Origin of the sequence: Streptomyces sp. NPDC048514, assembly GCF_043199955.1 — a bacterium.
Classification (GTDB): domain Bacteria; phylum Actinomycetota; class Actinomycetes; order Streptomycetales; family Streptomycetaceae; genus Streptomyces.
The window spans coordinates 55,931-166,984 of sequence record NZ_JBICWT010000015.1 but is presented as its reverse complement, the minus strand read 5'-3'; the positions used below and the strand labels follow the sequence as shown (position 1 = coordinate 166,984).

Sequence of the window (111,054 nt, the reverse complement as noted above, 5' to 3'; positions counted from 1 at the left end):
GGGGCTGTGCCCGTTCTGCCCCGGGGGGGGGGCGGCCCCGCCCCGCGGGGGGGGGGGGCGGCCGGGCCCCCCCACCGCCCCCGACGGCCTCGCGGCCCTCGCGGCCGACGACGGCGGCTGGGACGCCGTCGTCGACACCTGGTCGGGGGCGCCGCGCGCCGTGCTGGCCGCGGCACGGCTGCTGCGGGGCCGCGCCGGGCGGTACGCGTACGTCTCCAGCCGGTCCGTGTACGCCTGGCCTTGGCCGCCCGGAGCCACCGAGGACGCTCCGCTGATCGAGGGCGCCGCCGCCGACGCCGGGGCGCTCGACTACCCCCGGGACAAGCGGGGCGGCGAGCTGGCCGCCGTCGAGGCCTTCGGCGCCCGGGACTCGCTGCTGGCCCGCGCCGGGCTGATCCTCGGCCCGTACGAGAACGTGGGCCGGCTGCCCTGGTGGCTGACCCGGATCGCCCGCGGCGGCCCGGTCCTGGCTCCCGGACCGCGTGAACTGGCAGTGCAGTTCATCGACGTGCGCGACCTGGCCGGCTGGCTGCTCGGGGCGGTTGAGCGGGCGGCGGGCGGGCCGTACAACATGGTCGGGCCGCCGGGTCACACCACCATGGGCGAACTGCTCGGGGCCTGCGTCCGGGCCACCGGCGCGGACGCCGAACTCCGCTGGACCGACCCGGAGGTGATCCTGGACGCCGGTGTGGAGCCGTGGACCGGGCTGCCGGTGTGGGTGCCGCCGGGCGGCGAGCTGTACGACGCCGTGCACCGCGCCGACGTGACCCGGGCGCTGGCCACCGGGCTGGTGTGCCGGCCGGCCGCGGAGACCGTCGCCGACACCTGGCGGTGGCTGACGGAGATCGGCGGTACGGCGCCGCAGCGGCCGGACCGGACGGTGCGGGGCGTGGCCCCCGAGGTGGAGGCGGGGCTGCTCGGCACGGCGGGGGTGCACCTGGCACCACCCTCCGGGAGGGGGGCGAGGGCCAGTGACCCGGGTCCGGGGGGTCGGCCAGACTGACGCCATGAACACCGAGAAGAGCGACGCCTTGCGCACCCGCGCCCGCGAAGTGGTGCTGGCCGCCGTGCGGGGACTCGTCCTGGCCCTGGCCGTGCTGCCCTGCAGTGTGGCGTTCCTCGTCCTGACCCTGCTCTCCGTCGTGCTCATCCCGGTCGGTGTGGGGCTCTTCACGACCCCGGCGATCCTGACCGGGGTGCGCGCCCTTGCGGACGTCCGCAGGAGGCTCGCCGAGGAGTGGTGCGGGGTGCGGATCCCGTCGGCGTACCGGCCCGTGCCGGCCGGCGCCAAGCCCTGGACCCGCACCTTCCGCATGCTCGGCGACCCGCAGACCAGGCGGGACGTGCTGTGGCTGCCGGTGGACATGACCGCGGGCTTCTTCACCGCGCTGCTCCCGGCCGTGCTGCTGTTCTACCCCTTCGAGGGGTTCGCGGTGGCCGCCGGGCTGTGGCGGGTGCTCTCGGACGGCGGCACCTACTGGTACGGCTTCGTGCCGGTCACCGGAGGGCCGACCCAGCTCGGTGCGGCCGCCACGGCCACCGTGCTCCTCTTCGCCACCTACCGCCTCACCCCGCGCCTGCTCACCCTGCACTTCCGGCTCGCCCGGGCGGTGCTCGGCACCGGCGACGGCGAACTCGCCGAACGTGTACGCGTGCTGACCGAGACCCGGCAGGACGCGGTGGACGCCTCCGCCGCCGAGCTGCGCCGCATCGAGCGGGACCTGCACGACGGCGCCCAGGCCCGGCTCGTCGCCATGGGCATGGACCTCGGCACCATCGAGATGCTGGTCGAGCGGGACCCGGCCCGGGCCAGGCAACTGCTCGCCCAGGCCCGCCGGAACTCCGCCGACGCCCTGGAGGAGCTGCGCGACCTGGTGCGCGGCATCCATCCGCCGGTCCTCGCCGAACGCGGACTGGGCGACGCGGTACGGGCGTTGGCGCTGCGGCTGCCGCTGCCCACGGAGGTGACCGTGGAGCTGCCCGGCAGGGTGGACGCACCGGTGGAGTCGGCGGCCTACTTCGCGGTCAGCGAGGTGCTCACCAACGCCGTCAAGCACTCCGGCGCGGACCGGATCTGGATCGACGTGCACCACGCCGAGGGCCGGCTGCGGGTCACGGTCACGGACAACGGCAGGGGCGGCGCGGCGATCGGGGCCGGCTCCGGACTCGCCGGGGTCGAGCGGCGGCTCGGTACATTCGACGGCGTCCTCGCCGTCAGCAGCCCGCCCGGCGGCCCCACCCTGGTGACCATGGAGATCCCGTGCGCGTCGTCCTAGCCGAAGACCTCTTCCTGCTGCGCGACGGCCTGGTCCGGATGCTGGAGGCCTACGGCTTCGAGATCGCGGCCGCCGTCGAGTCCGGACCCGAACTGACCCGGGCGCTGGCCGAGGCACGGCCCGACGTCGCCGTGGTCGACGTCCGCCTGCCGCCCACCCACACCGACGAGGGCCTGCAGTGCGCGCTCGCGGCCCGCCGGGAGCGGCCCGGACTGCCGGTGCTGGTGCTGTCCCAGCACGTGGAGCAGCTGTACGCGCGCGAGCTGCTCGCCGACGGCGACGGCGGGATCGGCTACCTGCTCAAGGACCGGGTCTTCGACGCCGACCAGTTCGTGGACGCCGTACGGCGGGTGGCCCAGGGCGGTACGGCGATGGACCCGCAGGTGATCCGGCAGCTGCTGTCCCGGCGGGCCGGTGACGACCGGCCGCTCGGCCACCTCACCCCGCGCGAGCGGGAGGTGCTGGAGCTGATGGCGCAGGGCCGGTCGAACGCGGGCATCGCGGCGCAGCTCGTGGTGACGGAACGGGCCATCGCCAAGCACACCTCCAACATCTTCACCAAACTGGGTCTGGAGGTGTCGGACGATGACAACCGGCGCGTTCTGGCCGTGCTCGCCTATCTGGACGGCGATCGTTGATCTGCGTGAACCCCCGCTGGTCAGGCCCATGTTGGGGAACCTGTGACGCGAAGAGCCGGTGAGGAATTCGCGGGACCGGTGAACACCTCCGGGGCGGTGTCCGTATGGAAGGGCGCCGCTTCACTCCTGTCGGGCGCCTCGATGCTGCCCCGCAAGGAAGTCAGAGGAGTTCCATGGGACGCAACACACGAAAACGCCGTACGCCGCTGGCCAACAAGGCCATAGCCGCATCGGCGGCCCTAGCGCTCGGTGGGGGCGGGCTGATCTGGGCGAACTTCTACGCCTCGGCGCACGAGTCGAACCACCAGACGTGGGGAGGCAACCAGACCAAGGCCGCCTCGGCGCAGGTCGCGACGCTCTCCTGCCCGGACGTCGGCCAGAAGCTGACGAACGTGCCCACCCAGGCCCGGGGGGAGGTCGCCGGGGAACTGGCCAACCTCGACCGCCAGATCACCGACGCCTACCAGCGTCTGGCGACCACGCGGGACGCACAGGCCAGGGACGCGAGTTTCGTGCAGAACTCCATCCTGCGGCCGCTGGAGCAACGGCGGACGGTGATCCTCGACCGGATCAGACTGGAGATCAGCCGACAGGGCGGCACCACGCCAGGCGATCTGGCGGCCCTCGCCACCTGCACCGCCCAGAACGCCGACCAGACCACCGCCGGCGGGCAGAACGGCCAGAACAACGGTGGCCAGCAGCAGAACGGCGGCCAGCAGAACAACGGCCAGAACAGCGGTGGTCAGCAGCAGAACGGCGGCCAGCAGCAGGGCGCGGGCGGCCAGCAGGGCAACGGGCAGCAGCAGAACATCGGCGGGCAGGCCGGCAACGGCCCGGTCGCGGCCGACTTCGTGGACATCACCAAGGTCCAGCCGAACGTGCAGGGCAAGCCCCGCCAGAGCCGCTCCGCCTCGACCGGCAGCTTCACCACGCGCTGCGGGGTGAACGCCAACAAGAACCACAACACCGACAACGTGATCGTGGCGCCCGGCGTGACCAACGGCGCGCACCACACGCACGACTACGTCGGCAACCAGAAGATCAACGCGTTCTCCAGCAACCAGACGTTCCTGCAGGGCGGCACCAGCTGCCAGAACCGCAGCGACCTGTCGTCGTACTACTGGCCGGTGGTCCGGCTCCAGGACGGTTCGCAGGACTTCGACCAGAACCAGGACGGCGGTGGCAAGGAAGGCAACGTCGGCAAGATCCTGGTCCCGTCGCAGGCGCAGATCAAGTACGTGGGCAGCCCGCGCGGCAAGGTCGTGGCGATGCCGCAGTTCCTGCGGATCATCACCGGTGACGCCAAGACCACCACGAACGGCCTGGCCAACGCCAACGCGCACTGGAGCTGCACCGGCTTCGAGAACAAGGTGCAGCTGACCGAGCAGTACCCGATCTGCCCGCAGGGCAGCAAGGTGGTGCGTACGTTCGCCTTCCAGAGCTGCTGGGACGGGCAGAACGCGGACAGCGCCAACCACCGCACCCACGTGGCGTTCGCCGACGCCAACGGCAACTGCCAGAACGGCTTCAAGGCCATTCCGCAGCTGACGATGCGCCTGGTCTACGACATCACCCCGCCGACCCTCCAGAACGGCCAGGTGAAGAACGCCTACGCGGTGGACGGGTTCCCCGAACAGCTGCACAAGGCGGCCACGGACCACGACGACTTCATCAGCATCACGAGGAACGGTCTGGCCAGCAAGATCGCCAACTGCGTCAACCGGGGTCAGAACTGCTCCTGACCCCAGCAGCGGGCCCATGACAGAAGGCCGGTGACGGATCCCCCTCCCGTCACCGGCCTTCGCCGTGCCCGCCGGACGCGTCAGCCGCTGTGCGCGTGCGCGTGGTGGTCGACGCCGTTCTCGACCTCGCCGCCCAGCGTGCCGCGCAGCGCCGAGACCACCCCGTCGTCGCCGACGGCCACCCACTTGCGGCCGACGAGGTAGTGGCCGCCGTAGTCCTTGGCGTCGTTGATCCACTCGCGCTGGCCGCGGTCGGTGGCGAAGGTGGCGAGGATGAACCTGCCGTCGCCGTTCTTGCAGAGGGCCTGACGGATCTCGTCCGCGTCGGTCTGCATGTTCGGCTTGCACTTCACCTCGGCGGCAAGGCGCTCCAGGCTGCCGGTGGCGGTGGCCGGCACCGCCCGGGTGTCCGCGCCCGAGCTGCAGCCCGCCAGCGCCACTACGGCTGCGGCGCCGAGCAGCAGTCCTGTCAACCTCATCTGTTCCTCCGGTCCGGGTGGGCCAAGCATGCCGCGCGGAGCCCCGGCGCGGGACCCCGTCCAGGGGATACGGCTCCCGCGCCCGCCGTGCTCAAATCGATCGCCGGCCACGTACGGATGTGCGAGGGTGACCCGGTGAACCGGAACTGGGAAGACCGTGTGGCCGCCGCCTGGGCCTCCTTCGACGACTACCCCGAAGAGCGCGCGCACGAGTTCCGCGCCCTGATCGACGCGCTCGTCGCCGAGCTGCCGGGCGACAGTCCGCTGGGCCCCTTCGAGCAGGCCTGCGCCTGGGACTCGACCGGGCACTCGGACAAGGCGGTGCCGTTGTACCGGGAGGCGCTCGCGCGGGGGCTCGGCGGCTACAAGGGCCGGCGGGCCAGGATCCAGCTGTCGAGTTCGCTGCGGAACACCGGGCAGGCCGAGGAGGGCGTGAAGCTGCTCACCCCGGAACTGGACGCACCGTCGGACGAGTTGGACGACGCGGTGCGGGCGACCCTCGCGCTGTGCCTGTCCAGCCTCGGCCGCGACCGCGAGGGCCTGTCCCTCGTCCTCGGTGCCCTGGCTCCCCATCTGCCGCGCTACCAGCGGTCGATGGCCAACTACGCGCGCGCCCTGGTCGAACCGGAGGCGTGACCACTCGTACGGCGGTGACTTCCCACCGGTTCACTCGTTTTCCCGGACGTGCAGTCACAGGATGTAGCCCAGCGTCACGCACCCGCCTCCACCGCACCGGTCGGCTTCGAGCAGGCCGAGGCCGCGCTCGTCGAGCACTACCCACGTCTGGTCCGGATCGCCTATCTGGTGCTGCCGCCCGGCCTCGGCCGCTCCCGCCGGGTGCTGACCGCGCACGCCCTCGCCCAGCGCGCCCTGCCCCGGGGCCGCAAGCAGCCGTCCGTGCTGCCGGCGCAGGCCTCGGGGCGGGAGGGCGACCCCGGGTACGTCTGTCTGCGTGAGCGGGTGCTGCGCGCGGCCCTGGAGGCGGGCCGCCCCCGCAAGGGCCTGCTCCGGCTCGCCCAGCTGCCGGCGCCGCTGCCCCAGGTATGGGGGCTGCGGCTGTTCCCGCGCTCCGGCGGTGCCGACGAACTCGCCCTGGACCAGCGGCTGTCGGCCCTGTCCGGTCCGGCCCGGGCCGCGTACGTGCTGCGTGGGCTGGAGAATCTGCCCGACGCCGGCGTGCACGCGATCCTCGCGGCCGCAGGCGTCGACGACCCGGGCGGCGCGCTGGCGGCGGCGAACGGCGTGCCCGCGCAGCCCGCGCTGCTCTCCTCCCCCGAGTTCGACCCCTGTTCGCTGCAGGCCCGGCCCACCGATCTGGTGCGGCGCCGCCAGCACACGAAGGCCGCCCTCGCCGCGGCCGCCGCGCTCGCCGTGTGCGGGGCGCTGGTCGCCCTGCCCGGCGGCGGCTGGGGTTCGGACGGCGCCGCCGCACCCGTCTACGCCGGGAACCCGGCCGCCGAGGCCGCCCTCGATCCCGGCAGACTCACCCGGGTCTCCCCCACGGCCTGGCGGTCGGCGGCGCGCACCGACTTCTCGGTGTGGCCCGCGCGCGGCCCGCTCACCGGCGACCGGGCCCTGCTGCGCCGCGCCCTGGCCGTGTGGGCCCGGCCCGGTGAGACGGTCCGGGTCTCGGCCACCCCGGGCACCCAGACCGGCGGCCCGGCCGGGCCACCCCAGCTGCTCTACGCGGGCGTGGTCGACAACGTCCGGCTGGTGGTCCTCTACGACGGTCTGCGGATCGCCCGCTACGCCGAGCCGAAGGACGGCACCCAGGGCGCGGCCCTCGACTTCGCCCGGGTCGACGGCGCGTCCGGCGCCGAGGCGAGCGCGCTGGTGCTGGGCCGCTCCGACGGCAACGTCCGCTATCTGACCGCGCCCTGGGTACGGAAGGCGGCCGCACGTGATCTGATGAAGCCGGACGCGGCCGCCGCGCCCCTGGCCCGCACCGGCGACGGCATCACCGCGTCGCTGGCCAGCCCCGCGCTGCGGGCGGGCAACTGCACCTCCTGGACCGTGCTCCAGCTGACCGACGCCGCCGGCACCCAGCTCTCCACGGACCTCGGTGAGCTGGTCCCCGCCCACCTCACCGCGGGGCGTCCCGGCGCGACCGGCGAGGCGTCCGGCGCGCAGGGGCTGCGCTCGTGGGCGCCGTTCGCCTGCTCACTGTCGGCCGAGCGCTCGTCGGGCATCCGCAGCGTCAACGCCTGGGCCTACGCCGAGCAGCCACTGCCCGACGGCAGTGGGGCGGCCGACTGGGTGTGCACCCGGGCCGAGACCTGGCGCGGTGACGGCACGGCCGCGACGGCCCAGTTCCACCCGCCGGGCGCGGCGGCCGGGACGGCCGTCGCGAAGGGCACCGACGTCCCGGCGTGCGGCACCCGCGAGCCCCAGGTGCTGGCCGGGGTGCTGTGGAAGTCCGGTGCCGGGCACTGGTATCTGCTGGCGGCGGGCAGCAAGGAGACGGCGTCGGTCCGGGCGACGGGTGGCGTCACGGCTTCCGCCAAGGGGCCGTTGCTGGCGGCCCGGGCCGGGCAGGGGGCCCGGGCGGACCTGGAGGGGACGCTGACGGACGGGCGGTCGGTCAGCGGACTGCGGTGAGCGCCGCCGGGCCTCGCCGCCGCGCCCGGGTGACGGCTGGACCGGGGAGAAGCCGGCCCGCGCCCACCCGGCAGCGGTTGCTGACACGGATGTAAACAAGCGGCACCACAAGGGTTCACAGGCGCCCTACTCGTCAGTACATTGACGCCATGTCTAACACGCAGGCCCGGCCGGTGGAGTCGGAGCGCATCCCGCTCAAGGCCCGCAACGTGTCCTTCTCGTGGGAGGACACGCCGCTGCACTGGGTGCCCGGCGACCCGTTCACCACGCACACCATCAACGTGCTGCACCTGCTGCTGCCCGCCGGTGAGCGGTGGTTCGTGCACGTGTACAAGCAGGTGCTCCCCCTCATCCGGGACGACCGGCTGCGCGAGGACGTCGTCGGCTTCATCGGGCAGGAGGCCATGCACTCCCAGGCGCACGACGAGGTCCTGCCGCGCCTGCGGGAGCTGGGGCTCGACCCGACGCCGTACACCGCACAGGTCGACTGGTTCTTCGAGAAGCTGCTCGGCGACCGCACCCTGCCGCCGGGCAGGGCACGGCGCTGGTGGCTGCTCGAGCGGGTGGCCCTCATCGCGGCCATCGAGCACTACACCGCCTTCCTCGGCGACTGGGTCCTCAACGCCGCCGAGCTGGACCGGCGCGGCGCCGACCCGACCATGCTGGACCTGCTGCGCTGGCACGGCGCCGAGGAGGTCGAGCACCGCTCGGTCGCCTTCGACCTGTTCCTGCACGTGGACGGAGGCTACCGGCGCCGGGTGCGCACGTGGGCCCTGGCCTTCTCGGCGCTGGTGTTCCTGTGGCAGCGCGGGACCCGCTTCTTCATGGAGAACGATCCGACACTCGTGGACGGCAAGGCGTCCTTCCGGGACTTCCACCGCAGCAGCCGGCAGGGCACCCTGCCCGCCACCGGAGACATGCTGAAGTCCATCCCGCGCTACCTCAGCCGCGCCTACCACCCCTCCCACGATTGCTCCACCGAGCAGGCCGTGGCCTATCTGGCCTCCTCCCCCGCCGCGCTGGCCGCGGAGAAGGGGCTGGCGTGATGCCGAAGCCGCGGACCCTCGCGCTCCTCGCGGGCGCCGCGCTGCTGAGCAGGCGGGCCCTGCGCCGCCGGGTCAGGACCTCCCCGCTGTGGCCGCTGCCCGCCCTGGACCCGCCGGTCTCCGGCCGGCCGCGTTCGCGGGCGCTGCGGCTGCTGCTCGCCTCCCGCGAGACGATCGCCGACGGCGTCGTACGACTGCGCCTGGAAGGTGACGGCCTGCCCGGCTGGGAGCCCGGGGCGCACCTCGATCTGGTGCTGCCCTCCGGCCTCGTGCGGCAGTACTCGCTGTGCGGGGACCCCGCGGACCCCTCCTCCTACACGATCGCCACGCGGCTGGTCGGGGACGGCCGGGGCGGCTCGCGCGAGGTGCACGAGCAGCTCGCCGAGGGCATGGAGCTCGAGGTGCGCGGGCCCCGGAACCGCTTCCCGCTGGTGGCGGCTCCGGCGTACCTGTTCGTCGTCGGCGGGATCGGCGTCACCCCGGTCCTGCCGATGCTGCGGGCCCTGCCGGACGGCGCCGACTGGCGGCTGCTGTACGGGGGGCGGACCAGGGCGTCGATGCCGTTCCTGGAGGAGGTGCGGGGCCTCGCCGGGGACCGGCTGACGCTGGTCGCCGAGGACGAGGACGGCCGCCCGGACCTGGACGCGCTGCTCGCGGGCGTGGCGGCGGGCACGGCCGTCTACTGCTGCGGACCCGAGGGCCTGATGGCGGCGGTCGAGGCACGCCTGCCCGAGGGCGCCACGCTGCACCTCGAACGGTTCGCGCCCCGTACGTCGGCCGACGGGAACGCCGAGTTCGAGGTGGAGCTGCGGCGCAGCGGCCGGACCTGCACGGTGCCCGCGGACTCCACCCTGCTGGCGGCCGTGCGACGCGAACTGCCGAACACCGCCTACTCCTGCGAACAGGGCTTCTGCGGGACCTGCCAACAGCGTGTGCTGGAGGGTGAGATAGACCACCGGGACGAGCTGCTGACGGACGCGGAACGCGCCGACTCCATGCTGCTCTGCGTGTCTCGGTCCCGGAGCGGCCGCCTGGTGCTCGACATGTGAACGTCGGCGGCCGGATCTGATCGGTAAGGTGTTCGCATGAGTACCGGGGTTCGCCGCAGGATGGGCGTCGAGGAGCGGCGGCAGCAGCTGATCGGCGTCGCCCTCGAACTGTTCAGCAGGCGCTCGCCCGACGAGGTCTCCATCGACGAGATAGCGTCGGCCGCGGGCATCTCACGTCCGCTGGTCTACCACTACTTTCCCGGCAAACTCAGCCTGTACGAGGCCGCGTTGAAGCGGGCCGCCGAGGATCTCGCGGGCCGCTTCGCCGAGCCGCACGAGGGCCCGCTCGGCGCCCGGCTGCTGCGCGTGATGCGCCGCTTCTTCGATTTCGTGGACGAACACGGTCCCGGGTTCTCGGCGTTGATGCGCGGCGGCCCGGCCGTCTCCGCCGACGGGATCGGCTCGAGGGAGCATGTCTCGGCCACCCACGCGCTCATCGACTCGGTGCGGCAGGCCGCGTACGAGCAGATGCTGTCGCACCTGGACGTGACCGACCCGTCCCCGCGCCTGGAGCTGGTCGTCCGTTCCTGGATCTCGCTCGCCGAGTCCACCGCGCTGATCTGGCTGGACGGCCGGCGTGTCCCGCGTGCCGAGCTGGAGGTCCAGCTCGTGCACGACTTCGCCGCGCTGGCCGCCGTGGGCGCCGTCCACGACGAGGACACGGCCGCCCTGCTGCACACGATGGCACGGAACGAGCCGGCCGACGGCCCCTTCGCGGAGCTGGTCGGCCGGCTCATGTCCCTCGCGTCCTGAACCGGCCTCTAGCGGTCGAACTTCCGGTAGGACGGGTCGAGGTCGCGGACCTCCGCGGACGCGTGCAGGGTGAACGCCGCCTCGGCGACATGCCCCCGGAGCAGCTCCAGCACGGCCTCGGACAGCCGCGCCTTCGTCTCGTCGTCGCGTCCGGCGAGGAGCTCGATCCTCACGTGCACGACGGCGTGCCCGCGTGCCCCGGGATCCTCGTACCCGAACACCGTGTGCGCGCTCGGCCGGAACTGCGTCGTGCAGGCCTGCGGCCGCGCCGCCGCGATCTCCACGGTCGCCTCGTGCAGGGCACGGGCGAATCCCTCCCGGTCGAAGGCGTTCTCCATGGTGCCGGAGTAGTCGACGGTGATCTGCGGCATGCGCACTCCTGTTCTACGGCCAGGGCCTCACCCTAGTTCTTCGCCCTGCTGAACACCGCCACCGTCCGGGCCGGCACGGTGAACGTGCCGGAGCCGGTCGCGTAGGAGGAGGTCTTCACCACCGGGTCGGCGCCGGCCGCCTGCACCGGGTGCAGCGCGAAGGGCGTTCCGGCGAGGGCGCCGACCCGCTGCTCCTGCTGCCGCGGGGTGGCGTTGAGGACGACGACCAGGTCACCGAGGCTCATGGTGATCACTCCCGGCGTCTCGTCCGTACCGGACAGCGGGAAGGAGAGGCGGTCCTGTACCCGCGCGGCCGTGCCGAGGGAGAAGGCCTTCTCGGTCGTACGGATCCGCAGCAGGTCCCGGTAGGCGGCCGACGCGCCGGTGATCTGCGGGCAGCCGACCTCGACGGTGCCGAGCAGCGGTGCGGCGTACTCCCACTTGGACCGGTTGTCGGCGGCCGGCGGCAGCCCGCGGCCGAAGCCGTTGCCGTCGGCGCAGTTCCAGTGGACGGCGTTGAACCAGTCCCCGCTGTCGAAGGAGTTGCGGTCCAGCGACTTCGAGCGCAGCAGGTCGGTGCCCGCCTGGGAGAGGGACGGCCCCTGTGAGAGAGCGGCCGTGGCCATCGCGAGCACCTGCATCCGGGCGCGGTCGGAGGCGGCCGTGTCCTTGGGGAGCTTGTAGGCCAGGGCGTCGAACAGCGATTCGTTGTCGTGCGCGTCCACATAGGAGAGGGCGTCTCCGGGAGCGGCCGCGTATCCGGCGGGCGAGCCGTTGTAGTCGACCTCCGCGCCGGTGACCTTCCTGCCGTTCGTGTCCGTGAAGCGGTACCCGGCGAGGTTGCCGGTCAGCCCGACCTTGATCAGGTCCTGGTAGTGCAGCAGCCGGGCCTTCTGCTCGGCCGGGGTGCCGTTCGCGGTGGAGGAGTTGGGGTCGGTGTACAGACCGGACGCGAAGCCCTGGACTCCGGGGTCGGCGTCGAAGGGACCGCCGCCGCGCACGGCGTCCCGGGCCCGGTCGGAGAAGGTGGCGATCCCGGTGCCGGCCATGTTCTTCTGCGTGGCCTGCACGAAGCGGGCGTCGTCCGCGACCTCGCCGAAGTTCCAGCCCTCGCCGTACAGGATGATCTTCTTGCCGTCGACGCCGTCCTTGGCGGGGGTCAGCGCGTCAAGGGCCTTGCGGACGGCCAGGATGTTGGCCTTCGGGTGATGGCCCATGAGGTCGAATCGGAAGCCGTCGACCTTGTACTGCCTGGCCCAGGTGACGATCGAGTCCACGACGAGCTTGCCCATCATCGCGTTCTCCGGCGCGGTGTTCGCGCAGCAGGTGCTGTCGGCCACCGAGCCGTCCGCGAGGAGCCGCTGGTAGTAGCCGGGCACGATGCGGTCGAGCACCGAGGTGTCCGCCTGTCCGGCGGCCGCCGTGTGGTTGTAGACGACGTCCATGACGACCCGGAGTCCGTCCTGGTTGAGTGCCTGGACCATGCTGCGGAACTGGACCGTGCGGGCCGTGCCGTCGGGGTCGGTGGCGTACGAGCCCTCGGGGACCGTGTAGTGGTACGGGTCGTAGCCCCAGTTGTAGGCGTCCTTGGCGGCGATCTTCGCCACGCACTCCTGCTGCTTGTCGGAGTCCGCGGGGTAGGAGCCCAGATCGCAGTCGGTTCTCGCCTGGTCCGCCTTCTTCTCCGGGATGGTGGCGATGTCGAACGCGGGGAGCAGGTGCACGTACGACGTGCCGGACGCGGCCAGCCGGCGCAGGTGTCTCGAGCCGTCGCTGTCCCTGTCGGTGAAGGCGAGGTAGGTGCCCGGGTGCTTCGAGGTGCGGTCGGCGACGGAGAAGTCGCGGATGTGCAGCTCCTGGATCTGCGCGTCCTTCAGCGGTACGGCCTCGGGCTTGCGCAGCCCGGACCAGCCGCTCGGCGCGAGGGACCGGTCGGTCAGGTCGACCACCAGGCTGCGCTCGGAGTCGGCGGTCAGGGCGACCGAGTAGGGGTCGGTGACCTTGTTGGTGACCGTCTTGCGGACGGTGGGCGCCCAGACCTGGACGACGTACCGGTAGGGCTTGCCCTTCCAGGACGCCGGGCCGGTGACCGACCAGACGCCGGTGGTGTCGTCGCGGTGCATGGGCTCGATCGAGCCGTCCAGCTCCAGTGAGACGCTCCGCGCCGTGGGCGCCCAGACGGCGAGGGTCGGCTTCCCGTCGTGGAAGACCGGCCCGAGGGCGGCCTTCGTCGCGGCGGGGTACAGGTCGTCGAGCACACCGGCGATCTGCACACCGGTCGCGGCGAGCACGGCGCCGTTCGCCGCCCGCTGCGAGGCCACGATCTGGCCCCTGAGCGCCGCGCGCACCCGGTCCCGGTCGCGCGGGTCGACGGACCAGGCGGCGTAGTCCGACAGGTGCGGGAACTTCGCCTTCTGGGCGTCGGTCAGCGTGGTCTTCGACAGCCGCAGCCAGCGCTCGTCGTCGCTGGTGAGTGCGCCGTCCCGGACGGTGATCGAGCCGTCGGCGGAGTACAGCAGCTGGGTGGAGGCCGCGCCGTCCACGCCGTTCCAGGCGAGGGTGTTCCGGTCGATCCAGACCGCCTTGGACGTGCTCGGGTCGAGAGCGGCGGCGCTGCCGGCCGGCTGTGGCAGCAGGTACTTCTCCTGGCCGTTCAACAGCCACACCTCGTTGCCGTCCGCCCGGAGGTCCAGTGCCCGGTCGGTGGGCAGGTCCTTGTCGTCGCCCTTGTGGACGATGTAGCCGAGGCTGGTGGCACCCTCGGTGAGCGGTACCTCGAAGACCGCGCCATAGGCATCAGTCTTCACCGGCTTCAGCGGATCCGACCAGTCGGTGGGGTGTGCGGCGCCGGTCCACACGTGCAGGCCCCAGCCGTCGTAGTTCCCGTCGGCACGGTGGTAGTGGAGGACGGCCTTGGTCTTGTCCTGGGCGGGCAGGTCGGGTCGCCGCGTCAGGACGTCGGCCTTGCCCTGTTCGAGCCACACCTCACCCGTCTCGGTGACGTCGATGCTCCGGTCGGCGGAGACGTCCTTGTCGCCGTTCTTGTCGACGACCAGGAAGCCGACGTTCGAGGCGCCGGGCCTGAGCTTGACGTAGGCGAAGGCTCCATAGGCGTCCCGGCCGGTGAAGGGGTGGCCGGCCGGCCAGGTGGTGGCCTCGCCGTCGGCGAGGTCGCCCCAGGCGTACAGGCACCAGTCTGCGTAGTCGCCGTCGGTGCGCTTGTAGTGGACGACCGCGTAGTCCCGGGAGGTGGCCGTGGGCACCTCGGGCGCGGGCGGGGTGCCGGTGGTGCTCGCCGCCGTGGCGCTCGCGGTGTGCCCGGCGGAGTCGATGACGACGGCCTTGTAGCGCAGGGCGGTGCCGGCCGGTACGTCCTTGCCGAGGGTCTGGGTGACCCTGTACGGGGCGTGGTCGGCGGAGCCGAGGGTGCGCCACGGTCCGTTGCCGGTCTGGGCGGCGAAGACGACCCGGTCGAGCTGTCCGCCCTGGACGTCTGCGGACAGCTCGACGGTGCCGGTGGCGCCGGTGCCGGGGGCCCGGAGCGTGATCGTCGGCTCGGCGGCGGGTCCGGCGAGGGGGCCGGCCGCCTTCAGGACGACGGCGGCGCCGGCCGGGACGGTGAGGGTGAGCTTCTTGCCGGTGTCGCTGCGCACGGTGGTGTCCGTGCCGTAGATGCCCCGGTACGGCATGTCCGCCGAGCCGGTCGGGAAGGTCGCCGTCCGTGCCGTGGCCGCGTTGTTGAAGGCGACGACGTACTCCCGGCCGCTCCCGGCGTCCGTACGGGTGAAGGCGTAGACACCGGCGCCGTCGGCCGCGTACCGCTCGGTCTGGACGCCGTCGGTGAGGGCCGGGTTGTTCTTCCGGAGCCGGGAGAGGGCGGCGATCTCCCGGTACAGCGGGGCGCTGGGGTCGTAGGCGTCGCTCGCGTGGGTGCGGTCGGTGCCGATCTCGTCGTCGTCGAGGTAGTCGGCGGCCTTCGAGGCGAACATGGTCTGGCGGGCGTCCTTGTCGCCGCCGGAGCCGGTGAAGCCCTGTTCGTCGCCGTAGTAGACGACCGGGTTGCCGCGGCTGAGGAACATCAGCTGGTTGGCGAGCCGGTCCTTGGCGAGGATCTCGGCGTCGGTCGCCCCGGGGTCGTCCTGCTTCAGGAAGTATCCGATGCGGCCCATGTCGTGGTTGCCGAGGAAGGTGACCTGCTCGTAGGCGTTGGCCTTGCCGGTCGTGTACTTGTAGTCGTCACCGAAGACGCCGGCGAGCCGCTTGGCGCTGCCGCCCTGGGAGGCGTAGGAGCGGGCCGCGTCCTGGAAGGGGAAGTCGAGGGTGGCGTCCAGCCGGCCCTGGGTGACGTAGGGGGAGGTGACGGAGGTGTCGGCCGAGTAGACCTCGCCGAACATGAAGAAGTTCTTCCGGCCGTGCGCGGCGGCGTACTTGTCGAGCGCCGTGGCCCACTGCGTCCAGAACTCCATGTTCACGTGCTTGACGGTGTCGATGCGGAAGCCGTCGACGCCGAAGTCCCGCACCCAGCGCTGGTAGATCCGCTCCATGCCCCTGACGACCTCGGGACGTTCGGTCCACAGGTCGTCGAGGCCGGAGAAGTCGCCGTAGGTGGCGGACTCGCCGGCGTAGGTGGAGTCGCCCCGGTTGTGGTACATGGTGGGGTCGTTGAGCCAGGCGGGGACCTTGTCGCTGCTGGTGGCCCTCGGTGTGCGCGGGAAGGAGCCGGCGTCGACGGCCGGGAACCTCCCGCCGCCGGCCGCGTGGTCGGCGTCGTCGAAGGGCCGTCCGTCCCTCGTCAGGTAGGGGAAGGCGCCCTTGGAGAGGTAGTCGTAGGACTTCTGCTCGTAGTCGACGACGTCGGCGGTGTGGTTGGTGATGACGTCGAAGAAGACCTTCATGCCCTTGGCGTGCGCCTTCGAGATGAGGGCCGAGAGGTCCTCGTCGGTACCGAAGTGCGGGTCGACCCGGGTGAAGTCGGTGATCCAGTAACCGTGGTAGCCGGCGGAGGCGTTGCTGCCCGTGCCCTGCACCGGACGGTTCTTGAAGATCGGGGCCATCCAGATGGCGGTGGTGCCGAGGCCCTTGATGTAGTCGAGCCGCTTGGTCAGGCCCTTGAGGTCGCCGCCCTGGTAGAAGCCCTTGTCGGTGGGGTCGTAGCCGGTGCTGAGCCGCGAGCCGGTCAGTCCGCCCCGGTCGTTGGCCCGGTCCCCGTTGGCGAAACGGTCCGGCATGACGAAGTAGAACTGCTCGCGGGTGTCGTCGTGTCGAGCGGCTACGGCGGCCAGTCTCGCGTCCGAGGGGGGTGCCGGCGGGGCGGCCGCGTGGGCGGCCAGTGGCTGGACGAGTGCGGCGGCGAGGGCGACGGCGGTGACGGCCGCGGCCCTTCTGCGATGCGGGGTACGGCGCGCCCTGGGCGCCGGCCATCTCGGTATCACAGGTGACAACTCCTAGCGAATGCGGCTCTGTTGGATCCCCGGGGATCCTCTGGGTGGTCCGACCCCACGCCGCGGCACGGCCTCGCTGCCCGGCGCCCGCGTGACCGTATCCCCGGCGAAAGGATTACAGCAAGGGGCTTGAAACCACCGGTAAGAACTTTCACCCGGCTCGCCCGGCTCCCGCCACCTGCTTGACCGTTCAACACCCGCGTCCTCGAGCGTTCAGCCCGCACGCCCTTGAGCGCTCAACCACACCGGACGCGCGGCTGACCGGGAGGCGGCGGCCATGGCCCCGAGTGGCCCGGGTTGCGGCCCACCGGCTGCGGAGTGAACGTGGACATTGGGGGGCGGCTGCGACGGCGGTGGCACTGTGAGCGGTGCGGGATCAGACCCGGGCACCGCGCCGGCGTACGGCGGAACCGCCCCACCGTCCCCACCGTCCCCGACGCCCGCTGTCCGCGCCGGACAGGGCGGCACCGAGCCCCTCTGGATCCCTGATGGCCAGAACCCTCCGGCGACATCTCTCCCGCATGACGAGTGCGTCCGCCCTGGCCGCGGCGCTCGCGTTGCCCGCGGGCGCAGCGACCGCCACGCCGGCACCTCAGCTCGGCGACGAGGCCGGAGCGGACGTGCCCGCACGGTGGACGTCCCCCTCACCCACGCCTCCGCCCCCGGCACCCACGCCTCACACACCCGCGCCGGCCTCCACGCCACCCCCTGCGCCGCCCTCGGCGACACCCTCCGCGACGCCGTCCGCGACGCCGTCCGGGCCGGCGCCTTCACCGACGACGCCGGACCGGACCGGGTCGAACACGTCGACGCCCAGCCCCCCGCCGCCCCAGCAGCCGCACCAGCAGAAGCTGGAACTCGACAGAGTGACGGCGGACTTGAGCCGCAGGAAGGGGGAGGTCCCCGAGACGCTGGCTCCCGGCGTGGACCGACTGACCGCCACCCTGGAGGCGATGCAGAACCCGCAGACCCCGCCGCAGGTGCGGGACGGGACCATCCGGACCGCACGGACGGTGAGCGCCGCACTGGATGTGATCGGCGCCCCCGGGACCCCCGACGCGACACGGGGTCAGCTGACCGGGCTGGTGAAGCAGGTGACCGCGACACTGAACGCGGCCAACCGGCCGGGGACACCACCCGAGGAGCGGCGCGCGATCACCTTGATCGCGGAGAGGTCGGCATCCGTCATGCCGATGATCGGCGACCGCGGGACGCCACGGGAACTGAGGGGACAGCTGGCCGGGATCGTGGGCAACCTCCTCTCCAACGTGAACCGCCACGCCGGAATGCAGGGCCCGGCGGCCGATGACATCCGTGCGGTGGCCACGGCGGCGGCCACCATCAGCGACCCGGGCACGCCCCACGGGAAGAGAAAGGAACTCGCACAGGTCACGTACGACGCGAGTGCGTCTCTGCGGGATCGGAGCGAGTCGGACGAGCAGATCGCCCGGATGAAGAAGAAGCAGGAAGAAGCCGCCTCCGCGCAGGGCCTGCCGGACGTACCGCTCTCCGAGGCCGCCGCGGTGTGCACGAACGCCGTCTTCGATTCCGTCCCGGTCGATACCCTCACGCGGGACCTGCGGACGGTGATACCCGGGGAGTGGAGAACCGAAGGCGTCAACGACTACTGGAAGTCGGAAGAGACACGGAACGCCGACCTCGACGTCACCGTCCAGTTGCAGAACGCCGAGATGTCCGACGCCCCACTGGAAATCAAGCGTCTCGTCCCCCGGCTAGCCGACGCCGTGCCGGCGAACGAGCTCTTCGCGACCCTCGGCAGGCCGGGGCTGCACTGCCTGCGGGCGGCTCTGCAGCTCGACGAGAAGTCCGGGGTGGAGTCGGGATCCTGGGTCAGGATGGCCGAGGAGAAGGCATAGACTTCAGCAGCTCCGCGACAGAGATCTCCGAAGAGGCGTTCACCGTGGAAACGTCGAATCTCTCGATATCCTTCTTCACTTCGGCAGGATCAGCACTCCCGGCCGGGGAGCCGCGGGAAGAGACGGAGTATTCCGGAGGGCCGTCCACGTACCAGGCCGCTCTCACGTAGTGCGGTCCGCGCGTCACGTTGATCAGGTTGTTGTTGTGGCGTAGCAGCCCCTGGAAAATGAGCTTCTCCCCGCACACCGACGGATGGCAGTAGTACTCGGTCCCCTTCTCCCACGACGGGTGCGGATCCTGGAAATCCTCCACGTCGATCCATCCCCGGTCTTTTCTCATGTACGTGATCTGAAGGTCGACGTGCAGCAGGTCGTACTTCACGTTTCGGGGCATCTGGAAGACATGCACCAGAGTGTCCTCCTGACCACTGCCGAGCACTCTGCCGGGCGGATAGAACCGCCCGCTGCTGATGGGTACGGCTTCGAGGTGATCGACGTACCTCTCAGCCTCCTCGTCCTCCTCGTCCCTTCTGTCGATACTCTCCTCCCATTCCCGCAACTGCCGCAGCGAGTCTCCCTGCTCGGAGTACTTGGCCGTCCTGCCGTAGACCGTGAAGTCATTGATGATGACGTACACCGGAACCTCGCCGGTGTTTTTGACGGAGAGTTTCAGCGGAACATGGACGAAGGGAAGTCCGCGGTCCGCCCTGGCCGTTCCGAAACCCGCTTTCAGAGCGAAGCGCATGGGAGCCACGGCGGGTTGGTACAGGGTCGAGTAGGCCAGGCTGACCGTGGTCAGGAGCGCCGAGACGAACACTCCGGCCGCGAATCGCCTGGGTGTCGGAACCGCCTTCCAGGATTTCTCGCGAATCAGCAGGTAAAGCGCCCACAAGGACCAACACCAGAGGGGCATGAAGGCCAGCATGTAAGGCGTGTACTGTGTCTCGTCCAGCCACATCACCAGGAGAAGGGTGTCCGTGGCCACCGCGATGAGGACACCGAGCAGGACGACGGCCCCGGAAACCTGGAGCTGCCGTCTTCCCCAGTGATCGGGGACGAGCACCGCCGCTCCGAGCTGCACCGCACCGGACAGGACGAACAGGGCCCCGGTCATCCGCTGCGCGAACGTGAGGGCGCCCGAGGCGTCCGGCCACCCGATCACCGCGTTGAGGGCCGCCGACGCGAGCAGTCCCGCCGTCATGAGGACGACGGTCACGCGTCTTCTCCAGGCCCGGTCCGGCCAGGTGGCGCTGTCACCGCCGCGCCAGTACACGGATGCCGGGTCCTGGACGTCCACGTCCGGGTGACCGAGGCGGTTCAGCATCTTCCGCAGTTCGCGCAGCGACCAGGCACTGCCCACGGTCCTGCCGCCCACGGTGACCGCGCGAAGACCACGACCGTCCGGTGCCTCGACGGTGACCCACGGGCGCATGCTCATGAAGTCAGCGTCGAACGCCGGCCCGGCCCGCGCATGCGGACTGCTCCGGTCGGCCCCACCGGCCACGGGCCGCGGCGCGCGTACGGGGGAATCGGTGCCCGGCCGCGTGGCCGGCCGGGCCCGGAGACGGGATCAGCAGCTCGGCTTGCCGGCGTAGACCGCCAGGGCCGTGTCGGCGCCCAGGGTGGCGGTCAGCTGTCCGCCGGAGTTCACCGCCACCGTCGTGTTGTTCTGGACGTTGCAGTACGTGCCCGCGGGCAGCGAGGTCTGGTAGGTCCGGGTCAGCGACGACGACTCGTGGTTGATGGCCACATAGCCCTTGGTACCCCGTCCGAACGCGATGGCGTTGTTGCCGTTGTCCCACCAGCCGGTGACCGCCTGCCCGCGGGTGGCGTTGCGGAAGGCCACCATGGACCTGATCTCGGGCCAGGCGTGCTGGCACTTCCAGCCGTCCTGCCAGCAGGCGACGACGCCGCCGCCGTTGGGCGGCCCGGCGTCCGCGTCGGACCACTCGTAGCCGGAGTTGACGTCGGGGGCGCCGTAGGGCCAGGCGAGCATGAAGACGTCGGCCAGGGTGTAGTTCGCACCGCTCTTGTAGTTGAGGGTGCTGCCGTTGCGCTCGGTGTCGTGGTTGTCGACGAAGACACCGGCCACCGAGCTGTTCAGATAGCCCCAGCCCTCGCCGAAGTTCTTCAGGTACGCGAGCTTCTCGGCGGTGAAGACGCGCTTGAGGTCGTAGGCGTAGCGGAACTCCTGGACGTCCCCGTCGCCGGTGTACTCGGAGGGCTGGACCGCCTCGTTCGCGCCGTAGATGACCTCCTGCTTCCAGTAGGCGCCGGGGTTCGTCAGACGGCTCTTGACGTTCGCCAGGTCCCCGGCCGGGATGTGTTTGGCCGCGTCGATGCGGAAGCCGTCCACGCCGAGGCTCAGCAGGTCGTTCAGATAGCCGGCGATCGTCTTGCGGACGTACTCCTCGCCGGTGTCGAGGTCGGCCAGGCCGACGAGTTCGCAGTGCTGGACGTTCCAGCGGTCGGCGTAGTTCGACACCTGGGAGGTGCAGTCGTCGAAGTCGTAGGACGAGTACAGGCCCGGGTAGTCGTACTTGGTGTACGACGAGCCGCCGGTGCCGGTGCCGGAGCCCGACGCCATGTGGTTGACGACCGTGTCGGCCACGACCTTCACACCGGCCGCGTGGCAGGCGTTCACCATGTTCCGGAACGCCGTGCGGTCGCCGAGCCGGCCCGCGATCCGGTACGACACCGGCTGGTACGACGTCCACCACTGCGCGCCCTGTATGTGCTCGGCGGGCGGGGAGACCTGGACGTAGCCGTAGCCGGCCGGGCCGAGGGTGGTGGCGCACTCCTTGGCCACCGAGGCGTAGTTCCACTCGAACAGGACGGCGGTGACGTCCTTGGTGCCGGGCGGGGAGGCCTCGGCGCTGGTCGGGTTCATGCCAATCAGGGCGGCGGCCGTGAGGGCGACCGCCATGGGGAGGGTTCTGCGTGCCATGTGGGGTCCTTCGACGTTGAAGGAGCTTGCTGCAACTTTTCAGCAAACTTGCGGTGACGCAGATGTTAAAGGCCCGCTGCCGGAAAGGCAGCGGGCCGGTGTGAAGTTGATGCGAGAACATCCGGAAGTGCCGTACGCCGTCCGGGAATCAGTCCTGCGTGGACCACCAGACGGTGGTGTCCGCCGGCAGCTTCGCCTCGCCGTCGACCTCGCTCACCTCGCCGCTGGTGAGCAGGACGCGGCCGTAGGCCGGGGTCGTCACCGACTCCCCCGTGGTGTTCGTGACGCACACGAACGCGCCCCGCCGGAAGGCCAGGACGCCCTCCGGCGCCCGCAGCCACTCCACCGCGTCACCCGCGCCGAGGTCCGGCTGCGACCGGCGGGCGGCGAGCGCCGCCCGGTACAGCTCCAGCGTCGAGCCGGCCGCCCCGGTCTGCGCCTGGACGCTCAGTTCGGCCCAGCCCGCCGGCTGCGGCAGCCAGCTGCCGCCGCCGCCGAAGCCGTACGAGATGCCCGTACGGGTCCAGGGGATCGGCACCCGGCAGCCGTCACGGAAGCCGTCCTGTCCGGCGCCCCGGAAGTACGCCGGGTCCTGGCGCACCTCGTCGGGCAGGTCCACCACGTCGGGCAGGCCCAGTTCCTCGCCCTGGTAGATGTACGCCGAGCCGGGCAGCGCCAGCATCAGCAGGGTGGCCGCCCGGGCGCGGCGCAGGCCCAGCTCGCGGTCGCCCGCGGTGCGGATCTGGGTGCCGAGGCCCGGCGGGTTGGCGAAGCGGGTGGCGTGCCGGGTGACGTCGTGGTTCGACAGGACCCAGGTGGCCGGGGCGCCGACCGGGCGCATGGCCTCCAGGGTGCGGTCGATGACCGTACGGAGTTCCCCGGCGTCCCACTCCGTCGCGAGGTACTGGAAGTTGAAGGCCTGGTGGAGCTCGTCCGGGCGGACGTAGTTGGCGGTGCGCTCGACGGTCGGCGTCCAGGCCTCCGCGACGAAGATCCGCTCGCCCGCGTACTCGTCGAGGATCGTGCGCCACTGGCGGTAGATGGCGTGCACGCCGTCCTGGTCGAAGAACGGCATGACATCGTTGCCCAGCAGCTTCAGCTGGTCGTGGTCGCCGAGGTCGGGCAGGCCGTCGGCCTTCACCAGGCCGTGGGCCACGTCGATGCGGAAGCCGTCCACGCCCATGTCCAGCCAGAAGCGCAGGATGGAGCGGAACTCGTCACCGACGGCCGGGTGTTGCCAGTTGAAGTCGGGCTGCTCGGGGGCGAAGAGGTGCAGGTACCACTCGCCGGGCGTGCCGTCGGGCTCGGTGACCCGGGTCCAGGCGGGGCCGCCGAAGATGGACTCCCAGTCGTTGGGCGGCAGTTCGCCGTTCTTCCCCTTGCCGGGGCGGAAGTGGTAGCGCTCGCGCAGCGGGGAGCCGGGGCCCTCGGCGAGGGCGCGCTTGAACCACTCGTGCTGGTCGGAGGAGTGGTTGGGGACCAGGTCGACGATGATGCGCAGGCCCAGCTCGTGTGCGTCGCGGATCAGCGCGTCGGCGTCGAGCAGGTTGCCGAACATGGGGTCGACGGCACGGTAGTCGGCGACGTCGTAACCGGCGTCGGCCTGCGGGGAGGCGTAGAAGGGGCTGAGCCACACGGCGTCGGCACCGAGGTCGCGGAGGTAGGGCAGGCGGGAGCGCACGCCCTCCAGGTCGCCCATGCCGTCGCCGTTGCTGTCGGCGAAGCTGCGCGGATAGACCTGGTAGATGACCGCGTCCCGCCACCAGTCGCGGCGGCGGTCGGCGACGGTGGCGACGGTGGAGTGGTCGGCCGGGGCTGCAGGATGCTGCTGGCTCATGGCGTCCTTGAGATGTGACGGAATTCTGGTCATGGGCGCGTGGGTACGGCGGCCGGGGGGGGCGGGCCGGGGTGTGCGAGGCGGCCGCGGTGCCGGCGGGGTCGGAGGGGCACCGCGGCCGCCCACCCGCGCGCTGGGGCGCGCGGGAACCTCTTGCGGCGAGGGCGTCAGCCCTTCGTTCCGCCCGCGGTGAGACCGGTCACCAGGTTCTTCTGCACGAGGTAGAAGAACGCGGACACGGGTATCGCGACCAGCACGGCGGTGGCGGCCATCAGGTTGCGCTGGGCGTCGTGCTCGCTGACGAAGCTCTGCAGGCCGACGGCGAACGTGTACTTGCTGTCGTCCAGCATGAACGTCGAGGCGAAGGCCACCTCGCCGAAGGCGGTGATGAAGTTGTAGAAGGCGGCCACCGCGAGACCCGGCTTGGCGAGCGGCAGGATCAGCCGGAAGAAGGTGCCGAACGGGCTGAGGCCGTCGACCCGTCCCGCCTCGTCGATCTCGAACGGGATCGTGTCGAAGTAGCCCTTGAGCAGCCAGGCGCTGTAGGGGACGGCCGTGGAGCAGTACACCAGGATCAGGCCGAGGTAGCTGTCGATGAGCTGCAGGTCCGACAGGATCTGGTACATCGGCACGATGAGAACGGCGATCGGGAACATCTGGGTGACCAGCAGCACCCACATGAACTTCCGGTAGCCGGGGAAGCGCATGCGGGAGACGGCGTACCCGGTGGTCGCGGCGACGAGGACGCCGATGACCGTGGTGCCCAGCGAGACGATCAGCGAGCTCTTCATCCAGTCGAAGAAGCCGGTGTGCCGCAGCACGAACGAGTAGTTGCTGAACGTCATCTTGTGCCAGATGCCGCCGGGGTGCAGGTAGTCGTCCTTGTCCGGGCCGAGGGAGAGGAAGACCAGCCAGGCGATGGGGAAGAGCGCGATCAGGCTCGCGACGATGAGAAGGCCGTGGGAGGCGAGTGACGCGAGCGGTCCGCGCTCGCCGCGCCGGGTCCCGCGGGGGGCCGGCGCCGGTCGCTGCCCGGTCACCGTGCCGGACGTCTCGGCAGTGGTCGTGGTCATGGGAACTCCTGCCTCAGATCGCGAGCTGCTGCTCGTTGCGGTTCAGCCAGCGGCGGTAGAACGAGGTGAAGACGATCAGGATGGCCAGCAGCAGGATGCCGTAGGCGGCCGACTGCGCGAAGTCACGCGGCTGCTGTCCGAAGCCCAGGTAGTAGGCCCAGGTCACGAGGATCTGCGCGTCGGGGGCGGTGTCGCCGAACAGCAGGAAGATGACCGCGAACTGGTTGAAGGTCCAGATGATGCCCAGCAGGACGACGGTGGAGCTGACCGACCTCAGGCCGGGCAGCGTGACGTACCGGAAGCGCTGCCAGGCGCTCGCGCCGTCCATCTCGGCGGCCTCGTAGAGGGAGGCGTCGATGGACTGCAGGCCGCCGAGCAGGGAGACCATCATGAACGGCACACCGCACCAGGTGTTGACCATGATCGCGGCGAACCGCTGCCAGAACGTGTCCTCCAGCCACAGCGGCGCCGGCAGGTGCAGCGCGTCGAGGGCGGAGTTGATGACGCCGCCGTCGGCGAGCATGAAGCGCCAGCCGAAGACGGTGACGAAGGTGGGCACGGCCCACGGCAGGACCAGGAGCAGCCGGTAGAGGGTACGGCCGCGCAGCTTCTGGTTGAGCAGCAGCGCGAGTCCCAGACCGATGCAGTAGTGCAGCGCGACGCAGAGCGCGGTCCACACGATCGTCCAGATGAAGTGCGACCAGAAGCGGTCGTACGCCGTCGGGCCGAACAGGATGTCCTGGTAGTTGTCGAGCCCGATGAACTTGTAGGTGGCGTCGATGTGGTTGACGCCGATCGTACGCGCGGTGTTGAGGCTGTTGGCGTCGGTGAGCGTCAGGTAGAGGCCGTACACCAGCGGGTAGAGGACCAGGACGCCGAGCACGACGGCGACCGGGGCGACCATGGCGTACGCGTACCAGTGCTTCTGGTAGCCGTTCCTGATGCGCTGCCCCAGCCCGGGACGAGGCGCGCGGTCACCGCGGCGCTTGCCGGTCGCGCGGTCGATGGCGACTGTCATGGTTCGACACCTTCGAGAAGAGTTCAGGGGTTGGGCCGGGGTACAGGCCGGTGGCCGCCGGATCCCTCCCCCCTCCGAGAAGGGGATCCGACGGCCACGCGGGGGTCACTTGCTGAAGTCGGGCACCAGCTTGGCGATCGCCAGCTCGGCGTTGCTCAGGCCCTTGTCCAGCGACTCCTTGCCACCCGCGATCTTGGGCAGCTCGCTGTCCAGCGGACCCCACAGGGAGCTGTACTCGGGCAGCGCCGGGCGGGGCTGGGCGGCGGCCAGGACACCCTGGTAGCCGGCGATGCCCGGGTCGGCCTTCACCTGGGCGGTGTAGGCGTCGTCACGGGTGGGCAGCGTGGAGTTCTTCAGGGCGATGGCCTCCTGGGACTTCGCCGAGGTCATGAACTTGACGAACTTCAGGGCCGCGGCCTGGTGGGCCTGGTCCGAGCCGGCGTAGACCGAGAGGTTGTGGCCGCCGGTCGGGGCGCCCGCCTTGCCGGCGGAGCCGGCCGGGACGGTGGCGATGCCGAGGTTGGACTTGTCCTTGAAGGCGCTGCCCTTGTAGAAGTTCGTGATCTCCCAGGGGCCCTGGATGATCGCGGCGACCTTGCCGTTGACGAACGCGTCCTGGATGTGGGCGTAGGCGTCGGCGGTGGTGTCCGCCTTGTGCAGGCCCTTGCCGGAGAACGTGCTCAGCCAGGTGGCGTAGCCCTTCTTCGCGGCGGCCGAGTTCACGGTGATCTTCTTGGCGGAGGCGTCGACGGTGTCGGCGCCCTCGCCGTAGAGGAAGGTCTGGGCGTAGTAGGCCTGGGTGGAGCCCCAGTAGCCGTCGACCTTCGCCTTGGTCTGGACCTTGGCCGCGTCCGCCTTCAGCTCGTCCCACGTCCTGGGGGCCTCTGTGATGCCGGCCTTCTTGAACAGGGCCTTGTTGTAGACCAGGGCGAGGGTGTCGGTGACCAGCGGCACGCCGTACGTCTTGCCCTCGTACTGCGCCTGCTTGATCAGGCTGGGCTGGAACTTCGCCTGGTCGGCGAGGGCCTCGGTGCCGTCCAGCGGCAGGAAGAAGCCCTTCTTGGCGAAGGCGGGGGTCCAGCCCACCTCGGAGCGCAGCACGTCCGGGGCGCCCTTGGCGCCGGCGGCCGTGTCGAACTTGTTCTGCGCCTGGTCGAAGGGGACGTTGACGTACTTGACCTTGACGTTCTTGTTGGCGGCCTCGAACTTCTTGATCAGGGCCTGGTACGTCGGTGCCTCATTGGTGGCGTTGGAGGTGTCCCACCAGGTGATGGTGACCGGGCCGTCCGACTTTCCGCTGTCGTCGTCGCTCCCGCCGCAGGCCGTCGCCGTGAGGGCGAGGGACGCCACCAGCGCGGAGGCCGCTATGCCACGCCGCATGAGTTCTCCTTGAGGGTTGAGCCCGTGTGCTGCAGGAGCGGCCCCGTCCGCCGTCCCCGCCGTCTTGCCGACTGCGCCGTTGCGGCGGCCGGGCGACCAGGAACGTAACAGCCATGTAAGCGCTGCGAAAGACCTTGCAGAAAAAAAGTGCAAGGCAACACAACGGTTACCCGGCCGTGACCGGGCGTCGACCGTCCCGCAACCGCGCGGTGGCGCCACTGAGCGGCGAGGACGGCACTTGTGCAAGACTCTGCAAGCTCTTGCCACCATGAAACCGAGGGAGCGCGATGAGGCAGCAACCCACGGCAGGCTCTTCGCCCGCCCGCGCCCGGCGTCCGGCCGGTGTGCAAGGGGGCAGGCGACCGGTACAGTCCAGTGCCGTGACCACACGGCTTGCCGACATCGCTGCGCAGGCGGGGGTGAGCGAAGCGACTGTCAGCCGGGTCCTCAACGGGAAGCCGGGCGTCGCCGCCACCACCCGCCAGTCCGTGCTCGCCGCGCTGGACGTGCTCGGCTACGAGCGCCCGGTCCGGCTGCGGCAGCGCAGCGAGGGCCTGGTGGGCCTCATCACGCCCGAGCTGGAGAACCCGATATTCCCGGCCCTGGCGCAGGTCATCGGCCAGGCGCTGACCCGCCAGGGCTACACACCGGTGCTCGCCACGCAGACCCCGGGCGGGTCGACCGAGGACGAGCTGACGGAGATGCTGGTGGACCGCGGGGTCGCGGGGATCATCTACGTCTCCGGGCTGCACGCCGACACCACCGCGGACATGCAGCGCTACGAGCGGCTGCGGGCGCGGGGCGTGCCGTTCGTGCTGGTGGACGGGTTCTCGCCGAAGGTGCAGGCGCCCTTCATCTCCCCCGACGACCGGGCGGCGATGTCCCTCGCCGTGACCCATCTGGTGTCGCTGGGGCACACCCGGATCGGGCTCGCGCTCGGACCGAAGCGGTTCGTGCCGGTGCAGCGCAAGATCGAGGGTTTCGTGCGCGCGGTGCAGGACCAGCTGGGGCCGGCCGCGGAGAACGTGGAGGCCGAGCTGGTCCAGCACTCGCTGTACACGCTGGAGGGCGGTCAGGCGGCCGCGGCCGCGCTGATCGAGCGGGGCTGCACGGCGGTGGTCTGCGCCAGCGACATGATGGCCCTGGGCGCGATACGGGCGGCCCGGCAGCGGGGCCTCGAGGTGCCCCGGGACGTGTCGGTCGTCGGCTTCGACGACTCCCCGCTGATCGCGTTCACCGACCCTCCGCTGACCACGGTGCGCAAGCCGGTGCCGGCGATGGGCCAGGCCGCGGTGCGCACGTTGCTGGAGGAGATCGGCGGGACGCCGGCACCGCACAGTGAATTCGTGTTCATGCCGGAGCTGGTGGTGCGCGGTTCGACCGCCTCGGCGCCGCACGTCGTCCGTACGTCGTAGAAGGTGCACGGCGAACCCGACCTTGGGATGATCGGTCGAGGAAGCCGTGTCTGGCAGACTTGATGCCTATGAGTGACTCGACCGTGACAGAGCCGGAAGGTCGCGAGGAGGTGGCCGATCCGCGGACCGTCACGGGCGAGGTCGGAAGGGGCGTGCTGGGCCGGCTGCGGCGCCCACGGCGGCCCCGGCTGTGGTTCGAGATCCTTCTGATCGCGGTCAGTTACTGGACGTACTCACTGATCCGCAACGCCGTCCCGGAACAGCGGGCCGCCGCGCTGCGCAACGCGGACTGGATCTGGAGCGTCGAGCAGCACCTGGGCGTCGCCGTCGAACGGTCGGTCAACCACGCCCTGAACTCCGCGCCTTGGCTGATCGTGGGGATGAACTACTACTACGCCACACTGCACTTCGTCATCACGCTGGGCGTGCTGGTGTGGCTGTACCGATGGCATCCCGGCCGGTACGCGGCGGCCCGGACGGTGCTGTTCGCGACCACGGGTGTGGCCCTGCTCGGTTACTATCTGTTCCCGCTCGCGCCGCCCCGGCTGATGCGCGGCGGGCACTTCGTGGACACCGTGATGGTGCACCACACCTGGGGCTCGATGGCCTCCGGGGACCTGAAACACATGTCCAACCAGTACGCGGCGATGCCCTCGATGCACATCGGCTGGTCGCTGTGGTGCGGGCTGGCGATCTTCGCGCTGGCGTCGGTGCCGTGGGCGAGGGCGCTGGGCCTGCTGTATCCGGCGACCACCCTGCTGGTGATCGTCGCCACGGCCAACCACTTCTGGCTGGACGCGCTGGGCGGCCTGCTCTGTCTGGCGTTCGGCGTCGCGGTGGCCCGGTGCTGGTACGGCGCCCTGCCCCACGCGCTGCCGAGGCCCGCGCCGGCCCCGGTGCCCCGGCCGGCTCAGGCCACCGGGTCGCCGTAGAACAGCTCCTCCACCACCGTGCGCGCCCGGCGGGCGGTGCGGCGGTAGGCGTCCAGCATGTCCCCGGCGTGCCCGGCACCGAACCCCAGGTAGCGGCCCACCGCCGCCAGCTCGCGCGGTTCGGTGGGGAAGGTGTCCCCGGCCCGGCCGCGCACCAGCATGACCGCGTTGCGCACCCGGGTGGCCAGCACCCACGCCTCGTCCAGGATCCCGGCGTCCTCGGCGGACAGCAGCCCGGCCGCGTGGGCGGCGGACAGGGCCGCACGGGTGCGGGTGGTACGCAGCCCGGGCACGTGCCGGCCGTGGCGCATCTGGAGCAGTTGCACGGTCCACTCGACGTCCGAGAGGCCGCCGGGGCCGAGCTTGGTGTGCAGCTTGGGGTCGGCGCCGCGCGGCAGCCGCTCGGCCTCCATCCGGGCCTTCAGCCTGCGGATCTCGCGGACGGCCTCGTCGCCGAGTCCCTTTTCCGGGTAGCGCAGCGGGTCGATCAGCTCGGTGAAGCGGCGGCCGAGGTCCTCGTCGCCGGCGACCGGCTCGGCCCGCAGCAGCGCCTGCGACTCCCAGACCAGTGACCAGCGGCGGTAGTAGGCCTCGTACGACTTCAGGGTGCGCACCAGCGGACCCGACTTGCCCTCCGGGCGCAGGCCGGCGTCGATGAGCAACGGCGGGTCGGCACTGGACAGTTGCAGCAGGCGGCGCATCTCGGCGACGACCTTGTTCGCGGCGGCGGCCGCCTCGTGCTCGTCCACGCCCTCCTGCGGCTCGTGCACGAAGAGCACGTCCGCGTCGGAGCCGTAGCCCAGTTCGTGGCCGCCGAAGCGGCCCATGCCGATGATCGCGAACCGGGTGGGCAGGGTGTCCCCCCAGCCGCCGCGCACCACCGCGCGCAGGGTGCCGGCGAGGGTGGCCGCGGTGAGGTCGGAGACGGCCGCGCCGACCCGGTCCACCAGGGCGCCCTGATCGGCCTCCACCGGGTTCGCCTCGGTGCCGTAGGAGCCGACGATGTCGGCGGCGGCGGTGCGGAACAGCTCGCGGCGGCGCACGCCACGGGACGCGGTGACGCCCTGCTCGGCGTTCTCCGCGCGCCGGACGGCCGCGATGATCTCCTGCTCCAGCTGGGCGCGGCCACGGGGCTCCAGTCCGCCGCCGTCGCCGTCGCCGAGCAGGGCCACCGCCTCCGGGGCGCGCATCAGCAGGTCGGGGGCCAGGCGGCCGGCCGACAGGACGCGGGCGAGGTTCTCGGCCGCCGCTCCCTCGTCCCTGAGGAGCCTGAGGTACCAGGGGGTCTTGCCCAGGGCGTCGGAGACCTTGCGGAAGTTCAGCAGGCCCGCGTCCGGGTCCGCCGAGTCGGCGAACCAGCCGAGCAGCACCGGCAGCAGGGTGCGCTGGATCGCCGCCTTGCGGGTCACGCCCGAGGCCAGCGCCTCGAGGTGGCGCAGGGCCGCCGCCGGGTCGGCGTAGCCGAGGGCGACCAGGCGTTCGCGGGCCGCCTCGGGGCTCAGCCGGACTTCGCCGGGCGCCAGCTGGGCCACCGCGTCGAGCAGCGGGCGGTAGAAGAGCTTCTCGTGCAGCCGTCGTACGACGCCGGTGTGCCGCTTCCACTCGCGGTTCAGTTCGGCGACCGGGTCGGCGCGCAGGCCGAGGGAGCGGCCGAGGCGGCGCAGGTCCGCCTCCGCCTCGGGGACGAGGTGGGTGCGGCGCAGGCGGTAGAGCTGGATCCGGTGCTCCATGGAGCGCAGGAAGCGGTACGCCACGTCCAGACGGGCGGCGTCCTCGCGGCCGACGTAGCCGCCGGCGGCCAGGGCCTGGAGGGCGTCGAGGGTGGTGCCGCTGCGCAGGCCCGGGTCGGTGCGGCCGTGCACCAACTGCAGGAGCTGCACGGCGAATTCGACGTCGCGCAGGCCGCCCGGGCCCAGTTTCAGCTCTCTCTCGATCTCGGCCGGGGGGATGTTCTCCACCACGCGGCGGCGCATCTTCTGCACGTCCGGCACGAAGTTCTCGCGCTCCGCCGCCTTCCAGACGAGGGGTTCGAGAGCGCCGACGTACGCCAGGCCGAGGTCCGGGTCGCCGGCCACCGGGCGGGCCTTGAGCAGGGCCTGGAACTCCCAGGTCTTGGCCCAGCGTTGGTAGTAGGCGAGGTGGCTGCTGAGGGTGCGGACGAGGGGGCCGTTGCGGCCCTCGGGGCGCAGGTTGGCGTCCACCGGCCAGATGGAGCCCTCGACGGTCGTCTCGGAGCAGATCCGCATGAGGTGCGAGGCGAGTCTCGTCGCGGCCTGCAGGGCCTTGGCCTCGGTGGCGCCCTCGGCCGCCTCGGCCACGAAGATCACGTCCACGTCGGAGACGTAGTTCAGTTCGTGGCCGCCGCACTTGCCCATCGCGATCACCGCGAGGCGGCAGGCGGCCGCGTCCTCGGGTGCGCCGGCCTCCGCCAGGGCCAGGGCCGCGCGCAGGGTGGCGGTGGCCAGGTCCGCGAGTTCGGCCGCCGTCTGGGCGACGTCGGTGGTGCCGCAGACGTCCCGGGCGGCGATGGACAGCAGGCAGCGGCGGTAGGCGACGCGGAGGGAGACGGGGTCGGTGGCCTCGGCCAGGCCGCGCTCGAACTCCTCCACGCCGGGGTGGAGATCGCGGGGCTCGTAGGTGACCAGGGCCTGCCAGTCGCTGGGGTGGCGGGCCAGGTGGTCGGTGAGGGCGGCGGAGGCGCCGAGGACGCCGAGGAGGCGGTCGCGCAGCGGCTTGGCCGCGATCAGGGTGTCCAGGAGTTCACGGTGCGCGGTGTCGTTCCGCGAGGCGGTCTGGGCCTCCAGCAGGCGGACCAGGCCCTGCAGGGCGAGATCGGGGTCGGCGGTGGCACCCAGGGCTTCCAGGAGGACCGGGTCGTCGCGGACGAGGGTCAGTTCGGGGCCGTCCAGGAGACGCTCGGCGGCGGAGGGGTCGGTGAAGCCGTGCCGGAGCAGGCGGGTGAACGTACTGCTTCTGCGCCCCGGCGTCATCCTTGGCCTCCCCTTGTCTCGGATCAAGGTCGTCCTGGTCAGAGCCTAGCCGGAGTGGGGGCGGGGGTCCGGGGACTGGCCGGGAACCAGCGCCGGCAGCTCCTCGATCCGGTGCGTCAGTGCGGTGAGGTCCGCGGTGCCGGGCAGTACCCGGTCCACGGCGTCGAAGCCGGGGTCGCCCCGGGCGGGCCGCGGGTCGATCGCCACCGGCCCGGGCGCCCGGGCCGGTCAGCACGTTGGCGGGGTGGAGATCACCGTGTACGAGTCCGACGGGTCCGTCGACGGCGAGGTGGAGGGCCGCCTCCCGGGCCCCCCGGAGCACCGCCGGCACCTCGCGGTCGGCCGCCGCGCCGGGGCCTCGCCCGCCGCCGCGGCAAGACGCCCCCCTCAGCTGGGTCGCCGCTCAGACCATGGGTGGCTGATTCTGCGCTGAGCCTAGGGGCAGCGCTGCCGAGGCAGCAGTTCCCGCATGAGCTGCGCCGCCGTCGCCGCCGCGTCCGCGCAGCAGTTGTTGAAGAGGACGTGGACTTCGTCGGTGGCTTCCGACAGGGCTCGGACGCGGGGTAGCCAGGTCTTCAGTTCGCCGGGGGTGTAGGTGTGGCGGAAGCGGTCCTCCTTCGTGCCCGTGCCCCAGTGCGGGCTGCGGCCGTGGAAGCGGATCAGGGAGAGGTGCGGGGTGGTCACCGGGGTGACCGGGGGGAGGGAGGTGGGCAGGCCCTGGGGGGTGTCCACGGCGACGGCGGTGGCGCCCAGGTCCCTGAGGAACGCGGCCGTGCGGTCGGTGCGCCACCACGCGGGGTGGCGGAACTCGACGGCGAAGGGCCAGCCGCGGGCCCGTTCGCGGGCGGCGGTGATGAACGCCTCCGCCTCGGCGCCGGGGGTGAGGGAGGGCGGGTACTGGAAGAGGAGGGTGCCCAGCCGGCCGGAGTCGCGCAGGGGCGCGAGCGCTTCGGCGTAGCGGGTCCAGACCTCGGTGCGCAGGCCCTCGTCCCGGGGGTGGCCGCGCAGGTCCGCGGGGAGGGCGGAGGGGCGGGTGGGGTGGCCGGTGAGGAGGGCGTGCGCCTTGACGTCGAAGCGGAAGCCGGCGGGAGTGCGGTCCGTCCAGCGGCTGGTGGTTCGGGGGCTCGGGAGGGCGTAGTACGGGGAGTCCGCCTCGACCACGGGGAAGCGGGTCGCGTAGTGCCGCAGGCGTCCCTCGGGGTCGCGCCGGCCGGGTGGGTACCAGCCGCTCCTGAGCAGTGTGGGGTCGGTCCAGCCGCAAGTGCCCACGAGAATTCCTGACATGCGGACGCTGGTACCCGCAGTTCATCCGGTCTTCACCCGCGAGGTTGGCCTACGTGGGGCACGGGAATATTGGCGTGTGCATGCTCTGTCCGCACCGCCAGCCCTGTGTCTCCCCACCCGGAGGTTGATGTGTCCGGCAGTTCCGTGTACCGCCGTGCCCGTACGGCCGTGGCGTCCGCAACAGCCCTCGCCGCGACCGCGGTCGGGCTGTGGGCCGGGCTCGGCGGCGAGTCCGCGCACGCCGCGGGCACCGTGCCCAGGCCCGACCACGTGGTCGTCGTGGTCTTCGAGAACCACGCGTACAGCCAGGTCATCGGCTCCTCCAGCGCCCCCTACATCAACTCGCTGAAGTCCGGCGGCGCCAACCTGGCCCAGTCCTACGCCGAGACCCACCCGAGCCAGCCCAACTACTTCGCCCTGTTCTCCGGTTCGACGCAGGGCATCACGGACGACGGCTGCTACACGCCGGGCTTCTCGTCCGCACCGAACCTGGCCTCCGAGCAGCTGGCCGCCGGACGCAGCTGGGCCAGTTACAACGAGACGCTGCCCAGCCAGGGTTCGACGACGTGCAGCAGCGGCAGGTACGCCAGGAAGCACAACCCGTGGTTCGGGTTCGGCAACGTACCGACGTCGAGCGCGAAGACGTTCGCCCAGTTCCCGACGGACTACTCGACGCTGCCCCAGCTGTCGTTCGTGGTCCCCGACCTGTGCAGCGACATGCACGACTGCTCGGTGTCCTCCGGTGACACCTGGCTGAAGAACAACCTGGGCGCGTACGCGACCTGGGCCAGGACCCACGACAGCCTGCTCGTCGTCACCTTCGACGAGGACAACCGGCTCAGCGGCAACCGGATCCCGACCGTGCTGTACGGGCAGCCGGTGACGGCCGGGTCGAGTTCGTCGACCACGTACAACCACTACGACCTGCTGCGCACCCTGGAGGACACCCAGGGTCTGGCCACGCACGCCGGCAACGCGGCCTCCGCCAAGGACATCACCGGCGTCTGGGCGTCCTGACGTGTACGTAGCGGACAGCCGCGCGAGTACGCCGGCGCGGGCGTCCGCGGACGGTGCCGTCCGGCCTCCCGCCGGGCGGCGCCGTGCCGCGCTCGCACCGACCGTCCTGGCCCTCGGCACGGTCAGCCTGGTCACCGACGTCTCCTCGGAGATGGTCACGGCGGTCCTGCCGCTGTACCTGGTGACCGGCCTCGGCCTGTCACCGCTGGGCTTCGGGCTGCTCGACGGCATCTACAACGGTTTCTCGGCGCTCGTCCGCCTGGTCGGCGGGCATCTGGCCGACCGGGGAGGCGGGCGGCACAAGTGGGTCGCGGGCGCGGGGTACGGGCTCTCGGCCCTGTGCAAGCCGCTGCTGCTGGTGGCGCACTCGCTCACGCCGATCGGCCTGGTGCTGGCCGCCGACCGCACCGGCAAGGGCCTGCGCACGGCGCCCCGGGACGCGCTGATCTCCCTGTCCAGCACGCCGGAGAGCCGGGGCCGGGCGTTCGGCGTGCACCGCGCCATGGACACCGCGGGCGCGCTGCTCGGCCCGCTCGTGGCGTTCTGGATCCTGCGGGCCACGGTGGACGGCTACGACGCGGTGTTCACCGTCAGCTTCTGCGTGGCCGTGCTGGCGGTCCTGGTGCTGGTGCTCTTCGTGCCGGGCGGCCGGGGCGCTCCGCCGCCGGCCGAGCGGCCGACGCTGGGCGCCGCCGTGGGGCTGCTGCGCCGCCGTGACCTGCGCCGGATCACCGTCTGCGCGCTGCTGCTGGGCCTCGCCACGGTCAGCGACTCCTTCGTCTACCTGCTGCTCCAGCGCCGCCTCGGCGTCCCGGACCGCTGGTTCGCGCTGCTGCCGCTCGGCACGGCGGCCGCCTTCCTGCTGCTGGCGGTGCCGCTGGGCCGGCTCGCGGACCGGGTGGGCCGGTGGACGGTCTTCCTGGCCGGGCACGGCGGGCTGCTGCTGGCGTACGTGCTGCTGCTCACCTCCTGGCACGGCACCGCCCTGCCGTACGTCGTCCTCGCCCTGCACGGCGGGTTCTACGCGGCCACCGACGGAGTGCTGATGGCGGCCGCCTCGCAGAGCGTGCCGGAGGCGCTGCGTTCCTCGGGGCTGGCCGTCGTGCAGACCGGGCAGGCGCTCACCCGGTTCGCCTGCTCGCTGCTGTTCGGCGCGGCCTGGACGGTGTGGGGCGACCGGGCCGCGCTGGCGGGCGCCGTGGTGGCGCTGGCCGTGTGCGCCGCGTTCGCCCTCACCCTGCGCCCCGAGGAGACGGTGACCCCGAAGGAGGCGGTGCCCGCATGACCGTACGCAACCGTGTCGTGGTCCTGGTCGCGGCCGTCGCCGTGCTGGCGGCGGTCGGGCTGGCGTCCGTGCTGCACGCCTCGGCCCGGGCCGACCGCCGTGACCACACGCGGGCGGGCGGCCCGCGGGTCACCCCGGGGGCGGTGACCCTGACCGGGCACGGGCGGGTGGTGTTCCGGAACATGGCCTGGGGGCCGCACCGGGACGAGCTGGTGAGCGTCCCGGCGGACGACCCGTCCGGGCCGCGCACCGCCTCCGGCGTCAAGTGCCTGCGTTTCCACGCCGCTTCGGGCACCGGCGTGTGCCTGCAGGCGGTGCACGGGCCGGTGTCCGACACCTACCGGGCCGTCGTCCTGGACGCCCGTCTGCACACCGTGGACCGCTACGACGTCCCCGGCATCCCGTCCCGCGCCCGGGTCTCCCCCACCGGCCATTTCGCCGCCTGGACCGCGTTCGTGGGCGGTGACTCGTACGCCGGCACGGACTTCTCCACGCGCGCGGCGATCGTGGACACCCGCAGCGGTGAGCTGATCCCCTCCCTGGAGGCCTTCCGGATCGTCAGGGACGGGCATCGCTACCGGGCGGCGGACGCGAACTTCTGGGGGGTGACGTTCGCGGCCGACGACCGCACGTTCTACGCGACGCTGGCGACCGGGGGGCGCACCTACCTGGTCCGGGGTGACCTGCGCACCCGTACGGTCACCACGCTGCACGCGAACGTGGAGTGCCCGTCCCTGTCGCCCGACGGCACGCGCGTGGCCTACAAGAAGCGGGTCGCCGGGCTGCCCGCGGACGCCCCCTGGCAGCTGTACGTGCTCGACCTGCGGACGATGCGCGAGACCCCGCTCGCCGAGCCGCGCAGCGTGGACGACCAGGTGCTGTGGCGGGACACCCGGACGCTGGTGTACGCACTGCCCGGCGACTACGGCGCCGACCTGTACCAGGTCCCGGCGGACGGGACGGGACGGGCACGGCGCATCGCTTCGGCCGCGGTGTCCCCGGCGTACCTCGGGTGACGGGGCGCGGCGTGGATCGCCCGGGCCGCGGCGTCACCGGCACGGATCCCTCCGGCCGCACGGTGGCGGTGCCGAGCGAGCGGTCGACCGCCTATCTGCTGTTCCGGCTCCGGACCCGGGCGGCACGCCGCGCGGTGCGGATCGCGACGGCCGGCCACGGCGTCACCGGCGTAGCCCGGACGGCACCAGGTCAACGCCGGGGCCGCCGTTTCCGTCGTCCCGGTGGTTTCCGGTGCGGTCCACCGTCCGGCCCGCCGGGCCGCGCGGACACTTGCCGGGTGGCGGCGGCCGGGCGGTCGCCGCGGAGGGCGAGGGTGCGCGATGGCCGACAGCAGGATCCTGGTCGCGGTGCCGGAGCACCCGCGCGCCGAGAGCGCGGGAGCCGAGCAGCTGCGGAAGATCCGGGACGCCGTCGAGGCGGCCGGCTTCGAGGTGCGCTGGGCGGTGACGGCCGAGGATGCCGGCGCCGTACTGCGCACCGAGGCGGGGCTGGCGGCCGCGCTGGTCGCCTGGGACCTGCCGGGAGGCGACGGCGGGGCCGGCGTTCTCGGTGGGGCGGGCGTATCCGGCGGGGCCGGTGGGGCCGCGGTGCTGCGCGGGATCGGGCGCCGCTTCCGGGACTTGCCGGTCTTCCTCGTCATGGCCGACGAGGGTGTGCGGGATCTGCCGCTGTGGGTGTCGGAGACGGTCGTCGGGTACGTGTGGCCGCTCGAGGACACGCCGGGGTTCATCGCGGGACGGATCACCAGTGCCGCACGCGCCTATCGCGAGGACGTGCTGCCGCCGTTCTTCCGGGCGCTGCGCCGCTTCGACGACTCCCACGAGTACTCCTGGCACACCCCGGCCCACTCCGGGGGCGTCGCCTTCCTCAAGTCGCCCGCGGGACGCGCCTTCCACGACTACTTCGGCGAACGGCTGCTGCGCAGCGACCTGTCGATCTCGGTGGCGGAGCTGGGCTCGCTGTTCGAGCACAGCGGGCCGATCGGCGAGGCCGAGCGCAACGCGGCCCGCGTCTTCGGCGCCGACCTCACCTACTTCGTGCTGCACGGCGACTCCACCTGCAACCGTCTGGTCGGCCACTTCTGCGTCACCCGGGACGAGCTGGCGCTGGTGGACCGCAACTGCCACAAGTCGGTGCTGCACGCGCTGGTGGTCTCCGGGGCCCGGCCCGTCTACCTGGTGCCCACGCGCAACGGCTACGGCCTCGCCGGCCCGCTGCCCCCGGCCGAACTGGCGGCGGACTCGATCGCGGCCCGGATCGCCGCGCACCCGCTGGCCGAGGGCGCCGTGTCCCGGCGGGCGCAGTATGCGGTGTTCACCAACTCGACGTACGACGGCCTGAGTTACGACGCCGTCCCGGCCGCCCGGGCGCTCGCGGCGAGCACCCCGCGGGTGCACTTCGACGAGGCGTGGTTCGCCTACGCCCGGTTCCATCCGCTGTACGCCGGCCGGTACGGCATGTCGGTGGACGAGCGTGCCTTTCCCGGGCCGGACCGGCCCACGGTGTTCGCCACCCAGTCGACGCACAAGCTGCTGGCCGCGTTGTCCCAGTCGGCGATGGTGCACGTGCGGCCCGCGCCGCGGGCGCCGGTGGAGCACGACCGGTTCAACGAGGCCCTGATGATGCACGGCACCACGTCACCGCTGTACCCGATGATCGCCTCGCTGGACGTGGCGGCGGCGATGATGGACGGGCCGCAGGGCGAGTGGCTGGTGGACGAGGCGGTGACGGAGGCCATCCGGTTCCGGCAGGAGATGGTGCGGCTGCGGCGGCGGGTGGCGGAGGCCGGGGACCGGCCGGACTGGTTCTTCGGGGTCTGGCAGCCGGAGACGGTCACCGACCCGGCGACCGGTGAGCGCCTGGCCTTCGACGAGGCCCCGCCGGAACTGCTGCGCACCGCGCAGTCCTGCTGGCTGCTGGAGCCCGGCGCCGGCTGGCACGGCTTCCCCGGGCTCACCGAGGGCCACTGCATGCTGGACCCGGTCAAGGTCACGCTGACCTGCCCCGGCATCGGCGCCACCGGTGAGACGGCCGAGGAGGGCATCCCGGCGCGGGTGCTGACGGCCTACCTGGCCACCCGGAACATCGTGGTGGAGAAGACCGACGGCTACACCACGCTGATCCTTTTCTCCATGGGCATCACCAAGGGCAAGTGGGGCACGCTGCTGGACGCCCTGATGGACTTCAAGTCGCTGTACGACGGTGACGCGCCGCTGGACCGCGTCCTGCCCGACGTCGTGGCCGCGCACCCGCGCCGCTACGCCGGCCTGACCCTGCGCGAACTGTGCCGCCAGATGCACGGCCAGCTGCGCTCGGCGCGGCTCGTCGAGTTGCTGGACACCGCGTTCCAGCAGCTCCCGGAGCCGGTCTTCCCGCCGCAGCACTGCTATCAGCGGCTGGTGCGGGGCGGCACGGAGCGCGTCCGGATCGCCGACGCGGCGCGGCGGGTGGCGGCGGCCATGGTGACGGTGACCCCGCCCGGCATCCCGGTCCTGATGCCGGGCGAGTCCACCGGCGCCGCCGGCGGTCCCCTGCTGCGCTACCTCACGGCGCTGGAGGCGTTCGACCGCCGCTTCCCGGGGTTCCGCAGCGAGACCCACGGCGTGACGATCGACGAGGAGACCGGCGACTACCGGATCGAGTGCCTGCGCGACAGCTGATCCGCGCGGGGCGGCACGCACAGCCGGGCCAGAGCGGCGGCGGTCAGGTAGGCGAGCGCTCCTACGGCCATGCTGAGGCGCAGTCCGGCGCCGTAGCCGGCACTGGTGGCCAGCAGGCTGCCGCCGAGTGCGACGCCGGTGGCGCTGCCGATCTGGCGGGTGGTGTTGAACAGGGCGGAGGCGGCGCCCGCGTAGGCCGGGGGCGCGCCGCCCATCACGGTGGCGGTCGAGCCGGTGAGGGCGAAGGACGTGCCGAAGCCGGTGGCCATCATCGGGACCACCAGCAGTACGTAGGCCGGATCGGAGCCCGCCGCGGCCCAGCCGCCCAGCCCGGCGGCGCCCAGGAGCATGCCGGAGACGACCAGCGGACGGTCGCCGGTGCGGCGGCTCAGCCGGCCGGAGAGGACGGACGCGAACATGGTCATCGCCACGGCCGGGAACAGGGCGAGGCCGGTCCGGAGGGCGCTGAAGCCACGCTGGTGCTGGAACTCCAGGCTGGCGGTGAACACCATGCCGTAGAAGGCGAAGTTGAACAGCAGGCCGATGACGGCCGTGCCGCTCATCGCGCGGGGCCGCAGCAGCCGCAGCGGGAGGGCGGGGGCCCGGGCGAACCGCTCGCGCAGAAGGAACGCGGCCACGGCCACCGCGGCCAGGCCCAGCCCGGCGAGCACGGCGGGATCGGACCAGCCGCGCCGCCCGGCCTCGTTCAGGGCGGCGGTCAGCAGGGCCACCGCCGCCACCACGGCGCACTGCGCGGGCCAGTCCAGGGCCCGCCCCGGCTGGTGCGGGGAGGGCGCGACGAACCGCAGCGTCAGTACCAGGCAGGCCACGCCGACCGGAAGGTTGATGAGGAAGACCCACCGCCAGCCCGCTGTGGAGACCAGCAGCCCGCCCAGCAGCGGGCCGGCGGAGGCGGCGATGCCCGCCATCGATCCCCAGAGCCCGAAGGCGCGGGAGCGTGCCGCCGGTTCCGGGTAGGCCTCCTGCAGCAGGGCGAGGGAGCCGGGGACGATCAGTGCCGCGCCGAGCCCCTCCACCAGCCGGGCCCCGACGAGGAAGGCGGTGTTCGGTGCCGCGGCGCACGCGGCCGAGGACAGAGTGAACACCGCGACGCCCGAGCAGAACACGCGCCGGTTGCCCAGCCGGTCCCCCAGGGCGCCGCCGGTCATCAGGAGCCCGGCGAAGACCAGGGTGTAGCCGTCGGTGATCCACTGGATGCCGGTGAGGGAGGCGGACAGCTCGCGGCCCACCGCGGGGACGGCGACGTTGATGATCGTGACGTCCAGGATCACCATGAAGTACCCGGCGCACACGGCCGGCAGGGGCGCCGTGGAACGCCGCCCGGCACCGGGGGCCACACCGGAGCCGGACGAATCCGCGAAGGCCACGTCGCCGGCTCCGTCCTGTCCACACATCCCCCGGCAGTGAGCATGCTAGGGCCGCCGGCCGGAGAATCCCGCCGGCACCGGCCGGACACGCGCACGGTCTGCACGGCAAGCGGCGTGTGGCCGCACTTCCGGCTAGTTTCGGCGCGACCACCCCGCGGATGCCCCACGGATCGATGTCACCCGCGACAGTTCGGTGTCCAGCCGAGCTACCTCGTTGCCGGCCGGCGTCGGCGACCGCCTCTCAGCGGCCTTCCCGGAGTTCGGTGGGGCGGCTGCACCGTCAGCAGCTGGCGTCTGGAATTCGGAGTAGCTCACTGCAGGCGGCCCTAGGCGTACGGTCTCGTCTCACACTTTTCCCTGGGCTGCCACGGCCCTGAAGAGCGCCGAGACTTCTTCCGGCGCGACAGGCTCCCGAATAGCCGTCCCCGCAGGTTGGGTCCGGTGCGGGGCGAAAATCACTGGACCAGGGGAACCGGGGGGATCATCTTGCGTCACAAGCAAGGTGGCAACGGGTGCTCGCACAATAACCGTCTCATGAATTGACCGCGACGGAATTTCATAGACCTGACCAGCCGTCACGCCTCGACGACCAGTCTCCTGTAGCCTCATTCTCTCTTCGCGAGTGAACTCGTTCGTTTTGTTGTATGTGACGCGGATCGCGTCATGAGAGCCTTGCGGATCAGGGACTGCCCTGAATGCGATATCGGCTAGCTCGCCCATCAACACCATGCTGGTGAGGTGCCACATGTGATCGTGAACCAGGCCGAGCGCGTCATTGCCCGAAGTAGGTTCGGCCCACACATGCACGCGCACCCGAGCACCGTCCGGAACCTGACCCGCAAGGGCGGTGAGTTCGGCGTGCACAAACCCAAGAGGGTGCCGAAACGCGGTGAAACTGTCCGATTCATCGGCGAGGAACTGAAGAAGTTCCGGGCCATCAGGAAAAGTCTGGCCACCCACTGGAGCCGTTCGAAGCACATCGACTGCACGCCGGAGCGGATTCACGTCAGTTCGACCTTCCCATAAAGGGCATACTCGCGATCTTGTCGAAGTCCAGAATCGAACTGGCGGCCCAGCCTGTCAGCAGCGAGTGGCTGGGCTGACCCGAAAACCTGCTGGGCCGGACCCCTACGGCCTCCAGGGCCGTCCTCACGTGCTGCGCACGAACGTCCCTCCACTGCTGCGGGAACATGCCCTGCCCCGACGGCAGTACGACAGCCGGGAGCGCCTTGCTCGCCTGATCCATCTCGTCCCGGACCGAAGTGCAGTACCAGCCGCCGGCCGGAGCGTAGATGGCCCGCTCCTGCATGTCGGGCACGGTGACGATGAGCCCCGCATCGCTCAAGTCGTAGCGTAGCGGGCTGTAGCTGGAAAGGAATGATATTTCAGCCCTGATGCGAGTGCGCTCGTTATACCAGGCTACCGCGTAGAGGAGCGCGAGTAGCTCATCACGCACATTCTCAGGATTTGTAGTCCCGGTCCGCTGGCCGGCACTTGCACGATAGCTCGCATATCGACGACACACATCCTCGTCAGCCGGGTTCAAAATGTGCATCGAATACGGAATATCTCGATTCGTAACGGTCGACAGAGCAGGAAGCGCAGTGCTTCGCTGCCAGCCGCCCAAGCCTCCGCGGAAATGCCAGGAGTTCGTTGAACTCAACAGCCCGTCAAGGCGCCCACCGATCTCCTCTTGCGGGATCTCGATTACATGAGCCCCCACTCCTCGAATCTCGATATCTCGCTTGATGACATTAATGTCGGTCACAACGCCACGCAGCATTCCTTTTTGCTCGTCAGCTTTTTTGCGGCTGTCCAAGAGAGTCACAAGGAACGCACTCAGCACCACGATCGCCGCTCCGGACAGGAATTCCTGACTGAGGGAAATCACCTCGAACATGTCGAGCAGCGTGACGGCAACGATTGCCGCAACCGTAAGGCCCGTGACGGCATCACCGGGAGACTCTTTTACCGCGTTGAGGATGTACCTGAATCGAGAGGGCGCCATGCCGAGATGATAGCCACAGCCCGGGAAGCACCACTGATGAATGCACATTCAGGCAAAGGGCCGACGGTCCGCGACCGTCGGCCCCACTCGCCGAACCGGCGGGAGACCCGCTCCTCCCCGCGCCTACAGCACCGGCAGGTTCTTCCGCAGCTCGAAGGCGGTCACCTCGGAGCGGTACTCGTGCCATTCGGCGCGCTTGTTGCGCAGGAAGAAGTCGAAGACGTGTTCGCCGAGGGTCTCGGCGACCAGGTCGCTGCGTTCCATGAGGGTGAGGGCCTCGCCGAGGTTCTGCGGGAGCGGCTCGATGCCCATCGCTCGGCGCTCGGCGTCGGAGAGGGCCCAGACGTCGTCCTCGGCACCCGGCGGGAGCTCGTACCCCTCCTCGATGCCCTTCAGGCCGGCGGCCAGCAGGACGGCGTAGGCCAGGTACGGGTTCGAGCCGGAGTCGATGGAGCGGACCTCCACCCGGGCGGAGCCGGTCTTGCCGGGCTTGTACATGGGGACGCGGACCAGGGCCGAGCGGTTGTTGTGGCCCCAGCAGATGTACGAGGGAGCCTCGCCGCCGGCGCCCGCCGTGCGCTCCGAGCCGCCCCAGATGCGCTTGTAGGAGTTCACCCACTGGTTGGTGACGGCCGAGATCTCCGCGGCGTGCTTGAGGAGACCGGCGATGAAGGAGCGGCCGACCTTGGAGAGCTGGTACTCCGAACCCGACTCGTAGAACGCGTTGCGGTCGCCCTCGAAGAGGGAGAGGTGTGTGTGCATGCCGCTGCCGGGGTGCTCGGAGAAGGGCTTCGGCATGAAGGTCGCCTGCACCCCCTGCTCCAGCGCCACCTGCTTCATGACCAGGCGGAACGTCATGATGTTGTCGGCCGTGGAGAGCGCGTCGGCGTAGCGCAGGTCGATCTCCTGCTGGCCGGGTGCGCCCTCGTGGTGGGAGAACTCCACCGAGATGCCCATCGACTCCAGCATGGTGATCGCCTGCCGGCGGAAGTCCATGCCGACGTTGGTCGGGGTGTGATCGAAGTAGCCGGAGTTGTCCGCGGGGGTGGGGCGCGTGCCGTCGAGCGGGCGGTCCTTCAGCAGGAAGAACTCGATCTCCGGGTGGGTGTAGAAGGTGAAGCCCAGGTCGGAGGTGCGGGCGAGGGCCCGCTTCAGGACGTAGCGCGGGTCGGCGAAGGACGGGGAGCCGTCCGGCATCAGGATGTCGCAGAACATGCGGGCGGTGCCGGGGGTCTCCGCGCGCCAGGGCAGGACCTGGAAGGTGGAGGGGTCCGGCTTGGCGATCATGTCGGACTCGTAGACCCGGGCGAAGCCCTCGATCGCGGAGCCGTCGAAGCCGATGCCCTCGTCGAAGGCCTGCTCCAGCTCTGCCGGGGCCACGGCCACGGATTTGAGGAAGCCCAGGACGTCCGTGAACCACAGGCGTACGAACCGGATGTCGCGCTCCTCCAACGTCCGGAGCACGAACTCCTGCTGCTTGTCCATCTTCCGCTTCCCCATCCTTGCTGGTCAGGCCGCCTGTCCCCCGTCCCGCTGGGGGCGGCCGGGTTCCTGAGCATCCCACCACAACACCATTTCGTGCGCGTTGCGGACCTTGATCGCCCGAGCGTCCACGGCCTGAACGCCTCTCGTACGACAGGTGTACTGCGCTGTCGCCCATCTTGCCCGCTCGCGCCCGCCCCCGTCATGGCCGGACGGTGCGCAAGGTGACCGGCCCGCGTGACCGGCCCGCGTGACCGGCATGTTCGTGCTCGGTACACGTTTCTTCCCGCGGACGGCCGCTTTTCCGCTCCCTCTCTACGGAAGGTGCCCCCTCGCGCATTACGATCAGCGGGCCCCACCCTCCATCCGTCTCTTTCCCCCAGAAGGACACGCCTCATGGGTTCCGCCAAGAACAGCAGCACCGCGGCGCGCAAGGCCCGCATCGAGGAGATGCGACGCGCCGAGCAGGCACGCGAGCGCCGCAGCCGGCTGCTCGTCGTCGCCGCGAGTGCGGTGGTCGTCGCCGGTCTGGTCGTCGGCGGTGTGGTCCTCGTGAACGCGCGGTCGGACGGGAAGGACTCGACGGCGAGCGGTGACGCGAAGAATTCCGGTGACTCCGGGCACTTCACGACCGGCAAGGACGGGGTGCGGACCTGGTCCGGCAAGCTGGCGCGCACCCACGTGACGACCAAGGTGTCGTACCCGATGCACCCGCCGGTGGGCGGCAACCACAACCCGGTCTGGCTCAACTGCAACGGCGACGTCTACACCAAGGCGGTGCCGGACGAGAACGCCGTGCACGCCCTGGAGCACGGCGCCGTCTGGGTGACGTACACCGGAAAGGCGCAGAAGGCCGACGTCGACGCCCTCGCGGCGAAGGTGAAGAAGACGCCGTACTCGCTGATGAGCCCGTACGAGAACCAGGCCGCGCCGCTGATCCTGTCGGCGTGGGGGCACCAGGTGGCGGTGAAGAGCGCCGCCGACCCGGAGGTGGACAAGTTCTTCGCCACCTACGTGCAGGGCCGGCAGACACCCGAGCCGGGCGCCTCGTGCACCGGCGGGGTCATGAAGTGAGCCGGCGGTACATCGGCTGGGTCGCGGGGACCGCGGCGGCGGTGCTCGTCGCGGCCGGGGCGATCACGTACGCGGTCGCCGAGGACACCGGTGGGCCGGACGTGAGGACCCCGGCCGCCGAGTCGGCGGACGCGGGGTTCGCGCGGGACATGGCCGTGCACCACCAGCAGGCCGTCGAGATGTCGTACATCGTCCGGGACCGCACGAAGGACGAGGAGGTGCGGCGGCTCGCCTACGACATCGCGCAGACCCAGGCCAACCAGCGCGGCATGCTGCTGGGCTGGCTGGACCTGTGGGAGCTGCCCAAGGTGTCGGCCGAGCCGCCGATGACCTGGATGGGCATGGGCGGCATGGCGTCGGGCAAGGACGGCGCGCTGATGCCGGGCATGGCGACCAACACCGAGCTGAAGAGGCTCGGGTCGCTGTCCGGCAGGCAGGCCGAGATCCTCTACCTCCAGCTCATGACGGCCCATCACCAGGGCGGTGTCCACATGGCCGAGGGATGCGTCGCCAAGTGCACCGTCGATGTGGAGAAAAGGCTCGCGCAGGGCATGGTCGACTCGCAGCGGTCGGAGATCGAGCTGATGGCCGGGATGCTGGAGGACCGGGGGGCGCGACCGCGCCCGTGAACAGCGATCCCGCGCGTCCGTTACCCGACCGTGAGGAACAAAGGCGCAATTCGCCCTACCTGAGCGTTACTTGAGCTTCTCTTGACTTTTACCTTCCCCTGGCATGAACGGTTCATCGCAAGAGTGGCCCCCGTCGTGTGATCCACCACCGGCCTCAACCGCCGCGGGCCGGCACGGGGTCACGACGTGCCAACCACTACATGCATGCGAACCGCATCGCAGGGGGTTCTATGAGATCCAACCGCGCCAAGATGCGCGCTGTGAGCATGGCAGCGACACTGCCCATGATCGCCGGCGCGCTGGCGCTGGGCATACCCGCGGCCCACGCCGCGGACAGCCCCGCTCGTGACGCATTGAAGGGCACCAAGCCGCTCTGGGCCACGGCCAAGGCGGACAAGGGCGCGACCTCGAACAGCGCCCAGGTCAAGGCCAGGGTCTATCTGGCCGGCAAGGACGCGGCCGGTCTCGCGGCGTACGCCAAGGCGGTGTCGGACCCGAACTCGCCCTCGTACGGCAAGTACCTGAGCGCCGGCAAGGCGCAGGCCCGCTTCGGGGCCACCAAGGCCCAGGTGGCCGCGGTCAAGTCCTGGCTGAAGTCGGCCGGTCTGACGGTCACCGCGGTCACCCCGCACTATGTCGCCGTCTCCGGTGACGTGGCCGCCGCCGAGAAGGCGTTCGGCACCCAGCTGCACAACTACGCCAAGGGCTCGAAGACCTACCGTGCCCCGGCGAAGGCCGCGACCGCGCCGGCCGCCCTCGAGGGCGCCGTCCTGACCGTCACCGGCCTGGACAACGCCCCGCACAAGTCGGCCCACGACGAGCAGCTGCCGCCCCCGGACGCCGTGTTCAGGAACGCCGGGCCCTTCTCGTCGTACTACGGCTCGAAGGTCGCGAAGGCGCTGCCGGACGCGTATGGCCAGAAGGTCCCGTACGCCGTCAAGGGCTACACCGGCAAGCAGCTGCGCGCCGCCTACGGTGCCGGCAAGTACACCGGCAAGAAGGTGCGCGTCGCCATCACGGACGCCTACGCCTCCCCGACCATCGCCTTCGACGCGGGCAAGTACGCCCAGAAGAACGGCGACGCGGCCTGGAAGACCAGCCAGCTGCACCAGGTGCTGCCGAAGGACTACACGCACACCTCGGCCGACGAGTGCGGGGCGGCCGGCTGGTACGGCGAGGAGACCCTCGACGTCGAGGCCGTGCACGCGGTCGCGCCGAACGCCGACATCACCTACGTGGGCGCGGCGTCCTGCTACGACGACGACCTGCTCGACTCGCTCAGCAAGGTCGTCGACGACCACCTGGCCGACATCGTCTCCAACTCCTGGGGCGACATCGAGGCCAACCAGACGCCGGACCTCGCGGCCGCCTACGACCAGGTCTTCCAGCTCGGCGCGGTGCAGGGCATCGGCTTCTACTTCTCCTCCGGTGACGACGGCGACCAGGCCGCCGCCTCCGGGGCCAAGCAGGTCGACACCCCGGCCAACTCGGCGTGGGTGACCGCGGTCGGCGGCACCTCGCTGGCCGTCGGCAAGGGCGACAAGTACCAGTGGGAGACCGGCTGGGGCACCGAGAAGGCGACCCTGTCGGCCGACGGCAAGAGCTGGGTCGGCTTCCCGGGCGCCTTCACCTCGGGCGCGGGCGGCGGCACCAGCAAGAACGTGCCGCAGCCGTACTACCAGACGGGCGTCGTCCCGAAGGCGCTGGCCACGGCCAACAACGCCGCCGGCAACCGCGTCGTCCCGGACATCGCGGCCATCGCCGACCCGAACACCGGCTTCCTGGTCGGTCAGACCCAGACCTTCCCGGACGGCTCGCAGCGGTACAGCGAGTACCGCATCGGCGGCACCTCGCTGGCCGCCCCGGTGATCGCGGCGGTCCAGGCGCTGGCCCAGGAGGCGCGCGGCGGCAAGGCGATCGGCTTCGCCAACCCGTCGATCTACGCCAAGTTCGGCAAGAAGGGCGTCTACCACGACGTCACCGACAAGCCGACCGGCAAGGACCTGGCCGTCGCCCGCGTGGACTTCGCCAACGGCATCGACGCGAGCGGCGGTCTGCTGTACTCGGTCCGCAGCCTCGGCAAGGACAGCTCGCTGGCCGCGGTGAAGGGCTACGACGACGTGACGGGCGTGGGCTCACCGGCCGGCGGCTATGTGACGTCGTTCGCGAAGAAGCACTGACGCTGCGCTGAGCGGTCGAGCGCGGGGGCGTGGGGTCCTGCCGGATCCCACGCCCCTTCTGCGTTTACGCGGACTTAAGCGAGGCGGTGGCGGGGAGGACGGGGGCGGCGCCGCAACCGCGGCACCGGCTGCGCGGGCACACCTTCGAGCTGCGGTCCTGCGCCACGGAACTGCTCATGGACGGCATCGACCGGGTGGGTGAGGGTGCCCCGGCGACCGTCGGAGTCACCGGCGGGCCGGGACCCGCCCGCACCCGGACCGAGGTGACCGGCCCCGACCCGCCCGGACCCGCACCGAGGTGACCGGCCGGGGGAACCGGCCGCTCCCCGTCGGAGCCGGTTCATCGGCTGAAGCTCTTGTTCTGCGGCGGGCGCCGAACTGACGCATATTGGCATGTGATGACCTTTTCCAGGGACGGGGTGGCATCACGCTCCGCCGCCGTCCCGACAGACCGACTTCGAGCAGCGGCCGTCCGTGCCGGCGCCTTCCCCCAGCGCGCCGGAGACGCACGGCCGTCGCCCTCGCACGCCCTCGGGAGCCACGCGCCCGGGGGCGCACCAAGGAGGCTGTATGTCGTTCCACGACTCTGAGGTACTCGACTGCCCCTTCGACTTCGCCGACGCGCTGGAGTACGACCCCTCGCTGGCCTCGCTGGCGGAGCGGGGCCCGGTCAGCCGGATCCGGCTGCCCTACGGTGAGGCCGAGGCGTGGCTGGTGACCAGCTTCGCCGGCGTGCGCCAGGTGACGTGCGATCCCCGGTTCAGCCGGGCGGCGATCATCGGGCGGGACTATCCGAGGATGACGCCGGAGCCGATCGTGTCACCGGAATCGATCAACGTGACGGACCCGCCGTACGTGACCCGGTTGCGGCAGGCGGCGGCGCAGGCGTTCACCCGGGAGCGGGTGGCGGCCATGCGGCCGGCCGTGGAGGGGGTCGTGGCCAAGCTGCTGTCGGCGGTGGCCGAGGAGGGGCCGCCCGCCGACCTGGTGACGCGTCTGTCGGTTCCCCTGCCCCACCTCACGATCTGCGAGCTGCTGGCCGTACCGGAGACCGACCGCGAGCTGCTGCGCACGTACACGATGCGGCTGCTGGCCACCTCTCCGGACGCCCGCAAGGACGCGGCCGACGCCAAGGCGGCCCTGCGGGAGTACTTCGCCGAGCTGCTCCCGGCCCGGCGCAGGACACCGGGTGAGGACCTGCTCAGCGCGATGGCCACCGCACCGATGTCGCCGGGCGAGGAGCCGCTGACCGACGACGAGTTGGCGGTCATGGCCGTGACGCTCATCCTCAGCGGCAACGACACGGCGACCTGCCAGATCAGCAACATCGTCTACCTGCTGCTGACCCGGTTCGAGGAGCGCGCCACGCTGGTGTGCGACTCCGGCCGGTTCACCGCCGCGCTGGAGGAGCTGCTGCGGTTCATCCCCTTCCGCAAGGGCGTGGGCATCCCGCGGATCGCCCTGGAGGACGCGGAGGTCGAGGGAACCGCCATCGAGGCCGGCGACTACGTGCACGTGTCCTACCTGGCGGCCAACCGTGACCCGGCCGTCTTCCCCGATCCGCACACGCTGGACCTCGAACGGCCGGTGCGCCCGCACATGACGTTCGGGTGGGGCGGCCACCACTGCCTCGCCGCGCCGCTCGCACGGGCGGAGCTGGAGAGCGCCGTCACCGGCCTGCTGACCCGCTTCCCGCACCTGCGCCTGGCCGTCGCACCCGAGGACATCGAGTGGGACACCGGCACCATCCGCCGCTTCCCGGTGCGGCTGCCGGTCACCTGGTGATCCCCTGAGCGGGCTCGCCGGAGCGGCCCTCGGCGGGTCAGCGGTGCAGCGCCCCGGACTCCGCCGGCAGGTGGGAGGTGACCACCCGGCCGGCCGACGGAGTCTCCCGGCGGCGGTCGACCGCGTACGCCACTCCCGCCACGCCCAGACCCAGGACGGCGAGGGCCGCTCCGGTGAGCGCGGGGGACGTCACCCCGAAGCCCGCCGCGAGGGCCAGGCCCCCGATCCAGGCGCCACCGGCGTTGGCCAGGTTGAAGGCCGCCTGGTTGGCGGAGGAGGCCAGCGAGGGGGCCGCCGACGCCTTCTCCATGACCATCAGCTGGAGCGGGGAACCGGTGACGAACGCCGCCATGCCGAGCAGGGTCACCGCCACCGCCGCGCTCCATTCGGCGCCCATCAGCAGCGGGAAGAACGCGAGGACGACCGCCAGCGCGGCCAGGCCGCCGAAGAGCGTGCCGCGCAGGGAGTGGTCGGCGAGCCGGCCGCCCAGCAGGTTGCCGACGGTGGCGCCCACGCCGAACAGCGCGAGGAGCAGGGTCACGCTCGCCTCGGCGAAGCCGGCGGAGCCGGTCAGCATCGGGGTGACGTAGCTGTAGGCCGCGAAGAGGGCGCCGAAGCCCGCCACCGTGGTGCCGAGGGCCAGCCAGACCGGCAGCGGCTTCAGGGCGGCCAGCTCGCCGCGCAGGCCGGTCGCGGAGGCGTGGGTGTGGTCGCGCGGGATGAGCAGGGCCAGGGACGCTATCGCGGCCAGGCCGATCGCGCTCACGCCGAGGAACGTGGCCCGCCAGCCGAGATGCTGGCCCATCAGCGTGGCGACGGGCACGCCCGCGACGTTGGCGACCGTCAGGCCGAGGAACATCAGCGACACGGAGCGGGCCTTGCGCTCCGGCGCGACCATGCTGGTGGCGACGACCGCGCCCACGCCGAAGAAGGCGCCGTGCGGCAGGCCGCTGACGAAGCGGGCGGCCAGCAGCGAGCCGTCGCCCGGGGCGAACGCGGACAGCGCGTTGCCCGCGACGAACAGGGCCATCAGGGCGATGAGCACCGTGCGGCGGGACATCCGCGCCGTCGCGGCGGCCAGCAGCGGGGCGCCGATGACGACGCCCAGCGCGTACGCCGAGACCAGGTGGCCGGCGGCGGGGATCGAGATGTGCAGGTCGTCCGCGACGTCGGGGAGGAGCCCCATCATCACGAACTCGGTCGTGCCGATGCCGAAGGCGCCCACGGCGAGGGCGAGCAGGGCCAGGGGCATGAAGAACCTTCCAGAGAGGGTGGTGCCGTACAGATTCCGGGTATGTTCCCGTACGGAACAAAGCCTCTCGGGCCGAGTATTCCAGAGACTGGAGGCGCGGTTGCCGGTGTGGTGGTCCTCACGACGCGGCTGTGGGATGCCTCACATCTTGACGCGGGCGGCGATCGGCAGGTGATCGCTGTTCGTGCGCGGAAGGGTCCAGGAGCTCTCCGGCTCGACGCCCTTGACCATGATCTGGTCGATCCGCGCCATCGGGAACGACGCCGGCCAGCTGAAGCCGAAGCCGCTGCCCGCCGCACCCTGCGTGGAGCGCAGCTGCGAGGTGACGGCGTTGAGCGAGCGGTCGTTCATCGTGCCGTTGAGGTCGCCGAGCAGGACGACCCGCTGCAGCGTCTCGTCGGCGATGGCCTCGCCGAGCGCGTCGGCGCTCTTGTCGCGCTGCCGGGCCGTGAAGCCGGCCTCCACCTTCACCCGCACCGAGGGCATGTGCGCCACGTAGACCGCGACCGGGCCCCGCGGGGTCGTCACGGTGGCCCGCATCGCCCGCTTCCAGCCGAGCCGGATGTCCACGGCCCGGACGTCGCTCATCGGGTACTTGCTCCACAGCCCGACCGTGCCGACGACGGCGTGGTACCTGTACTCCGGCGCGAGCGCCTTCTCGTAGACGGGCACGGCGGAGGCGGGCAGCTCCTGCAGGGCCAGCACCTGGGCGCCGGACCCGGCGACGTCGGTGGCGGTCGCGGCGGGGTCGGGGTTCTCGGCGTTGACGTTGTGGGTGGCCACCATCAGGTCGCCGCCGGTGCCCGTCTTGTCGCCGAGCAGCCCGCCGAAGAGGTTCAGCCAGACGATCGCCGGGAGCAGCAGCGCGATCAGCGCCGTCGCCGACTTCCGGACCAGGGCGACGGCCAGCAGCACCGGGATGGCGAGACCCAGCCAGGGCAGGAAGGTCTCGGTGAGACTGCCGAGGTTGCCCAGCCGGTTGGGGATGCGGGAGTGCACCAGCATCACCAGGGCGAGCAGCAGGGCGAGCACGGCGACGACGATGCCGCGGCGCCAGACGCGCGGGTCGCCGCGCCAGCCGTCGAACAGCCGGTGCGCCAGGCGTCGAAGCCGGGATCCCGGTCGCTCGGGACCCGAGCCGCCGTTGTCCGTCTCCGTCATGTACGCCTGCTGCGCCATACCGTCTGCCTCACTGCCTGCCGTGCACACCGTTCGTCCCCGTGCTCTTCCGACCCTAGGGGATGATCGGTGCCGATCCCGCCGTCCCATGACGGCCGTACGGAAGACGATGACGAACGAAGCGGGGCCGGGAGTTCCTGTCACCGCCGGGCCGGACGGCGTCTGTGACGAAACGTGCACATTAGTGCGACGAGGCTGTCGAGCTGACGGGTCGTAGGCCCTCCAGGACCGTGTCGACGATCCGCTCCGCCAGACCGTCGGGCAGCTCCGCGTCGGGGCGCATGACGCTGCGGACCAGCATCGGGCCGACGAACATGTCGTTCGCCAGCTCCAGGTCGACGTCCGGCCGCAGTTCGCCGTTGTCCCGCGCGCGGCGCAGCACCTCCAGCGCGAGGACCCGCCGGGGCGCTATCACGCTGGCGTGGTAGGCCGCCCAGAGCCTGGGGCTGGACTTCATCTGGGCGTACACGTTGTGCAGGATCGCCGACGAACGGCTCGCGAGCCCGCGCTGGCGCAGCGACTCCAGCAGGACCACGAGGTCGTCGCGCAGGCCGGTGCCGGGGAGTTCGGGGTCGGGAGGCTCGGCGGCGCGTACGACGTCGACGAACAGTTCCTCCTTGCCGCTCCAGCGGCGGTAGATGGTGGCCTTGCCGACCCCGGCCGTGCGCGCGACCCGCTCGATGGACAGCTCCGCGAGGGGCACGCCCTCCTCCAGGAGCCGGACCACGCCCTCCACGATGGCGCGTTCCACGGCTTCGCTGCGCGGCCGGCCCCGCGCCGGTACGACCGGGCGCGGCCGGCTGTCGGCAAGACTCACGTCGATCCGTCCTCTCTCGGGCTGCGGGCATTGTCCCGCAGCCGCCTCCTTCCCCCGTGGAGTTCCGCTGGACCGTCAGTCCGTGGCGCCGACCAATTCCTGTTCCTTCTCGCCCTTCTGACCGGCCGGCGGCTTGCCCGGCAGGAACAGGAAGGTCACCAGGGCGCCGACCAGCGCGACGCCCGTGCCGCACAGGGCGGTGATGTGCATGGCGTGCAGGAACGCGTCGTCGGCCGGGGTGATCAGGGCCCTGCCCTGCGGGCCGAGCTTCTCGGCGACGCCCAGGGTGGCCTCGATGGACTCGGCGGCGGTGTCGCGCAGGCCGGGCGGCAGGGCGCCGAGCTTGCCCTCGATGCCGTTGCGGTACGAGGCGGCCAGCACGGAGCCGAGGACGGCGATGCCGAGGGCGCCGCCGACCTGGCGGAAGGTGTTGCTGAGCGCGGAGGCGGACCCGGCCTTCTCCCGCGGCAGCGCCTGCATGATGACGACCGAGGTCGGCGTCATGATGTGGGCCATGCCGGTGCCCATGAGGAAGAAGACGACCTCCAGCAGCCAGATCGGCGTGTCGGCCTCGAAGGTGGCGAACACGGCCAGCGTCACCGCGATCAGCACCAGGCCCGCGGTGGTCGTCGCCTTGTTGCCGAACCGGTCGACCAGCAGCCGGGCACGGGGCGCGAAGATCAGCTGGGCGACGGCGAGCGGCAGCATCAGCACGCCGGACTCCAGCGGGGAGTAGCCGCGCACGCTCTGGGTGTAGAAGACACCGAAGAACGTGACGCCCATCAGCGCGAAGAAGACCAGCGCGATGGCGCTCATGGCGGCCGAGAAGACCTTGTTCCTGAAGTAGCTGACGTCGAGCGAGGGGTGGTCGCTGCGCTTCTCGAAGACGACGAAGACGGCCAGCACGACGGCGCCGGCGATGATGGTCCCGAGCACCTTGGCGTCGGTGAAGTCGGCCAGCTCGCCACCCTTGATGATGCCGTACACCAGCAGCACCAGGCCGACGACGGACAGGACCACTCCGACGGGGTCGAGGCGGCCGGGGCTGGGATCGCGGGAGTCGGGCACCAGCCAGGCCATCAGCGCGAGCGCGACGATCACGATCGGCACGTTGACGAGGAAGACCGAGCCCCACCAGAAGTGGTCGAGGAGCGCGCCGCCGGTGATCGGGCCGATGGCGATGGCGAGGCCCACGCCGCCGGCCCAGATGCCGATGGCCTTGGGCTGCTCGTCGCGCTCGAAGACGTTCATCAGCACCGCGAGGGTGGCGGGCATGACGAAGGCGGCACCGAGGGCCATCAGGGCGCGGTAGGTGATCAGCTGGCCCGGGGAGCCGGACTCGGCGGCGAGCGCGGAGCCGATGCCGAACACGGCGATGCCGCCGAGCAGCACCTTCTTGCGGCCGAGGCGGTCCCCCACGAGACCGGCGGTGAACAGCAGGCCGGCGAAGACGAGGGTGTAGGCGTTGATCGCCCACTCGATCTGGCTCTGGCTGGCGCCGAGGCCGGTCGGCGCCGGGGTGGCGATGGTCTTGATGGCGACGTTCAGGATCGAGTTGTCGAGCACCACGATCAGCAGGCTCAGCATCAGCACGCCGAGAATCGCCCAGCGGCGCCGGTGTACGGCTTCCGGTATCCGGGGGGCAGGGACGGAACTTGTCATGTTTCCGAGCCTACGATCATTTCGATACGGCACCGTCTCGTATCTAATCTTTTTACCAACGCCTTACACGGTTTTCGGCCATGGCCGGGGATCACAGGGGACCCCTCTGGCCCTCACTGGCACGAGGTGCCACCATGGAGACGATCCGGGGACGCCGTCAGGGTGCCTCGAGATGACTGAAGGAGCCGTTGCCATGACGCAGCTTTCGGCTGCCCAGAACAAGCCTTCCGACGGCAGCAAGGCGCTGTACGGGGGGAAGGGCACTCGCCGCATCACCGTCCGCGACATCGCCCTCGCCAAGGAGCGTGGCGAGAAGTGGCCCATGCTCACCGCTTACGACGCGATGACCGCGTCCGTCTTCGACGAGTCCGGCATCCCGGTGATCCTGGTCGGCGACTCGGCGGGCAACTGCCACCTCGGGTACGAGACCACCGTCCCCGTCACCCTCGACGAGATCTCCATGCTCTCGGCGGCCGTCGTACGCGGCACGCAGCGCGCGCTGATCGTCGCCGACCTGACCTTCGGCTCCTACCAGGAGGGTCCGGTGCAGGCGCTGCGCTCGGCGACCCGGCTGGTGAAGGAGGCCGGGGTCGGCGCGGTGAAGCTGGAGGGCGGCGAGCGCTCGCACGAGCAGATCCGGCTGCTGGTGGAGGCCGGCATCCCGGTGATGGCGCACATCGGCCTCACCCCGCAGTCCGTCAACACGATGGGCTACCGCGTGCAGGGCCGCGGCGAGGAGGCGGCGCAGCAGCTGCTGCGGGACGCGAAGGCCGTGCAGGACGCGGGTGCCTTCGCGGTCGTGCTGGAGCTGGTTCCCGCGGAGCTGGCGGCCGAGGTCACGCGCATCCTGCACATCCCGACCGTCGGCATCGGTGCCGGGGCGGAGACGGACGCGCAGGTGCTGGTGTGGACCGACATGCTCGGTCTGACGCCCGGCCGGGTGCCGAAGTTCGTCAAGAAGTACGCGAACCTGCGTGAGGTCATGGGCGACGCCGTGAAGGAGTTCGCGCAGGACGTCGTCGGCGGCACCTTCCCGCTGGAGGAGCACGCCGTCCACTAGGCCATTGCGGAAACACCGGGCAGCCCGCCGATCATCCCCCGTCGGCGGGCTGCCGCCGTTTTGGGGCCCGTACGCGGTGGCCACCGACAGTCCGCCGACGGGCTGTCGGTGCCCTGTCGGTGGGCTGTCGGTGGTTTGTCGGTGGGACCTGGCACCTTCTTCGTCATGACGCGAATCGATGACAACCCCGCCGGCGGGAACCACGCCGTGTCCGTTCGGGGGCTGGTCAAGCACTACGGCGAGACCAAGGCGCTGGACGGCGTCGACCTGGACGTGCGCCAGGGCACCGTGATGGGTGTGCTCGGACCGAACGGCGCCGGCAAGACCACCCTGGTACGGATCCTGTCCACCCTGATCACCCCGGACGCCGGGCAGGCCACCGTGGCCGGCTACGACGTCGTACGGCAGCCGAGGCAGCTGCGCCGGGTGATAGGGCTGACCGGACAGTACGCCTCGGTGGACGAGAAGCTGCCGGGCTGGGAGAACCTGTACATGATCGGCCGGCTGCTGGACCTGCCCCGCAAGGAGGCCCGCGCCCGCGCCGACGAGCTGCTGGAGCGGTTCTCCCTCACCGAGGCCGCCAAGCGCCCGGCGAGCACGTACTCCGGTGGTATGCGCCGCCGGCTGGACCTCGCCGCCTCGATGATCGGCCGCCCGGCCGTGCTCTACCTGGACGAGCCGACCACCGGACTCGACCCCCGCACCCGCAACGAGGTGTGGGACGAGGTGAAGGCGATGGTCGGCGACGGCGTCACCGTGCTGCTCACCACCCAGTACATGGAGGAGGCCGAGCAGCTCGCCTCCGAGCTGACCGTCGTGGACCGCGGCAAGGTCATCGCGAGCGGCGGCATCGAGGAGCTGAAGGCCCGGGTCGGCGGCCGCACCCTGCGGGTGCGCCCGCTGGACCCGCGGGAGCTGCGGCCGCTCGCCGACATGCTGGACGAGCTGGGCATCACCGGGCTCGCGGCCACCACCGTGGACACCGCGACCGGCACCCTGCTGGTGCCGATCCTCAGCGACGAACAGCTGACCGCGGTGGTCGGCGCGGTCACCGCGCGCGGCATCACGATCTCCTCCATCACCACCGAACTGCCCAGCCTGGACGAGGTGTTCCTGTCCCTCACCGGCCACCGCGCCAGTGCCCCGCAGGACGCCACGCCCGCCGAATCCCGCGAGGAGGTCGCCGTATGAGCGCCACCACCATCCCGTCCGCCGGCATGGCGGGCGACGCCCGTATCCCGCTGCGCGGGCATCTGCGGCACACCGGAGCGCTCGTCCGGCGCAACCTGCTGTGGATCCGGCAGGACCCGGAGTCGATGTTCGACGCGATCCTGTTCCCGGTGATCTTCACCCTGCTGTTCGTGTACGTCTTCGGCGGCTCGATCGGCAAGGCCATGGGCGGCGGACAGGACCAGTACGTCCAGTACATCGTGCCCGGCCTGATGGCCATGATGGGCATGAACATGGCCCAGGGCGTGGGCACCGGCTTCAACCAGGACTTCAACTCCGGTGTCATGGACCGCTTCCGCTCGCTGCCCATCGGCCGCGGTTCCGTGCTCTTCGCGAAGATCGCGGTGGAGCTGATGCGGATGCTGTTCGCGACCACGGTGCTGATGGTGGTCGCCGTCCTCGTGGGCTACGACATCCACCACTGGAGCGGTCTGCTGGCCGCCGTGGGATTGTCCGTGGTGTTCGGCTCGTCGCTGATGTGGGTGTTCCTCACGCTCGGCGTGATCATGAAGAGCGCGCAGTCCGTGCAGGCCATGGGCTTCCTGGTGCTGATGCCGCTGCAGTTCGGCTCGTCGATCTTCGCGCCGACCGCCTCGATGCCGGGCTGGCTGCAGAACTTCACCGACTACAACCCGCTGTCCGCGCTGGCCGACACCGCGCGCGGCCTGATGGAGGGCGGCCCGGTCGCGCACGACCTGTGGGTCACGCTGATCTGGTCGGTCGGGCTCACCGCGGTGATGGCGCCGGTCGCGATCCACAAGTTCCGTACGAAGAGCTGACCCACGCCGGTTCAGAGCAGGGCGGTGGCCTCCGCGAGGGAGAGGCCACCGCCCTCGGCGTATGCGGCCTCGTACGCGGCCCCGTCGAGCTTCCGCCGGATCCGGGTCTCGGCCAGCTCCTGCCCGAGGCGCTCCAGGCGGGACAGGGCGTGGCCGGCCGGCAGCAGGGCGGTGGCGGCGGACAGGCAGCGGGCGGCGTCACCGGCGCGGTCTGCGTCGTCGAGGGCGGTCAGGGCCATCGCCCCGACGGCGAGGCAGAGGGAGTGCAGGTGCGGGGTGAGCGTCTGGGAGAGGGGGTCGGTGGCGAGCCCCAGGGCCCGGCGGACCTTCTGCAGGGACTCTTCGCCCTGGCCCTCGACGGCGTCCATCAAGGCCTCCTGGCACAGGATCAGCGCGTCGAAGACGACGAAGTGGGCGATCTTGAACTCGTCGCGCAGCTGCCGGAGTTGCTCGCGCGCCTCGGGGACGCGGTCGCTCAGCCCCAGCCAGCCGGCGAGGAAGAGCCGGGCGGCCGGCATCCCTTCGTTGTGGGTGCCCTCCTGGCTCGCGATGACGTCGCGGAGCAGCCGTTCGCCGCGCTCGGTGTCGCCCGACTCCAGGTAGGCGCTGCCCAGGCGGGCGCGGAGCACGGCGATCTGGGCGCGGGCACCGAGGCGTGCGGCGTGGTCGATGGCCGCCTTGTAGTCGGCGGCCGCCTCCTGGTGGGCGCCTCCGCGTTCATGGGCCTCGCCCCGGGCGGACAGCGCCTCGGCGGTGCCCCACTCGTCGCCGAGGCGGCGGTAGATCCGCAGGGCCTCGTCGGCGTCCCGGAAGGCCTCTCCCGCCGATTCGGTGCGGTTGGCGAGCACGTTGGCGCGCATCTGCAGGGAACCGGCCAGCTCCCATTCGAAGCCGGGGGTGTCCCGGCAGGTCCGCACGGCGGCGTCGATGATCGTGTTCAGCCGTTCCGCACCTCTGGTGAGCATCTCCGCGAAGAACCACGCCATGCCGGGGGCGCGGCAGGACTGCGGGAGGCCGGGCTCGTAGACCTGGGTGATGACACGCAGCTTGGCCTGCGCCTCGGGGGTCTGCCAGGCCTGCAACTCGGTGTCCATGCAGGCGAGATGGGCCAGGTGGAGGCCGCGCCGGGCCTCGGCGAGCAGTTCGCCGGTCAGCGGGGGCGGGGTGTCGGTGCACCGCTGCCAGACCGGACGGGCCCTGCGCACCGGCTCGGTGAACGGGTCGGGGCCGAGCGCCATCACCTCCTCGGACCAGCCGCGGCACTCGATGCGCAGATCGCGCATCTGCCAGTACCAGACCAGGGACAGCACCAGGGAGAGCCCCTCCTGCTCGTCGCCTAGGGCGACGGCGTGCCGCAGCGCGGTGCGCAGGTTCTCGTACTCCCGCTGGAACCGTTCGATGGCGGTGCGCTGCTCCGGGCCGCGCAGCAACGGGTCGGTGGTGCGGGCGAGTTCGCGGTAGTACGTCAGATGGGCGCGTTCGGCCCCGGCACGGCCGCCGGTCTCGTCGAGCCGTTCGGCGGCGTACTCCGCGACGGTCTCCAGCAGCCGGTAGCGCATGGTGCCGTCCGCCGACGGGGCGGCCACCACGAGGGACTTGTCGACCAGGGAGCCGAGCGCGTCCAGCGCGACCGGGCCGCACACGGCCTCGGCGGCGGCCAGATCGCAGCCGCCCGCGAAGACGGACAGCCGCGACAGGACGTCCCGTTCGTCCGCGTCCAGCAGGTCCCAGGACCAGTCCACGACGGCGCGCAGGGTCTGCTGGCGGGGCAGCAGGGTGCGGCTGCCGGAGGTGAGCAGCCGGAAGCGGTCGTCGAGCCGGTCGGCTATCTGCCGGGGGGTGAGCATGCGCAGCCGGGCGGCCGCCAGCTCGATGGCGAGGGGCAGGCCGTCGAGCCGACGGCATATCTCCGCGCAGGCCCCGGGGTCGTCCGCGACGCGGAATCCGGGCCGGGCCGCAGCGCCCCGCTCGGCCAGCAGCCGCAGCGCGACCGGCTCGGGCAGCGGCTCCACCGGCCGCACCAGCTCCCCCGGCACCCCGAGGGGCTCGCGGCTGGTGGCGAGGACGGTCAGTTCCGGGCAGCGGGCCAGCAGGCGCTCGGTCAGCCGGGCGGCCGCCTCGATCACGTGCTCGCAGTTGTCCAGGACGATCAGCATCCGGCGCCGGGCGCAGTGCTCCACGAGCCGCTCGACGGGGCCGTGCCGGTCCGAGACCGCACGCATGCCCTCCACGCCGGCTCCGTGCAGCACGGTTTCGCGGGCGCCGATGGCGGTGAGCACGGCCTGCGGTACGGCGTCCGGGTCGTCCACGGGAGCCAGTTCGGCCAGCCACACCCCGTCCCGGGCGGTGTGCCGTACCGCCTCGGCGGCCTCCTGGGACAGCCGGGTCTTCCCGGCGCCGCCGGGCCCGAGCAGGGTGACCAGGCGGGCCGTGGCGAGATCGGCGCCGATCGCCTCGATGTCGGCCTCCCGGCCGACGAAGGAGGTGAGCCGGGCGGGCAGGTTCCCGGTCCGGGCCGCGGGCTCCGCGTCCGCGGGCGCCTCGCTCAGCAGCTCGGCGTGCAGGGCGCGCAGCTCGGGGCCGGGATCGGAGCCGAGCCGGTCGGCGAGCAGCCGGCGTACGTCCTCGTAGCCGGCGAGCGCCTGGGCGGGCCGGCCGGCGGCGCGCAGGGCGCGCAGTCGCAGCGCCTGCAGCGGCTCGTCCAGCGGGTGGCCGTCGCACAGCGCGGTCAGCTCGGGCAGCGACTGCTCGGCCTGCCCGAGGGCGAGGGCGGCGGTGTGCCGGGCGCGCAGCGCGTCGAGCCGGCGGGTCTCCCAGCGGGCCGCCTCGGCGGTGTGGCCGGGCAGGTCGGCGAGGGCGGGACCGTGCCACAGGGCGAGGGCGTCGTCCAGGACGCCGGCGGCCTTGGCCGGGTCGCCGTCGGCGAGGGCGCGCAGGCCGTCGCCGGTGAGCCGTTCGAAGCGGGTGAGGTCGACGTCGTCGGGGGTGGCGGTGAGCCGGTAGCCGCCGTCGGCGGAGGCGACGGAGTCCGCGCCGAGGGTCCGCCGCAGCCGGCCGACGAGCGCCTGGAGCGCGCCGCCGGCGTCGGCCGGCGGATCGGTGTCCCAGACCTCCTCGACCAGTACGCCGACCGGGACGGTCCGGCCGGCCCGCAGCGCGAGCACGCCGAGCAGGGCACGCAACCGCGCCCCGCCGACCGGGACGGCCGTGCCGTCGGGGCGGATTGCCTGAGTGGTGCCGAGCAGCTGATAACGCACGGGGTCCATTGTCTCCGGAGCCTTCAACACCGGTCACGGGGCTCACCCGGCGCGGCGCCGGGGACGTCGAGGGCGTCCTCGTGGAACACCCTCATCCGTGCCGTTCCCTCACCTTCCAGGAACCGGGCGGCCGCCGCGAGACGTTTTCCCGTTGCGTGCGCGGCCGGTACGGTCGCAGTCCCCGATCGTCCCCCGTACCCAGGAGTCCGCCCATGACCACCGCCACCACCCGCCACGGCGATCGGCGGGTCAGTCCCGTGTTCGTCGGGATCCTGGCCGTGACGGCGGTGACGGGGTGGGCCACCTGGACGGGGTTCGCCGCTCAGCCGGGCATCGCGGTGTTCCTGTTCGTCACGGCGGCCTGGATCGTCTCCCTGTGCCTGCACGAGTACGCGCACGCGCGCACCGCCCTGCACAGCGGCGACATCTCGGTCGGCGCCAAGGGGTATCTCACGCTGGACCCGCTGAAGTACACGCACGCGCTGCTGAGCATCGTGCTCCCGGTGCTGTTCGCGATCATGGGCGGGATCGGTCTGCCGGGCGGAGCGGTGTTCATCGAGCGCGACCGCATCAGGGGCCGCTGGCGGCACAGCCTGATCTCGGCGGCCGGCCCGCTGACGAACGTCCTGTTCGCCGCCGTGTGCACCGCGCCGTTCTGGCTGCACGCGCTGGACGGGGTGCCCCGCGACTTCCGGTACGCGCTGGCGTTCCTCGCCCTGCTCCAGGTGACGGCGGCCATCCTGAACTCCCTGCCGGTCCCCGGCCTGGACGGTTACGGCGTCATCGAGCCGTGGCTGTCGTACCGGCTGAAGCGGCAGGTGGAGCCCTTCGCGCCGTTCGGTCTGCTGTTCGTGTTCGCGTTGCTGTGGGTGCCGTCGGTCAACAGCGCGTTCTTCGACGTGATCGACGCGATCCTGCGCGGTCTGGGCATCGACGTGCGCGACCGGTACTGCGGACAGCAGCTCTACCGGTTCTGGACGGGCACCGACGAGTACTGCTCGATCAGCCCGTGACGGAACCGCTTCGGGCCGCCTCGGCCTTGCCGCGCTTGAGGTAGTACCAGGTCATGTTGGACGTCAGGCCCGCCAGCAGCACCCAGACGATCCCCAGCCAGCTGCCCTGGACGAAGGAGACGACCGCCGCGGTGACGGCGAGGACGCAGACGATCAGGGTGTAGAGGGCGATGCGGGGCATGGGGGCCGGCTCCTTGCGGGGGACACTGCTACGACGACCAGTGTCCCCCATCGCTTCGCAGGGCTCACACGTCGGTGAGGCGCAGCCCGGCGTGTGCCTTGTACCGGCGGTTGACGGAGATCAGGTTCGCGACGAGCGACTCGACCTGGTGGGCGTTGCGCAGCCGGCCCGCGAAGATCCCCCGCATGCCGGGGATGCGCCCGGCCAGCGCCTGCACGATCTCCACGTCGGCGCGCTCCTCGCCGAGCACCATCACGTCGGTGTCGATCTGCTCGATCTGCGGGTCCTCCAGCAGGACGGCGGACAGATGGTGGAAGGCGGCGGTGACCCGGGAGTCCGGCAGCAGGGCGGCGGCCTGCTCGGCGGCGCTGCCCTCCTCCGGCGTGAGGGCGTAGGCGCCCTTCTTGTCGAAGCCGAGCGGGTTGACGCAGTCCACGACGAGCTTGCCGGCCAGGTCCTCACGCAGGGACTTCAGCGTGTCGCCGTGGCCGTCCCACGGTACGGCGACGATCACGATGTCGCTGCGGCGCGCGGTCTCGGCGTTGTCGGCGCCCTCGACGCCGTGGCCGAGTTCCGCGGCGGCGGCCTGCGCCCGCTCGGCGGCCCGCGAGCCGATGATCACCTTCTGGCCGGCCCGGGCGAGCCGGTAGGCGAGGCCCTTGCCCTGCGGCCCGGTGCCGCCGAGCACGCCGACGACGTACCCGGAGACGTCGGGCAGGTCCCAGGGGTCCTTGGCGGGGGCCTTCTGTGCGCTGTCGGTAGAGGTCATGGCCCCGACTCTACGTGCGTCGCGGGACCGGCACCGGCTCTCTCCAGCAAGCGCACGGGCACCCGGCGGAAAGTGATCGTCTCGTACGCGCCGAAGTCGCCCGTCTCGTAGAGGAGCCCGACCGTGCCCCGGTCGACGCGGACCAGGTCGGAGTAGGCGGCGGGCAGTCCGTCGACGGTGTGCGCGGTGCGCCAGGTGGTGCCGCCGTCGGTGGAGACCCGCAGGGTCATCAGGGCGCGGGCCGCGGGGTCGGCCGGGGCGGAGAACAGGAGCAGGTCGGGGTCGCGGAGCTGGAGGACGGCGGCCTCGCAGACCGGTGCGGTGAGCCCGGCCTGCGGCCGGAAGGGCTTGTGGAGTGTCCGCCCGCCGTCCGCGGAGTGGGCGTCCGCGCGGTTGCCGGGCGACGGGGAGTCGTTGCGGGTGTTGAGGTAGACGCGGCCGTCGGGGAGTTCGGCGGCGGTGGTCTCGTTGACGTTGACGTAGCCGTCGGTGTTCTCGTCGAGGTAACCGAGGTACCAGCTCTCGCCGCGGTCGTCGCTGAGCAGGCAGTGACCGCTGTTGTACTTCGCCTCGGCGCCGGTGTCGGTGCCGGTGGGCGGCAGGGTGTGGTTGGCCGGTACGAGGACGCGGCCGGTGCTCAGCTGGAGTGCGTGCCCGGGTGTGGTGGCGTACCAGCGCCAGCCGGGCTTCTTCACCTGCCCGGTGATCTCCCTGGGTGCGGACCAGGTGGCACCGTCGTCGTCGCTGTGCTGCACCCACACCCGCCGCCCGTCGGCGTCCGCGACCTGTCCGCGCAGGATGGCGGCCTCGGTGGCGCCGGCCGCGGCCCGGACGTGCACGAGCAGGATCCGGCCGGTGTCGAGCACGACGGGGGCGGGATTGCCGGCCAGGTTCTCGCCGTTGCTCGCGGCGACGGACAGCGGCCCCCAGGTGCGGCCGCCGTCCGTGGACCGCTTCAGCACGATGTCGATGTGCCCGTGGTCGGCCGCGGAGTCGGCCCGGCCCTCGCAGAAGGCGAGCAGTGTGCGGTCGCGGGTGACCACCACCGCCGGGATCCGGAAGGCGGCGTATCCCTCTTGGCCCGCGCGGAAGGGGACGGTCGCGTCGGTCATCGGGCGGCTCCTCGTAGGGGGGCGATGATGCGTCACCGTCCCCGGGGCGGGCGAATTCGGGGTGAACTCGGCGTCACAAGTGCCCGTCTGCGGCAGGATGCGGGCCCATGGACGCCGTACGGGTCGCATTGCTGCGGGAAGTACTCGCCGGGACCGAGTGGGTGGGGGCCACCCGGAGGTTCGCCGGGCTGCTGCGCGGGTCGGTGGTGGCGCACGGGGGCGGGCTGCTGCTGGTGGGCACGCCCGAGTACGAGCCCTGGCACCTCGCCGCCCACCTGGTGGACGAGGCGGCCTGGTCGGGCACGCCGGAGCTGAAGCCGACGCTGGTACGGCAGCACGGGAGCCCTGCCGGCCCGGCGCACCTGGCGGTGGGGCCGGGCCGGATCACGGCGGCGCGGCGCGGCGAGACCCTGCTGGTGGTGGCGCCGGAGGAACCCGCGGAGCTGCTGGAGCGGGTGCACGACGCGCGGCGGGCCGGGGTCACGGTGCTGGCGCTGGGCGCCGGCGGCGGCGATCTGGCCGCGATGGCCCACGACACGCTGGCGGTGCCGGAGGGGGCGGAGCTGGACCTGGACAGCGTGCAGCACCTGGTCAGCGCGGCGGCCGGCGAGAACGCGGGCTCCACGAGGACACGCCGGGGCCTCCGGGACCGCCTGTCCCGGCTGGCGGACACGCTGACGTCCCCGCCACCGGCCCCCTGGTGACGTCACCAGCCGGACACGGAGGACGTACCGGCCGGGGGCCTGTACCGGCCGGGGGCCTGTACCGGCCGGGGGCCCGTGCCGGCCGGGGGCCCGTGAAAATCGGTTGCCCGGTGGGGCCGGGCCGTCGAGCATTCATCGGTGACCCGTGCTCTGCTCCCCGACCTCTCCCCCTGGAAGGCCTCCGCCGATTTCCGGCGGCTCTGGAAGTCGGGGCTGATCAGCGGCTTCGGTAGTTTCCTGACCTTCGTCGCCCTCCCCGTCCAGCTGAAGGACCTCACCGGCTCCGCGGCCGCCGTGGGCGCGGTCGGCGCTGTGGAGCTGCTGCCGCTCATCGTGTGTGGGCTGTACGGCGGCGCCCTGGCCGACGCCCTCGACAAGCGCGGGCTCATCCTGTGGACCGAGGCCGGCCAGGGCCTGCTCAGCGCCGCTCTGCTGCTGAACGCCCTGCTGCCGCACCCCGCGGTCTGGCCGCTGTACGCCGTCGCCGCCCTCTCCTCCGCCCTGGTCTCCGTGCAGCGCCCGGCGCTGGACTCCCTGTGGCCCCGGATCGTCGCCCACGACGACATGCCGGCCGCGGCCTCGCTGAACTCGCTGCGCTGGACCGTCGGCGGAGTCGCGGGCCCCGCGGTCGCGGGCGTGGTCGTCGCCTACGCGGGGCTCGGCTGGGCGTACGCGGCCGACCTGCTGACCTTCGCCGTCTCGCTGGCGTACGTCGTGCGGATCGCCCCCTCACCGGCGTCCGAGGAGGCCGCGAAGCCCTCGCTCGGAGCCGTCGCGGAGGGCGCCCGGTACGCCTGGGGCCGCAAGGAGCTGCTCGGCACGTACGCCGTCGACCTCGCGGCGATGTTCCTGGCCATGCCCATGGCGGTGCTGCCGTTCCTGGCCGACGAGCTGCACGCCGACTGGGCGCTCGGGCTGATGTACGCCGCTCTGCCGGCCGGAGCGCTGCTGGTGAGCCTGACCAGCGGCTGGACCTCGCGGGTCCACCGGCACGGGCTCATGGTGGTGCTGGCGGCCGCCGGCTGGGGGCTGGCGGTGGCGGCGGCCGGCGTCTGCGGGAACGTCTGGCTCGTCCTGCTCCTCCTGACCGTCGGCGGCGGCTTCGACATGGTCAGCGGGGTCTTCCGGGCCGCCATGTGGAACCAGACGATCCCGGACGAGCTGCGCGGCCGGCTCGCCGGGATCGAGCTGCTGTCCTACTCCGTCGGCCCGCAGCTCGGCCAGGTCCGGGCGGGCGGTCTCGCCGCCTGGGCCGGTGTGCGGACCTCGGTCTGGTCCGGCGGGCTGGCGTGCGCGGGCGTCATGGGCCTGCTCGCGCTGTGCCTGCCCGGTCTGATGACGTACGACGCCCGGACCAACGAGCACGCGGTACGGATGCGGCGACGGCGCACCGCCGCCGCGGAGACCACCACCGCGGAGACCGTCGGCTGATCAGTCGGGGTCGCTCTCGCCGCGCGCGGACGCGTCGTGCCAGCGTGGGTCGTTCTCCCACTCGAGGTTGCGCTCGCGTGCCGTCTCCATCGCGGCCTGCGCCTCCTGCCGGGAGGCGTACGGCCCGAAGCGGTCCTTGCCCGGACAGTCCGGGCCCTCCTCGACCTTCTTGTGCTCCAGGCAGTAGAACCATTCACCCGGCTTGCCGGCGGTGCGCTTCTTGAACAGGGCCATAGGGGCAGCTCCTCTCGCCATCGACATGTTCCCCCATGTCCGCTCGATAGACTCGCCGGCATGTCTGGCCAGTCGCTGCTCGTACCAGGGGAGCTGTCCCCCGTCCGTTCCGTTCCCGGAAACATCCGCCGCCCCGAGTACGTCGGCAAGCCCGCGCCGGCGCCGTACACCGGGCCCGAGGTGCAGATCCCGGAGACCATCGAGGCCATGCGGACCGCCGGCCGTATCGCCGCGCGGGCGATGGCGGAGGCCGCGAAGATCATCGCGCCCGGGGTCACCACGGACCGGTTGGACAAGGTCGCGCACGACTACATGTGCGACCACGGCGCCTACCCGTCCACGCTGGGCTACCGCGGCTTCCCCAAGTCGCTGTGCACCTCGGTCAACGAGGTCATCTGCCACGGCATCCCCGACTCGACCGTCCTCAGGGACGGCGACATCGTCAACCTGGACGTCACCGCGTACATCGGCGGGGTGCACGGCGACAACAACGCCACCTACCTGGTGGGTGAGGTGGACGAGGAGTCCCGGCTGCTGGTGGAGCGCACCCGCGAGTCCCTGAACCGCGCGATCAAGGCGGTGAAGCCCGGCCGGCAGATCAACATCATCGGCCGGGTCATCGAGTCGTACGCCAAACGCTTCGGCTACGGGGTGGTCCGGGACTTCACGGGCCACGGGATCAACTCGTCGTTCCACTCCGGGCTGATCATCCCGCACTACGACAGTCCGCACGCCACGACGGTCATCCAGCCCGGCATGACCTTCACGATCGAGCCGATGCTGACGCTCGGCACGCACGAGTACGACATGTGGGACGACGGCTGGACGGTCGTGACGAAGGACCGCAAGCGGACCGCCCAGTTCGAGCACACCCTGGTGGTGACGGACACCGGCGCGGAGATCCTGACCCTGCCGTGACCGCGGCCCGGCCCGCCCCCACCTGCCGGGGGCGGGCTTTCTCTTGTACTCTTTTACCGACAGCCTGTCGGCAACGTTACCGACACGAGGTCGCCAAGGCGCGCTGACTTAGGTAAGTCTTACCTCAGAGGATGTGGTCATGGACTCCTTCTCGTCCCTCATCCGCACCGCGTCGCACGAGCAGCACCTGGCAGCGGAGACCACGACGTTCATGAGTGACCTGCTCGGCGGCCGGCTGGGCGTGGACGCCTACGCGCGCTACACCGAGCAGCTGTGGTTCGTCTACGAAGCCCTGGAGGGCGCGGCCGGGCGGCTGACGGCGGATCCGGTGGCCGGGCCGTTCGTCCGGCGGGAGCCGCTGCGGCTGCCCGCGCTGGAGCGGGACCTGGCGCACCTGCGGGGGCCGGGCTGGCGGCAGGGGCTGAGCGCCCTGCCGGAGACCCGGGCGTACGCGAACCGGGTCCAGGAGTGCGCCGACGGCTGGCCGGGCGGTTACGTCGCCCATCACTACACGCGCTACCTCGGCGACCTGTCGGGCGGTCAGATCATCCGCGACAAGGCGGAGAGGACGTGGGGCTTCGCCAGGAAGGGCGACGGCGTCCGCTTCTACGTCTTCGAGGAGGTCGGCAACCCGGCCGCGTTCAAGCGCGGCTACCGCGAGCTGCTGGACGGGATCCGCGCGGACGACCTGGAGAAGCAGCGGATCGTGGGCGAGTGCAAGCGGGCGTTCGCGCTCAACACGGCCGTCCTGCGGGCCCTGGGCGAGGAGTTCCCGCTGTCCGCGTGAGTTCCGGGCACGTGAGTTACGGAGACGTGGGGTTCCGGAGACGTGGGGTTCCGGAGACGTGGGGTTCCGGACGCCTGAGGTCCGGAGACGACCGGGCCCTCTCGGCGCGCAGGACGCGCGCGAGGGGGCCCGGTTCCGGTCAGCGAAGGTAGTCGCTGCAGTGGGCGCCGCTCCAGGTCACGTGGTTGTAGGCGGAGGTGAGTTCGCCGGCGTACGGGCTGCAGACGGCGTCGTCGGCCGTGCCTGCGTCGTGGTTGGCGGCACTGGCCGTCGTCGCGCCGGTGGCGGCAAGGGCGGCGGCCAGGACGGTCGCGGCCAGGACGGAACGGATGCGCATGGTGCTCCTCTCGGGGAGGCTGAGTGGTCACGCGAGAGGTCCCCGTTCGCCTTCACCCGCACACGCGGGTCCACCCGAACGGCGCCCGTGTCACCACCCGGGCGCCCGCGCACGCCGTCATCGCTCCAGGTGGACCCGGCCGCCGACCTCGACCCACCCGTGCGGCTGGGGAGCCGTGAGGATCTGGGACCCCGCGCCCTGGGTGATGTTCAGCGCCCGGCCCAGCAGGTCGGTCAGCAGCAGGGCGGCCGCACCGGTCGCCTCGTCCTCGCCGATGCCGTCGCCGCGGCCGGGAAAGGCCCGGGCCCGCACCCGGCCCGCCGCCTCGTCCTGCCAGGCCCAGGCGTAGAGCCCCTCCCCGACTTCGCCCGGGAGGACCCCCGCCTCGCCTGGCTCCCCAGGCGCGGGCAGCTCCAGTGCGTCCACCTCCGCGGCGCTCGCGTACCGGCGCAGGGTGCGCGGCCGGGCCCACTCCGCGCGGGCCTCGATCCAGGTGAACTCGCCGTCGAGCCGGGTCCCGACGACCCCGGCGGGGGTGACCAGTTCGGGTACGTCCAGCAGCCAGGCCGCGCCCACGCAGGGGCGACCGGCGAAGGGCAGCCGCAGCGTGGGCGAGTAGACGTCGATCACCCCGCGCTCGGGGTCGTCCACGAACACGGTCTCGCTGAAGCCGAGCTTGGCCGCCAGCGCCTGCCGGTCCCCGCGCTCGGGCACCACCGAGCCGTCGCGTACGACGCCGAGTTCGTTGCCGTAGCCGCCGTCCGGTCCGCAGAAGACACGGAGTACGTCGTAGTCAGTCACCGGTGAATTGAAGCATCGCGGCCCCGGCGAGCGCGTCCGCCGCCCAGCCGCGCGGCACCGGACCGCCCGGCCCCGGACCACGCTCCCGGAGCCCGAACCGGCCGCCGGGTCCCGGCGGCCGGCCCGTCCGGCGAGGTCGTCACCGAGCGGCTGTTGCCGGAAATCCACGGACTGCCCGTCGACGTCGTCCCGCATCCCCGCACGGGCGCCCTCCCCGTGAGCCTCCGCCGCGCTCCATGACCCGGGTTTCACCCCGGCTCGAGGGCCGTTGCGAGCCTTCGGCAGCAGGCCGTGCCCGTGAGGTCTCCGTGAGAGCTGAATCACTGCCCCCAGGGGTAGTGGTGAGGTAAGCCTCATGTAAGTTAGGGCAGCCTCACCAAATCGTCCTTGCTTGGAGCCCCGCATGCGAGCCGTCCGACTCACCGTCACCGCCGCCGTCGCCACGGCAGCTCTGACCGCCCTCACGGCCTGCACGGCGAAGAGCGACGCCACGGACGGTGACGCGATCCAGGTCACCGCGGCCGACTCCACGTGCGAGACGTCCGCCAAGTCGGTACCGGCCGGCCAGGTCACCCTGGAGATAGCGAACAAGGGCTCCAAGGCCACCGAGGTCGAGATCCTGTTCCCGGACGACCGGATCGTCTCCGAGAAGGAGAACATCGGGCCGGGCACCAAGTACACGCTGACCGCCGAGGTGAAGGCCGGCGCGTACGAGATCGCCTGCCGTCCGGGCATGAAGGGCCACGGCGTCCGGCAGAAGCTCGAGGTGACCGGCTCCGGCCGGACCGCCGGGCGCGACCCGAAGCTCGACCAGGCCGTCGCCCGCTACCGCCAGTACGCCCAGGACCAGGCCGACGCCACCGTGCCGCTCACCGAGGCCTTCGCCAAGGCGATCAAGGACGGCGACCTCGACGCCGCCAAGAAGGCCTACGTCCCCTCCCGCCTGGGCTGGGAGCGCACCGAGCCGGTCGCCGAGTCCTTCGGTGACATCGACCCCAAGACCGACACCCGCGCCGACGGCCTGGAGAAGGGCCAGAAGTGGACCGGCTGGCACCGGCTGGAGAAGGCCCTCTGGCAGGACAGGAAGATCGGCGCCGAGGAGAAGACCCTCGCCGGCCAGCTGGTCGGCGACCTGAAGGACTGGCAGAAGCGGGTCGGCAAGGCCGAGATCACCCCGTCCTCCATGGCCAACGGCGCCAAGGAACTGCTCGACGAGGTCGCCACCGGCAAGGTCACCGGCGAGGAGGACCGCTACTCGCACACCGACCTGGCCGACTTCAAGGGCAACGTCGAGGGCGCGCAGAAGGCCTACGAGCTGCTGAAGCCGGTCGCCGCGAAGAACGACGCGGCGCTGGCCAAGGAGCTGGACAAGCAGTTCACGGCGCTGAACACGCTGCTGGACAAGTACCGCTCGGACAAGAACTCCTACGACTTCGTCTCCTACGACAAGGTCACCGACGACCAGCGCAAGGAGCTGTCGGACGCGGTGAACGCACTCGCCGAGCCGCTGTCGAAGCTCGCCGCAGCGGTCGTCAAGTAAGCGGAACGGGAGCAGGGCGATGACCGAGACTCAGAACGGCCGGGGCACAAGCCCCTCGCGGCGGGCGCTCATCGGCTGGGGCGGTGCCGGGCTCGCGCTCGGTGCCGCGACGGCCGGCGGCGCGGTGGCGATGGCCAGGGCCGGCGACGACGTCGACCCGGCCGGCGCCGAGACGGGCGGCGCGGTGGAGTTCCACGGCGCGCACCAGGCCGGCATCGCCACTCCCGTGCAGGACCGGCTGCACTTCGCCGCGTTCGACGTGAAGACCGAGGACCGCGCCGAGTTCGTGCAGATGCTCAAGGACTGGACGCGGGCGGCGCGGAAGATGACCGCGGGTGAGCCGGTCGGCGAGGGCGCCTACGGCGGGCTCGCCGAGGCCCCGCCGGACGACACCGGCGAGGCCCTCGGGCTGAAGCCGTCCCGGCTGACCCTGACCATCGGGTTCGGTCCGGCGCTCTTCGAGAAGTTCGGCCTGAAGGACGAGCGTCCGGCGGCCCTGGTCGACCTGCCGCAGTTCCCCGGCGACAACCTGGACAGGTCCCGCACCGGCGGCGACCTGTGCATCCAGGCCTGCGCCGACGACCCCCAGGTCGCCGTGCACGCCATCCGCAACCTGGCCCGCATCGGCTTCGGCAAGGTCGCCATCCGCTGGTCCCAACTGGGCTTCGGCAAGACCTCCTCGACCACTCCGGACGCCCAGACCCCGCGCAATCTCATGGGGTTCAAGGACGGCACACGCAACATCGCGGGGACGGAGACGGACCGCCTGAAGAAGTTCGTGTGGGCCGGCGACGGGGACGGCCCCGGCTGGATGACCGGGGGGTCCTACCTGGTCGCCCGCCGGATCCGCATGAACATCGAGACCTGGGACCGCACGTCGCTGCAGGAGCAGGAGGACGTCTTCGGCCGGGACAAGCGCGAGGGCGCCGCGGTCGGCAAGGCCAGGGAACGCGACGAGCCGTTCCTGAAGGCGATGAAGCCGGACGCGCACGTGCGCCTCGCACACCCCGACTCCAACGGCGGGGTCACCATCCTGCGCCGCGGCTACTCCTTCACCGACGGCACCGACGGCCTCGGCCGGCTGGAGGCGGGCCTGTTCTTCCTGGCCTACCAGCGTGACGTGCGCAAGGGGTTCATCCCCCTGCAGCGCAGGCTGTCGGCGCAGGACGCGCTCAACGAGTACATCCAGCACGTGGGTTCGGCGGTCTTCGCGGTACCCCCCGGTGTCCGGGACTCCGGCGACTGGTGGGGCCGGACGCTGTTCTCGAAGGAGGCGTAGCCCGTGTTCTCCAACTACCTGATCGGCCTGCGCGAGGGACTGGAGGCGTCGCTCGTCGTCTGCATCCTGATCGCCTACCTGGTCAAGACCGGCCGGCGGGACGCCCTGAGGCCGATCTGGATCGGCATCGGCATCGCCATCGCCATCGCGATGGGCTTCGGCTGCGCCCTGGAGTTCGGCTCCCAGGAGATGACGTTCCAGGCGCAGGAGGCGCTCGGCGGCTCGCTGTCCGTCGTCGCCGTCGGCCTGGTGACCTGGATGGTGTTCTGGATGCGGCGCACCGCCCGGCACCTGAGGTCGGAGCTGCACGGCAAGCTGGACGCGGCCCTCGCGCTCGGTACGGGCGCACTGGTCGCCACCGCGTTCCTCGCGGTGGGCCGGGAGGGCCTGGAGACCGCGCTGTTCGTGTGGGCGTCGGTGCACGCGGCCTCCGACGGCACCCCGCGCCCGCTGGTCGGTGTCGCCCTGGGCCTGGCCACCGCGGTCCTGCTCGGCTGGCTGTTCTACCGGGGCGCCCTGAAGATCAACCTGGCCAGGTTCTTCACCTGGACCGGCGGCATGCTGGTCGTGGTCGCGGCGGGCGTGCTGGCGTACGGCTTCCACGACCTGCAGGAGGCCGGCTGGATCCCGGGCCTGACCGACCTGGCCTTCGACATCAGCGACACCGTCGAGCCGGACAGCTGGTACGGGACGCTGCTCAAGGGTGTGTTCAACTTCCAGCCGGACCCGACGGTCGTCCAGGTCACGGTGTGGCTCCTGTACCTGGTCCCGACGCTCGCGATCTTCTTCGCCCCGGTAGGGTTCGCCTCCGGGAAGGGGAAGGTGAAGGAGCCCGATGACCAGGGAGCACAGCCGTCGACGCCTTCGCAGGCGTGACCGTAACGCACTCATAGCGGCCTCGCTGACCGCTTTGTCGCTGATGGCGAGCGGATGCGTGGTGGTGCACGGGGAGCGGGTGCGGCTCCCCGCCGCCACCCGGGCCGAGGCCGCCAGGGCGCTCACCGCTTTCACGGACGCCTACAACAAGGCCGACAAGGCCAACGACAGCTCCCTGGACGCCCCCTACGTCACCGGAGCCCTCGCCGACATCGACTCCGCGCGGCTGCGGGCGGGCCACGTCAACAGCCCTTCGGGAAACGCCGCTCACACGCCGCTGAAGCTGTCGGACGCGAAGTTCACCATCCCGAAGAAGGCCGGCTGGCCCCGCTGGTTCGTCGCCGACGCCCGGGGCAACAAGGGCGGCGACTACCGCTGGCTGCTGGTGTTCACGCGGGACGGACTCGGCGAGCGCTGGCAGGTGGCGTCTTTGACCTTCATCACGCCCGGAGCCGTACCCCGCTTCCGGACGGACCCGGACGGCTGGGCCGAGGCCGTCCCGGCCGGCTCTCCGGAACTGGCCGTGCCGCCGCAGGATCTGAGCAAGCGGTACACGGCCTATCTGAAGAGCGGCGGCAAGGACTTCGCGGACGGCCCGCACACCAGCACCCTGCGCGGCGCCCGCGCGTCCGCGGCGAGGAAGCCCGGTCTGGTCCGGCAGTTCATCGACGAGCCGCTCGTCCACGGCGACTACGCGCCGCTGGCGCTGCGCACGGCGGACGGCGGGGCGCTGGTCTTCTTCGCCACGCACCACTACGAGAAGCAGACCGCCGCCGCGGGCACCTCGGTGCCGGTCGCGAACAAGGACGTGCGGGCCCTGACCAAGGGCGAGGTGAAGCAGTCCCTGACGCTGGAGTCGATGGCCGACGAGGCCGCCGTGGACCCGGCCGGCAGCGGTCCGGTGCGGATCTTGGGGCGGCTGGCGGGACTGACCTCCGCGCAGGGCGAGTGACCGCCGCCCGAACCCGGCGTCCGGAGGTGAGCACGCACCGGCCGCCGCGGACGCGGCGCCCGGCCACGCCCGCTCAGTGGTGCAGCGGCCAGGAAGCGCCCGGAGGACTGGATTCCGTGCCGACGTGCCGGGCGCAGGCGTCGGTGAGCGCCTCCAGCAGGCTCAGCGGATCGGTCAGCGGGTGCTCCGGGCCGCGCACCCAGCGCACCCCCTTGCCGTCACCGGGCAGCCGGGCGGGCGGCACCAGGACGTAGGAGCCGCGGCAGTGCCAGCGCAGGCCGGGGTGCTCGTCCATGGTCTCGGGGTGGCAGTCCAGCGCGCACGGCCACCACTCGTCCTCGTCCTCCGGGGTGCCCCGGGTGAGGGCGAAGAACAGCATGCGGCCGTCATCGCTCTCGGCGACCGGGCCGACCTCGACGCCCTCGCCGAGCAGCCGCTCCAGGGCCTCGCGGCCGGCCTCCAGGGGGACGTCAAGGACGTCGTGCAGCATGCCGGTGGCGGTGACGAAGTTGGCCTCCGGCTGGTGCCGGGCCCAGCGCTCGATCTGGCCGCGGTCCGTCGTGGACTGCGTCTGCCAGGCGAACGACACCGGGTGCCGGGCGGGGGTGGGGCAGCCGACCCGGTCGCAGGAACAGCCGTAGCCGGGGGCGGGGTGCGCGGCGGGCGCCAGCGGCAGGCCCGCGCCGGCGGCGGCCAGCAGCAGGGCCTCACGGCCGCCGTCGTCGGCGTCCCCCTTCGGCCGGCGTCCGCGCAGCCACTGGGAGAGTTTGCCCTGCCGGCCGGGCCGGCCGCCGAACGTCGCGCTCATCTATCCCCTCGGTCTGGTGGTCGCCTCGCTGGTGTGCGCACAGCATGCCTCATGGTCCCACCTTTGTGCGCTTCGGGGGGCGGGTGGGCGGATGTGGGGGATGCGCGGGGAGACGTGCCTCACATCCCGGATGCGCCGCTCAGCGCGGTGCGATGCCGTGCAGGGCGTAGTCGACGAGGGTGTCCGTGTACGCGTACGTGATCGGTCCGGTGCGTTGCAGCCAGCGCTGGGCGAGGGGCGAGACGAACAGCTCGAGCGCGACCCGCGGGTCCACGTCGGCCCGCAGGCCCCCGGCGTCCCGCGCCGCGCGCAGCCGCTCCACGTACAGCTGGAGCTGGGGTTCCAGGAGCCGGGCCACGTACTCGCGGCCGAGCTGGTCGTTGACCAGCCCCTCCGCGGCCAGTGCCCGCGCCGGTGTCTCGAAGCTCGGGTCGAGCAGCCCGTCCACGGTGGCCCGCAGCACCGCCTTCAGGTCGGCGGCGAGATCGCCCGTGTCCGGGATGGCGTACGGCTCCTGCCCCGCCGCCCGGGCCGTCTGCTCGCCGAGGTCCAGGAACGCCTCCAGCAGGACCTCCGCCTTGGACTGCCACCAGCGGTAGATGGTCTGTTTGCCGACCCCGGCCCGGGCGGCGATGCCCTCCACCGTGGTCTTCGGGTAGCCGACCTCACCGACCAGGGCGAGGGCGGCGGCGTAGATCGCCCGGCGGGACTTCTCGCTGCGGCGGGTGGCGTCGGGGGCGGGCTTCTTGACCATGGGGTCGAAAGTAACAAGGAGCCGGCGGGCGCTACGACAGGGAGTCGTGCGGCGGCCAGGCATCGCCCCAGTCGGCGTCCCGGGCCGCCTTGTACAGGTCGCCGTGGCGCTTGGTGACCGTCGTTCGGCTCAGCCGCTCGTCGGCCTCGCACAGGTCGAGCAGCACCTGCCCCTTGCGGATCTGGGGGCGCCGGACCACCCGGGCGGGGGCCGGTTCGGCGGGCAGCCGGGTCGCGGCGACGTAGGAGAACTTCTCGTCCTCGTACGCCAGTGAGCCGCCCTTGATCTGCCGGTGCAGGGAGGAGCGGCCGACCCGGGCGGAGAAGTGGCACCAGTCCTGGCCGGGCACGATGGGGCAGGCGGCGCTGTGCGGACAGGGGGCGGCGACGCGGAATCCGGCCCGGACCAGCCGGTCGCGGGCCTCGATGACCCGGTTGTATCCGGCGGGCGTGCCGGCCTCCACGATCACGACGCACTGCGCGGCGGCGGCCGCGGCGTCGGCGAGGGCGGTGCGGTCGGCCTCGGTGAGTTCGTTCAGGACGTACGACACCGTGACCAGGTCGGTGCTCTCCAGGGCGAGGCCCGAGCCGATCCGGGCGCGCTGCCAGCGGGCGTCGGCCAGGGGCGGGTGGGCGGCGGCGATCTGCCGGCCGAGGTCGAGCGCGGGCTCGGCCCAGTCCAGCACGGTCACCGGACGCGTCCCGTCCCAGGTGGCGCTCACCGCCCAGGTCGCCGCGCCGGTGCCGCCGCCGACGTCCACGTGGCTGCCGGGGGTGAAGTCCGGCAGCGCGTCCGCGAACGCCGCCAGCGCCGAGCGGACCGCCGCGAAGGTGGCCGGCATCCGGTAGGCGGCGTAGGCGGCGACGTCGGCGCGGTTGCGGAGGATCGGCGCGTCGGTGGGGGTGGCTCCGCGGTAGTTGGCGATCAGCCGGTCCACGGCGGCGGCCACCTCCGTGGGAGGCAGACCGTCGAGCAGCTCGGCCAGTGCGGTGCGGAGGGGGTCGTTCACCCGGCGATTCTAGGTCCTGCCGCGGGCCCGGCGGTCCTGCCGCGGGCCCGGCGGTCCTGCCGCGGGCCCGGCGGTCCTGCCGCGGGCCCGGCGGTCCTGCCGCGGGCCCGGCGGTCCTGCCGGGGGCCCGCCCGCCCGGTCCGCCCCGGTCCGCCCCGGTCGGCTCTCTGGCCGGCCCGGTCGACCGGAGGGCCGGGGGGAGGGCGACGGCCGGCCGGACGTTCGGGGGGGAGCCCGCCGCCGGCCCGGGTCAGATCACCGCCCTCGCCAGACGGGTGGCCAGCGCCGCCCTGGGCGTGCTGTCCGGCGGCCGGCGTCTCGGGTGGACGGTGTTGGCCAGCAGGATGAGGAAGGTGTCCGTGGCCGGGTCCAGGACCAGGGAGGTGCCGGTGAAGCCGGTGTGGCCGGCGGCGCCCCGGCCCGCCAGCTCCCCCATGAACCAGGGCTGGTCCAGGGCGAAGCCCAGCCCCGGCGGGGTGAACAGCAGCTCCACGAAGTCCGGGCCGAGGATGCGCGCGGGGCCGTAGGAACCGCCTGAGAGCAGCGCCCGGCAGAAGACCGCCAGGTCGGGCGCGGTGGAGAAGAGGCCCGCGTGCCCGGCGACTCCGCCGAGCGCCCAGGCGTTCTCGTCGTGGACCACACCGCGCAGCATGCCCCGGTGGGCCTTGGCCCAGGGCCGCCGCTGGTCCTCGGTGGCCGCCGCGCCCGGACAGGGCCCGAAGGTGGTGGCGGTCATGCCGAGCGGCCGGGTGATGCCCTCCTGGACGAGCAGGTCGAGGGTGCGGCCGGTGGTGCGCTCCAGCACGAACTGCAGCAGGAGCATGTTGAGGTCCGAGTACCGGTAGGTGCCCGGTTCCGCGGCCGGCGCCTCGGCCCGCAGCATGGCCAGTGCGGCCCGGTCGTCCCGGCAGTCGTACAGCGGGAGTTCGGGGCGCATCCCGGAGGTGTGGGTGAGCAGCTGCCGTACGGTGACGCCGTGGGCGGCCGCGGCGCGGAAGTCGGGCAGGTAGTCGCCGATCCGGGCGTCCATGCCGAGGGTGCCGCGCTCGATCTGCTGCACGGCGGCGACGGACGTGAACAGCTTGGTGAGCGAGGCCAGGTCGAAGGGCGTGCCGACGGTGGCCGGGACCCGGGCGGCGGCCGGCAGTTCGGCGCCGGAGTCGGTCTCGGGGTCGTAGGAGGCGTAGCGCACCGCCCAGCCCGCGGCCTCGGCCACGGCGATCACGGGGCCGCGGCCGGCCAGCACGACGGCCCCGGCCGCCCAGGGGCGGTCTCCGGAGGTGAGGGCGTGCACCGCGCCGACCAGATGCCCGAGTTCCACCGGGTCGAGTCCGGCCCGTTCCGGTGTGTCGGCGCGCAGTCTCGGTGCGCTCAGTTCCCGTCTCCCTCCGGCCGCGCACGTGTGTTCCCGCGCGTACTCCAGGGACGGCACATTCCCACGAAGCAGGCCGCCGCGCCCAGTGATCCGGAAAGTTGGACGACGGCCATGGGCACGGCGGTGCCCTCTCCGGCGACGCCGACCAGCGGGGAGGCGATCGCGCCGACGAGGAAGGAGGAGGTGCCGAGCAGCGCGGAGGCGGAGCCGGCGGCGTGCCGGGTGCGCAGCAGGGCGAGGGACTGGGCGTTGGGCAGGGTGACGCCCATCGCGGACATCAGGACGAAGAGGGCGGCGGCGACCGGCGGGAGCCCGACCTCGCCGAAGACGCCGGCGGTCATCAGCAGCAGGGCGGTCGCGGCGAGGACGGTCACCGCGAGGCCCGCGGCGAGCACCTTGTCCAGGCTGACCCGGCCGACGAGCACCTTGCCGTTGAGCTGCCCGGCGGCGACCAGGCCGACGGAGTTGAGGCCGAACAGCAGGCTGAAGGTCTGCGGAGAGGCGCCGTAGATCTCCTGGACGACGAACGGGGAGGCGGACACGTAGGCGAACAGCGCGGCGAAGGCGAAGCCGCCGGCGAGCATGTAGCCGGTGAAGGGCAGGTCGGCGAGGAGGCCGCGCATGGCGCGCAGGGTCTCGGCCGCTCCCCCGCTGTGCCGTGCTGCGGGCGGCAGCGTCTCCGGCAGCCGGGTCCAGACCAGGGCGGCGAGTACGGCACCGACCACGGTGAGGACCACGAAGACCCCCCGCCAGTCCGTGACCCGCAGGATCTGCCCGCCGATGAGCGGCGCCGCGATGGGGGCCGCCCCCGAGATCAGCATCAGCGTGGAGAAGAAGCGGGCCATGGCGACCCCGTCGTACAGGTCGCGTACGACGGCCCGGGCGATGACGACGCCGGCCGCGCCCGCGAGGCCCTGGACGAGCCGGCAGGCGATCAGGGTCTCGACGGTGGGCGCGAGGACGCACAGGGCGGTGGCGGCGAGGTAGACGGCGAGACCGGTGAGCAGGGGGCGGCGGCGGCCCCAGCGGTCGCTCAGGGGACCCACGACGAGCTGTCCGAGCGCCAGTCCGGCCATGCAGGCGGTGAGGGTGAGCTGCACGGTGACGGCGGAGGCGTGCAGGGACCGGGTGACCTGGGGGAGGGACGGGAGGTACATGTCCATCGCGAGCGGGATGGTCGCGGTGAGGCAGCCCAGCAGCAGGGTGACGAGGGGGCCGGTGCGGTGCGGCCGGTCCGCCTGCGGTTCGGCGGGGGATGTCTGTTCCGTCTTCTCCGTCTTCGGTGCCGGTGCCGCCGCGTGCTCGGGCATGTGCCCCTCCCTCTCCCGCTGAACCGCCACCTATGCTCTCAGCTCGTACGGGCTGCCGGGGAACACACGAGCGAGGGCGGGGCGGGATGGCGGAGCGGAGCGTGCGGTGGGGGATCCTGGCGACGGGCGGGATCGCGGCGGCGTTCGCGGCCGACCTGGTCGATCTGCCGGACGCGGAGATCGTGGCGGTGGCCTCGCGCCGGCCGGAGCCGGCGCGGGCGTTCGCGGAGCGGTTCGGGGCGGAGCGGGCCTACGGCGACTGGGAGTCGCTGGCCGCGGACGCCGATGTCGACGTCGTCTACGTGGCCACCCCGCACTCGGCGCACCGGGCCGCGGCCGGGCTGTGCCTGGCGGCCGGGCGGAACGTGCTGTGCGAGAAGGCGTTCACGCTCAACGCCCGTGAGGCCGCGGAGCTGGTGGCGCTGGCCGCGGAGCACGACCGCTTCCTGATGGAGGCGATGTGGATGTACTGCAATCCGCTGATCCGGCGGCTGAAGGCGCTGGTCGAGGACGGGGCGATCGGCGAGGTGCGGACCGTGCAGGCGGACTTCGGGCTCGCCGGGCCCTTCCCGCCCGCACACCGGCTGCGGGATCCGGCGCTGGGCGGCGGGGCGCTGCTGGACCTCGGGGTCTACCCGGTGTCGTTCGCGCAGCTGCTGCTGGGTGAGCCGGACGGTGTCGCGGCGCACGCGGTGCTCTCGGCGGAGGGCGTCGACCTGCAGACGGGTGCGCTGCTGTCCTGGGCGAGCGGGGCGCTGGCCTCGGTGCACTGCTCGATCGTGGGCGGTACGGCGGTGACCGCGTCCGTGACGGGCTCGCGCGGCCGGATCGACATCCCGGCCGGCTTCTTCCACCCGGACCGGTTCGTGCTGCACCGCGACGGCCGCGACCCCGAGGAGTTCGCCGCCGGCCCCGCCGACGGGCCGCGCACCACTCTGCGGCACGAGGCCGTCGAGGTGATGCGGGCGCTGCGGGCGGGCGAGACGCAGTCCCCGCTGGTTCCGCTGGAGGGCACTCTGGCCGTGATGCGGACGCTCGACGCGATCCGGGACCGCGTCGGCGTCCGCTACCCCGGCGACACGGGCGTGCCGCGGCTCACGCCGGCCTGAGTCCCGGATCCCCGGCCTCCGTCACGAAGGACGCCGCCGTCGTGACCGGCGCCCCGGGCCGGGTCACGTACGGCACGGCCTTGAAGTCGGCCCGAGCGTGGTCGCCGTGCAGCGCGACGGTCACGTAGCCGCGCCGGCCGTCGTAGAACTTCAGGTGCGGGTTGGCGGTCATGTACGTGTGCCAGTTCGACGGCCGCTCGGAGCCGTCCCGGCCGCTGGAGACGGAGGTGGCGACGATCTCCGTGCCCAGGGTGCGGGAGCCGGGGTCGTCGAAGTCGTCCTTGATGTCGAAGGCGTATCCGACGTGCACGTCACCGGTGAGGACCACCAGGTTCTCGATCCCGGTGGCCTTCACTCCGTCCAGGACTCGGCGCCGGGAGGCCCGGTAGCCGTCCCAGGCGTCCATCGACAGCTTGGCGACTGGGTTCAGGTCCAGCTTGCGCTGGGAGAAGGTGACCTGCTGCGGCACGACGTTCCACAGGGCCCGTGAGGCGCGCCAGCCGTCGATCAGCCAGCGCTCCTGCGTGGCGCCGGTCAGGGTGCGCGCCGGGTCGTCGACGACGGGGCCGGGCAGCTGGGCGCCGTCGCCGTAGGCCTGGTCGGAGCGGTACTGGCGGGTGTCCAGCACGTCGAACTGGGCGAGCCGGCCCCAGTGCAGGCGCCGGTAGAGCCTCATGTCGGGGCCCTCGGGGAGCTGGGGGCGGCGCAGCGGCTGGTGCTCCCAGTAGGCGCGGTAGGCGGAGGCGCGGCGCAGCAGGAACTCCTCGGGCGGGATGTCGTCCTCGGAGGTGTCGTCGGCGTAGTTGTTCTCGGTCTCGTGGTCGTCCCAGGTGACCACGAAGGGGTGGGCGGCGTGCGCGGCCATGAGGTCGGGGTCGCTCTTGTAGAGGGCGTACCGCAGGCGGTAGTCCTCCAGGGTCACCGTCTCGCGGTCGAACACCGCCGGGAGGGTGCGGTCGGTGTACTTGCGGGAGTTGCCGGTCGCGTCGACGGCGTACTCGTAGAGGTAGTCGCCGAGGTGGAAGACCACGTCGACGTCGTCCTGGGCGAGATGGGCGTACGGCGTGTAGTAGCCGTCGGCGTACGCCTGGCAGGAGACGGCCGCGAGGGTGAGCGCCGAGGCCCGGGCGCCGCGGGCGGGCGCGGTGCGGGTGCGACCGGCCGGGCTGGTCCAGCCGCCCACGCGGAAGCGGTAGTGGAGGACGCGGTCGGGTTCGAGGTGGGCGGCCTCCACGTGCACGGTGTGGTGCAGCTCGGGGTGGGCGACGGCCGTGCCGCGCCGGACGATCCGCCGGAACCGCTCGTCGTGGGCCAGCTCCCAGTGGACGAGGACGCGTTCGGCGGGCAGGCCGCCGTCGGGCTGGTAGGGGGCCGGGGCGAGCCGGGTCCACAGGAGCACGGAGGTGGGCAGCGGGTCGCCGGAGGCCACGCCGAGGGTGAAGGGATCGTCGGTGATCTTCGCGGCGTCCAGCTCGGCGGCGCTCGCCGCGCCGGCGGCCGGCAGACCGACGGAGAAGGCCAGCGCCGCGGCGGCGCCGGTGACGGTCAGGAAGCGGCGGCGGTTCAGGTGGCGGGCGGCGGCGCGCAGTTCGGGGGCGTGCTGTGCCGGTCGGGCGTCGAAGGTCATCCGGTCCTCCCCTGCCTCATGGATGCAGGAGGCAATTGGAGTGGCCGGGGAAGGCGCCCGCTTGGCGCGTACACAACATCCGGATGGCGGATGAATGAGTTCCGGATGATGGACCCTCCCGTACGCTGCGGGTCCATGAACGCCATGCGAACTGATAGGGATTCGAGGGTCGCGGTGGTGACCGGTGCCGGTTCCGGCATCGGACGGGCCGTCGCCGTGGAACTGCTGAGCGCCGGCTGGTCGGTGGTCCTGGCCGGCCGGCGCACCGAGACGCTGGAGGAGACGGCGGCCCGGGTGCCGCAGGGTGCCGCGCTCGCCGTGCGCACCGACGTGTCCCGGCCCGAGGACGTCGAGGCGCTGTTCACGGCGGCCGTGGAGCGGTTCGGCCGGGTGGATCTGCTGTTCAACAACGCGGGCACGTTCGGGCCGGGCGGGGTGGCCGTCGAGGACCTGGCCTACGACGCCTGGCGGCACGTGGTGGACACCAACCTCAACGGGGCCTTCCTGTGCGCCCAGGCGGCGTACCGGAGGATGAAGGAGCAGCAGCCGCGGGGCGGCCGGATCATCAACAACGGTTCCATCTCGGCGCACACCCCCCGCCCCCACTCGGTCGCCTACACCGCGACCAAGCACGCGCTGACCGGCCTGACCAAGGCGCTGTCGCTGGACGGGCGCCCGTACGGCATCGCGGTCGGCCAGATCGACATCGGCAACGCGGCCACGGACATGACGGCCCGGATGCAGACCGGCGCCCTGCAGGCGAACGGCGAGGTGGCCCCGGAGCCGGTGATGGACGTGGCCGACGTGGCACGAACCGTGCGGCACATGGCCGAACTGCCGCTGGAAGCGAACGTGCAGTTCGCGACGGTACTGGCGACGGCGATGCCGTACATCGGGCGGGGCTGACCGACTACACATACGGAATTCAGGCATCCGCGGTATTGCGGCCGTTCGGACACGTATGCTCAACTCTTCTCCACGAGAGCTTCACAGTTGGAGCACATGCGTTCCGTGGCCACACCGAGGGGGGAGGCGGCGGCTGTTCCACCGGACCGGAGTCGGGGGTGGACCTCGCGGGAGACCCCGGGGTACGCACCGGTCGACGGAACGGCCGCCGCACCGCTCGATCGGACGGCCACGGCGCCGGCAGGTCGGACGACCGCGGCACCGGGCGGCTGGACGACCGCGGCGCCAGCAGGTCGGACGGCCGCGGCACCGGGCGACGCGGCGGCTGCCAGGGGCTCCGCGTCCGCGCGAGACCCTCGCGTGAGATCAACGCCGTCGTCTGCCGGGTGACTCCGCGCTCTTCGGCTCCGTCTGAGGCTCGTCGGCCGCCCTGCCCGTTCCCGTCGCCCTGCCCGCTCCGGCCGCCCTGCCCGTTCCGGCCTCACCTGACGCCCCGTTCGCGCCGGACGCGCCTGCCGTCCTGCTCGCTCCGGCCGCGTCCACCACGCCTGCTCCGCCTGCTCGGCGTGCGCCGCCCGCTCCGCCCGCTCGGCGTGCTCCACGCGCTCCGCCTGCTCCACGCATTTCGCCTGAAGCACCGGTCGCCCTGAGCCGGCGGCGGAGTGCCCAGGCTCCGGCTCCCAGCAGGGCGAGCGTGCCCGCGGCGCCCTCCGCGAGGTGCCATGTCGAGTCCTGGCCGGACGCCGAGCTCGTGGCACCGGCCGCGGGCCGTGCCGACTTGTGCGCAGGCGCCGGGCTCGCGGCCGCTCCCCCCTCGCTGAGCGGATCGACGAGCTGTCCCACGGCTCGTGCCGAACGCCCCGGCCCGAAGCCCCAGTCGAGCAACGCCGCGGCCTGCTCGTAGACGGCGTTGCTGCCGGCGGCCGGATGCATCACGGTGACCAGCAGGGTGCGCCCGCCCCGGACGGCCGCACCCGTGTAGGTGTTGCCCGCGTGGCTGGTGTAACCGTTCTTGACGCCGATGAGGCCGTCGTACGTCTTCAGGCCCCACGCCCCGGTCAGCAGGCGGTCGGTGTTCTGGATCTGGAAGGTCTCCTTGCCGCCCGCCGGGAAGTCGGCGGTCCGCGTGCCGCAGTAGCCGCGGAAGTCGGCGTCCTTCAGCCCGTGCCGGGCGAAGAGCGTGAGGTCGTACGCCGAGGAGATCTGCCCCTTGTGGTCGAAGCCGTCGGGGCTCACCACCTGGGTGTCCAGGGCCTGCAGGTCCTCGGCCCTGGCCTGCATCTCGGCGACCGTCCGGGCGATGCCGCCGTTCATGTGGGACAGCACGTGCACGGCGTCGTTGCCGGAGCGCAGGAACACGCCCTGCCACAACTGCTCGACGGTGTAGGTGATGCCGGGTTTGATCCCGACGAGGCTGGAGCCGGCCGGGATGTCGGCGAGGTCGGCGTCGGTGACCGTGTACCGCTCGGTGCGGCCGAACTTCTTCAGCAGCGTGTCCGCGAAGAGCATCTTCAGCGTGGACGCCGGTGCCAGGCGCCGGTGCGCGCCGAACGAGGCGAGAACCTCGCCGCTCGCCCAGTCGGCGACCAGCCAGGAGTGGGCGGTGAGTTGCTTGGGCAGTCCGGTGGCGCCGCGCACCTGGACACCGCTGCGGGCCAGACGCTCGCCACCGATCACTGTCGCCGCGGAGGCGTCGGTGGCCGTGGTCAGGGAAAGGGCGGCTGCGGTCAGCCCGAGGGCGGCCCGCCGGCTGATCCGGGAACATTCACGCACCCGGGGACCGTACACCGCTTCGAGCTGCGGTTTCCCTATCGCAAGGCGGGCACGGGGCGGAATTTGCCGCGTTATGAAAATCCGATGAACCGGGCCCCTCTGCGTGCCCCGCGTCCGCGCGTGACGTGCCGGTCCGGGCCGCCGGGTGCGGGAACGGTTCAGGCCGGGCCGGCCCGAACGATTCAGGCCCGGCCGGCCCGAACGGTTCAGGCCCGGCCGGCCCGAACGGTTCAGGCCTGGCCGGTTTGAACGGTTCAGGCCCGGCCGGCCCGAACGGTTCAGGCCTGGCCGGTCTCGAAGCGGGAGATCCGGCCGTCGTCCTCGACGGTGAAGGTCCACTTGGTGCGCATCTCGCCCCAGGCGTCGTTGCTGTACCGGGCCACGAGGACACGGCCGCCGCCGGACTCGTTGTCGACCTCCATGTGGCCGTGGGACGAGAAGATCTCGCGGTCGATCCAGTCGGCGAGGTCACGGTCGGAGCCGTCGTCGGCCATGGTCGCGCCGGGGACGAGGAGCGACATGAACTCCTCGCGGTCGTGGGCGTTGACGGCGTTGACGAAGGCCCGGACGGCCGGGTCGCTGAGCTTGGCTGGCTGAATCGTCATGGCGTCAGGCTCACACCGCCGCCCCGGACCCGCCACCCGAACGCCCGCCAGGACGGGCCCGGCGGTGGGAGAGCTGCGACGGTGGAACGCGGAGGGAACCGTTCGTCCGTCCGCATGTTTCTCGCACATGACTGCTGGGGAGCCACCGTGACGTGTTATGACCGACGTGATCTGGGCCTGCTGCTGCTCCGGCTGTCGACCGGCGGGGTGCTGGCCGCGCACGGTGCGCAGAAGCTGTTCGGCTGGTTCGGCGGACACGGGCTGGCGGGGACCGGCCAGTTCATGGAGTCCGTGGGCTACGCACCCGGGAGGGCGAGCGCCACGGCGGCCGGCCTCGCGGAGGCGGGCGGCGGCACCCTGCTGGCCCTGGGCCTGGCGACGCCGGCGGCGGGCGCGGCGGCGGCCGGCGCGATGGCCGGGGCGGCGGCGGTCCACGCGCCCAACGGCTTCTTCGCCCAGGAGGGCGGCTACGAGCACGCGGCGAGCCTGGGCCTGGCCGCGGCCGGCCTGGCCGTCACGGGCCCCGGCCGGCTCTCCCTCGACCACGCCCTCGGCCACGTCTTCAACCGGGGCTGGATGGTCCCGGCGGCGCTCGGGGTCACCGCGGCGGCCACGGCACTGATCGTGGGGGCACGGTACCGGCGCGTGCGGGTGGGGAGGGAGGGGGAGCAGGAGGCACTGTTCGAGGAGTTCGAGGAGTAGCCGGCACGCGGAGTGGCCGGCACGCGGAGTGGCCGGCAGGCGGAGTAGCCGGCAGGCGGAGTAGCCGGCACGCGGAGTAGCCGGCACGCGGAGTAGCCGGCACGCGGAGTAGCCGGCACGCGGAGTAGCCGGCACGCGGAGTAGCCGGCACGCGGAGTGGCCGGCACGCGGAGTGGCCGGCAGGCGGAGTAGCCGGCACGAGGGGCGAGGCCGGGCACGCGGTCGCCGTGCGGGCGCGGCGGGATACGCGGACGCCGTACGGGGACGCCATGCCGGGAAGAGCGAGGCGGCAGACGAGTCGGGCTGTACGCCGGGTTCTGTTCCCCGGTGTCCTCGCGGGCGCCGGGGCGACGGCCATCCATCTAGGACCGGTGTTGCCACCGGCCTCGTGCGGTCTACCCGCGGACTCGGGCGGGCAGCCCTCGAACGTCCGCGCAGAGCGCTTTTCACGGCGCTCCTTCTTGACCTTGCTCCGGGTGGGGTTTACCTAGCTGCCCAGGTCGCCCTGGGCACTGGTGGTCTCTTACACCACCGTTTCACCCTTACCGAGGACCGAGATCCCCGGCGGTCTGCTTTCTGTGGCACTGTCCCGCGGGTCACCCCGGGTGGCCGTTAGCCACCACCCTGCCCTGTGGAGCCCGGACGTTCCTCGGGAAGCCCCCTGAGGGACTCCACGCGGCCGCCCGCCCGGCTCGTCTGCCGTGTCGACCATGGTACCGGGCGCCCGCCGCGCCGCGGACCGCGAGCGCCGACCCCGCGAGCACCGGGGCCGAGAGCGCCGGACCCGAAAGCGCCAGGGCCGAGAGCGCCAGGGTCGAGAGCGCCGGGCCCGGGTGGGGCGGCATCCGGCACAAGGGCAGGGGAACGGGGTCAGGCCGGGGCGAAGAGGATCTGCGCCGTCGCCGGGTCGGCCCGTGTCAGTCGTACGCGCAGGACTTCGCCGGGTGACAGCCGCTCGCCCTCGATGCGGCCGATGACCGCCGGAGCCCGCACCTGCACGGTCCCGACCGTCGGCCGGTGCTCGTCGACGTCCACCACGCAGCCGTCGAAGACGTCCCCGACCCGGTCCTTCAGCAGGGCGGCCTCCAGGATGCCGACACAGCTCCGCTCGGCCGTGCCCGCACGCCGGGAGCCGTCGGCCATCTCGCGCGGCAGTGCGTCGAGGGCGGCGAGCACCCAGTCGGGCGTGGCCCGGCCGGCGACGGCCGCGAGGCAGATCTCGGAGGCGTACCGGTCGGCGAGGCGGCGCAGCGGGGCGGTGGCGTGGGTGTAGGGGGCGGCGACCGCGGCGTGGGTGGTGAGCGCCGGCAGGACACCGTCCCGGAAGACGGTGTAGCCGGCACCGCGCAGCAGGGTGGTGCACTCCTGGAGGAAGGCGGCGTGGCGCGGGTCGCGCGGATCCAGGGTGCGCAGGAGGGCCGCGTACGACACATGGTGCGGCCAGTCGATGTGCAGGGCGGTCGCGGTGCGCCGGAGCCGGGTCACGGCGCCGTCGGGGGCGGCCGGAAGGGTGCGCAGGATGCCGGTGCCGTGGGCGAGCATCAGATCGGCGGCCGCCATGCCGGTGAGCAGGGAGAGCTGGGCGTTCCAGCCCTCGACGGGCAGCGGGGCCCGGTAGCGCAGCTCGTAGGTGTGGCCGCGCCTGGTGATCTCCTGCTCGGGCACGTCGAGGGAGATGCCGCCGCGCTCGGCCTCCAGCCGCTCACGCGCCTCGCCGATCTCCCTGAGCAGCGCCACGGGCTCCTCGGCCGTCCCGGCGTCGAGGTCCCGCTGCACGCCCGCGTAGTCGAGTCTGGCGCGGCTGCGGATCAGGGCCCGGCGCACGTCGACGGCGAGGGTGCGGCCGTCCGCGTCCAGGTCGATCGTCCACAGGACGGCCGGCCGGGGCCGGTCCGGCAGCAGGCTGGCCGCGCCCTCGCTGAGCACGGCGGGGTGCAACGGGACCTTCCCGTCCGGGAAGTAGAGGGTGTTCACCCGGCGGTGCGCCTCAGCGTCCAGGGCCTTGCCGGGGACGACGAAGGCGGCGACGTCGGCGATGGCGTAGCGGACCCGGTGGCCGGTGCCCCGCCGGGACAGGCAGGCCGCCTGGTCGAGGTCGGTGGAGGTGGGCGGGTCCAGGGTGAAGAACGGGAGGTCGGTGGCGTCGTACGACGGCGGTGCGGGCGCGCCCTTCGCCTTGCGGGGAGCCGGGGCGTCGCCCAGCGTCGGTGCGGGTGCGCCCTTCGCGTCGGGGCGAGCCGGGGCGTCGTACGACGGCGGTGTGGGCGCCTTCGCGGCGCGCTCCGCCTCCTCCTGGACCTCCGGCGGGAACCCGTCGGGGGCGCCGAGCGCGGAACGCAGTGCGGCGAACGCGTCCCTCAGGGGTGCTTCGGGGGCGCCGGTCACACGGATCTTGCGGCGGGGCATACAGCGAGCGTAGGCCGGGGGTGGACCGCGGGCACGCCGTACCCTGGCGCGGAGGTCTACGTGAGGAGTACGTGTTGCTGGTCCTGCTGCCGCCCTCGGAAGGCAAGGCGAACTCGGGCGGGGGCGCCCCGCTGGCACTGGAGTCGCTGTCCCTGCCGGGGCTCACCGCCGCGCGGGAGTCCGTGCTCGGCGAACTGGTCGAGCTGTGCTCCGGCGACGAGGAGAAGGCGCGCGAGGTGCTCGGGCTGAGCGAGGGGCTGCGCGGCGAGGTCGCGAAGAACGCCGGACTCCTCGCGGCCGGCGCCCGCCCGGCCGGGGAGATCTACACCGGTGTCCTGTACGACTCCCTCGGCCTGGCCACCCTTGACGCGGCGGCGAAACGGCGCGCGGCGAAGTCTCTGCTGGTCTTCTCGGGGCTGTGGGGCGCGGTGCGGGTGACGGACCGGATCCCCTCCTACCGCTGCTCTATGGGCGTGAAGCTGCCTGGACTCGGCGCGCTGGCGGGGCACTGGCGGGCACCGATGGCCGAGGTGCTCCCCGAGGCGGCCGGCAGCGGCCTGGTGCTGGACCTGCGTTCGTCCGCGTACGCGGCGGCCTGGCGGCCGAAGGGCGAGGTGGCGGGGCGGACGGCGACCGTGCGGGTGCTGCACGCGCCCACCCGGAAGGTCGTCAGCCACTTCAACAAGGCGACCAAGGGGCGGATCGTGCGCAGCCTGCTGTCGGCCGGGGCGGCGCCGAAGGATCCCGCCGGGCTGGTGGCGGTGCTGCGCGAGCTGGGATACGTGGTGGAGGCAGAGGCGCCGGGCAAGGCGGGCAGGGCGTGGTCGCTGGACGTGCTGGTGGACGAGATCCACTGATCGGACGGCAGCGCCTGCGTTGCAATATACGCAACGCTCGTTGCGGGGAGTGCAGTCGCTGGGCACGATGAGGGCATGACCTCACCGTTGCCCTCCTCTCCGGCCGCCTCCGTGCTGGATCTCGCGCCCGTCGTGCCCGTGGTGGTGCTCTCCGACGCCGCCGACGCCGTACCGCTCGCGCGGGCCCTGGTGGCCGGCGGCCTGCCCGCGATCGAGGTGACGCTGCGGACCCCGGCGGCGCTGGCGGCGATCCGCGCGATCGCCGGGGAGGTGCCGGAGGCGGTGGTCGGCGCGGGTACGGTGATCACGCCTGAGCAGGTGGGCGCGTGCGTGGCGGCCGGGGCGCGGTTCCTGGTGAGCCCGGGGTGGACCGACGCGCTGCTGGCGGCGATGCGCGGGTCCGGGGTGCCGTTCCTGCCCGGGGTGTCCACCACCTCGGAGGTGGTCGCACTGCTGGAGCGCGGAGTGCGCGAGATGAAGTTCTTCCCGGCGCAGGCGGCCGGCGGCACGGCCTATCTGAGGTCGCTGGCCGGACCGCTGCCGCAGGCCCGCTTCTGTCCCACGGGCGGGATCGGCCCGGCGACCGCCCCCGAGTACCTCGCCCTGCCCAACGTCGGCTGCGTGGGCGGCAGTTGGATGATCCCGGCGGACGCGGTGGCGGCCCGGGACTGGGCCCGGATCGAGGAGCTGGCGCGGTCCGCCGCCGGGCTCAGGGACGCAGGTGGGACGTGTCGTTGAACAGCCGGACGCTGGCGTTGCCGTCCGCGTAGTACGCCACCGCCGACAGGGAGGCCGCGGAAAGCTCCATCCGGAAGAGGGACTCGGGCGGGGCGCCGAGGGCGAGCCGCACGAAGGTCTTGATCGGCGTGACGTGGGTGACCAGGAGGACCGTGCGGCCGGCGTGGGCCGCGGTCAGCCTGTCGCGGGTCACCGCGATCCGGGCCGCCGTCTCGGCGAAGCTCTCGCCGCCGCCGGTGGGGTGGGCCTCCGGGTCGGCGAGCCAGGCGTTCAGGTCGTCCGGGTGGCGCTCGCGGACCTCGCCGAACGTCAGGCCCTCCCAGGCGCCGAAGTCCGTCTCGCGCAGGCCGTCGTCGACCGCCACGTCCAGGCCCAGCCGGGCGGCGACGATACCGGCGGTCTGCCGGGTGCGGGCGAGGGGCGAGGCGACGACCGCCTGGATCGTGCCGCGCCGGGCCAGCGCCTCCGCCACCCGCCGGGCCTGCTCGCGTCCGGCGTCCGAGAGAGACGGGTCGGTGCCGCCGCTGCCGGAGAAGCGCTTCTGGGGGGTGAGGGGGGTCTCCCCGTGCCGCAGGAGTACGAAGGTGGCGGGGGCACCGAGATCCGGACCGGCACTCCAGCCGGGAGCCGAGGTGACCGAAGCGGTGGCACCACCGTCCGCGGACTCCGCCGCCGCCGAAGAGGCCGGAGCCGTCGTGAGGCCGTCCGCCGACCCCGCCGCCGAGGAGACCGGAGCCGTCGCACTCCCGTCCGCCGACCCCGCCGCCGAAGAGGCCGGAGCCGTCGCACTCCCGTCCGCCGACCCCGCCGCCGAAGAGGCCGGAGCCGTGGTGCGGCCGTCCGGCAGTGCTCCCGCCGCGGGGGCCGGAGGCGTGGTGCGGCCGTTCGTCAGGGCCGCGCGGGCCTTCGCCGCGCCCGCCGTCGCGTCGCCGGGCGGGCCCGAGGGCTCGGGGACGGCGGGCGGGGTGTCCAGGGCCGCGCGGGACTGCGCCGGCGACCACCGCTCCCCCTTCGCGCCCGCGTCCATCGCCTCGTTGGCCAGGCGGTCGGCGTGCTTGTTGCGGTCGCGGGGGATCCACTCGTAGGTGACCCGGTCGGGCGGGAGGACGGCCCGCGCCTCGGTGGCCAGCGGTTTCATCCCGGGGTGCTTGATCTTCCAGCGGCCCGACATCTGCTCGACGACCAGCTTGGAGTCCATGCGGACGTGGACCGTCGCGGTGGGGTCGAGGGCATGCGCGGCGCGCAGGCCGGCCAGGAGGCCGCGGTACTCGGCCACGTTGTTCGTGGCGATGCCGATGTACTCCGCGTCCTCCATCAGCGTCTCGCCCGTCACCGCGTCGCTCACCACGGCGCCGTACCCGGCCGGCCCCGGATTTCCCCGCGAGCCGCCGTCGGCCTCGACGATGAACTCCCTCACCCCGTCAAACCCCCTACAGACCGGATTCGGCCGTACGCACCAGGATGCGACGGCAGTTCTCGCAGCGGACCACCGTGTCCGGTGCCGCCCCGCGGATCTCGTTCAGCTCGGTGATGGCCAGCTCCTGACGGCAGCCCTGGCAGGTGCGGGCGTACAGCTTGGCCGCGCCGATGCCGCCCTGCTGCTCGCGCAGCTTGTCGTAGAGCTTGAGCAGGTCCGCGGGGACCGAAGCGGCGATGACCTCGCGCTCCTTGGTCACCGAGGCGACCTCGCCGTCGATCTCCTCGAACGCGGCGTCCCGCCGGCCGCTCGCGTCGTCGATCTTCGCCTGCACGGACGCGGCCCGCTCGGTCAGCTCGGTGACCCGCTCCTGCGCGGCCTCACGGCGCTCCATGACCTCCAGGACCACGTCCTCCAGGTCGCCCTGGCGCTTGGCGAGGGAGACGATCTCGTGCTGGAGGCTGGCCAGGTCCTTCGGCGAGGTGACCGCGCCGGAGTCCAGGCGCTGCTGGTCGCGGGCGGCACGCTGGCGCACCTGGTCGACGTCCTGCTCGGCCTTGGTCTGCTCGCGGGCGGTGTCGCTGTCCTGCGTCTGCGCGGCCACCAGCAGGTCGCGCAGCTGGGTGAGGTCCTTGTTCAGCGACGCGATCTCGGCGTGCTCCGGCAGGGACCTCCGCCGGTGCGCGAGCTGCTGCAGGCGGACGTCGAGGTCCTGGACGTCGAGGAGTCGGATCTGGTCGGCGGGCGCGGCGTTCAGTTGGGGGCTCCCGAGGGGCTAGTGGTGACGGAGGACGCCGCGTGGGCGGTCCAGGGGTCGGTGACCGTCTTCGAGACGTGGACGCGCAGGTCCCAGCCGTGACGGTCGGAGATCTCGTCGAGCTGGGCTGCGGCCAGCTCGCACCAGGGCCACTCGGTGGCCCAGTGCGCCGCGTCGAGCAGCGCGAGAGGACTGTGGGCGACGGCCTCGCTCGCCGGGTGGTGGCGCAGGTCGGCGGTGAGGAAGGCGTCGACGCCGGCCGCGCGGACCTGGTCGAACAGGCTGTCGCCGGAGCCGCCGCTGACGGCGATCGTGCGGACGACGGTCTCGGGGTCGCCGGCCACCCGGATGCCCTGCGCGGTGGCCGGCAGCCGTTCGGCGGCGCGGGCGGCCAGCTCGCGGACGGTGACCGGGTGGTCGAGTGCGCAGACGCGGCCGAGGCCCCGGCGGCCCTCCGGGTCGGTGGGGTCCGGCACCAGGGGGCGTACGACCCGCAGGTCGAGGGCGCCGGCCAGGGCGTCGGAGACCCCCGGGTCGGCGGTGTCGGCGTTGGTGTGGGCGACGTGCAGGGCGATGTCGTTCTTGATCAGGGTGTGCACGAGCCGGCCCTTGGCTGTGGAGGCCGCGACCGTGGTCGTCCCGCGCAGATAGAGCGGGTGATGGGTGACCAGCAGGCCGGCGCCGAGCTTCACCGCCTCGTCGACGGTCTCCCGCACGGGGTCGACGGCGAACAGGACCCGGGTGACGTCCTGGTCGGGGTCTCCCACCACCGTGCCGACCGCGTCCCAGGACTCGGCCCGCTCGGCGGGCCACAGGTTCTCCAGCGCGGCGATGACTTCAGACAGACGGGGCACGGGGAAAGGCTACCTGGCTGTTCGGCGGGGGTGTACCGGATCCGGCCCCGCCCGGACCGGGACGGGCCCGGTACGAGGGGGTCGCCATGGCCCCGCCCAGCACACGCGCCTCGATTCCCTCAGGCGAATCGCCGCCGCGCCACCCTTACGTGTGAAGCGGAAGAAGGCCGGTCCCACGCCTGTGCGTGCGAAAACTAGCTTCGTCGCCGGAGGTGACCGAACCATGACGGCCTGTGCGATCGAACCCCCTTCGACCCGGGAGTCCGGCGGGGACGGCGGCGCGCCGGGGACGGCGTGCGTACTCACGGCGGACGGCGCGTACGCCGCCCGGCTCGCGCTGGACGGTGACTCCTGGTTCCCCGAGCGCTGGACGCTGGACGGCCCGGAACCGTATGCGGTGCCGCTGCCCGGCAACCAGCCGGAGGAGCCCGGCACCGAGGTACAGCCCATGGGCGACGGCCGGGTGCTGATCCACCGGCTCGCCGACCGGCGGCACCACTTCGCACTGCTGTACCCCACCGGACCCGGCACCGGCGAGCTGCCGCTGGGCGCGGTGGAGTGTCCCGAGCCCGGTGCCCGGCTCACGCTGTTGCCGCCGGCGCCGGGGGGCGCGCACGCGTACGCCCTCGCCGCCGGCCCCCGCTCCAGCGTGGTGTGGCTGGTGGCGGGCGGGGCGTTCGGGCCGGAGCGGCTCGCCGAGGTGCCGGGGCGTTGCTCGGGCGGGATCTGGCTGGACGGCTCCCGGCGGATGCTGGCGCTCGACCGCGAGCTGGGCGGGCGGACCAAGACCGTCGTGGTGGACCTGGAGCGCGGTGAGGTCACACCGCTGCTGCAGATCGCGGAGGACAGTGACGACCGGCTGCTGCTCGCCGACCCCGACAGCGGGCTGCTGCTCATCTCCTCCGACGCGCCGTCCTCGGGGCAGGAACGATTGGCCTGGGGTGTGCTGGGCAGCACGTTGCCGGTGCGTTTCCCGGAGTGCCTGTGCCTGCCGGACTGCGTGGTGACGCCGTTCGCGATCCAGCCGGGGCAGGTGCTGATGCCGGAGAACTGCGCGGTGGCCCTGCGTGTCGACGGCGCGTTCGGCACCTGGGTGGGCACCTGGCGCCCGGCCGAGCGGCAGTTGACGCATCTTCCGGCGCCCGAGGGGTGGCTGGCGGGGGCCGGGCTGGTCACGAGGGACGGGGTGCTGCGGCTGCCGTACGCGACGCCGGGCACGCCCTGCGGGGTGGCGGAACTGACGGCGCCCGAGGGGGGATCGAGAGGCGGGGGGACCGCGGCCGGCGCCGGGGTCCCGGTGGTCGCGGAAGCGCCGGGACCGGGAGAGGCGGGTCCGGCGGGGCCGCCTCTCCCGGTCCGTGACGGTACGGCCGGCGGGGCGTCCGAGGTGTCCCGGGGGCCGGCGGAACGGGGCCCTGCCGAGACCGTGCGCGCCCGCCCGGTGCCCCTCCAGCAGGCCCCCCTGGGACGTCTTGTAACGAAGTAGTGGCGGTCGGCGTGTGCGCCTGGATTCGGCCCGTGGTGTGCCGGTTACACTCGCCCGGCTGTACGAAAGATCATGTTGACGGGGTGAATACGTCCGATGAGCGACACCAGCACGATGGAGCCACTGTCCGCCGACCGCCACGAGACCACCGGCCACGGCCGGCACCGGGGTCCGGTCGCGGCACAGGAGAACGAGACGGCTCCGCACGGCCGGCACCGCAAGCCGGCCCACGAGACGACCGAGGCTGCCGCCTGACGGTCGTGGAGCGGAAGAGGAGGGGGTGCCCGTCGGGCGCCCCCTCCTCTCTCGTCTTGCCACCGGCCCTGATCGCAGCAGGCCCCGACAGCCGCCGGCCCGATCGCCGTGAGCCCCGCTTGGCGTCGGTCCCGACCGCCGTCAGTCCCGTCGGTCCCGATCGCCGTGAGCCCCGCTTGGCGTCGGTCCCGACCGCCGTCAGTCCCGTCGGTCCCGATCGCCGTCAGTCCCGCTTGAGTCCCAGCACCTCCGCCGCGGCGAAGGTCTCCCCCTGCGGCCGGCCCGCGTAGTGCGGGGTGAGCAGCGCGTCGAGTTCGTCGTAGCTGAACGTCTCCTGCTTGCTGTCGAACTTGGCCTGCACGCGCGGCCGTTCCATGACGGCGACCATGCCGCCGTGGACGACGAGCAGCTGGCCGTTGACGCGGGTGGCGGCCGGTGAGGCCAGGTAGCCGACGAGCGGGGCCACGTGTTCGGGGGCGAGCGGGTCGAGGCCCTCGTCCGGTCGCCCGAGGCCCGCGAAGACGTCCTCGGTCATCCGGGTCCGGGCGCGCGGGCAGATCACGTTGGCCGTGACACCGTACTTGGCCAGGGCCAGGGCGGTGGAGGTGGTGAGGCCGACGATCCCGCCCTTGGCCGCCGCGTAGTTGGGCTGTCCGGCGGAGCCGGCGAGGTACGCCTCCGACGAGGTGTTCACGATCCGCCCGTACACCGGTCCCCCGGCCGCCTTGGAGCGCTCCCGCCAGTGCGCGGCGGCGAAGTGGGTGGTGTTGAAGTGGCCCTTGAGGTGGACGCGGAGGACCGAGTCCCACTCGTCCTCGGTCATGGAGAAGACCATGCGGTCGCGCAGGATGCCGGCGTTGTTGACGAGGACGTCCAGTGCGCCGAACTCACCGACGGCCAGGTCCACCAGTGCGCGGGCCTGCTCGAAGTCGGCGACGTCCCCGGTGTGCGCGAGAGCCCGGCCGCCCAGGTCGCGGATCTCCGCGGCGACGTGCTCGGCGGGCCCCGGCGAGGCCTCGCCGGTGCCGTCGCGGCCGGGCCGGCCGTAGTCGTTGACGACGACGGCCGCGCCGAGCCGGGCGAGTTCCAGGGCCTCGGCCCGGCCGAGGCCACGCCCGGCCCCGGTGACGACGGCGGACAGCCCCTGAAGTGGCAGTGACATTCCGCTCCGTCCTCAGATCTCGATGCAGGTGCGCAGGGCGGTCCCGGTACGCATCTGGTCCAGTGCCTCGTCGATGTCCGCCAGCCGCACCCGGTGGGTGATCAGGCCGGCCAGGTCGACGCGGCCGGCCCGCCACAGGGCGATGGTCCGCTCGTAGGAGCGCAGCACGTCGCCGCCGCCGTACATGGACGGCAGGATGCGCTTCTCGTCGAAGAACAGCTCGAACATGTTGAGCTGCAGGAAGTCGTCCATGGCGCCCGCGCCGACCACGACCAGGGTGCCGCCGCGCCGGGTGTTGTCGTAGGCGGTGCGGGCGGTGGCGGACCTGCCGACGACCTCGAAGACGTAGTCGAAGCCTTCGCCGCCGGTGATCTGCTGCTTGGCGTCGGCCAGTTCCTCGGGTGCGACCGCCCTGGTGGCGCCGAACTTCAGGGCGGACTCGCGCCGGGAGGCGACCGGGTCGACGGCGACGATCTCGGCGGCGCCCTTCAGCCGCGCCCCCTGCACGGTGGAGATGCCCACTCCCCCGCAGCCGATGACGGCGACCGACGAACCCGCCTGCACGTCGGCGGTGTTGAGGGCGGCGCCGAGTCCGGTCGTCACCCCGCAGCCGATCAGCGCGGCGATGTCGAAGGGCACGTCGTCCGGGATGGGGACGGCGCACCCGGCGTCGACCACGACCTCCTCGGCGAAGGTGCCGGTGCCCGCGAAGCCGAAGACGTCACCGCCGGAGCGCTTGAAGTTGGGGGTGCCGGCGTTCATGAACCCGGCCAGGCACAGCTCGGTCTGGCCGCGCCTGCAGGCCGGGCAGGCGCCGCAGGCGGGCAGCCAGCAGATGACGACCCGGTCGCCCGGCTTCAGGTGCCGTACGCCCTCGCCGACCTCGAGGATCTCGCCCGCGCCCTCGTGGCCCGGGACGAAGGGGGCCGGCTGGGGCAGCACCCCGTTCATGGCGGACAGGTCCGAGTGGCACAGCCCGGTGGCGCGCACCCGCACCCTGACCTTGCCGGGGCCGAAGCCCACCGCCTCGACGTCGTCGAGGACCTCCAGCTTCTCCTGTCCGATCTCGTGCAGTACGGCTGCGCGCATGGTGCGGCTCTCCCCTCGAAGGCGGGTTTGCTCGGGAGTGTCAGGAGGTTCGGCAGTTCGGCAGTCGGCAGTTCGGCAGTGTCAGGGGTTCAGGAGTTCAGGGGTTCAGGGGTTCAGGGGTTCAGGGGTTCAGGGGTTCAGGAGTGTCGGACGACGGTGTCGGCGAGGACCGGCGCGTCGTCCCGTTCCATCGCGCTCACGGCCACCCGGCTGCCGTCCTCGCGGCGCCACATGCGGATGCGCAGCGTCTCGCCCGGGTACACCACCCCGGCGAAGCGGGTCGTGTAGGAGCGGACGCGGGTGACGTCGCCGCCGAGCAGGGTGTCGACGACCGCCTTCAGCGCGATCCCGTAGGTGCACAGTCCGTGCAGGATGGGCCGCTCGAACCCGGCGAGCCCGGCGAACTCGGGGTCGGCGTGCAGGGGATTCCAGTCGCCGGAGAGCCGGTAGAGCAGGGCCTGGTCCTCGCGCAGGGGGCGCTCGACGGTCTTGTCGGGGTCGCCGGTGGGCGGGTCGAGGCGCTGGGCGGGGCCGCGGTCGCCGCCCCAGCCGCCCTCGCCGCGCACGAAGATCTGGGAGTCGTTGGTCCAGAGCGGGCCGTCGGCGTCGGTGACCTCGGTGCGCAGGACCAGGACGGCGGCCTTGCCCTTGTCGTAGACGGCGGCGAGCCGGTTGGTCGCGGTGGCCGTGCCCTCGGCCGGGATGGGGCGGTGGAGCCGCAGCGTCTGCCCTCCGTGCAGGACCCGGGCGAGTTCGACCTCCACCCCAGGCAGGGACAACCCGCTGATCACCCCGGGCGCGCCGGCGCCCGCGACGGTGGCGAAGCTCGGCAGCACGTGCAGCCGGGACTCCAGGGTGTAGCGCAGCTCGCCGGGGTCGGTTGCGGGGACGCCGGCGCCGATGCCGAGGTGATAGAGCTGGACGTCCTTGGTGGTCCAGGCGATCTCGTGCGAGCGGGGTTCGGCCGCGAGCGCCTTGGCCGCGTCGATGGGCATAGGACTCCTGAGGGGCTCGAGACCCCGGCACGGCCGTCCGCACCGTCGGCCGCACCGAGGTCGCCACGGGCCGATCTAGAACGCGTTCCAGTCCGGCGCCCCCTGTATAGCCCAGGGCTCCACAGTTGTGAAGGCTCCTGACAGTGTGTCAGTTCAGCTGGGGGGACGCGGACCGCGCGCTGTGACATTTGTACTGCCGATCTCCCGACAAGCGCATCTGCCGCGGGCGGGTCCGGTTCCTTACGTTCGATTCGTACGCTGTGCCGTCGCACCGCCGGGGTGCGAGGACGATCCGACCGGGGGAGACACCGAGATGACGTGGTGGCGTCGACTGAACCGCCAGGTGGCGTGCTGGCGGGCGGAACGGCTGCGCTGGCGGGCCGAACACGCGCGCTTCAAGGCCGCGCGGCGGGCCGCGAAGAAGAACGGCGGGGCCGCGAGCGTCGACCATCCGGGACCGCCGCCCACCGGCTTCGCGCTGCTGCCCTGGCTGCTGATGGGCCTGGGCTCCTTCTCCAACCTGCTCCAGGGCCGGACACCGAGTCCCTGGATCGGCGGGCTGGGCCTGCTGACCTTCAACTCGCTCTACATCTACGTCACCTTCCGCTCCTTCGACCGGTGCAAGCGCGAGTCGGTGTCCACCCGGGTGGCGCTCGCCCTGATGGCGCTGCTGACCACGGGTCTCGCGCTCGGGTACGGCGGCAGCTGGCTGATGTTCTTCCCGCTGCTGGGACTCGCGGCGGGCGCCACGCTGCGCGGTCCGTGGCTGGGCCGCACCGGCCTGCTGCTCTCGGTGTTCGCGGCCGGCGTCTCCGGTCTGCGGGGCGGCTGGGGGGACGCGACGAACATCGGTTACGCCACCTTCCTGTCCAGCATGGTGACCGCGGCGATCCTCGGCCTGTCCGAGGCGGTGCGGGAGCTGCGCGCCGCCCGCGAGGAGCTGGCGGTGCGGGCGGTGGAGAAGGAGCGGCTGCGTTTCTCCCGGGATCTGCACGATCTCCTCGGGCACACCCTGTCGGTGATCGTGGTGAAGTCGGAGGCGGCCCGGCGGCTGGCCCCGCGGGACATGGGTGCGGCGCTGACGCAGATCGCGGACGTCGAGTCGGTGGGCCGGCAGGCGCTCACGGAGATCCGCGAGGCGGTGACCGGCTACCGCGAGGGCAGCCTGGCGACCGAGCTGACCCGGGCCCGCTCGGCGCTGTCGGCGGCGAGTGTGGAACCGGTGGTCCGGCAGACCGGGACGCCGCTCGCACCGCAGGCCGAGGTGCTGCTGGGCTGGGTGGTGCGCGAGGCCGTCACCAACGTGGTCCGGCACAGCGACGCGGGCCGCTGCGAGATCACGATCGAGGGCGCGGCCGAGCGGGTCCGGCTCACGGTCGCCGACGACGGCTCCGGCAAGGCCGTCAGCCGCCCCGCGGAGGGCATCGGCGGCACGGGCCTGACGGGCCTGACCGAACGCCTCGCGGCGGCGGGCGGCCGCCTGACCGCCGGCCCCGCACCCCGCGGAGGCTTCACGGTCACCGCCGAACTCCCGACGGAACCTCCAGAACCGACAGGCTTCACGGCGACGGCGACGGCGCGTACGACGGCCACGGCGGGTACGACGATGGCCACGGCGGGTACGGCCGGTACGGCCACGGCGGCCACGGCATCCAAGGGGAGATGACCACCCGGCCCGAGGCTCTCCACGCGACGGCAGCGCGTACGCCGGGATCGGTCCACCGAGGCCGTGCCCCAGGTGGCCGGCACGGAGCCGGGGCCCGACGCAGGGGGCGAGCGGGGTGGCCGGCACGGCGACGGCCGGGCGTACGGGGCGAGCGGTGGCAGGAGCCGCCGCGGCCGCGGCCTCGTATGGGGGCGGCGCCGGGATTCCCGGGCTTTTTCGGGGCGGCGGCTGGGCCGGGGCGTCGCCGTAGGCTGAGCGCATGAACGAGTCGCCCCGGGAGCACCGGCCCGCCAAGTCCGTCCGGGTGCTGCTCGCCGAGGACCAGGGCATGATGCGCGGCGCGCTGGCCCTGTTGCTCGGCCTGGAGGAGGACATCGAGGTCGTGGCCCAGCTGGCCTCGGGCGACGCCATCGTGGACGCCGTACTCACCCACCGTCCCGACGTGGCCCTCCTGGACATCGAACTGCCCGGCATGAACGGGCTGGACGCGGCGGCCGAGCTGCGGGAGCGGGCGCCCGACTGCCGGGTGCTGATCCTCACCACCTTCGGCCGGCCCGGCTATCTGCGCCGGGCCATGGAGGCCGGGGCCGTCGGGTTCCTGGTCAAGGACGGTCCGGTGGAGGAACTGGCGGCGGCGATCCGGCGGGTGCTCAGCGGGGAGACCGTCGTCGATCCGGCGCTGGCCGCCGCCGCGCTGAGCGCCGGGCCGAACCCGCTGACGGCTCGCGAGAGCGACGTGCTCAAGGCGTCGGTGGACGGGGCGACGGTCGCCGACATCGCCGGCCGGCTGCACCTGTCCGAGTCGACGGTCCGCAACTACCTGTCCGCGGCGATCGGAAAGACGGGCACCCGGAACCGGGCGGAGGCGGTACGGGAGGCCCGGCGACAGGGCTGGTTGTGACAACGGCGCGGCCGCCGGGTCCCGCCGGACCCGCTCGGCCACGGTGGTACGGCCGCCCGTCCGGGTGCGGGTGGATGGCCGAAGGCCCGGTCGGCCCCGCACCGCACCCGCGGCCGGCGGCCCGCACCCGCGCGCCACGCCGCCGGCGGGCCCCCGGGCGGGCGGGGTCCCGGTGGGGCGTGCCCGCGCGCTACTCCACCCGCAGCATCGTCACCACGGCCGCGCCGCCCAGGCCGATGTTGTGCGCGAGCCCCACCCGGGCCCCGGGTACCTGCCGCTCCCCCGCCTCGCCGCGCAGCTGCCAGACCAGCTCGGCGGTCTGGGCGAGGCCGGTGGCGCCCAGCGGGTGGCCCTTGGAGATGAGCCCGCCGGACGGGTTCACGACCCACCGTCCGCCGTACGTCGTCGCACCCGACTCGACGAGCTTGCCGGACTCGCCCGCCGCGCACATGCCGAGCGCCTCGTACGTCAGCAGTTCGTTGACGGAGAAGCAGTCGTGCAGCTCGATCACGTCCACGTCCTCGATGCCGAGCCCGGAGCTCTGGTAGGCCAGCCGGGCGGCGTCGCGGGACATGGGCCGGCCGACCGCGTCGATGCAGGAGCCGGAGGCGAAGGACTCCTCGGTGTCCGTGGTCATCGCCTGACCGGCGATCTCGGCCAGCCCGGTCAGGGACCGCCGGCGCGCGAACCGCTGCGAGACCACCACGGCCGCCGCCGCGCCGTCCGAGGTCGGCGAGCACTGGAGCTTGGTGAGCGGGCGGTGCACCACGGGCGCGGCGAGGATGTCGGCCACCTCGTACACGTCCCGGAACCGGGCGTTCGGGTTGTGCGCCGAGTGCCGGTGGTTCTTCGCCGCGACCGCGGCGAGCTGGGCCTCGGTCGTGCCGTACCTCTCCATGTGCTCGCGGGCCGCCGCACCGAAGATCTGCGCGGTGGGCGGGCTCTTCCCGAAGCCGTGCCGGGCGGCCATGATCCCGTAGTGCCGGGCGACGGGAGAGGTCGCGAAGTCCCCTCCGCCGGCACCCCCGCCCAGCGCGCCCCTGCGCATCTTCTCGAAGCCCAGCGCCAGCACGCAGTCAGCGGCGCCGCCTTCGACGAGCTGCCGGGCCAGCATGAGCGCGGTCGATCCGGTCGCGCAGTTGTTGTTGACGTTGTAGACGGGGATGCCGGTGAGGCCGAGTTCGTAGGCGGCGCGCTGGCCGGCGGTCGAGGGCTGGAAGCAGTAGCCGACGGGAACCTGTTCCACATCGGCGTAGGTGAGCCCGGCGTCCGCGAGTGCCGCGCCCCCCGCCTCCCGGACCATGTCCCAGTACTGCCATTCCCGGGTTTCCGGCTTCTCGAAGCGGGTCATCCCGACCCCGGCTACATAGGCCTTCATGGCGCGCAGATTAGAACGTGTTGCAGTGACGGACCAGCCCTGACGACCATTCAGATCCCCATGGGATGGTCAAGGATTCGTTAGAGGCCCGAAGCAACGGAATAGTTGCCTGTGCATACGAGGTTTACCCACCACTTATTCCGTGCGATCACCGCCCGTCCATCGTCCGGCCCGGAGGCCTCACCCCATGACCCACACGACGACCGATCAACCCAACCGGAGGGCCGGCGGGGCCGTGGTCCCGGTGCTCGCCTTCGCGGGCATCGTGGTCGCGGTGATGCAGACGCTGCTCGTGCCGGTCATCAAGGACCTGCCCCAGCTGCTGGGCACCGCGCCGAGCAACGCCACCTGGGTGCTCACCTCGACCCTGCTGTCCGGCGCGGTCGCCACACCGATCATGGGCCGGCTCGGCGACCTGTACGGCAAGCGGCGCATGCTCATCCTCAGCCTCTCCGTGATGGTGGCCGGCGCCCTGGTCAGCGCGCTCACCAGCCAGCTGATCACGATGATCGTGGGCCGTACCCTGCAGGGCTTCGCCATGGGCGCGATCCCGCTCGGCATCGGCCTGATGCGGGACATGCTGCCGCGCGAGAAGCTCGGCTCGGCCATGGCCCTGATGAGTTCCTCCATAGGCGTGGGCGGCGGCCTCGCGCTGCCCGCCGCCGCCCTGGTCGCGCAGCACTCCGACTGGCACGGGCTGTTCTACGGCGCCGCCGGCCTCGGCGTGCTCGCCATCGCCCTGGCCCTGCTCGTCGTGCCGGAGTCCCCGATGCGCGCCGAGGGCTCCTTCGACCTGCCCGGCGCGGCGGGCCTGTCCACCGGCCTGGTGCTGTTCCTGCTGCCCATCACCAAGGGCAGCGACTGGGGCTGGTCCTCGGGGACGACGCTCGGCCTGTTCGCCGCCGCCGTCGTCGTGCTGCTCCTGTGGGGGCTGTACGAACTGCGCGTCCCGGCGCCGCTGGTCGACCTGCGCACCACCGCCCGTCGCGAGGTGCTGCTCACCAACCTCGCCTCGATCATGGTCGGGGTCAGCTTCTACGTCGTCTCGCTGGTCCTGCCGCAGCTGCTCCAGCTGCCGAAGGCCACCGGCTACGGCCTCGGCCAGTCCATGGTCGTCGCGGGTCTGTGCGTGGCCCCGCTGGGCCTGACGATGATGTTCACGGCGCCGGTCTACGCCCGGCTGTCCGCCCGCTACGGGCCGAAGACGACCCTGATCTCCGGCATGCTGATCATCGCCGTGGGCTACGGCGGCGGGCTCGGCCTGATGGACGCCGCCTGGCAGACGATCATCACCTCCGTGGTGCTCGGCGCGGGCATCGGCCTCGCCTACTCCTCACTGCCCGCGCTGATCGTCGGCGCGGTCCCCGCCTCGGAGACCGGCGCGGCCAACGGCCTGAACACCCTGATGCGCTCCATCGGCACCTCCGTCTCCAGCGCCGTCATCGGGATGGTGCTGGCCAACACGGCGAACGACGTGGGCGGCGTCGCGGTCCCGACCATGCACGGTTTCCGCGTCTCCTTCCTGATCGCCACGGCGGCCGTCGCGGTGGGCCTGCTGCTGGCCTTCTTCCTGCCGAAGCCGGCCCGCCCGGCCCAGCACGCCCAGCTGCGCGCGAGCAGCGAGGAGGACGCGAACCTGGAGCGTGCCGAGGAGGTGCTGCGCGGCTTCCGCGGCCGGGTCCTGGACGCCGGCGGCGCTCCGGTGGCGCGGGCCAAGGTCACCCTGATCGACCGCCGGGGCCGCCAGGCGGGGGCGACCGTGTCCACCGAGGACGGTTCCTACGCGCTGGCCGTGCCCGCGCAGGGGGCCTACGTCCTGGCCGCACGGGCCGCCGGGCACGGGCCGCTCGCGTCGTCCGCGACGCACTCCGGAGGGCGGCACGCGGTCGATCTGGACCTTTCGCTGCCGGGTGAGGCGGCGGTACGGGCGTAGCGCGTCGCCGACGCCGCGGCCGGTCCCCTTCCCCCGGCCACCGACGTGATCCGGGGGGCCGGGGGGCCGGTTGTCGCGTGCAGGCGCGTCGTGGCCGGCCGCGCAGTTCCCCCGCGCCCCTTCTCGGTGCTGCCCGTACCCCCCGTCCTTCGGTCGGCGGGGGGTACGGCAGCATGGGCGGCCCGAGTTGCCCGCGTACGACCGAGAGGGACCCCATGCCCGCCGCACCCAAGCCCGAGATCCTGGCCGCGTTCGAGGCGGCGAAGGGGTTCATGCCCGTGGACGAGGGGCTGGCGCTGTACGCGGCGGCGGTGGAGGCCGGGCGGCTCGGGCTGCCGCTGCTGGAGGTCGGCACGTACTGCGGCCGCTCCACCGTCCTGCTCGCCGACGCGGCGCGGGCGGCCGGGGTCGCGGCACTGACGGTCGATCACCACCGGGGCAGCGAGGAGCAGCAGCCCGGCTGGGACTACCACGATCCGGAGACGGTCGACGCGGAGATCGGCCTGATGGACACGCTCCCGGCCTTCCGGCGCACGCTGTTCCGGGCAGGGCTCGAGGAGCATGTGGTCGCGCTCGTCGGCCGTTCCCCGCAGATCGCGGCGATCTGGAACTCGCCGCTCGGCTTCGTCTTCGTCGACGGCGGCCACACGGACGAGCACGCCACCGCGGACTACGAGGGCTGGGCCCCGCACGTGGCCGAGGGCGGGCTCCTGGTCATCCACGACGTCTTCCCGCACCCCGAGGACGAGTTCACCGGCCAGGCTCCGTACCGGGTCTACCTGCGGGCCCTGGAGTCGGGAGCGTTCACCGAAGCCGCGGCCACGGGCTCGCTGCGGATCCTGCGGCGCACGGGAGCGGGCATCTGACCCGCCCGCCGTGTTCCGGGTGCGCCCCGTCGCGGCGGGGCGGGCGTGCTCGGGGTGCGCCCCGTCGTGGAGGGGGAAGGGTTCGGGGCGCGCCCGGTCGCGGCTCCGTGCCGGACCGGACCGGCCGCTAGGGTGGCAGCGTGTCGTACGCAGGCCCGGACTTCGATCCCCCGCAGCCACGCCGGTCCCGGCGTGGCCCGCTGACCGTGGCACTGGCCGCACTGGTACCCGGCGCGTTGCTCGGCTGGGTGGTGTACGAGGCGGTGGGCGGTGGCGGTCCCGGCGGCTCGGACCGTACCGGCTCCCCGGCACCCCTCTCGCACACGGCCTCGGCGCCGGCCCCGGCGTCATCGTCACCCCGTTCCGCCCCGCCCGGCGACGACGGCGAGCGGTCCCCCCGGCCCTCCGCGCCGGGGGCGCCCGCCGGATCCGGGCCGCTCGCGGGCAAGGTCGTCGTCATCGACCCGGGACACAACCCGGGGAACTTCCGGCACGTCTCCGAGATCAACCGCAAGGTGGACATCGGGACGAACCGGAAGGAGTGCGACACCACCGGCACGTCCACCGACGCCGGGTACGCGGAGGCGCGGTTCACGCTCGACGTGGCGCACCGGCTGCGCTCGCTCCTGCGGGAGCAGGGCGCCACGGTGAAGCTGACGCACGACGGGGACAGCCCGCCCTGGGGACCCTGCGTCGACGAGCGGGCCCGGATCGGCAACGCGGCGGACGCCGACGCCGCCGTCTCGATCCACGCCGACGGCTCCGCCCCCGGCAACCGCGGCTTCCACGTCATCATGCCGGGGTCGGTCCACTCCGGCGGCGCCGACACCCGCAAGATCGTCGGCCCCTCGCACGACCTCGGGGTGCGCATCGCGGGCGCCTTCCTCCGGGAGACGGGCGAGCCGCCGTCCAACTACCTCGGCGGAGGTACCGGTTTCGTCACGCGCACGGACCTGGGTGGTCTCAATCTGTCAACGGTTCCCAAGGTGTTCATCGAGTGCGGCAACATGCGCGATAGCAAGGACGCGGCAGCGCTGACCAGCGGCGCCTGGCGGCAGAAGGCGGCGCAAGGAATCTCTGAGGGAATCGTGAGTTTCCTGCGTCGGTCGTGACCGGCGGGCGGAACCGGCCGGACAGCCGGATCTTGTGGACGATAGTGTCTACCGACGACGAGACGACCTACGAAGGACCTGAAGTGAATATCCGCTCCCTCACTAGAGGCGACGGCGTGGTGATCGGAGCAGCGGTGGTGCTGTTCATCGCGTCGTTCCTCGATACGTACGGCGGCGACAGCAGCAACATCCCCAACGCCTGGGACAACCTCGGGCTGCTGATGAGCGTGTACATCGGCGGCATCGCGGGCGCGGTCCTGATCGTGGTCGCACACGCCCTGCCGCAGCCCCGCAAGGTCGCCGGCCTCGACCTCGGTCAGCTGGGCGTGGCGCTGACCGTGTTCGCCGCGTGGACCGCACTCTGGACGATCTTCGACCCGGCAGGGTCGATCGACACGAACGGTTTCGATGTCGAGAGGGGCGCAGGCCTCATCCTCGGTCTGATCGCCGCCCTGGTCCTCGCCGGTGGCGCCATCGCCACCCCCCTCATGCCGCCGCTCCAGGCCGCCCTGGTCCCGGCCCCCAAGCCGGCCGCCCCGCAGCCCTACGGAGCGCAGCCGCAGGGCGGTTACGGCTACCCGGGCGCCCACCCGCAGCAGCCGTACGGCGCCCAGCCGCAGCCGGGTCAGCCGTTCGGGCAGCAGCCCGCCCCGCAGGGCGGTCCGGGTGCTCCGGCCGGCCCGGGCGCGCAGGCCGCGCAGGCGCCGCAGCCCGCAGCCGGGGACTTCTCACCGTTCTGGTTCGCCGTGCCGGTGCCCCGCCAGCTGTTCGCGGAGGACGGCTCGGCCGGCCCGATCGCCGAACTGGCCCCCGGCACCTGGTACCTGGCCGTCGAGCAGCGCGGTGCCGCGCTGGTCGCCCAGACCCAGGACGGGCGCCGCGGTGTCCTGCAGGACACCTCCGGCATCCAGCGCGGCTGAGTCCGCGCCTCGCCGTACGACGGCCCCTCGCCCTTCCGGGCGGGGGGCCGTTGCCGTTACAGTCGCCTCCCGGCCCAGAGCTGACACATCGTCAGGAGGCAGTGGAATGCGACTCGGTCTCGCACTCGGTTACTGGGGACGCGGCCCGGACGCCGGGCACGTCGCGCTCGCCCGGGAGGCGGAGCGGCTCGGGTACCACTCGGTGTGGACGGCGGAGTCCTGGGGCTCGGACGCCTTCACCCCGCTGACCTGGATCGCCGCGCAGACGTCGACGATCCTGCTGGGCACGGCCGTCGTCCAGATGGCCGCCCGTTCGCCGGCCGCCACGGCGATGCACGCGCTCACCCTGGACCACCTCTCCGGCGGGCGGATGCTGCTCGGCCTCGGCCTGTCCGGACCGCAGGTGGTGGAGGGCTGGTACGGCCGCCCGTTCCCGAAGTCACCGCTGACCGCGACCCGGGAGTACGTGGACGTCGTACGGCAGGTGCTGCGCCGGCGGGCGCCGGTGGAGGTGGACGGGCGGTTCCATCCGCTGCCGTACCGGGGGCCGGAGGGCACCGGGCTCGGCAAGCCGCTGAAGTCGATCACGCATCCGCTCCGGGCCGACCTGCCCGTGCTGCTGGGCGCCGAGGGGCCGAGGAACGTCGCCCAGACCCTCCGCATCGCCGACGGCTGGCTCCCGCTGTACTGGGCGCCGAGCCGGCCCGAGGTGTACGGCGACGTGGTGCGCCAGTTGCCCGAGGGGTTCCTGGTGGCTCCGATGGCCCGGGTGAACGTGTGCGACGACGTGGCGCAGGGGCTGCTGCCCGTCAAGGCGATGCTCGGCTTCTACATCGGCGGGATGGGGCACGCGGCGCGCAACTTCCACGCCGAGCTGATGGCCCGGATGGGATACGCCGAGGAGGCGCGGCGGATCCAGGAGCTGTTTCTCGCCGGGCGCCGGGAGGAGGCCGTGCTGGCGGTGCCGGACGCGTTCGCCGACGAGATCTCCCTGGTCGGGCCGCGCGAACGCATCGCCGAGCGGCTGGAGTTGTGGCGCGGGGGCCCGGTGACGGACCTGCTGGCCCTGTCACCGGACCCGCACACCCTCCGGGTCCTCGCGGAGCTGAACTCCTAGCCCTTGGTGAGCTGGGAGGTCGAGGGCACCTGGTTCTTGACCGGGGCGCCCGCGCTCTTCCCCGCATCCTTCACCTGGTTGATGACGTCGTCGAAGGAGTTCGCCGCGTTGCCGTCGCCCTTGCGCAGCTTGGACGGCAGGTTCTTCAGGGACGCGATGCCCGCGCTGAGCGGGGCGATCGCCTTCGACAGCAGTGGGTCGCCCTTGGCGTTCTTCTGGGCGGCCTTGAGCCGGTTGTAGGCGAAGGCCCCGGCGAGACCGGCCTTCACGAGGGCCAGCTTGCGGCCCTTGGCGCCCTTCTTGAACTTGCCGGCCTTCCAGGGTTTCACGATCCACTGGTAGGTGGCACCGGCGGCCAGGCCCGCGTTCGCCACGAACCGGGTCTTGGCGAACTTCTGGCGCTCGGCCGATGTACTGGGAATGGGTGTGGCCGCTTCCCGGGCGGCCGCGGCGGCAGTGGACTTCGTGGTGTTCGAACTGGTGTCGGTGCCGTTCCCGCAGGCCGTGGTACCGGCCAGCAGGGCACAGCAGAGAGTCAGCGCCACGCAGAGACGCCGTATCGGTACAGGCACGGGGTCCTCCCGACGTGTCTTTCCGAGTGGGTGCTTCCTACGGCAGCGTCACCCGGACGGCCGACACGCGCCACTCGGGCCCTGGGCGCGGGATCGGCGCGGATCGGCCCCGGGCCGGTTTCAGCCGCCGGGTTGCGGCAATCCGCTTTGCATGTCTAGATACCGCACGGGAGCGAACCAGGCCGGCACGGTCATAGCGGTCGTCGCCGACATCATGGCCCTGATCCTCGGTCTGTGGATCCTGATGTACCTACTGGACGCGAACCGGGCCAACAGCCTGGTGCAGTTCGTCCATGACGCGGCCTCCTGGCTGGCAGGCTGGTCGCACGACCTGTTCACCTTCGACGAGGCCTGGGCCCGGGTGGTCGCCGGATACGGCCTCGCCGCCGTGGTCTATCTGTTCGTGGGCCACGCCATCGCCAACCGGATGCACCGGCACTGAGCCCTCGGCGTCCGTCGCGTCGGCGGCGCGCTCGGTGTGCTCAGCTACAGCAGTCGGGGTCCAGGCCGGACGGCAGGCGCTCCCCTCCGAACACCGCGCACGTGGCGTCGTGGCCGCCGAGAGCGGCCACGGCGAGGAGGAGGGAACCGGCCGTCCAGGTGGTCAGCTCGCGGGGCCAGATCGCGCCGTCCTCGAAGACGTACCCCGTCCAGTACAGGCCGGAGTCCGGGTCGCGCAGGTGCTGGATGGACTGCAGGATCTCCAGGGCGCGGTCGGACTCGCCCACCGCCCACAGGGCCAGGGCGAGTTCACTGGACTCGCCGCCGGTCACCCAGGGGTTGGGGACCACGCAGCGCACGCCGAGGCCGGGCACGACGAACCGGTCCCAGGACTCCTCGATGCGGGCCTTGGCCTCGGCGCCGGTCAGCGCGCCGCCGAGGACCGGGTAGTACCAGTCCATCGAGTAGCGGTCCTTGTCCAGGAAGCGCTCGGGGTGCAGGCGGATCGCGTGCCGCAGCGCCCCGGCCGCCAACTCCCAGTCGGGCTGCGGCTCTTCGCGCTGCTCGGCGATCGCCAGGGCACAGCGCAGGGCGTGGTGGACGGAGGAACTGCCGGTCAGCAGCGCGTCCGTCGCCGCCGTGCCGTCGTCGTCCCGGCGCCAGCCGATCTGCCCGCCGGGCTGCTGCAGCCGCAGCACCCATTCGACGGCCGCGTAGACGCACGGCCACATGCGGTCCAGGAACGTGTCGTCCCCGGTGGACAGGTAGTGGTGCCAGACGCCTACGGCTATGTAGGCGACGAAGTTGGACTCGCGGGCGCGGTCGGTGACGTCGTCGTGGGCGCCGTCGGCGTAGGCGGCGTACCAGGAGCCGTCCTCGTTCTGGTGGGCGGCCAGCCAGCCGTACGCCCGCTCGGCGGCCTCGTGCTCGCCGGCGGCGTCCAGGGCCATGGCGGCCTCGGTGTGGTCCCACGGGTCGAGGTGGTGCCCCCGGAACCACGGGATCGCGCCGTCCTCCCGCTGCGCGGAGAGGATGCCGCGGACGGTCGCGGCGGCCTGCTCGGCGGTGAGGACCCCGGCCAGGACCAGGTGTTCCGTCCGGGGAGTGGTCACTTGGCGGCCGCCTCGGCCGTCCCGGCGGTGTCCGAGGAGCCGGCGGTGTGCGCGGCGGCGGGCAGACTCGGCAGGTGGGGCTTGGTCGCGTAGACCACGAAGCTCTTGCCGATCAGCGGGTTCAGCGCCTGCTCGGCGACCCGGGTGGCGAGCGGCTTCTTCATGATGTCCCAGACCAGCAGCTTGTGGTACGCCCGCACCGGCAGCGCCTTGTCGTTGTCGACGCCGAAGGCGCACTTCAGCCACCAGTACGGCGAGTGGAGGGCGTGCGCGTGGTGGCTGCCGTAGGGCCTCAGGCCCGCCTCGCGGACCTTGGCGACGAGTTCGTCGGCCTTGTAGATGCGGATGTGACCGCCCTCGACCTCGTGGTAGGCGTCGGACAGCGCCCAGCAGACCTTCTCGGGGCCGTAGCGCGGCACGGTGACGGCGATGCGGCCGCCCGGCCGGAGCACCCGGACCATCTCGGCGAGCACGCCCTTGTCGTCGGGGATGTGCTCCATGACCTCGGAGATGATGACGACGTCGAAGGACTCGTCGGGGAACGGCAGGGCGAGGGCGTCGCCCTCCATGGCGGTGGCGGTGGCGCCCTCGGGGGCCTCACCGGCCTCCTTCATCGCCGCGAACCACTTGGCGACCTCGCGGATCTCCTCGGCGTTCTGGTCGAGGGCCACGACCTGGGCGCCGCGCCGGTAGCACTCGAAGGCGTGCCGGCCGGCCCCGCAGCCGAGGTCCAGGACACGGTCGCCGGGGGCGAGCGGGAACCGGGAGAAGTCGACGGTCAGCACGTGGCCCTGCTTTCGGGATAGACGCCGGTGACACTGGGCGAGGTCGCGGACGGGGCGCTCTCGCACGCCGTCACCGCGGCACTCGGGGAGGCCGCGGTGCGGCCGGGACGCCGGGTCGGCGGGTCGGCGCCGTCCGCCGTGGGGCGGCCCGCGGAGCGTGCGATCGCCTCGCGGTAGCGGGCGACCGTGCCCTCGGCGGCGCGCGCCCAGGTGAAGTGCCGCAGCACCCGCTCCCGGCCCGCGCGGCCGAGCCGGGCCCGCAGGCCGGGGTCGCCGAGCAGCCGGCCGAGCCCGGCGGCCAGCGCTCCCGGGTCGCCGGGCGGCACCGCGAGGCAGGTCTCGCCGTCCCGGCCGGCTACCTCCGGGATGGCGCCGCCGGTGGTGGCGACCAGCGGGGTGCCGGTGGCCATGGCCTC

General features: G+C 72.4%; 96 protein-coding genes and 1 other RNA gene (1 of these 97 running past the window's edge). 49 read left to right on the top strand and 48 right to left on the bottom strand.

Annotation, left to right across the window (positions count from 1 at the left end; translation table 11 throughout):
• The 4 genes from ACGFT2_RS30525 to ACGFT2_RS30510 form a co-directional block, all read left to right on the top strand.
• Positions 1–1,003, top strand: a 1,003-nt coding sequence (locus ACGFT2_RS30525; protein ID WP_393284441.1) for an NAD-dependent epimerase/dehydratase family protein, incomplete at its 5' end; no start/stop codon positions are given.
• Positions 1,004–1,007: 4 nt separating this feature from the next.
• Positions 1,008–2,276, top strand: a complete 1,269-nt coding sequence (locus ACGFT2_RS30520; RefSeq protein ID WP_393284439.1) for a sensor histidine kinase — start codon at positions 1,008–1,010, stop codon at positions 2,274–2,276.
• Positions 2,261–2,914, top strand: a complete 654-nt coding sequence (locus ACGFT2_RS30515) for a LuxR C-terminal-related transcriptional regulator (RefSeq protein WP_393284436.1) — start codon at positions 2,261–2,263, stop codon at positions 2,912–2,914. The genes ACGFT2_RS30520 and ACGFT2_RS30515 overlap by 16 nt, the downstream gene beginning before the upstream one ends.
• A 173-nt stretch (positions 2,915–3,087) precedes the next feature.
• The gene (locus ACGFT2_RS30510) at positions 3,088–4,656 is read left to right on the top strand and encodes a DUF1996 domain-containing protein (protein ID WP_393284433.1); all 1,569 of its coding nucleotides are present in this window, start codon (positions 3,088–3,090) and stop codon (positions 4,654–4,656) included.
• Positions 4,657–4,736: 80 nt separating this feature from the next.
• Here the strand turns inward: ACGFT2_RS30510 and ACGFT2_RS30505 are convergent, their stop codons facing one another.
• The gene (locus tag ACGFT2_RS30505; RefSeq protein WP_393284431.1) at positions 4,737–5,135 is read right to left on the bottom strand and encodes a hypothetical protein; all 399 of its coding nucleotides are present in this window, start codon (positions 5,133–5,135) and stop codon (positions 4,737–4,739) included.
• A 117-nt stretch (positions 5,136–5,252) separates the two neighbouring features.
• On the opposite strand from ACGFT2_RS30505, the gene ACGFT2_RS30500 reads away from it, so the two are divergent.
• The 5 genes from ACGFT2_RS30500 (at position 5,253) to ACGFT2_RS30480 (ending at position 10,581) form a co-directional block, all read left to right on the top strand.
• Entirely contained in the window at positions 5,253–5,771 is a 519-nt protein-coding gene (locus tag ACGFT2_RS30500; RefSeq protein ID WP_393284643.1) for a tetratricopeptide repeat protein, read from the top strand.
• A 48-nt stretch (positions 5,772–5,819) separates the two neighbouring features.
• Positions 5,820–7,733, top strand: a complete 1,914-nt coding sequence (locus ACGFT2_RS30495) for a hypothetical protein (RefSeq protein WP_393284429.1) — start codon at positions 5,820–5,822, stop codon at positions 7,731–7,733.
• A gap of 149 nt (positions 7,734–7,882) precedes the next feature.
• Positions 7,883–8,779, top strand: a complete 897-nt coding sequence (locus ACGFT2_RS30490; protein ID WP_393284427.1) for a metal-dependent hydrolase — start codon at positions 7,883–7,885, stop codon at positions 8,777–8,779.
• Entirely contained in the window at positions 8,779–9,828 is a 1,050-nt protein-coding gene (locus tag ACGFT2_RS30485) for a PDR/VanB family oxidoreductase (RefSeq protein ID WP_393284425.1), read from the top strand. The genes ACGFT2_RS30490 and ACGFT2_RS30485 overlap by 1 nt, the downstream gene beginning before the upstream one ends.
• Before the next feature lie 36 nt (positions 9,829–9,864).
• Positions 9,865–10,581, top strand: coding sequence for a TetR/AcrR family transcriptional regulator (locus ACGFT2_RS30480; RefSeq protein ID WP_393284422.1), 717 nt, complete (start codon positions 9,865–9,867; stop codon positions 10,579–10,581).
• 8 nt (positions 10,582–10,589) lie between these two features.
• Here the strand turns inward: ACGFT2_RS30480 and ACGFT2_RS30475 are convergent, their stop codons facing one another.
• From ACGFT2_RS30475 to ACGFT2_RS30465, 3 genes are all read right to left on the bottom strand, one after another.
• Complete coding sequence (locus tag ACGFT2_RS30475) at positions 10,590–10,952, bottom strand: 5-carboxymethyl-2-hydroxymuconate Delta-isomerase (RefSeq protein ID WP_393284419.1); 363 nt, start codon at positions 10,950–10,952, stop codon at positions 10,590–10,592.
• 32 nt (positions 10,953–10,984) lie between these two features.
• Positions 10,985–16,384: a pullulanase-type alpha-1,6-glucosidase gene (gene pulA / locus ACGFT2_RS30470; protein WP_393284416.1), complete on the bottom strand. Its 5,400-nt coding sequence runs from the start codon at positions 16,382–16,384 to the stop codon at positions 10,985–10,987.
• 685 nt (positions 16,385–17,069) lie between these two features.
• A complete protein-coding gene (locus ACGFT2_RS30465) occupies positions 17,070–17,336 on the bottom strand; it encodes a hypothetical protein (RefSeq protein ID WP_393284412.1) in 267 nt (88 codons plus the stop codon).
• Between ACGFT2_RS30465 and ACGFT2_RS30460 the strand changes: the two genes are divergently transcribed.
• On the top strand, positions 17,317–18,270 hold the full coding sequence (locus tag ACGFT2_RS30460) for a hypothetical protein (protein WP_393284409.1): 954 nt from the start codon (positions 17,317–17,319) through the stop codon (positions 18,268–18,270). The genes ACGFT2_RS30465 and ACGFT2_RS30460 overlap by 20 nt on opposite strands.
• On the opposite strand, the gene ACGFT2_RS30455 is transcribed toward ACGFT2_RS30460, so the two are convergent.
• The 6 genes from ACGFT2_RS30455 to ACGFT2_RS30430 all read right to left on the bottom strand — a co-directional run bounded on the left by ACGFT2_RS30455 (position 18,245) and on the right by ACGFT2_RS30430 (position 26,525).
• Positions 18,245–19,708, bottom strand: coding sequence for a Yip1 family protein (locus ACGFT2_RS30455; protein ID WP_393284406.1), 1,464 nt, complete (start codon positions 19,706–19,708; stop codon positions 18,245–18,247). The genes ACGFT2_RS30460 and ACGFT2_RS30455 overlap by 26 nt on opposite strands.
• A 132-nt stretch (positions 19,709–19,840) precedes the next feature.
• Positions 19,841–21,217 (bottom strand): alpha-amylase family protein, encoded by a 1,377-nt coding sequence (locus tag ACGFT2_RS30450; protein WP_393284403.1) that lies wholly within the window; start codon positions 21,215–21,217, stop codon positions 19,841–19,843.
• A gap of 148 nt (positions 21,218–21,365) precedes the next feature.
• Positions 21,366–23,054, bottom strand: coding sequence for a glycoside hydrolase family 13 protein (locus tag ACGFT2_RS30445; RefSeq protein WP_393284640.1), 1,689 nt, complete (start codon positions 23,052–23,054; stop codon positions 21,366–21,368).
• A gap of 167 nt (positions 23,055–23,221) precedes the next feature.
• The gene (locus ACGFT2_RS30440; protein WP_393284401.1) at positions 23,222–24,127 is read right to left on the bottom strand and encodes a sugar ABC transporter permease; all 906 of its coding nucleotides are present in this window, start codon (positions 24,125–24,127) and stop codon (positions 23,222–23,224) included.
• A gap of 13 nt (positions 24,128–24,140) precedes the next feature.
• Positions 24,141–25,145: a carbohydrate ABC transporter permease gene (locus ACGFT2_RS30435; protein WP_393284398.1), complete on the bottom strand. Its 1,005-nt coding sequence runs from the start codon at positions 25,143–25,145 to the stop codon at positions 24,141–24,143.
• Positions 25,146–25,250: 105 nt separating this feature from the next.
• Complete coding sequence (locus ACGFT2_RS30430) at positions 25,251–26,525, bottom strand: extracellular solute-binding protein (RefSeq protein WP_393284396.1); 1,275 nt, start codon at positions 26,523–26,525, stop codon at positions 25,251–25,253.
• A gap of 380 nt (positions 26,526–26,905) precedes the next feature.
• Here ACGFT2_RS30430 and ACGFT2_RS30425 point away from each other — a divergent pair, with 380 nt between their 5' ends.
• On the top strand, positions 26,906–27,940 hold the full coding sequence (locus tag ACGFT2_RS30425) for a LacI family DNA-binding transcriptional regulator (protein ID WP_393284393.1): 1,035 nt from the start codon (positions 26,906–26,908) through the stop codon (positions 27,938–27,940).
• Positions 27,941–28,008: 68 nt separating this feature from the next.
• Positions 28,009–28,872 (top strand): phosphatase PAP2 family protein, encoded by an 864-nt coding sequence (locus ACGFT2_RS30420; RefSeq protein ID WP_393284390.1) that lies wholly within the window; start codon positions 28,009–28,011, stop codon positions 28,870–28,872.
• Here the strand turns inward: ACGFT2_RS30420 and ACGFT2_RS30415 are convergent.
• From ACGFT2_RS30415 to ACGFT2_RS30405, 3 genes are all read right to left on the bottom strand, one after another.
• Complete coding sequence (locus ACGFT2_RS30415) at positions 28,851–31,862, bottom strand: bifunctional [glutamine synthetase] adenylyltransferase/[glutamine synthetase]-adenylyl-L-tyrosine phosphorylase (RefSeq protein ID WP_393284387.1); 3,012 nt, start codon at positions 31,860–31,862, stop codon at positions 28,851–28,853. The genes ACGFT2_RS30420 and ACGFT2_RS30415 overlap by 22 nt on opposite strands.
• Positions 31,863–31,907: 45 nt before the next feature.
• The gene (locus ACGFT2_RS30410; RefSeq protein ID WP_393284384.1) at positions 31,908–32,069 is read right to left on the bottom strand and encodes a hypothetical protein; all 162 of its coding nucleotides are present in this window, start codon (positions 32,067–32,069) and stop codon (positions 31,908–31,910) included.
• Between the two features lie 228 nt (positions 32,070–32,297).
• On the bottom strand, positions 32,298–33,146 hold the full coding sequence (locus ACGFT2_RS30405) for a DUF72 domain-containing protein (protein ID WP_393284381.1): 849 nt from the start codon (positions 33,144–33,146) through the stop codon (positions 32,298–32,300).
• A 129-nt stretch (positions 33,147–33,275) separates the two neighbouring features.
• Here ACGFT2_RS30405 and ACGFT2_RS30400 point away from each other — a divergent pair, with 129 nt between their 5' ends.
• From ACGFT2_RS30400 to ACGFT2_RS30385, 4 genes are all read left to right on the top strand, one after another.
• The gene (locus ACGFT2_RS30400) at positions 33,276–34,163 is read left to right on the top strand and encodes an alkaline phosphatase family protein (RefSeq protein ID WP_393284378.1); all 888 of its coding nucleotides are present in this window, start codon (positions 33,276–33,278) and stop codon (positions 34,161–34,163) included.
• A 1-nt stretch (position 34,164) separates the two neighbouring features.
• Complete coding sequence (locus tag ACGFT2_RS30395; RefSeq protein ID WP_393284375.1) at positions 34,165–35,448, top strand: MFS transporter; 1,284 nt, start codon at positions 34,165–34,167, stop codon at positions 35,446–35,448.
• A complete protein-coding gene (locus tag ACGFT2_RS30390) occupies positions 35,445–36,464 on the top strand; it encodes a TolB family protein (RefSeq protein WP_393284372.1) in 1,020 nt (339 codons plus the stop codon). Before ACGFT2_RS30395 ends, ACGFT2_RS30390 begins: the two co-directional genes overlap by 4 nt.
• Positions 36,465–36,785: 321 nt before the next feature.
• On the top strand, positions 36,786–39,125 hold the full coding sequence (locus ACGFT2_RS30385) for an Orn/Lys/Arg decarboxylase N-terminal domain-containing protein (protein WP_393284370.1): 2,340 nt from the start codon (positions 36,786–36,788) through the stop codon (positions 39,123–39,125).
• Here ACGFT2_RS30385 and ACGFT2_RS30380 read toward each other — a convergent pair.
• Entirely contained in the window at positions 39,095–40,513 is a 1,419-nt protein-coding gene (locus ACGFT2_RS30380) for an MFS transporter (protein WP_393284368.1), read from the bottom strand. The genes ACGFT2_RS30385 and ACGFT2_RS30380 overlap by 31 nt on opposite strands.
• A gap of 747 nt (positions 40,514–41,260) precedes the next feature.
• Here ACGFT2_RS30380 and ACGFT2_RS30375 point away from each other — a divergent pair.
• On the top strand, positions 41,261–41,539 hold the full coding sequence (locus ACGFT2_RS30375; RefSeq protein ID WP_393284365.1) for a hypothetical protein: 279 nt from the start codon (positions 41,261–41,263) through the stop codon (positions 41,537–41,539).
• Here ACGFT2_RS30375 and ACGFT2_RS30370 read toward each other — a convergent pair.
• Positions 41,520–42,521, bottom strand: a complete 1,002-nt coding sequence (locus tag ACGFT2_RS30370) for a hypothetical protein (RefSeq protein ID WP_393284363.1) — start codon at positions 42,519–42,521, stop codon at positions 41,520–41,522. The two genes, ACGFT2_RS30375 and ACGFT2_RS30370, sit on opposite strands and share 20 nt — an antisense overlap.
• 123 nt (positions 42,522–42,644) lie before the next feature.
• A complete protein-coding gene (locus ACGFT2_RS30365; RefSeq protein ID WP_393284360.1) occupies positions 42,645–44,006 on the bottom strand; it encodes a glutamine synthetase family protein in 1,362 nt (453 codons plus the stop codon).
• A gap of 393 nt (positions 44,007–44,399) precedes the next feature.
• Between ACGFT2_RS30365 and ACGFT2_RS30360 the strand changes: the two genes are divergently transcribed.
• From ACGFT2_RS30360 to ACGFT2_RS30340, 5 genes are all read left to right on the top strand, one after another.
• Positions 44,400–45,077 (top strand): DUF3105 domain-containing protein, encoded by a 678-nt coding sequence (locus ACGFT2_RS30360; protein ID WP_393284358.1) that lies wholly within the window; start codon positions 44,400–44,402, stop codon positions 45,075–45,077.
• Complete coding sequence (locus ACGFT2_RS30355) at positions 45,074–45,706, top strand: DUF305 domain-containing protein (protein ID WP_393284355.1); 633 nt, start codon at positions 45,074–45,076, stop codon at positions 45,704–45,706. Before ACGFT2_RS30360 ends, ACGFT2_RS30355 begins: the two co-directional genes overlap by 4 nt.
• Positions 45,707–45,936: 230 nt before the next feature.
• Entirely contained in the window at positions 45,937–47,886 is a 1,950-nt protein-coding gene (locus ACGFT2_RS30350; protein ID WP_393284353.1) for a protease pro-enzyme activation domain-containing protein, read from the top strand.
• 86 nt (positions 47,887–47,972) lie between these two features.
• Positions 47,973–48,188: a hypothetical protein gene (locus tag ACGFT2_RS30345; protein ID WP_393284350.1), complete on the top strand. Its 216-nt coding sequence runs from the start codon at positions 47,973–47,975 to the stop codon at positions 48,186–48,188.
• 268 nt (positions 48,189–48,456) lie between these two features.
• The gene (locus tag ACGFT2_RS30340) at positions 48,457–49,671 is read left to right on the top strand and encodes a cytochrome P450 (RefSeq protein ID WP_393284347.1); all 1,215 of its coding nucleotides are present in this window, start codon (positions 48,457–48,459) and stop codon (positions 49,669–49,671) included.
• 37 nt (positions 49,672–49,708) lie between these two features.
• Here ACGFT2_RS30340 and ACGFT2_RS30335 read toward each other — a convergent pair whose 3' ends face one another.
• From ACGFT2_RS30335 to ACGFT2_RS30320, 4 genes are all read right to left on the bottom strand, one after another.
• Entirely contained in the window at positions 49,709–50,923 is a 1,215-nt protein-coding gene (locus tag ACGFT2_RS30335; RefSeq protein ID WP_393284344.1) for an MFS transporter, read from the bottom strand.
• Positions 50,924–51,064: 141 nt separating this feature from the next.
• Complete coding sequence (locus ACGFT2_RS30330) at positions 51,065–52,102, bottom strand: endonuclease/exonuclease/phosphatase family protein (protein WP_393284341.1); 1,038 nt, start codon at positions 52,100–52,102, stop codon at positions 51,065–51,067.
• 181 nt (positions 52,103–52,283) lie between these two features.
• A complete protein-coding gene (locus tag ACGFT2_RS30325) occupies positions 52,284–52,919 on the bottom strand; it encodes a TetR/AcrR family transcriptional regulator (protein WP_393284338.1) in 636 nt (211 codons plus the stop codon).
• A gap of 75 nt (positions 52,920–52,994) precedes the next feature.
• A complete protein-coding gene (locus tag ACGFT2_RS30320; RefSeq protein WP_393284335.1) occupies positions 52,995–54,581 on the bottom strand; it encodes an MFS transporter in 1,587 nt (528 codons plus the stop codon).
• Positions 54,582–54,774: 193 nt separating this feature from the next.
• Between ACGFT2_RS30320 and panB the strand changes: the two genes are divergently transcribed.
• From panB to ACGFT2_RS30305, 3 genes are all read left to right on the top strand, one after another.
• Complete coding sequence (gene panB, locus ACGFT2_RS30315; protein ID WP_393284332.1) at positions 54,775–55,641, top strand: 3-methyl-2-oxobutanoate hydroxymethyltransferase; 867 nt, start codon at positions 54,775–54,777, stop codon at positions 55,639–55,641.
• A 165-nt stretch (positions 55,642–55,806) separates the two neighbouring features.
• On the top strand, positions 55,807–56,832 hold the full coding sequence (locus tag ACGFT2_RS30310; protein WP_393284329.1) for an ATP-binding cassette domain-containing protein: 1,026 nt from the start codon (positions 55,807–55,809) through the stop codon (positions 56,830–56,832).
• The gene (locus tag ACGFT2_RS30305) at positions 56,829–57,650 is read left to right on the top strand and encodes an ABC transporter permease (protein WP_393284327.1); all 822 of its coding nucleotides are present in this window, start codon (positions 56,829–56,831) and stop codon (positions 57,648–57,650) included. Before ACGFT2_RS30310 ends, ACGFT2_RS30305 begins: the two co-directional genes overlap by 4 nt.
• Positions 57,651–57,661: 11 nt before the next feature.
• Here ACGFT2_RS30305 and ACGFT2_RS30300 read toward each other — a convergent pair whose 3' ends face one another.
• Positions 57,662–60,916, bottom strand: coding sequence for a BTAD domain-containing putative transcriptional regulator (locus ACGFT2_RS30300; protein WP_393284324.1), 3,255 nt, complete (start codon positions 60,914–60,916; stop codon positions 57,662–57,664).
• Positions 60,917–61,119: 203 nt separating this feature from the next.
• Between ACGFT2_RS30300 and ACGFT2_RS30295 the strand changes: the two genes are divergently transcribed.
• Positions 61,120–61,920: a site-2 protease family protein gene (locus ACGFT2_RS30295; protein WP_393284321.1), complete on the top strand. Its 801-nt coding sequence runs from the start codon at positions 61,120–61,122 to the stop codon at positions 61,918–61,920.
• Here ACGFT2_RS30295 and ACGFT2_RS30290 read toward each other — a convergent pair.
• The 3 genes from ACGFT2_RS30290 to ACGFT2_RS30280 are packed head-to-tail and all read right to left on the bottom strand — an operon-like array spanning position 61,910 to position 63,982.
• Entirely contained in the window at positions 61,910–62,152 is a 243-nt protein-coding gene (locus ACGFT2_RS30290; protein ID WP_393284318.1) for a hypothetical protein, read from the bottom strand. The two genes, ACGFT2_RS30295 and ACGFT2_RS30290, sit on opposite strands and share 11 nt — an antisense overlap.
• 13 nt (positions 62,153–62,165) lie before the next feature.
• On the bottom strand, positions 62,166–62,870 hold the full coding sequence (gene npdG, locus ACGFT2_RS30285) for an NADPH-dependent F420 reductase (protein ID WP_393284315.1): 705 nt from the start codon (positions 62,868–62,870) through the stop codon (positions 62,166–62,168).
• The gene (locus tag ACGFT2_RS30280) at positions 62,867–63,982 is read right to left on the bottom strand and encodes an exo-alpha-sialidase (protein WP_393284312.1); all 1,116 of its coding nucleotides are present in this window, start codon (positions 63,980–63,982) and stop codon (positions 62,867–62,869) included. The genes npdG and ACGFT2_RS30280 overlap by 4 nt, the downstream gene beginning before the upstream one ends.
• A gap of 107 nt (positions 63,983–64,089) precedes the next feature.
• Between ACGFT2_RS30280 and ACGFT2_RS30275 the strand changes: the two genes are divergently transcribed.
• Both ACGFT2_RS30275 and ACGFT2_RS30270 read left to right on the top strand, forming a co-directional pair.
• On the top strand, positions 64,090–64,686 hold the full coding sequence (locus ACGFT2_RS30275; protein ID WP_393284309.1) for a hypothetical protein: 597 nt from the start codon (positions 64,090–64,092) through the stop codon (positions 64,684–64,686).
• Positions 64,687–64,824: 138 nt separating this feature from the next.
• Positions 64,825–66,117, top strand: a complete 1,293-nt coding sequence (locus tag ACGFT2_RS30270; RefSeq protein ID WP_393284306.1) for an MFS transporter — start codon at positions 64,825–64,827, stop codon at positions 66,115–66,117.
• Here ACGFT2_RS30270 and ACGFT2_RS30265 read toward each other — a convergent pair whose 3' ends face one another.
• The gene (locus tag ACGFT2_RS30265) at positions 66,118–66,351 is read right to left on the bottom strand and encodes a hypothetical protein (RefSeq protein ID WP_393284303.1); all 234 of its coding nucleotides are present in this window, start codon (positions 66,349–66,351) and stop codon (positions 66,118–66,120) included.
• A 60-nt stretch (positions 66,352–66,411) separates the two neighbouring features.
• Here ACGFT2_RS30265 and map point away from each other — a divergent pair, with 60 nt between their 5' ends.
• Together map and ACGFT2_RS30255 are read left to right on the top strand one after the other, a co-directional pair.
• The gene (map, locus tag ACGFT2_RS30260) at positions 66,412–67,269 is read left to right on the top strand and encodes a type I methionyl aminopeptidase (RefSeq protein ID WP_393284300.1); all 858 of its coding nucleotides are present in this window, start codon (positions 66,412–66,414) and stop codon (positions 67,267–67,269) included.
• A gap of 139 nt (positions 67,270–67,408) precedes the next feature.
• Entirely contained in the window at positions 67,409–68,056 is a 648-nt protein-coding gene (locus tag ACGFT2_RS30255) for a heme oxygenase (biliverdin-producing) (RefSeq protein WP_393284297.1), read from the top strand.
• A gap of 139 nt (positions 68,057–68,195) precedes the next feature.
• On the opposite strand, the gene ACGFT2_RS30250 is transcribed toward ACGFT2_RS30255, so the two are convergent.
• Together ACGFT2_RS30250 and ACGFT2_RS30245 are read right to left on the bottom strand one after the other, a co-directional pair.
• Positions 68,196–68,393: a hypothetical protein gene (locus ACGFT2_RS30250; RefSeq protein WP_393284294.1), complete on the bottom strand. Its 198-nt coding sequence runs from the start codon at positions 68,391–68,393 to the stop codon at positions 68,196–68,198.
• Between the two features lie 117 nt (positions 68,394–68,510).
• A complete protein-coding gene (locus ACGFT2_RS30245) occupies positions 68,511–69,194 on the bottom strand; it encodes a PhzF family phenazine biosynthesis protein (protein WP_393284291.1) in 684 nt (227 codons plus the stop codon).
• Between the two features lie 403 nt (positions 69,195–69,597).
• Here ACGFT2_RS30245 and efeO point away from each other — a divergent pair, with 403 nt between their 5' ends.
• The 4 genes from efeO to ACGFT2_RS30225 are packed head-to-tail and all read left to right on the top strand — an operon-like array spanning position 69,598 to position 73,841.
• Positions 69,598–70,734 (top strand): iron uptake system protein EfeO, encoded by a 1,137-nt coding sequence (efeO, locus tag ACGFT2_RS30240; protein WP_393284288.1) that lies wholly within the window; start codon positions 69,598–69,600, stop codon positions 70,732–70,734.
• A gap of 19 nt (positions 70,735–70,753) precedes the next feature.
• Positions 70,754–72,013, top strand: coding sequence for an iron uptake transporter deferrochelatase/peroxidase subunit (efeB, locus tag ACGFT2_RS30235; protein WP_393284286.1), 1,260 nt, complete (start codon positions 70,754–70,756; stop codon positions 72,011–72,013).
• A 3-nt stretch (positions 72,014–72,016) separates the two neighbouring features.
• Positions 72,017–72,889, top strand: a complete 873-nt coding sequence (gene efeU / locus ACGFT2_RS30230; RefSeq protein ID WP_393284283.1) for an iron uptake transporter permease EfeU — start codon at positions 72,017–72,019, stop codon at positions 72,887–72,889.
• On the top strand, positions 72,849–73,841 hold the full coding sequence (locus ACGFT2_RS30225) for a hypothetical protein (RefSeq protein WP_393284281.1): 993 nt from the start codon (positions 72,849–72,851) through the stop codon (positions 73,839–73,841). Before efeU ends, ACGFT2_RS30225 begins: the two co-directional genes overlap by 41 nt.
• Positions 73,842–73,914: 73 nt before the next feature.
• Here ACGFT2_RS30225 and ACGFT2_RS30220 read toward each other — a convergent pair whose 3' ends face one another.
• The 5 genes from ACGFT2_RS30220 to ACGFT2_RS30200 all read right to left on the bottom strand — a co-directional run bounded on the left by ACGFT2_RS30220 (position 73,915) and on the right by ACGFT2_RS30200 (position 79,097).
• Complete coding sequence (locus ACGFT2_RS30220; protein WP_393284279.1) at positions 73,915–74,649, bottom strand: bifunctional DNA primase/polymerase; 735 nt, start codon at positions 74,647–74,649, stop codon at positions 73,915–73,917.
• A 139-nt stretch (positions 74,650–74,788) separates the two neighbouring features.
• Positions 74,789–75,403, bottom strand: coding sequence for a TetR/AcrR family transcriptional regulator (locus ACGFT2_RS30215; protein ID WP_393284277.1), 615 nt, complete (start codon positions 75,401–75,403; stop codon positions 74,789–74,791).
• Between the two features lie 31 nt (positions 75,404–75,434).
• Positions 75,435–76,412: a small ribosomal subunit Rsm22 family protein gene (locus ACGFT2_RS30210; RefSeq protein ID WP_393284274.1), complete on the bottom strand. Its 978-nt coding sequence runs from the start codon at positions 76,410–76,412 to the stop codon at positions 75,435–75,437.
• Positions 76,413–76,662: 250 nt separating this feature from the next.
• On the bottom strand, positions 76,663–77,844 hold the full coding sequence (locus ACGFT2_RS30205) for a serine hydrolase domain-containing protein (RefSeq protein ID WP_393284271.1): 1,182 nt from the start codon (positions 77,842–77,844) through the stop codon (positions 76,663–76,665).
• Positions 77,784–79,097, bottom strand: a complete 1,314-nt coding sequence (locus tag ACGFT2_RS30200; RefSeq protein ID WP_393284268.1) for a multidrug effflux MFS transporter — start codon at positions 79,095–79,097, stop codon at positions 77,784–77,786. Before ACGFT2_RS30200 ends, ACGFT2_RS30205 begins: the two co-directional genes overlap by 61 nt.
• 86 nt (positions 79,098–79,183) lie before the next feature.
• Here ACGFT2_RS30200 and ACGFT2_RS30195 point away from each other — a divergent pair, with 86 nt between their 5' ends.
• Positions 79,184–80,206: a Gfo/Idh/MocA family protein gene (locus tag ACGFT2_RS30195; RefSeq protein WP_393284266.1), complete on the top strand. Its 1,023-nt coding sequence runs from the start codon at positions 79,184–79,186 to the stop codon at positions 80,204–80,206.
• On the opposite strand, the gene ACGFT2_RS30190 is transcribed toward ACGFT2_RS30195, so the two are convergent.
• Positions 80,193–81,833: an alkaline phosphatase D family protein gene (locus tag ACGFT2_RS30190; protein WP_393284263.1), complete on the bottom strand. Its 1,641-nt coding sequence runs from the start codon at positions 81,831–81,833 to the stop codon at positions 80,193–80,195. The genes ACGFT2_RS30195 and ACGFT2_RS30190 overlap by 14 nt on opposite strands.
• A gap of 135 nt (positions 81,834–81,968) precedes the next feature.
• Here ACGFT2_RS30190 and ACGFT2_RS30185 point away from each other — a divergent pair, with 135 nt between their 5' ends.
• Complete coding sequence (locus tag ACGFT2_RS30185; RefSeq protein ID WP_393284261.1) at positions 81,969–82,739, top strand: SDR family oxidoreductase; 771 nt, start codon at positions 81,969–81,971, stop codon at positions 82,737–82,739.
• 366 nt (positions 82,740–83,105) lie between these two features.
• On the opposite strand, the gene ACGFT2_RS30180 is transcribed toward ACGFT2_RS30185, so the two are convergent.
• Positions 83,106–84,527 (bottom strand): D-alanyl-D-alanine carboxypeptidase family protein, encoded by a 1,422-nt coding sequence (locus tag ACGFT2_RS30180; RefSeq protein ID WP_393284258.1) that lies wholly within the window; start codon positions 84,525–84,527, stop codon positions 83,106–83,108.
• A 263-nt stretch (positions 84,528–84,790) separates the two neighbouring features.
• The gene (locus tag ACGFT2_RS30175) at positions 84,791–85,117 is read right to left on the bottom strand and encodes a nuclear transport factor 2 family protein (RefSeq protein ID WP_393284256.1); all 327 of its coding nucleotides are present in this window, start codon (positions 85,115–85,117) and stop codon (positions 84,791–84,793) included.
• A 147-nt stretch (positions 85,118–85,264) separates the two neighbouring features.
• On the opposite strand from ACGFT2_RS30175, the gene ACGFT2_RS30170 reads away from it, so the two are divergent.
• Positions 85,265–85,819, top strand: a complete 555-nt coding sequence (locus ACGFT2_RS30170) for a DoxX family membrane protein (protein ID WP_393284253.1) — start codon at positions 85,265–85,267, stop codon at positions 85,817–85,819.
• Positions 85,820–86,109: 290 nt separating this feature from the next.
• Here ACGFT2_RS30170 and rnpB read toward each other — a convergent pair.
• Together rnpB and ACGFT2_RS30160 are read right to left on the bottom strand one after the other, a co-directional pair.
• Positions 86,110–86,514: RNase P RNA component class A (gene rnpB / locus ACGFT2_RS30165), an RNA gene on the bottom strand.
• 175 nt (positions 86,515–86,689) lie between these two features.
• A complete protein-coding gene (locus ACGFT2_RS30160) occupies positions 86,690–88,225 on the bottom strand; it encodes an RNB domain-containing ribonuclease (protein WP_393284250.1) in 1,536 nt (511 codons plus the stop codon).
• A gap of 74 nt (positions 88,226–88,299) precedes the next feature.
• Between ACGFT2_RS30160 and yaaA the strand changes: the two genes are divergently transcribed.
• Positions 88,300–89,082, top strand: coding sequence for a peroxide stress protein YaaA (gene yaaA, locus ACGFT2_RS30155; protein ID WP_393284247.1), 783 nt, complete (start codon positions 88,300–88,302; stop codon positions 89,080–89,082).
• 75 nt (positions 89,083–89,157) lie between these two features.
• On the top strand, positions 89,158–89,820 hold the full coding sequence (eda, locus tag ACGFT2_RS30150; RefSeq protein ID WP_393284244.1) for a bifunctional 4-hydroxy-2-oxoglutarate aldolase/2-dehydro-3-deoxy-phosphogluconate aldolase: 663 nt from the start codon (positions 89,158–89,160) through the stop codon (positions 89,818–89,820).
• Here eda and ACGFT2_RS30145 read toward each other — a convergent pair.
• Genes ACGFT2_RS30145 through ACGFT2_RS30135 form a run of 3 tightly spaced genes read right to left on the bottom strand, consistent with a single transcriptional unit; the run spans position 89,792 to position 92,848 of the window.
• Complete coding sequence (locus tag ACGFT2_RS30145; protein WP_393284241.1) at positions 89,792–91,237, bottom strand: bifunctional RNase H/acid phosphatase; 1,446 nt, start codon at positions 91,235–91,237, stop codon at positions 89,792–89,794. The genes eda and ACGFT2_RS30145 overlap by 29 nt on opposite strands.
• A 13-nt stretch (positions 91,238–91,250) precedes the next feature.
• Positions 91,251–91,994 carry a zinc ribbon domain-containing protein gene (locus ACGFT2_RS30140; RefSeq protein ID WP_393284637.1) on the bottom strand — a complete coding sequence of 248 codons (744 nt, stop codon included), beginning with the start codon at positions 91,992–91,994 and terminating at the stop codon, positions 91,251–91,253.
• A complete protein-coding gene (locus ACGFT2_RS30135; RefSeq protein ID WP_393284239.1) occupies positions 91,991–92,848 on the bottom strand; it encodes a Nif3-like dinuclear metal center hexameric protein in 858 nt (285 codons plus the stop codon). The genes ACGFT2_RS30140 and ACGFT2_RS30135 overlap by 4 nt, the downstream gene beginning before the upstream one ends.
• A 223-nt stretch (positions 92,849–93,071) precedes the next feature.
• On the opposite strand from ACGFT2_RS30135, the gene ACGFT2_RS30130 reads away from it, so the two are divergent.
• Entirely contained in the window at positions 93,072–94,334 is a 1,263-nt protein-coding gene (locus ACGFT2_RS30130) for a hypothetical protein (RefSeq protein ID WP_393284236.1), read from the top strand.
• Between the two features lie 96 nt (positions 94,335–94,430).
• The gene (locus ACGFT2_RS30125; protein ID WP_393284231.1) at positions 94,431–94,589 is read left to right on the top strand and encodes a hypothetical protein; all 159 of its coding nucleotides are present in this window, start codon (positions 94,431–94,433) and stop codon (positions 94,587–94,589) included.
• A gap of 223 nt (positions 94,590–94,812) precedes the next feature.
• Here the strand turns inward: ACGFT2_RS30125 and ACGFT2_RS30120 are convergent, their stop codons facing one another.
• The 3 genes from ACGFT2_RS30120 to ACGFT2_RS30110 all read right to left on the bottom strand — a co-directional run bounded on the left by ACGFT2_RS30120 (position 94,813) and on the right by ACGFT2_RS30110 (position 97,835).
• Positions 94,813–95,751: a 3-oxoacyl-ACP reductase gene (locus ACGFT2_RS30120; protein WP_393284229.1), complete on the bottom strand. Its 939-nt coding sequence runs from the start codon at positions 95,749–95,751 to the stop codon at positions 94,813–94,815.
• A 12-nt stretch (positions 95,752–95,763) separates the two neighbouring features.
• Positions 95,764–96,840, bottom strand: a complete 1,077-nt coding sequence (locus tag ACGFT2_RS30115; protein WP_393284226.1) for a Zn-dependent alcohol dehydrogenase — start codon at positions 96,838–96,840, stop codon at positions 95,764–95,766.
• A 137-nt stretch (positions 96,841–96,977) separates the two neighbouring features.
• A complete protein-coding gene (locus tag ACGFT2_RS30110) occupies positions 96,978–97,835 on the bottom strand; it encodes a MaoC/PaaZ C-terminal domain-containing protein (RefSeq protein ID WP_393284223.1) in 858 nt (285 codons plus the stop codon).
• A gap of 313 nt (positions 97,836–98,148) precedes the next feature.
• On the opposite strand from ACGFT2_RS30110, the gene ACGFT2_RS30105 reads away from it, so the two are divergent.
• Together ACGFT2_RS30105 and ACGFT2_RS30100 are read left to right on the top strand one after the other, a co-directional pair.
• On the top strand, positions 98,149–99,501 hold the full coding sequence (locus ACGFT2_RS30105; RefSeq protein WP_393284220.1) for a sensor histidine kinase: 1,353 nt from the start codon (positions 98,149–98,151) through the stop codon (positions 99,499–99,501).
• 259 nt (positions 99,502–99,760) lie between these two features.
• Positions 99,761–100,402, top strand: coding sequence for a response regulator (locus ACGFT2_RS30100; RefSeq protein ID WP_393284217.1), 642 nt, complete (start codon positions 99,761–99,763; stop codon positions 100,400–100,402).
• A 190-nt stretch (positions 100,403–100,592) separates the two neighbouring features.
• Here the strand turns inward: ACGFT2_RS30100 and ACGFT2_RS30095 are convergent, their stop codons facing one another.
• Entirely contained in the window at positions 100,593–101,780 is a 1,188-nt protein-coding gene (locus ACGFT2_RS30095; protein WP_393284214.1) for a beta-ketoacyl synthase N-terminal-like domain-containing protein, read from the bottom strand.
• 187 nt (positions 101,781–101,967) lie between these two features.
• On the opposite strand from ACGFT2_RS30095, the gene ACGFT2_RS30090 reads away from it, so the two are divergent.
• The 5 genes from ACGFT2_RS30090 (at position 101,968) to ACGFT2_RS30070 (ending at position 107,728) form a co-directional block, all read left to right on the top strand.
• Positions 101,968–103,713: an MFS transporter gene (locus ACGFT2_RS30090; protein WP_393284211.1), complete on the top strand. Its 1,746-nt coding sequence runs from the start codon at positions 101,968–101,970 to the stop codon at positions 103,711–103,713.
• A gap of 215 nt (positions 103,714–103,928) precedes the next feature.
• Complete coding sequence (locus tag ACGFT2_RS30085; protein ID WP_393284208.1) at positions 103,929–104,579, top strand: class I SAM-dependent methyltransferase; 651 nt, start codon at positions 103,929–103,931, stop codon at positions 104,577–104,579.
• Positions 104,580–104,719: 140 nt separating this feature from the next.
• Positions 104,720–105,691, top strand: coding sequence for an N-acetylmuramoyl-L-alanine amidase (locus tag ACGFT2_RS30080; protein ID WP_393284205.1), 972 nt, complete (start codon positions 104,720–104,722; stop codon positions 105,689–105,691).
• Positions 105,692–105,774: 83 nt separating this feature from the next.
• Positions 105,775–106,611 carry a hypothetical protein gene (locus ACGFT2_RS30075; RefSeq protein WP_393284202.1) on the top strand — a complete coding sequence of 279 codons (837 nt, stop codon included), beginning with the start codon at positions 105,775–105,777 and terminating at the stop codon, positions 106,609–106,611.
• A 106-nt stretch (positions 106,612–106,717) separates the two neighbouring features.
• Positions 106,718–107,728 carry an LLM class F420-dependent oxidoreductase gene (locus tag ACGFT2_RS30070; protein WP_393284199.1) on the top strand — a complete coding sequence of 337 codons (1,011 nt, stop codon included), beginning with the start codon at positions 106,718–106,720 and terminating at the stop codon, positions 107,726–107,728.
• Here the strand turns inward: ACGFT2_RS30070 and ACGFT2_RS30065 are convergent.
• Complete coding sequence (locus tag ACGFT2_RS30065; protein ID WP_393284196.1) at positions 107,725–108,300, bottom strand: hypothetical protein; 576 nt, start codon at positions 108,298–108,300, stop codon at positions 107,725–107,727. The two genes, ACGFT2_RS30070 and ACGFT2_RS30065, sit on opposite strands and share 4 nt — an antisense overlap.
• A 151-nt stretch (positions 108,301–108,451) precedes the next feature.
• On the opposite strand from ACGFT2_RS30065, the gene ACGFT2_RS30060 reads away from it, so the two are divergent.
• Entirely contained in the window at positions 108,452–108,742 is a 291-nt protein-coding gene (locus ACGFT2_RS30060; protein WP_345046988.1) for a hypothetical protein, read from the top strand.
• A 40-nt stretch (positions 108,743–108,782) separates the two neighbouring features.
• Here the strand turns inward: ACGFT2_RS30060 and ACGFT2_RS30055 are convergent, their stop codons facing one another.
• The 3 genes in view from ACGFT2_RS30055 to ACGFT2_RS30045 are tightly spaced (each overlapping or abutting the next) and all read right to left on the bottom strand, a layout consistent with a single transcriptional unit that may run on beyond the window.
• A complete protein-coding gene (locus tag ACGFT2_RS30055) occupies positions 108,783–109,853 on the bottom strand; it encodes a prenyltransferase/squalene oxidase repeat-containing protein (RefSeq protein ID WP_393284193.1) in 1,071 nt (356 codons plus the stop codon).
• Entirely contained in the window at positions 109,850–110,638 is a 789-nt protein-coding gene (locus ACGFT2_RS30050; RefSeq protein WP_393284190.1) for a class I SAM-dependent methyltransferase, read from the bottom strand. Before ACGFT2_RS30050 ends, ACGFT2_RS30055 begins: the two co-directional genes overlap by 4 nt.
• On the bottom strand, positions 110,632–111,054 hold the 3' end of the coding sequence (locus ACGFT2_RS30045) for a glycosyltransferase family 4 protein (protein WP_393284187.1). 1,035 nt of this gene lie beyond the right edge of the window; 423 of the gene's 1,458 nt are visible here — the last part of the coding sequence; its start codon lies beyond the right edge, outside the window — the gene reads right to left on this strand; it ends in the stop codon at positions 110,632–110,634. The genes ACGFT2_RS30050 and ACGFT2_RS30045 overlap by 7 nt, the downstream gene beginning before the upstream one ends.

Coding starts and splice junctions, on each gene's coding strand:
- ACGFT2_RS30520 (WP_393284439.1), top strand. CDS start 1,008: ATGAACACCGAGAAGAGCGACGCCTTGCGCACCCGCGCCCGCGAAGTG.
- ACGFT2_RS30510 (WP_393284433.1), top strand. CDS start 3,088: ATGGGACGCAACACACGAAAACGCCGTACGCCGCTGGCCAACAAGGCC.
- ACGFT2_RS30505 (WP_393284431.1), bottom strand. CDS start 5,135: ATGAGGTTGACAGGACTGCTGCTCGGCGCCGCAGCCGTAGTGGCGCTG.
- ACGFT2_RS30500 (WP_393284643.1), top strand. CDS start 5,253: ATGTGCGAGGGTGACCCGGTGAACCGGAACTGGGAAGACCGTGTGGCC.
- ACGFT2_RS30490 (WP_393284427.1), top strand. CDS start 7,883: ATGTCTAACACGCAGGCCCGGCCGGTGGAGTCGGAGCGCATCCCGCTC.
- ACGFT2_RS30485 (WP_393284425.1), top strand. CDS start 8,779: ATGCCGAAGCCGCGGACCCTCGCGCTCCTCGCGGGCGCCGCGCTGCTG.
- ACGFT2_RS30480 (WP_393284422.1), top strand. CDS start 9,865: ATGAGTACCGGGGTTCGCCGCAGGATGGGCGTCGAGGAGCGGCGGCAG.
- ACGFT2_RS30475 (WP_393284419.1), bottom strand. CDS start 10,952: ATGCCGCAGATCACCGTCGACTACTCCGGCACCATGGAGAACGCCTTC.
- ACGFT2_RS30455 (WP_393284406.1), bottom strand. CDS start 19,708: ATGAGCATGCGCCCGTGGGTCACCGTCGAGGCACCGGACGGTCGTGGT.
- ACGFT2_RS30450 (WP_393284403.1), bottom strand. CDS start 21,217: ATGGCACGCAGAACCCTCCCCATGGCGGTCGCCCTCACGGCCGCCGCC.
- ACGFT2_RS30445 (WP_393284640.1), bottom strand. CDS start 23,054: ATGAGCCAGCAGCATCCTGCAGCCCCGGCCGACCACTCCACCGTCGCC.
- ACGFT2_RS30440 (WP_393284401.1), bottom strand. CDS start 24,127: ATGACCACGACCACTGCCGAGACGTCCGGCACGGTGACCGGGCAGCGA.
- ACGFT2_RS30435 (WP_393284398.1), bottom strand. CDS start 25,145: ATGACAGTCGCCATCGACCGCGCGACCGGCAAGCGCCGCGGTGACCGC.
- ACGFT2_RS30430 (WP_393284396.1), bottom strand. CDS start 26,525: ATGCGGCGTGGCATAGCGGCCTCCGCGCTGGTGGCGTCCCTCGCCCTC.
- ACGFT2_RS30420 (WP_393284390.1), top strand. CDS start 28,009: ATGAGTGACTCGACCGTGACAGAGCCGGAAGGTCGCGAGGAGGTGGCC.
- ACGFT2_RS30415 (WP_393284387.1), bottom strand. CDS start 31,862: ATGACGCCGGGGCGCAGAAGCAGTACGTTCACCCGCCTGCTCCGGCAC.
- ACGFT2_RS30405 (WP_393284381.1), bottom strand. CDS start 33,146: ATGTCAGGAATTCTCGTGGGCACTTGCGGCTGGACCGACCCCACACTG.
- ACGFT2_RS30390 (WP_393284372.1), top strand. CDS start 35,445: ATGACCGTACGCAACCGTGTCGTGGTCCTGGTCGCGGCCGTCGCCGTG.
- ACGFT2_RS30385 (WP_393284370.1), top strand. CDS start 36,786: ATGGCCGACAGCAGGATCCTGGTCGCGGTGCCGGAGCACCCGCGCGCC.
- ACGFT2_RS30370 (WP_393284363.1), bottom strand. CDS start 42,521: ATGGCGCCCTCTCGATTCAGGTACATCCTCAACGCGGTAAAAGAGTCT.
- ACGFT2_RS30365 (WP_393284360.1), bottom strand. CDS start 44,006: ATGGACAAGCAGCAGGAGTTCGTGCTCCGGACGTTGGAGGAGCGCGAC.
- ACGFT2_RS30360 (WP_393284358.1), top strand. CDS start 44,400: ATGGGTTCCGCCAAGAACAGCAGCACCGCGGCGCGCAAGGCCCGCATC.
- ACGFT2_RS30350 (WP_393284353.1), top strand. CDS start 45,937: ATGAGATCCAACCGCGCCAAGATGCGCGCTGTGAGCATGGCAGCGACA.
- ACGFT2_RS30340 (WP_393284347.1), top strand. CDS start 48,457: ATGTCGTTCCACGACTCTGAGGTACTCGACTGCCCCTTCGACTTCGCC.
- ACGFT2_RS30335 (WP_393284344.1), bottom strand. CDS start 50,923: ATGCCCCTGGCCCTGCTCGCCCTCGCCGTGGGCGCCTTCGGCATCGGC.
- ACGFT2_RS30330 (WP_393284341.1), bottom strand. CDS start 52,102: ATGGCGCAGCAGGCGTACATGACGGAGACGGACAACGGCGGCTCGGGT.
- ACGFT2_RS30320 (WP_393284335.1), bottom strand. CDS start 54,581: ATGACAAGTTCCGTCCCTGCCCCCCGGATACCGGAAGCCGTACACCGG.
- panB (WP_393284332.1), top strand. CDS start 54,775: ATGACGCAGCTTTCGGCTGCCCAGAACAAGCCTTCCGACGGCAGCAAG.
- ACGFT2_RS30310 (WP_393284329.1), top strand. CDS start 55,807: ATGACGCGAATCGATGACAACCCCGCCGGCGGGAACCACGCCGTGTCC.
- ACGFT2_RS30305 (WP_393284327.1), top strand. CDS start 56,829: ATGAGCGCCACCACCATCCCGTCCGCCGGCATGGCGGGCGACGCCCGT.
- ACGFT2_RS30300 (WP_393284324.1), bottom strand. CDS start 60,916: ATGGACCCCGTGCGTTATCAGCTGCTCGGCACCACTCAGGCAATCCGC.
- ACGFT2_RS30295 (WP_393284321.1), top strand. CDS start 61,120: ATGACCACCGCCACCACCCGCCACGGCGATCGGCGGGTCAGTCCCGTG.
- ACGFT2_RS30290 (WP_393284318.1), bottom strand. CDS start 62,152: ATGGGGGACACTGGTCGTCGTAGCAGTGTCCCCCGCAAGGAGCCGGCC.
- npdG (WP_393284315.1), bottom strand. CDS start 62,870: ATGACCTCTACCGACAGCGCACAGAAGGCCCCCGCCAAGGACCCCTGG.
- ACGFT2_RS30280 (WP_393284312.1), bottom strand. CDS start 63,982: ATGACCGACGCGACCGTCCCCTTCCGCGCGGGCCAAGAGGGATACGCC.
- ACGFT2_RS30275 (WP_393284309.1), top strand. CDS start 64,090: ATGGACGCCGTACGGGTCGCATTGCTGCGGGAAGTACTCGCCGGGACC.
- ACGFT2_RS30265 (WP_393284303.1), bottom strand. CDS start 66,351: ATGGCCCTGTTCAAGAAGCGCACCGCCGGCAAGCCGGGTGAATGGTTC.
- map (WP_393284300.1), top strand. CDS start 66,412: ATGTCTGGCCAGTCGCTGCTCGTACCAGGGGAGCTGTCCCCCGTCCGT.
- ACGFT2_RS30255 (WP_393284297.1), top strand. CDS start 67,409: ATGGACTCCTTCTCGTCCCTCATCCGCACCGCGTCGCACGAGCAGCAC.
- ACGFT2_RS30250 (WP_393284294.1), bottom strand. CDS start 68,393: ATGCGCATCCGTTCCGTCCTGGCCGCGACCGTCCTGGCCGCCGCCCTT.
- efeO (WP_393284288.1), top strand. CDS start 69,598: ATGCGAGCCGTCCGACTCACCGTCACCGCCGCCGTCGCCACGGCAGCT.
- efeB (WP_393284286.1), top strand. CDS start 70,754: ATGACCGAGACTCAGAACGGCCGGGGCACAAGCCCCTCGCGGCGGGCG.
- ACGFT2_RS30225 (WP_393284281.1), top strand. CDS start 72,849: ATGACCAGGGAGCACAGCCGTCGACGCCTTCGCAGGCGTGACCGTAAC.
- ACGFT2_RS30220 (WP_393284279.1), bottom strand. CDS start 74,649: ATGAGCGCGACGTTCGGCGGCCGGCCCGGCCGGCAGGGCAAACTCTCC.
- ACGFT2_RS30215 (WP_393284277.1), bottom strand. CDS start 75,403: ATGGTCAAGAAGCCCGCCCCCGACGCCACCCGCCGCAGCGAGAAGTCC.
- ACGFT2_RS30200 (WP_393284268.1), bottom strand. CDS start 79,097: ATGCCCGAGCACGCGGCGGCACCGGCACCGAAGACGGAGAAGACGGAA.
- ACGFT2_RS30195 (WP_393284266.1), top strand. CDS start 79,184: ATGGCGGAGCGGAGCGTGCGGTGGGGGATCCTGGCGACGGGCGGGATC.
- ACGFT2_RS30190 (WP_393284263.1), bottom strand. CDS start 81,833: ATGACCTTCGACGCCCGACCGGCACAGCACGCCCCCGAACTGCGCGCC.
- ACGFT2_RS30185 (WP_393284261.1), top strand. CDS start 81,969: ATGAACGCCATGCGAACTGATAGGGATTCGAGGGTCGCGGTGGTGACC.
- ACGFT2_RS30175 (WP_393284256.1), bottom strand. CDS start 85,117: ATGACGATTCAGCCAGCCAAGCTCAGCGACCCGGCCGTCCGGGCCTTC.
- ACGFT2_RS30160 (WP_393284250.1), bottom strand. CDS start 88,225: ATGCCCCGCCGCAAGATCCGTGTGACCGGCGCCCCCGAAGCACCCCTG.
- eda (WP_393284244.1), top strand. CDS start 89,158: ATGACCTCACCGTTGCCCTCCTCTCCGGCCGCCTCCGTGCTGGATCTC.
- ACGFT2_RS30130 (WP_393284236.1), top strand. CDS start 93,072: ATGACGGCCTGTGCGATCGAACCCCCTTCGACCCGGGAGTCCGGCGGG.
- ACGFT2_RS30125 (WP_393284231.1), top strand. CDS start 94,431: ATGAGCGACACCAGCACGATGGAGCCACTGTCCGCCGACCGCCACGAG.
- ACGFT2_RS30120 (WP_393284229.1), bottom strand. CDS start 95,751: ATGTCACTGCCACTTCAGGGGCTGTCCGCCGTCGTCACCGGGGCCGGG.
- ACGFT2_RS30115 (WP_393284226.1), bottom strand. CDS start 96,840: ATGCGCGCAGCCGTACTGCACGAGATCGGACAGGAGAAGCTGGAGGTC.
- ACGFT2_RS30110 (WP_393284223.1), bottom strand. CDS start 97,835: ATGCCCATCGACGCGGCCAAGGCGCTCGCGGCCGAACCCCGCTCGCAC.
- ACGFT2_RS30105 (WP_393284220.1), top strand. CDS start 98,149: ATGACGTGGTGGCGTCGACTGAACCGCCAGGTGGCGTGCTGGCGGGCG.
- ACGFT2_RS30100 (WP_393284217.1), top strand. CDS start 99,761: ATGAACGAGTCGCCCCGGGAGCACCGGCCCGCCAAGTCCGTCCGGGTG.
- ACGFT2_RS30095 (WP_393284214.1), bottom strand. CDS start 101,780: ATGAAGGCCTATGTAGCCGGGGTCGGGATGACCCGCTTCGAGAAGCCG.
- ACGFT2_RS30090 (WP_393284211.1), top strand. CDS start 101,968: ATGACCCACACGACGACCGATCAACCCAACCGGAGGGCCGGCGGGGCC.
- ACGFT2_RS30085 (WP_393284208.1), top strand. CDS start 103,929: ATGCCCGCCGCACCCAAGCCCGAGATCCTGGCCGCGTTCGAGGCGGCG.
- ACGFT2_RS30070 (WP_393284199.1), top strand. CDS start 106,718: ATGCGACTCGGTCTCGCACTCGGTTACTGGGGACGCGGCCCGGACGCC.
- ACGFT2_RS30060 (WP_345046988.1), top strand. CDS start 108,452: ATGTCTAGATACCGCACGGGAGCGAACCAGGCCGGCACGGTCATAGCG.